Source organism: Staphylococcus sp. HMSC062H10, assembly GCF_001836945.1.
Taxonomy (GTDB): Bacteria; Bacillota; Bacilli; order Staphylococcales; family Staphylococcaceae; genus Staphylococcus; species Staphylococcus aureus.
Genome location: NZ_KV830972.1, coordinates 594,234 through 709,576 on the forward strand (window position 1 = coordinate 594,234; position 115,343 = coordinate 709,576).

Sequence of the window (115,343 nt, forward strand, 5' to 3'; positions counted from 1 at the left end):
AAAAATATAGATGAAATCATTTCCCAACAACATTTAGTTGGACCAAGAGGCATTATCAGAAGAATGGTTGACACAAAAAAATTAACTTCAATGATTTTTTATGGTCCACCTGGTATAGGCAAAACAAGTATAGCCAAAGCAATTTCGGGCAGTACGCAATATAAATTCAGACAATTGAATGCTGTAACTAACACTAAAAAAGATATGCAACTTGTTGTTGAAGAAGCTAAAATGTCTGGTCAAGTTATCTTGTTATTAGATGAAATCCATCGACTAGATAAAGCCAAACAAGATTTTTTATTACCTCATTTAGAAAATGGCAAAATCGTCTTGATCGGTGCTACAACTTCAAATCCTTATCATGCTATCAATCCAGCGATTCGTTCAAGAGCGCAAATTTTTGAATTATATCCTTTAAATGACGAAGATGTGCGCCAAGCGTTAACTCGTGCAATAGAAGATGAAGAGAATGGTTTGAAAACATATCAACCCAAAATTGATGAAGATGCCATGACCTACTTTTCTACACAAAGTCAAGGTGATGTTCGTAGTGCGCTAAATGCATTGGAATTAGCTGTATTAAGCGCAGATAATGACAAGGACGGTTATCGACATGTTACATTGCAAGATGCTAAAGACTGTTTACAAAAAGGTGCATTTGTAAGTGATAAGGATGGTGACATGCATTACGATGTTATGAGCGCTTTCCAAAAATCCATCCGTGGTAGTGACGTCAATGCCGCTTTACATTATTTAGCACGATTAATTGAAGCTGGAGATTTACCTACAATAGTTCGACGATTACTTGTAATTAGCTATGAGGATATAGGCTTAGCCTCACCTAATGCTGGTCAGAGAACACTTGCTGCTATTGAATCAGCAGAACGTCTAGGTTTACCAGAAGCTAGAATCCCACTAAGCCAAGCAGTAATCGAACTATGCTTATCACCTAAGTCAAATTCAGCAATGAGTGCCATTGATAGTGCATTGTCCGATATTAGAAACGGTCATGTGGGCCAAATTCCAAACCATTTAAAAGATGGACATTATCAAGGTGCTAAAGATCTAGGCCGATCTATTGGTTACAAATATCCACACCAATATGTTAATGGCTATGTTTCACAGCAATATTTACCTGATAAACTTAAAAACAAAATTTATTATGAACCAAAAACGACATCTAAAAGTGAACAACAACTCAAAGAAATATATAACAACTTACTTAAACAAAGACCGTAAAAATAAGATTAAATCGATTACCTTTGATATTTTAGCTATAATCAAATCAAAACTGACTAGTACACGAGGCATATTCTACTATGCTTGCGAACTAGTCAGTTTTAGTTTTATGGTGTGGTTACACATGCCTTACGTTGAAAATTATGACTTTCAAAATTAATTATTGCCCTTTGTCTTTAATGCGACGAACTGGAATATCTTTTAACACGTCATTCACCACATAACTTGCACAAATTAATCCAACAACACTTGGCACAAAGGCATTTGATGAAGGTGGCATTTGTCCTTTTCGATTGATAGCATTTTTATCTCCAACAATATCTTTTACATCTTCTCTTATGACAATTGGACTTTCATCTGAAAATACAACTGGAATCCCTTTACGAATTCCTAGTTTTTTCAATTTTTGACGAATAATTTTGGCCATTGGATCGGTATGTGTTTTAGAGATATCTGAAATTGTAAAACGTGTTGGATCTGTTTTATTTGCAGCACCCATACTGGAAATCACTTTAATCTCCCGGTCAAGACACTCTTTCATTAAGTGTACTTTGTACATTATTGTATCACTTGCATCTACAAAATAATCAATATCGTAATTATCGAAAATTTCTTCATATGTCTCTTCTGTATAAAACATATGTAAAGGCGTGACTTTACAATCTGGATTAATTAATTTAATACGTTCTTCCATCAAAGAAACTTTACTTTGTCCTACAGTTGTAGTTAAAGCGTGTAATTGTCTGTTCACATTTGTAATATCAACATCATCTTTATCTATTAATATAATATGACCAATATTCGTTCTTGCTAATGCTTCAGCAGCAAATGAACCAACACCTCCAACGCCAAGTATGACAACAGTTTGTTGCTTCAATAAATCTAAACCTTGTTGTCCAATCGCTAGTTCATTTCTTGAAAATTGATGTTTCATTATTTTACCTCTTTCACTGATTTATACATAAGTACATAGTAACTTAAAATTTTATGTTTAGCATTATTGCTTTGATTATTTTTCCAAAATTCAACGAGGAAACATTTTTTAAGCGCTATTAAACCCAACTAATTCTTTATTAAAAACTTAAAGAAAAGCATAAAAATACGCAAGACAAAGTCTTGCGTATCGATAGAGTCCGTATTGCCGTAGTTATAATAGCTTGATCATTCGGCCTGTTATATACAGGTGGGTGCCCTGTTTCTTGTTTTGTACGTCCTTCATATAAGGCGTGTACGCTGCAAGAAAACCCATTGGGCTCCCTTGATCAAAGAGTGTTAGGCCCAAATTAAAAAGCAAACTTACGAACAACTCAGATGACTATCTTATGATGTTATATTACCACATAATTAAAATTAATGAAATTATAACAATCCAAAGTTTATTGATTTTTAAAATTTAGTGACGAATTCGCAAAGAAAGTTCTTCTAATTGTTTATCAGAAACTTCACCAGGCGCATTCGTTAATAAACATGTAGCAGATGCTGTTTTAGGGAATGCAATTGTATCTCTCAAGTTTGTTCTATTAGTCAATAACATGACTAATCGGTCTAATCCTAATGCAATACCGCCATGAGGTGGTGCACCATATTTAAATGCATCTAGTAAGAAGCCGAATTGTTCCTGTGCTTGTTCTTTCGTAAATCCAAGAACTTCGAACATTTTTTCTTGTAACTCACCGTCATGAATTCTGATTGAACCGCCACCTAATTCATAACCATTTAATACTATGTCATAAGCATTTGCCTCAGCTTCTTCTGGCGCAGTGCCAAGCTTAGCAATATCAGCTTCTTTTGGAGATGTAAACGGATGATGTGCTGCAACGTAACGTTTCGCATCTTCATCATATTCTAATAATGGCCAATCTGTCACCCATAAGAAGTTTAATTTTGTTTCATCGATTAAACCTAATTCTTTAGCTAATTTGACACGTAATGCACCTAAACTTTGTGCAACGACATTTGGTTTGTCTGCAACGAACATTACTAAGTCACCAGCTTCAGCACCAGTTAATGTAAGTAATGTTTCAACATTTTCTGTTTCAAAGAAACGTCCAATTGGACCTGTCAAACCATCTTCCACAACTTTAACCCACGCTAATCCTTTAGCACCATAGATGTTTACAAATTCTGTTAAAGCATCCATATCTTTACGAGTATATTGTTCAGCTGCACCTTTAGCGACAATTGCTTTAATTTCACCATCATTTTCAACAGTATCTTTAAATACTTTAAAGTCCATATCACGTCCTAATTGAGAAACGTCAATTAATTCCATTTCAAAACGCGTATCTGGTTTATCAGAACCATAGCGACGCATCGCTTCTTTATATGTCATGCGTGGGAACGCGTCATTAATTTCAACGTCTTTAACTTCTTTAACCACTTTTTTAAGCATTTCTTCACCCATTTGCATCACATCTTCTTGATCTACAAAACTCATTTCAATATCGACTTGTGTGAATTCAGGTTGACGATCTGCACGTAAATCTTCGTCTCGGAAGCATTTTACGATTTGGTAGTATTTGTCAAATCCGCTAATCATCAATAATTGCTTAAATAATTGTGGCGATTGTGGTAATGCATAAAATTCACCATCATGGACACGAGATGGTACTAAATAATCACGTGCACCCTCAGGTGTTGACTTCGTTAGTACTGGTGTTTCGATGTCAAAGAACCCTTCTTCATCCAAATATTGACGAATAGAACGAGTAATTTGATGTCTCATTTTAAATGTTTGCGCTAACTCTTGACGACGTAAATCTAAATAACGGTATTTTAATCGAATATTTTCATCAACGTTAACATTTTCTTCATTTATAGAAAATGGTGGTGTCTCAGATTTATTAATCACTTTAATATTTGTAACTTGTACTTCAACTTGGCCAGTTTTAATTTTAGGGTTAACTGTTTCAGGGTCACGCTTCGTAACTGTACCTTGAACTTCTACAACATATTCAGAACGTACTGTTTCAGCAATTTTCAATGCCTCTTCTGAAAATGCAGGATTAAACACGACTTGTACAATTCCTTCTCTATCTCTTAAATCGACGAAAATCAATCCACCTAGGTCACGACGATTGTTAACCCATCCTTTTAATGTAATTTCTTGTCCTAAAAATGCTTCAGTAACTAATCCACAATAAGTTGTTCTCTTACTCATATTTTAACGCCCTCTCTACTTCTTAAAATATTCGACTAATGCGTCCAATTCAATTGTTTCAGATTCACCAGTTGTCATATTTTTAACATCGATTTTATTATTTTCTAATTCTTGATCACCAATAACGATTGTAAACTTGGCACCTAAACGGTCTGCTTGTTTCATTTGTCCTTTAATTTTACGCTGTAAGTAGTCTTTATCTGCTTTAATACCATTATGTCTCAAATGATTTAATAACTTCACAGCATATCGATCTGCTTGATCACCCATTGTAACAATGAATAAATCTAAGTTTTCTTCAATATCTAATTCGATACCTTCTTCTTCAAGTGCAAGCAATAATCGTTCTATACTTAGCGCAAAACCAATACCTGTTTCACTTGGACCATCTAGTAATTCTAATAAACCATTATAACGGCCACCACCACAAAGAGTTGTAATGGCACCATCATAGTTAGGGTTATCCATCATTAATTCAAATGCTGTATGTGTATAATAATCCAATCCACGAACTAAGTTAGGATCTTCAATATATGGAATACCTAAATCATCTAAATAAGCTTTTACTTGTTCATAATATGCCTTAGATTCCTCATTTAAGAAATCAGTGATTCTAGGTGCAGTCTTAATCGCTTCTTTATCACGGTCAACTTTACAATCCAAAATTCGCATCGGATTTGTATGCAAACGTGATTGACAATCTGAACAAAATTCATGAATTACTGGTTCAAAGTGTTTTACTAACGCTTCGTTATATTCTTTTCGAGACGCCATATCCCCTACACTATTAATAACAAGCTTTAAATGTTTTAATCCAAATGATTGATAAATATGCATAACCATAGCTAATACTTCTGCATCTACGCTAGGATTTTCAGCACCAATAGCTTCTACACCAAATTGATTAAATTGACGATAGCGCCCTTTTTGCTTACGTTCATATCTAAACATCGGTCCATTGTAATAAAGTTTAATTGGTTGGTTTGGATTACCTTGCATTTTATGTTCAATATATGAACGCACAACTGCAGCTGTTCCCTCAGGTCTTAATGTAATACTTCTATCGCCTTTATCTTTAAATGTATACATTTCTTTTTGTACGACATCGGTTGAATCACCAACACCTCTTGCAAAAAGATCTGTACTTTCAAAAATTGGTGTTCTTATTTCTTTATAATTGTAAAATGTCATTAATTCATCTAATTGATTTTCAATGTAACGCCATTTCTTTGAATCTTCAGGTAAAATATCCTGCGTCCCTCTAGGTATTTTAATCATTTTGACATCTCCCTCGGCAAACTATTTTATTTAATTACCTTTTTAAAACTAAAACTATATACGATCACTTAACTTTGCACGATAAATCATAATTTTAAAAGCAAAAGAAAAAGCCCTTGCACAGCCTGAAACTGCACAAGGGACGAATATCCGTGTTGCCACCCTCATTGGTTTAAAAAACATGCCTAATTGTAATCATCATTACTTTTTACAAGCGTGCATTTAATAAACCCACTCAAAACGTTTAACGTACGTTTAACGGCTTTACTTTTCATAAAGCACCTCTTCTTGTGTTCAATGTATATAAACTACTCAGCATAATCTTTCAGTCTATGGATTATATTCCTACACAATCTTAGTTAGATTGCTACCTATTTCATTTACCATTTCAAGAATACTAACGGTTTTAGTTATAAAATTCAATATCAATGATAACTACTTTCACATATTTTTGCAAGCCCTACGCAGAAAAATAAATTTTAAGGCCATCAACAATTGCTTGTTCTAAAATTTGTCGATGTAATTGATCTTTAATCATTGTTTCATCAGTTGGGTTACTAATATAACCTAATTCTAATAAAACAGCAGGAACTTTTGTTTGTCTTAACACTTGATAATTTTCTTGTCTTGAACCACGATTAGAAAGTAGACCTTTCTTCTGTATCGTAGCGTCTAACGTATCTGCTAAAGCTCTTTGATTGTCATGATACCAATAAACTGTCATTCCATTTGCATTAGATGATTCTAATGCATCATTATGTATACTCAAATAGGCATCGCCTTTGATATCACGATTTTCTAGTGAAACATATGTATCGTCTGTTCTTGTCATCTTAACAGTTGCGCCTTCTTTTTCTAAAGTACGCTGCAATTCTTTTGCTGTTTTCAACGTATAATCTTTTTCTAAACTTTTATATTTAGTATTGCTTGAAGCACCCTGGTCACTACCTCCATGACCAGGATCAAGCACTATTGTTTTACCTTGCAAAGGATTTTTCTCCTTCGTATTATCCGCGACAATATCTAAATTTGTGTGCCATCCAGCTATCCAACCTTTTTCATTACTGGATGTATCTTCAACTTCAATCCATTTACCTACTTTACCAATCTTTTTAAAATGGTCACCTTTCTCAACTTTGTAAATGACTGGATACGCAGCGTTTGGACCTGTACGTAATTCAGCATTTTCAGTTATCGTGATGTTACCACTATCTTCACTATTGCTATTCAGCAATAAAAATAAAAAGATGATAAATAAGACAAAGGCAATCACTACTATTAGAGTACGTTTATTTTTAAGACCCTTTTTAGATAACCATGCCTCTATTTTTTTCATTGAATTTTGCCGTCCTGACTTTCATAAATAATAGTGACTGGACCATCATTATTTATGTTAACATTCATGTGTGTTCCAAATTCACCTGTTTTCACAGTAAGACCATACGCTCGTAACGCATCATTAAAATACTCATATATTTTTACTGCTTGATCAGGATTTTTAGAATTTGAGAAACCTGGACGGTTACCTTTTTTTACATCTGCATAGAGAGTAAATTGTGAAACTGATAGTATTTCACCATTCATTTGTTGGATATTAAAGTTTAATTTATTATTGTCATCTTCAAATAATCTTGCATTAGCAATTTTCTTTGCAATTACATCTGCATCTTGCTCTGTAGAGTCCTGACCGATACCGACTAATAAACAATATCCTTTTTTGATTTGATTATTTAATGTATCATTCGTCACCGATGCTTCTTTAACTCTTTGTACAACTACTTTCATATTTTGCACCTCTAGTTCCAAACTCTTGTTACTGTATAAACATCACCAAGTTGTTTGATCTTTTCTACCACACGATAAACATCATTCACGTTTTTCACCATGACACTAATATTTATTATTGCATTTTTATCAATATCTGAACGACCTGAAACTTTAATTAAATTGCCGGCTGTCGAGCTAACAGCTTGTAGTACCTCATTTAACAAGCCATTTCGGTCATACGCAGTTACCTCTAAATCAACCTGATATTTTTGAGTTGCGTCTTTTGATTTTACCCATTCAACATTAATTAGTCGTTCAGTTTCGTTCTTAATATTTGGGCAATCAGTGCGATGTACTTTAATACCGTGACCTTTGGTGATATAACCTACAATATCATCACCTGGTATAGGATTACAACATTTTGACAACTTGATAAGTACATTTTCTAAACCTTCTACATAGACACCACTATCAGTAATGATGTTGTCTTTAATAGGCAATGATTTCGTAACTTCTTGTGCTTCATTTAAAGCACGTTGTTTATCTAAAATACGTTGTCTTTCAGTTAATTTATTAACAATCTGTAAGGATGTCACGCCGCCAAATCCTACAGCTGCGAATAAATCATCTTCATTTGCAAAGTTATATTTTTCATTAACAACCTGAATATTTTTCTCTGTCAAAATATCTTCGACTCTAAATCCTTGCTCTTTTATTTCAGATTCAACCATCATTCGGCCTTTTTCAATATTAGATGAACGATCTTGTTTTTTGAAAAAACTTTTAATTTTACCTTTGGCACTAGACGATTTAACAATTTTCAACCAATCACGACTTGGTCCATATGAATGTTTACTAGTACGTATTTCAACAATATCGCCTGTTTGTAAAATATAGTCAATTGGTACAATTTTGCCATTCACCTTGGCACCAATCATCTTATTACCTACTTCACTGTGAATCGCATAAGCAAAATCAATCGGTACAGCACCATATGGCAACTCAATAACATCACTCGCTGGGGTAAATGCGTATACTTTGTCACTCTGTAAGTCATATTTTAAGGTTTCCATAAATTCTTGAGCGTCAGACGATGTATGATCCGCTTCAGCTAATTCTTTCAACCAATTTAACTTATTTTGATAAGTTTGATCTTTTTCACTTACTTTTTTACCTTCTTTGTAAGCCCAGTGTGCTGCAACACCATGTTCAGCAATTTCGTGCATATCAAACGTTCGTATTTGGATTTCGAGCGGGTCTCCATTTGGACCTACTACTGTAGTATGCAATGACTGATACAAATTTTGTTTAGGCATTGCAATATAATCTTTAAAACGTCCTGGCATCGGTTTCCATAACGTATGCACCAACCCAAGTATCGCATAACAATCATTAATAGAATTGACAATAACACGTATCGCCAACAAATCAAAAATTTGATCAAATTGCTTTTTCTGCTTCATCATTTTCCGATAAATACTGTAAATATGTTTAGGTCTACCATTTATATCGCCTTCGATATTCATTCGGTCCATTTCAGTACGTATTCTATCAATAGCCGTTTCGATATACGCTTCACGTTCACTACGTTTCTTCTTCATTAAATTGACTATTCTAAAATATTGTACATTATCAATATAACGAAGAGCCGTATCTTCTAGTTCCCATTTGATTGTATTAATACCAAGACGATGTGCTAAAGGTGCATAAATTTCTAATGTTTCTCGAGAAATTCTAATTTGCTTTTCACGCGGCATGGCTTTCAAGGTACGCATATTATGTAATCTGTCTGCTAATTTCACCAAAATTACGCGTACATCTTTGGCAATCGCAATAAATAACTTGCGATGATTTTCAGCTTGTTGTTCTTCTTTTGAGCGGTATTTTACTTTTTTAAGCTTTGTCACACCATCAACAATTCGAGCAACTTCTTCATTGAACATTTCTTTTACATCTTCAAATGTATACGGTGTATCTTCAATTACATCATGCAAAAAACCTGCGACAATCGTCGGTCCGTCTAATCGCATTTCTGTTAAAATACCTGCAACTTGTATAGGATGCATAATGTATGGTAATCCGTTTTTTCGGAACTGACCTTTATGTGCTTCATAAGCAATATGATAGCTTTTTAAAACATACTCATATTCATCTGCTGACAAATATGATTTTGCTTTGTGAAGAACTTCGTCTGCACTATATGGATATTCGTTGTTCATTATATGATACACCCCATTCATATTTATTACTTCGCCTTAAACAATGATTTAGGTACTCTTGTTGAATAGTATTTGTCCCACACCAATCATACGTCCGTCGACGATAAATATTTATCCTGTCGTCATTAATCGTAATATTAATTTTACTTGAGCGAGTTTAATTTGTATACTATTCCTACTTTTAAAACTTTTACAAAAATTCGACCTAAATCTACTGTTTCATTTTTTAAATATTAGTTCTATGATACTACAATTTATGAAATAAATAAACGATGTTATTAAGGTATAATGCTCAATCATCTAACATTTTCAGTAAATAAAAAAATCCTAACATCTCATGTTAAGAAAACTTAAACAACTTTTTTAATTAAGTCATTCGTTCTTATACATTTGATGAAGGATTTCATTTGATAAAATTATATTATTTTTTATTCGTCGTATGAGATTAAACTCATAACATCGTAATCTTTAATTTTTTCAATACCATTTAAATATTTCAATTCAATTATAAATGCAATACCTACTACGATACCGCCTAATTTTTCGACTAATTTTATTGCTGCTTCAATCGTACCACCAGTAGCTAATAAATCATCTGTAATTAACACACGTTGACCTGGTTTAATTGCATCTTTGTGCATTGTTAAAACATTTGTACCATATTCTAGGTCATACTCATAACGAATGACTTCACGAGGTAATTTCCCTTCTTTTCTAACAGGTGCAAAGCCAATCCCCATTGAATAAGCTACAGGACAGCCAATGATAAAGCCACGCGCTTCAGGTCCTACAACGATATCAACATCTCTGTCTTTTGCGTATTCTACAATTTTATTTGTTGCATAGCCATATGCTTCACCATTATCCATAATTGTAGTAATATCCTTGAAACTAACACCTGGTTTCGGCCAATCTTGAACTTCTGATACGTATTGCTTTAAATCCATTAATATTTCCTCCTAAATTGCTCACGACAATTGTGACTTTATCCAATTTTTTATTTCTGAAAAATCTTGATATAATAATTGCTTTTCAACATCCATACGTTGTTGTCTTAATTGATATACTTTGCTGGAATCAATCGATCTTTTATCAGGTTGTTGATTGATTCGAATTAAACCATCTTCTTGTGTTACAAATTTTAAGTCTAAGAAAACTTTCAACATGAATTTAAGTGTATCTGGTTTCACACTTAAATGTTGACACAATAACATACCCTCTTTCTCGATATTTGTTTCTTGTTTAGTTATTAATGCTTTATAACACTTTTTAAAAACATCCATATTAGGTATACCATCGAAGTAAATCGAATGATTATGTTGCAAAACTATATAAAGTTGAGAAAATTGCAGTTGTTGCAGGGAATTAGACAAATCTTCCATTGACGTAGGTAAATCTCTTAATACTACTTTATCAGTTTGTTGTTTAATTTCTTCACCATAATAATATTCATTCGCATTTACTTTATCACTTTTAGGATGAATAAGCACGACAATATTTTCATCATTTTCTGTAAAAGGTAAACTTTTTCGCTTACTTCTATAATCTAATATTTGCTGTTCGTTCATCGCAATATCTTGAATAATTAATTGCGGTGATTGATTACCATTCCATTCGTTGATTTGAACAGTTCCTAATATATTAATTGGCTGTTCATCTTGTAACTCAGGTTCTAAGTGTCCATTTTGCCAAAATAGTGCGGCGATATTACTTTCACCAAGTGTCAATTTTAGATGATTTTTTTGTTGACCTATCGCCTTAACTGAAGAAACTGATAAATCATCCATTTCAAAAATAGGTCTAGAAAAATCTGTTCCGAAGGGTCTTAAACGATTCATATCACGTATATTTTTAATCGTTATATCATTTTCTGTTAATAATACATCCACTGGCTTTACGGGATCTAACGAAGTTGTTTTAGATAATTCTTTCATCCATTTATTTAAACCTTCAGCTAACGATTCTATATTTTCAATATCCATCGTCATACCTGCAGCCATATGATGGCCGCCAAATTTAGCGATTAACTCTTGGTGTGCTGATAGTATTTCAAACATCGACACTTGATCAATTGATCTGGCGGAACCTTTTGCATGATTTTGCTCCCTATCAATATTTAAAATTAATGTTGGCAAAGCAAATGTTTCGACAATTTTCGAAGCAACAATACCTAAGACACCTTCATGCCAATTTTCTTTTGCTAAAAGTAAAAATAAATCTCCATTTTTAACTTTCGTTTCTGCCATAGCCATTGCTTCTTCTGTGATAGTTGCTACAATATCTTTTCTTTCACGGTTAAAATGTTCAACTTGTTCTGCTAAAAATGCAGCTTCTTCTTCGTCGTCAGTCATCAACAATTCGCAAGCTAATGATGCGTCATCTAAACGACCTACAGCATTAAGTCTAGGTCCAATAATAAAACCAATTGTTTCTTCATCAATATTGTCATTGTATCCCGCTTCTTTTAGCAATGCTTTAACAGAGGTCGGACATTGATTATTTAAGACTTTTAATCCTTGTTTCACTAATGATCGATTTTCATCAGTTAAGGATACTAAGTCCGCAATGGTACCTATCGCAACTAATGCTTTAAAATAATCAGGTACATTTTCAATCAATGCTTGTGCTAATTTGTACGCAACACCTGCACCACACAATTGTTGGAACGGATAATTAAACGATGGATGCATTGGATGTACGATTGCATATGCTTCTGGTAATGTACTACCAATTTCATGATGATCAGTTACAATGACATCAACTCCTAAATCTTGAACCATTTTAATTTCATTATGACCTTGTATGCCATTATCAACAGTTATGATTAAGGTTATGCCTTCATCATGAGCATTTCTAAATGCGAGTTCGTTTGGTCCATATCCTTCCGTAAAGCGGTTAGGAATATGCCATCCTACTTGTGCACCTAAAAGTTGTAATGTTGTCACTAAAATTGTAGTTGAGGTAACACCGTCGGCATCGTAATCACCATAAACTAGGATTTTCTCATCATTCACTATCGCTCTTTTAATTCTTTCAATAGCCTTGGTCATATCGCTCAATTGCAATGCATCATGATTGATATCTGTGTCTGAAATGATGGATTCAATTGCTTGTTCATCAATAATCGATTTACTTTCTAATATTTTTTTTACAATTGGCGTTAACTTTAATTTTGATGTTAATTCATCACTTATGTATTCAGCTGGTTTAGTTAATTTCCACTTATACTTCGGTTTAATCATATATATTTACGCCTCATTTCCAAAAGACATTATATCTAAAATTACTTTAAATAAAAAGCACTTATCTAAATAATCAAGACTTTAATTATACCATTTTTTAAAAATGAATGCGGGAACTTATTTATAATATATTTTGTTAAATTTAAACAAAGTAAAAAGCGGTATGTGAACTCTTTATTGTTTCACATACCGCTTAATTCATTTTAAACTAAAATCTTTTCATCGTTCGATTTCTTTTCTTTATATACAACTAATTTGTGTTTCGGCGATTTTTTCAACTGACGTTTTTTCATTATTCCCCAAAGCGGAACGGCAATGAAGATTGAAGAGAATACACCAGAAATCAATCCGATAAATAATGCTAAAGTAAAGTTGAATATCGTAGGAGCACCGAAGAATAGTATAGCAACTACTACTACAATAACTGTTAATACTGTATTAATTGAACGTGTCATTGTCTGTCTAATTGATCTATTAACGATATCATCAATTTGTTCTGTTGTCGTAATCACTTTAACCTTTTGTAAGTTTTCACGTACACGGTCAAACGTTACGATTGTATCATTAATTGAATAACCGACAATTGTTAATACAGCGGCGATAAATGTTAAATCTACTTCAATTCTAAATAAACTGAAAATCGCTACTATAATGAATACATCATGTAATAATGCCAATACAGATGAAAGACCCATGCGCCATTCAAATCGTAATGATACATAGATGATGATACCTATCGATGCATAGATTAATGCAAGCATTGCATTTTTTGCTAATTCCTGTCCAATAATTGGTGATACAGTATTAATTTGAGGTGTGTCACCGAATTTCGATTTAATATTATCACTCAATTTATTATCTTGAGCACGCGTTAAATCGTCTTTAAATTGAACAGTTGCTACTTTATTATCTTTACCATTGATTTGAATTTGATCCGCTTTAAGTCCACTATCTTTTACAACTTGCTCAACCTTTTGTTGAGTAATTGCTTGTTTAGATTGGAAATCTACACGTGTACCACTTGAGAAATCAATTCCTAGGTTTAACTTGAAGATATAAAGAATAACTAAACCGACAATTACAATTAAAATACTTACTCCAATTAATGGCTTAGCTAATTTAACAAAATTCCATTTCTCGAATGAAGTTTTAAGGTCATGAACATCTACACCTTCATTAATATCATGTCGTTTATTCTTTTTAACACCAAATAACCAAAATTGATTTTTGAATATATTTGATGAAACAAGTAATGATAATAAGAATCTTGATAAGAACACGGCTGTAACAAAGATCATTAGAATACCTAATAATAACATTGTCGCGAAACCTTTAACTGAACTTTCACCGAAGAAGAATAATACTGCTGCAGCGATAACTGTTGTTAAGTTAGAATCAAAAATTGTTAGGAACGAACTTTTGTTCGCTTTAGAAAAGGCTTGCTTTATCGTTCTACCTATTCGAAGTTCATCCTTAATACGCTCATACATGATAATATTGGCATCTACAGCCATACCTACACCTAATACCAACGCCGCTAATCCTGGTAAAGTTAGAACCCCGGAAATGAAATTAAATGCTACTAACGTTAGATAGATATAAGTTGTCAATGCAATAATCGCTACTAAACCAGGTAATCGGTAGAATCCAAGCATGAATAAATAAATTAATGCTACACCAATAAACGATGCAAACACAGTTTTATCTAATGCATCTTGACCAAATTGGGCACCTACTGAGTTTGAATAAATTTCTTTCAAGTCAACTGGTAAAGAACCTGCATTTAACAATTCGGCGATTTGTTTTGCTTTTTTAACGCCTTCTTGTCCTTTAAATCCACCAGAGATTTCTACGCTATCAGAATTGATTGGTTGATCAACACTTGCTGCAGAAATAAATTTAGGGTTTTTCTTTTGTGCTTCTTTTTTATAGCTGTCACCTTTTTTGAAATCTAACCAAACAACCATGACATTATCACGTTTCTTAGAGATTTCTTCTGTTACTTTTTTAAATTTGTTTTTGTCTTTTACTTTAAAAGTAACTGTAGGCTGGTTTGTTTCCTGTTTAAATTCTTGTTTGGCAGATCCTTGTTTAATATCAGAACCGCTTAATTTTACTTTATCTTCTGCATCGCGAATTGTTAAATTAGCTTGAGAAGATAAAATTTTACGTGCTTCATTCTGGTCTGTTACACCAGCAAGTTGAACTCTAATTCTATTAGGTTCTTCAACTTGAATTTTAGGTTCGGAAACACCTAAAACGTTAACACGATTTTCTAATGTTTGCGCTGTTGATTGTAAGGCTTTTTTATCTATTTTGTCGCCTTTATTTAAAGGGTCGACTTGATAAAGCACCTCAAATCCACCTTGCAAATCAAGTCCTAAATTGACATTCTTTATAACACTTTTATAAGTTGCAGCCATTCCGGCAAACAACAATACGACTAAAAGCAAGAACGCAATTATTCTACTACTTTTCTTCACATGAACACCTCATTATTTACGTATGTATTTAGAATACTTGAATACTATTTTATAACGCAAGTTAAATCTTTCTTACAAAATTTATTAGCCTTATACATATTAACATACTAGAGCAGGGAGTAAAAATAGTCATAGATATATTTAATTTAAATTTAACAATTATTATGTATCACAATTTCTTTTTTTGGAATAAAAATAAGCTATTCTACATACTACTTATAACTTAAAAAGGATGAAACGCTATTCGTTTCATCCTTTTTAATACCACTTCTTGTTATGAAGGGTCAACTTGTTTAATTGCAGGTTTTTCGAAAGTTAATTCAGTACCATGACCATTAACTGTAATAACAACAGTTGTTTCATCTACTGCTTTAACAGTACCTTTAATACCACCAATAGTTGTAATTCTTTGACCAGATTGTATGTTATTAATCAACTCACGATGCTGTTTCGCACGTTTTTGTTGTGGTCTGATCATCAAGAAATACATAACCGCAAAAATTACGACTATATATATTAGTAATGAAAATTGCATTTTATACGCTCCTCTTGCTTAAAAGTTTTTTGGGTTCTCAACATTTAATCCATATTGCTCGAAAAATTCTTCTTTGAAATCTAAAAGACGATCTTCTCGAATGGCTTGTCTTATATCTTCCATTAATTTTAGCAGAAAATGTAAATTATGAATAGTAGTAAGACGAATACCAAAAGTTTCCTCTGCCTTGATTAAATGACGTATATACGCTCTTGAGTAGTTTTGACATGTATAACAGTCACAATTCTCATCTAATGGTCTTAAATCATCTGCAAATTTTGCATTTTTAATAACTAAACGACCTTGCGATGTCATACAAGTACCATTTCTGGCAATACGTGTCGGTAAGACACAATCAAACATATCCATGCCGCGAATACTACATTCGATTAACGCATCTGGAGATCCTACACCCATTAAATATCTTGGTTTATCTTTAGGCATAAACTGCTCTGTATGTTCAACCATTTTATACATAACCGGTTTAGGTTCACCAACTGACAAACCGCCGATTGCATAACCAGGAAAATCTAATTCTACTAAATCCTTTGCACTTTGTTCTCTTAAATCTTCATATTCGCCACCTTGTATAATGCCGAACAATGCTTGATCTTCAGGTCGTTGGTGTGCATCTAGACATCTTTTCGCCCAACGTGTTGTACGTTCAATAGATTTTTTTACATAATCATATTCAGCAGGCATCGGTGGACATTCATCAAATGCCATCATAATATCAGAACCTAAATCATTTTGAATTTGCATTGATTTCTCAGGACTCAAAAATAATTTAGACCCATTAGTATGATGTCTAAATTCCACGCCTTCTTCTGTAATTTTACGTAAATTACTTAAACTAAACACTTGGAAACCGCCTGAATCTGTTAGAATCGGACCATCCCAATTCATGAATTTATGTAATCCCCCAGCGTGTTTGATAATATCATTTCCAGGTTGTAACCACAAATGATATGTGTTGCCCAAAATGATTTTTGCTTCAATTTGTCTTAACTCTTCTGGACTCATTGTTTTAACGGTTGCTTTAGTACCAACTGGCATAAACATAGGCGTTTCAAATGAACCGTGTGGTGTGTGCACGATACCTAAACGCGCACCTGATTGTTTACAAGTTTTAATGTGTTCGTATGTTACTGCAGGCATATTCAAAATCCTCACATTCTTTTTATATAATTAACATTGCATCGCCAAAACTAAAGAATCTATATTCTAAATTTACTGCCGTTTTATAAGCATTCAGAACATTTTCACGAGTACTAAACGCTGATACTAGCATAACTAATGTTGATTTTGGTAAATGAAAATTAGTAATCTGGCCATCAATTGCTTTAAAATCAAATCCTGGATAAATAAATATATTAGTCCAGCCACTCGTTTCAACAAATTTATCATAATCGCGTCGAATTGTTTCAAGTGTACGTGTTGAAGTTGTACCAACTGATATAATACGATGTCCTTTGGACTTAGTATCATTTAATAAATTAGCTGTTTCTTGTGTCATTTGATAATATTCACTATGCATTTCGTGGTCATTCACATCGTCGACGCTCACCGGTCTAAACGTACCTAATCCAACATGTAATGTAACAAATGCGATATTAACACCTTTATTTTTAATTTCAGTTAATAACTCATCAGTAAAATGTAATCCGGCTGTTGGTGCTGCCGCTGAACCACTTTCTTTAGCGTAAACTGTTTGATAACGATCTGGATCATCTAAACGTTCTTTGATGTATGGTGGCAGTGGCATTTCCCCTAATTCATCTAATCTTTCTTGTAAAATACCTTCATAATGTAAACGCATGATGCGTCCACCTTGATCCATTTCTTTTATACATTCAGCTATAATTTTGCCATTACCAAAATTCAATTTATTACCAACTTTAATACGCTTAGCTGGTTTCAGTAAGACTTCCCAATCATTACCTTCAATTTGAGTTAGCATTAACATTTCAACTTTTGCACCAGTTTCTTCTTTTAAACCAAAAAGTCTAGCTGGCATTACTCGCGTATCGTTAAGCACTAATGTATCACCAGGTCTAAAATACTCAATGATATCTTTGAAATGTAAATGTTTCATTTCACCAGTTTCTCTATCCATGACTAATAAACGACTATGATCACGATCTTTTAAAGGCGTTTGAGCAATTAATGATTCTGGTAAGTCATAGTCAAATTCTTCAATATTCACGTTATTCTCTCTCCTCATTCGACTTTGCAAAATGTTCATAAGCTAATGGTGTTGCTTTTCTGCCACGTGGCGTACGTTCTAAAAAGCCTTTCTGAATAAGAAATGGCTCATAAACGTCCTCAATTGTAATACGTTCTTCGCCAATTGTTACGGCAATCGTATCTAAACCAACAGGCCCACCATTATACTGCTTAATAATACAGTTCATCATTTTATGATCAATGTAATCTAGTCCGTGTTGATCAACTTGAAGTAAACCTAATGCGTGCTTTGTTGTTTCAATGTATATTTGTTCATCTTCATTCACTTGCTGGAAGTCTCTTACCCGTTTCAATAGTCGATTTGCAACTCTTGGAGTCCCTCTAGAACGTTTAGCAAGTTCAATAGCACTTTCATCATCAATACCTGTGCCCAAAACCTCAGCTGTTCTAATAATGATTTCTTTTAAATCTGATTCATTATAATATTCTAATCTTAAGTGCACACCAAATCGATCCCTTAGTGGACCTGTTAAGCTACCAGCTCGAGTTGTTGCACCTACCAAAGTGAATGGAGGTAAGTCGATACGGATACTTCTAGCCTCATCGCCTTTACCAATGATAATATCTAAAAAGAAATCTTCCATTGCAGGGTATAACACTTCTTCAACAACACTACTCAGTCTGTGTATTTCATCAATAAACAAAACATCTCCAGGTTGAAGTCCTGATAAAATTGCAGCCAAATCACCAGGTCTTTCTAATGAAGGCCCTGATACTGTACGTATATTAACTTCCATTTCATTGGCAATGATATTAGATAATGTTGTCTTACCTAATCCAGGGGGGCCAAAAAGCAATACATGATCTAATGGTTCATGACGAAGTTTAGCCGCTTTAATAAATACTTCTAAATTACTTTTTATTGAATTTTGACCAATATATTGTCGTAATCTCGTAGGTCTAAGCGACAATTCGAAATCAGTTTCTTCACTATGCATTGATTGATCAACCATACGCTCATTCATGACAACACTTCCCCTATTAATCTATTTAAAATTAAGATACAACTAATTGAAGACCTGCCTTAACAGCTTCATCAACTGAGTCATATTTATTTTTATTTAACGTTTTCTCAACTTTTGCAAGCTCTCGTTTAGAATAACCTAATGCTTCTAACGCTAACATTGCTTCTTGCACGAATTGATCTTGCACCGTCGATGTAGCGTCTACTTGTAATAATGAATCGCTATCTTCTTCAGTGATTTTCACTTTACCTTTTAAATCTAAGACAATCTGTCTTGCCGTTTTCTTACCAATTCCTGGGAATTTAGTTAAATACGTATCATTTTCATTTTCAATGGCACGTTTTACTTCATTAGGCGTACTTGTCGCTAAAATAGCTAAAGCTGATTTCGGACCAATACCAGTAACTTTAATTAAACTCAAGAACATATCTTTCTCTTCTTCACTACTAAATCCATACAATAATTGTGCATCTTCACGAACAATTAAAGATGTATGAATTAAAACTTCATGATCTAGATGCTTTTGAAAACGATAAGAATTTGGTGTTTGAATTTCATAACCAACACCAGCAGTTTCAACAACTACGTGTGTAGGATATAAATGTGTTAACTTACCTTTGACATACGCGTACATTATAGGCACATCCTTACATACTCATACTAATTAATTCTACTTTTGATACATAATCTAAATTTCTCAAAGCGCCAATAACATCTTCTACTGAAGTTTCTTTAGATTTAGCATTCAGTGATAATGTTATTGTTGCTTTTTCTTCCATTGGAATACTTTGATGAATCGTTAATACAGATAGTTCTAACTTTGATATAACATCTAGTACACGTGCCAACATACCCACAATATCAGTTACATATAAAATTAATGTAAATTCTCGATGGTCAAGCATTTTATCGTCTACTGGAAATATCGTTTCTCTATATTTATAAAAAGCACTTCTAGATAGATCAAACTGTTTAACAGCATCATAAATGGACAATGTCGGATCACTTTTTAAGGCATCTTTAATCTTCAATGTTTTAACCACGGATTCAGGCAAGACATCTTCTCTAATTAAATAAAACTTTTTATAATCTTTATTGTCCATCATGTTACGCTCCTATTCAACGAATTCAAATTCTCCTCCAAGAATTCTAACGATATCACCATTTTTACAACCACGTTCTCTAAGCGCATCATCAATACCCATCGAACGCATTTGACGAGCAAATCGACGTACTGCTGGATCACTGTTAAAGTCAGTCATTTTAAACATTCTTTCAATAGCATTACCACTTACCACATAAGCACCATCATCATCTCTTGAAATTGTAAATTTATCTTGTGACGGTGTATGTTTATATAATACTCGGTTAATGCCAACCGACTCCTCTTCTTCAACTGTGAAGTCAACATCTTTATATTCTTCTAATTTATCTGCTATTGCATATAATAATTGATCAATATTATCACGCGTTATTGTTGAAACTGGAATAACTGGCACATCTTCGCCAATTTCTTCTTTAAACAAGATTAAATTATCTTGTGATTCAGGTAAATCCATCTTGTTAGCTACTACGATTTGGGGTCTATCTTCTAAACGTTGCTCGTACGCGGCTAATTCTTGATTAATGACTTTATAATCTTCAATAGGTTCTCTACCTTCAGAACCGCTCATATCAATCATGTGAACAATAACTTTTGTTCTCTCTACATGTCTTAAAAATTGATGTCCTAATCCAACGCCATCAGATGCACCTTCAATTAAACCTGGTAAATCTGCCATAACAAAACTTCGTTGATCAGGTGTTGAAACAACACCTAGATTTGGTTTAATCGTTGTAAAATGATATGCCCCAATTTTAGGCTTAGCTTTTGAAACGATAGATAATAAAGTCGATTTACCCACACTAGGGAAACCTACTAATCCTACATCAGCTAATAATTTCAATTCTAAAGATACATCTAATTCCTCACCTGGTTCACCTTTTTCGCTGAAGTCAGGTGCAGGGTTTCTAGGTGTTGCAAAACGTGAATTACCTCGGCCACCTCGACCACCCTTCGCTACTACAGCTCTTTGACCATCTTCAACAAGATCAGCTAACACTTCGTCTGTTTCAACATTTTTAATAATTGTACCAGGTGGAACTTTTAATACTAAGTCTTCCGCATTTTTACCATGCATATTACTACTTTGGCCATTTTCACCTTTGCTTGCTTTAAAATGACGTTGATATCTAAAATCTAATAACGTTCTTAAACCTTCATCCACTTCAAATACGACTGAAGCACCTTTACCACCGTCACCGCCAGCTGGTCCACCAAATGGTACATATTTTTCTCTTCTGTATGCGGTAATACCATTACCACCATCACCGGCTTTAAGAGATATTTTGACTTGATCGACAAACATATATCTCACCTCTTTTACATATAATTTTCATTTTCCCAATAATTATAGCATATTAGAGCCCCTTATATATTGTAAATAATTAGGGGCTCTTATGCAGTTGCTTTTATAAATCTTTGCTTTAAAATACTTATATTTCTCAGCACCAATTGTGGTACAGTTTATTCTTTAAACGCTGCAACTGTAATCCTTTTAGCCCCTTATATATTGTAAATAATTAGGGGTTCTTATGCAGTTGCTTTTAAGTATAACGTCTAAAATTCCCATTTTTTAATAACAAAATGAAAATAATAATGAAAAACGTTTTATAAAAAGTAAAAAACACCAGAAGATTCACTTCTGGTGTTAACTAGACAAAATTATTCAGCTACTGCATATACAGAAACTTGTTTTTTGTCGCGACCTTTACGTTCGAATTTAACAACGCCGTCGATTTTAGCGAATAATGTATCATCGCCACCACGACCTACATTTTCACCAGGGTAAATTTTAGTACCACGTTGGCGATATAAAATTGAACCACCTGTTACGAATTGACCGTCAGCACGTTTAGCACCTAAGCGTTTTGATTCAGAGTCACGTCCGTTTTTTGTAGAACTTACCCCTTTTTTAGATGCGAAGAATTGTAAGTTTAATTTTAACATCGGAATGCACCTCACTTATAATTTAATCTAATATTCTCATTATATTCTTCTTCAATAGTTTGTAAAGACACAAGCATTGTTTGAAGAATTAGTTGCGCTTCATCGTTATTTGTATCAACGCTTCTTATATGAAAATGACCACCATTGTCGTCATAATTGATATCTGGTCTCTCAGATGTCAATCCTATAATCGCATTAACACTACCAAACAATACAGCTGAAGCTCCAGCACAAACGATATCATGACCATATTCACCATGGTCAGCATGGCCATCCATAATAACGTCTGTTACTTTGCCTTCATCATTAACTGTAATATCAACAGTAATCATAATAATTATGCGTTGATTTTATCGATTGTTAATTTAGTGTATGGTTGACGATGGCCTTTTTTACGTTTTGAATTTTTACGACGTTTGTATGTGAATACAGTGATTTTTTTACCGCGACCTTGTTTATTAACAGTAGCAGTAACTGTTGCACCTTCAACTGTTGGCGCTCCAACTTTAACTGAATCTCCACCTACAAATAATACTTTATCAAATGTAAAAGTATCTCCTTCGTTTACGTCTAATTTTTCAACGAAGATTTCTTGACCTTCTTCTACTTTGATTTGTTTTCCACCTGTTTCAATAATAGCAAACATACTTTGCACCTCCTGTATAATAAGTCACGCCATACATAGGTGACATTTCGTTATTGAGTCAAGCGTTTGCACTCTACGTTGTTTCGGTCGTAACTCGAGTCATTTATAAAAATAAACTCTTCTCGTTTCTTCCTTCAGCGTCTTGATTGACAATCGCTTTCTTCATTAAAAATGTTCTTGAACCTATATTTGAGCGGTTGTATGTAGCTACTTATAACTACTCAACTATTGCATCTTACCATTGACGACGTTTCATGTCAATGTCATTGTTTGTTTTTTTAAGGAACTTTATAATCAACGGATAAAGCATGATCAACAGTACAAAATTCATAATTAATGTTGGCAATAATCTAAAGACTACAAAATGAATAATATCAAATTGAATGAATCCTAACATACCGTATATTAATGCCACATAGACTTCTAATAATAAGGTGCTGGCTAATATAATAACGAATAACATCGAATGATCTTTGTAAAAAATTTTAAAGAATCGATCTATAAGTGCTAAAAACAATATATAGCCAAATAAGTACACTCCATAAATACTACCAAAGTATACATCAGTCATTACGCCTAAAAATATGCTGAGCAATAATGATACGCCAAAGCCACGATACACTACCATCATTAAAATATACATAAATGTAAGGTGTGGTACAAATACAAGTTCAAACTTACCTATGTGCATTGGAATAAGAAGCCCAATTGCAGTATCTATATAAAATAGTAAAATACCTATCAAAAAATAATACAGTGTACGCATTATTTATCCCTGCTTTCATCATCAGGAATTGTTTTAGGATCTCTTTTTGCAACATAAACATGACTCAAATCTGTTAAGTCTGCACCAGTCTTAACCCTAACTTCTTTAGCTAAGCCGTATTGATCATTTTGAACCTTAGTCACTTCTCCTATATATAAATTACTTGGTAGTTGATCAGCTAATCCACTTGTAACGACTTTATCACCTTTTGAGATATTATCTCTATTATTAATATCACTAATTACAAGTTCTGAGTTCTTTTCATCATAACGATCAATTAAGCCAAATATATTTTTAGAACCGTGTTGTATATTTACAGATAATTTACCCGCACGTGTATTAGTTGAGATTAAATCAACTTGTGAAGAAAATTTATTAACTTTAGTAACTCTTCCAACAAAACCTTGTGATGTCATCACAGCCATATTTGAAGTTATACCTGATTTAGATCCCTTATCAATTACAATTGTATTCATCCACTGATCTGGATTTCTTGCTAAAACTGTAGTAGAAATAGGATCAAATTTTGAAATATCTTTTAAATCAAGCTCTTTTTTTAATTTTTCATTTTCCGCTTCTAATTGTTGGTTCTTAGATTCTAACTGGCTAATCTTATTTTTAGATTCTTTAGAATCTCCTTTTTTAAAAAAGTCCCCAATCGTACCAGCAACAAAATTAACTGGATAACTCACAACTCGTTGTCCAAAAGACACAGAATCACCTATATATTGTTCAGGAGGTGATTGAGATTGTGAACGTATGGACAGCCCAATTAATGCAATAAAAACGATAATTGCACATAAAACAACAATTAATTTGTTATTTTTAAAAAACTTAAGCACCCAGAACACCTCTATTATGTCAAAATATTGTATATCCTTTTCTATTTTATATTACTCCCATTATGAAATAAAGCACTAACTACGAATTACTTTGAAAATGAACAACTCCGTAAAAAAATTGTAGCATTTTAAAAACAAAAAACTACTAGCAAACATTCCAGTCACTAGTAGTTTAAATAATCGATTTAAATTTTAAAATTATCTGTTTGTATCGTTCGAGGATTCACTGTTCGAATTCTGAAGTTGTTTCCAACGTGCGAATAAGTTCTGGGCCTTTTGTTGTTCATTAGCTTGTTTCTGTTTTGATTGTTCTGCCATTTGAACTACACCAACCTTTTAAATTTATTCTAGTGACAGGATAACTAAAATATATTTCTTATGCAATAAATTCCTATTGATAAGCATTTTCAGGTTTTAGTTGTAAATTTTGCCCTAATTCATTTAAGTCTTGTTGCATTTCAAATTCAGTATTGTAGACACGCATTGACTCATCTCCAAATTTATAAAGAATAAATTCGTCTCCTCTTTGACCTATAATATATTGATCATTATAAGCCATGCGATTCATTCCAGACACAGCCATAAACTCTTGTTTATCTATCATTTTAAATACATTTTTAATTTGGCTTAATGGTACATTCTTTATTAAATCATTTTCTTTTAATGAATATTTCTCACCACTTACATAAACATGTTGGGCATCATTAGTGGGTTGCGTAACTTGATTCATTTGATCATTATCGTGATTTACAGGATTCCAATCTTGTTCTTTTAAAAAAGGTGCGTATTTCAAGGCGATATAAACAATTATCACAATTGCTATTACTGCTATAATGTTTTTAATCATACTAAATATCAATCTCATAGTTCGCCTCCAATGTCTTCATCTAATTATATATTTTATTATGTATATTTTCCTCAGTCTTCAGCCTTAATCATGATATATCTTAGGACTGATGCACGTTCATTTAAAATGGCTTATAATTTTGTTATGATTTAAAAGCGTATGAGGAGGTTTGTAGCATTGAGTATACTAACAATTATTTTAATAGCACTATTAGTCATCCTCCTTTTTAGAGTTGGACTTTCTATTTTGCGATTTTTAATTTATGTCGGACTTGTTTTATTATGTATTTACTTAGGATATCAAGGTTTAATTTGGTTGCTCGATTTTTTTCAAATAAATAGTGGATTTTTACCACACTTTCAATTTAACAATTAAATTTATTCTGCATAACAAAACTCCTAATGTACTAGTTTAGAATTTTTAACTAGTTCCACATTAGGAGTTTAATTAGTTTTCAAGCACGTATACTACTTGATGAACAGATTACTATTACTTACGCCCAAATGCGTTAGATAAAAATCGTATCAGCGCGTAGCTACCACTTAGTAAAAGGCCCCAAACGATTCCAGTAAAAATTGAGCCTATTGCTACACTTAATAAAGGAAAAGCTTGTTTCGTAACAATCACACCTGCTAACGCCGTTACTAAAATACCTACCGTAGATAAAGCTAATGTTATTAATAGATTGCGCTTTGTTACAGGTTCATTTTTAATATTTAACTGCATGGTATAAACCATTGGCACGAGAACCCCGATAATAATAAATAGAGTCACTATTTTTCCTCCAATGAAAGTACTTCGTAGGTATTATACACAAGATACGTCATTAATTCTATCAACTTCAATCATTTTCATCAAAGTAACCCGCTTCTACAAGACTGGTAAATCTATTATCACCGATTATAATATGATCCAATAAATCTATCCCTAAAATCAAACCACACTCCTTCAATCTTATTGTTGTTATGATATCTTCTTGTGATGGCGTTACATCACCGGATGGATGATTATGAACTGCGATGATTGCATTGGCATTTTCTCTCACTGCAATACTAAAAATTTCACGTGGATGTACAATCGAACTATTTAATGTACCTTTAAAAACACAGGTTTCTTTAATCACTACATTTTTTTAATTTAACAATAAAATGACAAAATGTTCTTGTGTTAAATCTTTCATTGTTGGAATCATATAATCAGCAACATCACTTGGTTGCGTTATTTTTATACGATTATTTTCAGCTCTTCTCCCCATCCTTTCCCCTAACTCAAATGCTGCTTTTAATGTAATTGCTTTTTGTAATCCAATCCCTTTAACTTGTATCAAATCGTTAATTGAAGATTTTTTCAATTCATTCAGATTCGAAGCAGATTTAAGCAGTTCATTACTAATGTCAATACTCGAGAATCCTTTTCTTCCGGTGTTAATTAATATAGCTAATAATTCTGTATTCGAAAGACTTTTTGCACCATGGCTTAACAAACGTTCTCTTGGCATTTCTGAAGTTACCATTTCTTTAATTTTCAAAAATATACGCCTCCTAAAAATTGATGGATATCATTATAAAAAAGTGAATTGATAAAAAAGGAAATAAATATAAATGGAACAAGGGGTAATAGTTTAATCGGCTTAAATATCATGGTAATTAAAGCAACTAAACCAGCAATGACAAATGTAAATAAAATGACATAAATAGTGAATTGAAGAGGGAAAAACAAAGAAAGTGCAGATATTAGTAAAACGTCACCATAACCAATATATGCCCGAAATAAAAAGTAGAATATATGCGTGGTCATACTAATAATGATAAAAGCTACTGGATAAATAATACTTAACGAAAGAGAAACGATACAATAAATTATAATTAAGCGACAATCTAACATTAAAGAAGTGATATCGGTCATAGTAAAAATAAGCAGAAAAACATATGTAGTTATAAATAGCGTAGCATTTACGTATGTGAAATCATACATAATAAAGACGATAGGTATTAAAGCAAAGGTTTCCCAAAAGAAATGTGTTAGCGAAATACGCTTATGACAGTTTCGACATCGCCCCTTTAATAATAAAAAACTAATAATCGGCATTAATTCATACCATTTGAGTGATGAATTACAATAATCACATTTCGATCTTCTATGTAAATAATTAAATGACGTTTCTTCAATAGATATAAATTGATATAGAAAACTAAAAATACAACTGCAACTATAAGATAACAATACTACCAAATGACAACCTCCTTATGTAAATTATAGTTACTTATTACCAAAATATAAATATACACTATTTTCCAAATATTGAACCTCTTTTTCATTTAAATTTTTCAATATTACTAAGCATAATTGATGGATACTTTAACAGCCCATTACTGCTCGGCAAATTTAATAATGGAAAGAAATTAAACCTTATAAACACATACGATTTAGAGCATAAAAAATAACCATGAAGCTACCTATTGATTAAATAGATTCTTCATGGCTATTTTAGTTTTAGTTTTATAATGATTCAAAGTCTAATTTTGATTTAACTTCACTTATGAAGTACAGACTACCGGTAATTACTAATGTATCACCTTGATAATTTTTTATAAATTCTACGTAGTCATCTACTAATTGTATATCGTCATTTTCAATACTACCTACAATTTCTTCTTTACGTAACGCTTTCGGAAAATCAAATTCAGTTGCATAAAACGTATGCGCAATTAAACTTAAATGTTTGACCATCTCGTTAATCGGTTTTCCGTTTATTGCTGAGAACAAAATATCTACTTTTTCTTTATCATGGTACTGTTTAATTGTATCAATTAGAGCATCTATACTCTCTGAATTATGTGCGCCATCCAAAATGATTAAAGGTTTGTCATGCACCTGCTCAATACGTCCAGTCCAACGAACTGATTCAATACCGTCTATCATCTTATTGAAATCTAATTCAATTAATCCTTGTTCATTTAATTCAATAAGAGCTGTTATGGCTAATGCAGCATTTTGTTTCTGATGTTCACCTAACATACTTAAAATGATTGTTTCTAATTCATAATCTTTATAACGGTAAGTAAATTCATCACTTTGCGATACAACAACAATTTCTCTATCTAATTCAATTGGCTTTGCATGTTGTTCAATTGCGCGTTCACGAACATACTTTAATGCATCGTCATTTTTAACAGCATATATCACTGGAACGTTAGGCTTTATAATCGCGCCTTTATCCCTAGCAATATCTAGATAAGTACCACCTAAAATATCTGTATGGTCTAGTCCGATACTAGTTAAGATTGATAAAATCGGTGTAAAGACATTTGTCGAATCGTTCTTTATACCCAATCCAGCCTCAACAATGACAAAATCAACAGGATGTATTTCACCAAAATATAAAAACATCATCGCTGTGATTATTTCGAATTCAGTTGCAACACCTAAATCTGTTTCACGTTCCATCATTTCACTTACTGGTTTAATACGTGATACTAATTCTACAATAGCGTCATTTGATATTGGCACACCATTTAGACTAATTCGTTCATTAAATGTCTCAATAAACGGCGACGTAAATGTACCTACTTCATAACCATTTTCAACTAAAGCTGTTCTAAGGTAAGCAACTGTAGACCCTTTACCATTTGTGCCACCTACATGAATACCCTTAATGTTATTTTGAGGATTATTAAATTTTGCTAGCATCCATTCCATACGTTTAACACCTGGTTTGATGCCAAATTTAGTTCTTTCGTGTATCCAATACAAGCTCTCTAGGTAATTCATTGTTACTAACTCCTATGCTTTTAATTGTTCAATTCTTGCCTTCACACCATCATATTTTTCTTGATAATCTTGTTTTTTACGTTTTTCTTCATTTATAACCTTTTCAGGTGCTTTACTTACAAAGTTTTCATTAGAGAGCTTTTTATCTACTCTATCTAATTCGCTTTGAAGTTTAGCTAATTCTTTTTCCAAACGGCTGATTTCCTTATCCATATCAATTAGCCCTTCTAATGGTAATACCACTTTACCTGCAATTACAACTGATGTCATTGCTTTCTCAGGAATTTCCACGTCAGTGCTAATATTTAATGTACTAGTATTACAGAATTTGATTAAATAATCTTTGTTTTGTGATAAAGTTGTTTCAATTTCTTTATCTTTAGCTTGAATTAAAATAGGTATTTCTTTAGACAATGGCGTATTTACTTCTACACGTGATTGTCTTACAGATTTAATGATTTCAACAAGTTGTTGCATTGTTTGTTTACTTTCTTCAAAAATCAATGATTCACGCACTACTGGCCATGAAGCTTTAACAATTGTGTCACCTTCATGTGGTAAACTTTGCCATATTTTCTCTGTTACAAATGGCATGAATGGATGTAGCATTCTCATAATATTGTCTAAAGTATAACTCAATACTGAACGTGTAACTTGTTTTTGTTCTTCATCATTACCATTCATTGGAATTTTACTCATTTCAATGTACCAATCACAGAAATCATCCCAAATGAAATTATATAATGCTCGTCCAACTTCACCGAATTCATATTTGTCACTTAGATCAGTAACTGTTGCAATCGTTTCATTTAAACGTGTTAGAATCCATTTATCTGCTAATGATAAGTTACCACTTAAATCGATATCTTCAACTTTAAAGTCTTCACCGATATTCATTAAACTGAAACGTGCCCCATTCCAGATTTTATTGATAAAGTTCCACACTGACTCAACCTTTTCAGTTGAGTATCTTAAATCATGTCCTGGAGATGAACCCGTTGCTAAGAAGTAACGCAAGCTATCAGCACCGTATTCGTCAATAACATCCATTGGATCCACACCATTACCTAATGATTTACTCATCTTACGCCCGTCTTCAGCACGAACTAAGCCGTGTAATAACACATCATTAAATGGACGACGATCTGTAAATTCTAAGCCTTGGAATATCATGCGTGCTACCCAGAAAAAGATAATATCGTAACCTGTAACTAAGGCATTTGTTGGGTAGTATCGTTTAAAGTCTTCGCTTTCTAAATCAGGCCAACCTAACGTAGAGAAAGGCCATAAAGCACTTGAGAACCACGTATCTAATACATCTTCATCTTGTTGCCAATTTTCAATATCAGTTGGCGCTTCTTCTCCAACATATATTTCGCCTGTTTCTTTATGATACCAAGCCGGAATTTGATGACCCCACCATAATTGTCTTGAAATCGTCCAATCTCTAATATTTTCCATCCATTGGTTAAATGTATGTTCGAAACGTTGCGGATAAAAATCAATACGATCATCTGTTTTTTGATTATCTAATGAACGTTTCGCTAAGTCTTCCATGCGCACAAACCATTGCGTTGATAAATATGGCTCAACAACAGCGCCAGATCGTTCTGAATGACCTACAGAATGAACATGATCTTCAATCTTGATAACTAAATCTTGTTCTTTTAAATCTTCAACTAGCTGTTTACGACAATCAAAGCGGTCCATACCTTCGTATTTTCCAGCTTTGTTGTTCATTTTACCATTTTCATCCATAACGATAATATTTTCTAATTGATGTCTTTGACCAATTTCAAAATCATTAGGGTCATGTGCTGGTGTCACTTTCATAGCACCAGAACCGAAGTCTATATCAACATACTCATCTGCTAAAATAGGCAGTTCGCGTCCTACGATTGGTAATATAACAGTTTTACCGATTACATCTTTGTATCGTTCGTCATTAGGGTTAACAACAATCGCTGTATCACCTAACATCGTTTCTGGTCTTGTTGTTGCAATTTCAATAAAACCTTCACCATCAGCGTAAGGATATTTAAAATGATAAAACGCACCTTGAACATCTTCATGTATTACTTCAATATCAGATAAAGCTGTACGTGCTTTAGGATCCCAATTTATAATACGTTCGCCACGATAAATAATTCCTTTATTGTATAAATCAACAAAAACTTTTTTAACTGCTTTACTTAAACCTTCATCTAAAGTAAAACGTTCTCTACTATAATCTAAACCTAGACCTAATTTAGCCCATTGCGCACGAATAAATGACGCATACTCTTCTTTCCAATCCCATGCCTGTTCTAAAAACTTTTCACGACCAAGATCATATCTAGTTATTCCTTGTTCATTTAATTTAGCTTCTACCTTTGCCTGTGTCGCGATACCAGCATGATCCATACCTGGTAAGTATAACGTATCGTATCCTTGCATACGTTTCATACGTGTAATGATATCTTGTAAAGTTGTATCCCATGCATGTCCTAAATGTAATTTACCAGTTACATTTGGTGGCGGGATAACAATTGTATATGTTTCTTTTGATTTATCTTCTGACGGTTTAAAATAACCATTCTTTACCCATTCTTCATAACGTCCCGCTTCAACTTCACGAGGATCATATTTTGGTTTCATTTCCATTTGCTATACCTCCTAAAAAAATAAAAAATATCCATCCTATATACAAATAGGACGGATATTCCGTGGTACCACCTATATTCAAGAAGGATGATTAATATCAAATTCACTCTTTTAACATGATTGGAATAATCATACCAATACTATCATCGTGAAATTTGAAATGCTTCATCTCTTCAAGCACTCTAGATTATGATTAACGCTCAAACACGTCTTAGCCTACTATTAATCACGTTCAGCTAAGATACTCTGTGGGCTACCTTCAGTAAAAATCATTTACATACTCACACCAAATCATATGCTCTCTTTAAAATAATTTGAACTTACTCTTCCCAAATCCTATATTAAACTCTTAACTTATAGTATAATGATTGACAAAATAAGTCAATGTATAGGTGGGAATAAAATGAATGAATGCGCATTTGGAACTAAAGATCCAGTCTACATAGACTATCATGATCATGTTTGGGGACAACCGCTCTATGATAGCAAGGCATTGTTTAAACTTTTAGCATTAGAATCACAACATGCTGGGCTATCTTGGTTAACTATTTTAAAAAAGAAAGAAGCCTATGAAGAAGCATTTTATGATTTCGAACCAGAAAAGGTAGCACAAATGACCGCCCAAGATATCGACCGCTTAATGACTTTTCCAAATATCGTTCATCACCGTAAAAAATTAGAAGCAATTGTTATTCAAGCTCAAGGGTATTTAAAAATTGAACAAGAATATGGTAGTTTTAGTAAATTTTTATGGTCTTATGTAAATGGTAAGCCTAAAGATTTACAGTATGAACATGCTTCTGATCGTATCACAGTTGATGATACTGCAACACAACTATCAAAAGATTTAAAACAATACGGGTTTAAATTTTTAGGTCCAGTAACAGTATTTTCGTTTTTAGAAGCAGCCGGTTTATATGATGCACATTTAAAAGATTGCCCATCAAAGCCTAAACACAATTAATTTGCTATAGCATCATAAAGTAAACGAGACATCATCTATTTTTAACTAATAGACTGTCTCGTTTTTTAATGTAGAAATTTATTCAAATCACAAGTTAAAGTTCCATGTTAATGCACTGCTAATATTAGATATCTTAATCTAAAAATAGATGAGCAACCTTTGCTTAAACCTTAATAATGAATTCTATCCTAAGCATAATTTAACTTAAATGGATGATAGTTTCTAATCTTCACGCTTATTCGAACGATATTTTAAAAAGTAATTAATTCCTGGTGCAATAATAAATAGGATGAAAAAGATTCGGAAAATATGATAACTCGTAATCATAGCAACATCGGCACCAGTAGCTAATGCAACTAAAACTATCTGATTAACCCCTCCTGGTGCTGCACCAAGAAACAATTCATTAATAGGATTATTATCAAAGAAATGTATGACATAAACCATGATTAGCGCACCAATTATTAACATAATATTTTGAATTGTAATTGCGATTGCTAGTCTACCTTTTAAATCTGACAATAAATGCGCAATTTGAACTCCAATTCTAATCATATATATTAGTTGTGCCATGTTCAACAACCAATGATCTAGTGTAAATGTTAAACCTGTAGAAAAATTCCAAACAATTAATACAATGAGTGGTGCTAATAATTGAAATGTTGGAAACTTTATTTTAGACATAATTAGATAAACTATAAAGATAGCTATCGCTAAAATAACTATTTGCCCTATGTTTAATACTTGTGATAAAGGCAAGACTTTTGTTAACTTACCATTCGCATGCATGTTACCATCATGAAAAAAATATGAAATGAACGGTACTAAAACAACAACAAATATAATTCGTGATGTTTGCGTTAAGCTAACTACTAACAAATTAGCACGTTTGTCTTGTTCAGCCATGACCAGCATTTGTGTTAGTGCTCCTGGTATAACACTTAAAATAGCTGTTTCTGTATTAATACGTGCAATTTTTTTGAAAATAAATGCCATTACTAATGCAATTAATAATATCGAAATAGATACAACAATAATCGAAAGCCAATTGTCTTTAATATCCATAACGACATTTTTCGTAAACGTTGATCCGATTTGCACACCTAATAGTACAATCCCTAATTCACTAAGTAAGAATGGCCATTTAATATCAAGTTTTAAAACTTTTACACAAATGATTGCTGCGATAATAGGACCAAACATAAATGGGAGTAATACGTGCGATGAATACAATATAATACTAATAAAAAATGATAAAACGAACACAATGAAATTATTTCTATATATCATTGTCATGTTTTCCACTTCTTTCAATAAAAAATAAAATGACTAAATTGCTGCTTGAGCTTCACGTTTGTTAAGATAACAATATCCGCTAGCAGTTTTGACTACAAAGCATATATGGACTTTCACTATCAAGTCGCCGCCCATGCCTGATATACATTTAAAAAGAGCCTGAACAAAGTTCAGGCTCTCAATTTGTCCGTATATTTATTTTACAATACGACTTAAAGCCGTATCAAATGCTTGAATCGTTTTTTCAATATCTTCTTTCGTGTGTGCCGTAGATAAGAATGTACCTTCAAATTGAGATGGTGGTAAAAACACACCTTCTTTTGCCATTTCACGATACATTTCTGCAAATAATTTCAAATCACTTTTATTCGCTTGTTCAAAATTAGTTACAGGTCCTTCATTTAAGAAATAACCAATCATTGAACCTGCTCTATTTACAGTTATTGGTACATTGTGTTTAGCAAATACACGCTTCAAACCGTCTTCAAGTATATCGCCTAACATATTAAAATACTCATATGTCTCTGGCGTTAATTGACTTAACGTTTCATAACCACTTGTCATTGCAAGAGGATTTCCTGATAATGTACCCGCTTGATAAATATTTCCTAATGGTGCTATATGATCCATGATTTCTTTTTTACCACCAAAAGCACCTACAGGTAGTCCTCCACCGATAACTTTTCCTAAGCAAGTTAAATCTGGTGTCACACCAAAGTGACCTTGCGCACAATGATAACCGACTCTGAAACCAGTCATTACTTCATCGAAAATTAGCAATGCCCCGTATTCAGTCGTAATATCTCTTAATCCCTGTAAAAAACCTTCAATCGGCGGTACGACACCCATATTACCAGCAACAGGTTCTACGATTACACCAGCAATATCGTCTCCAAATTTTTCGAAAGCGATTTTAAGTGCATCTAAATCATTGTATGGAACTGTAATTGTATTTTTAGCAATACCTTCAGGCACACCTGGAGAATCCGGCAATCCTAATGTTGCCACCCCAGAACCAGCTTTGATTAATAACGAATCACTATGACCATGATAGCAACCTTCAAATTTCACAATTTTATTTCTACCAGTATAACCACGTGCTAATCTTAAAGTATCCAATGTAGCTTCTGTACCAGATGACACCATACGCACTTTTTCAATTGAAGGTACTCGGTCAATAACGAGCTGCGCCAATTTATTTTCAAGTAATGTTGATGCACCGAAACTTGTACCTTTATCAATTGCTTCATGTAAATGACTAATAACTTGAGGGTCTCTATGTCCTAAAATAAGCGGCCCCCAACTTAGTACATAATCGATATACTCGTTACCATCGATATCATAAATTTTTGAGCCTTTACCGTGATCCATAAAAATTGCTGGTGTATCTACTGATTTAAATGCGCGTACTGGACTATTTACACCACCAGGCATTAAAGTTTCAGCAACCTTCATTGCTTCTTCTGACTTCGTATATCTCATAAAGTAAATTCCTCCTACAGTTTATGGAAAATCATACATATAAAACCTTATTTATCTAAATAGCGACAAATGTCTTTTGCAAAATACGTAATAATCATATCAGCACCTGCACGTTTCATTGAAACCATTTGTTCCATAACGACACGTTCTTCATCTATCCAACCATTTTGTGCTGCCGCTTTAGTCATACTATATTCTCCACTCACATTATATGCAACAACTGGAACATTCGTATGATTTTTAACGTCTCGAACTATGTCTAAATAACTTAGAGCAGGTTTAACAATCATCATGTCGCACCCTTCTTTAAGATCACTTTCTAATTCACGAAGTGCTTCCAAACGGTTAGCAGGATCCATCTGATACGTTTTTCTATCACCAAATGATGGCGCTGAATCTGCTGCATCTCTAAAAGGTCCAAAGAAACTTGATGCATACTTGACACCATAACTCATTATAGGAATATTGTAATAGCCTGCTTCATCTAATCCACGACGAATTTCAACAACAAAACCATCCATCATATTACTTGGTGCAATAATATCAGCACCAGCTTCCACTTGTGAAATTGCTGTTTTAACAAGTAGTGGCAATGATTTATCATTGTCAACGTCATGTGTATGGTCATCAATCACACCACAATGACCATGATCAGTATATTCACATAAACAAGTGTCTGCAACAATTAATAAGTCATCATACATTTTTTTGGCGATGCGTGTCGCTTGTTGAATAACACCATCGTGAATGTATGCACCAGTACCTATATCATCTTTTGAGTTTGGAACACCGAAAAACATAATGGCACGTATGCCTAGGTCATAAGCTTCTTTTAATTCACTTTCAAGTAAATTCAAACTGATTTGGTATACACCTGGCAATGACTTAATTTCTTTTTTCACATCGTCTTTTTCAACTACAAAAATTGGATATATTAAATCTTCTTTTCTTACATGATTCTCTCTAACCATATCTCTCATTGTCGCTGATGATCTCAATCTTCTATGTCTATCAAATTTCATTTTTAGCCCCTACTTTCTAAAATCTTTTCAATTAGTGATTCGAGTGTTTGAATTTCTGCAATTGTTACTGGTTGTTGATATGATTTAATGGTCCGTGCTGTTTGTTCTCCAATAGCAAAATACGACTTGAATTTTGGTACAAATCCTTCATTAAAATAATAACGTACTGCCGACGAACTTGAAAATGTTAATGCATCGATTTGTTGATGTTCTATCATTTCTTTAACATCTTGTATATTTTGTTTGTTAGGCACTGAAGTATATAAATCTATTTTAACAACTTCATTATCTTTAGATAACGATGCTGATAACAATGGTCTCGCCAATTCACTCGAAGGCAAAAGTATTTTTTGGTTAGTTTGATTAAATGATTTTAAAAATCCTTCTTGAGAAAAGTCGTTTGGCATAAAATCAACTCGAATGCCAAGTGATTCACAATATTGCGCTGTCTTACTTCCTATCACAGCAATGTTATCAACATTAATTCCTTTTAGATATTTATAAAAGAATTTCACAGCATTTTTAGATGAAAAAATAAGCCAGTCATAGCGTTGATTTAACAAATGAATATCAAAATTTAGTGGCTTTATATCAATAAAAGGTTTGTGAATAATTGATACTAAATCACTTTGCATGTCATTTGTTTGTGTCATAACTACAACTGGCTTCATATTTAAACGTCACTCCATTATTTAATGTTGTTCATTTAAGCGTTTTATAATTTCATAAGCACCTTGCTCTTTTAATTTGTTACTCACTTTTTTACCTAACTCAACCGGATCTGTTCCGTTCATTGTATATTCAAATCGTTCTTTACCATCTGGAGTCATAATTAAACCTGTAAATTCGATTTCTTTTTGATCTGAAATTGTAGCATATCCTGCGATTGGCACCTGACAACTACCATCCATTTCTGCTAAAAACGTTCGTTCAGCAGTTACACATTTTGCAACCTCATCATTATGTACTTTGCTTAATAATGTTAATAGTTCTTCATCGTCACTACGACATTCTATCCCTAAAGCACCTTGTCCGATTGCAGGTAATAATGTATCTCTATCAAGATAAGACGTTACGATATCATCTGACCAGCCCATTCGTCTTAAACCAGCTGCAGCCAAAATAATTGCATCATAATCTTCAGTTTGTAACTTTTCTAATCGTGTATCTATATTACCTCTAATCCATTTAATCTCTAAATTAGGATACTTAGATAATATTTGTGCACCACGACGTAATGAACTAGTACCAATAATGCTACCTTCTGGCAATTCGGATAATGGTGTATGTGTTTTAGAAATATACGCATCAAAAGGTAATTCTCTATCAGGGATACAACCTAAAGTTAAACCTTCCGGAATTACACTTGGTACGTCTTTAAGCGAGTGTATTGCCATATCGATATTTTTTTCAAAAAGTTCATGTTGTATTTCTTTAACAAATAAGCCTTTGCCTCCAACTTTAGACAATTGTTTATCTACTATACGATCGCCTTTCGTGACAATTTCTTTAATTTCAATTTCTAGATTTGGCTCGACAGCTTTTAATTTATCAATAAATTGCTGGCTTTGTGTTAAAGCTAATTTACTTCTTCTGGAGCCAACGACTAATTTACGCATGTTCAATTCCTCCTAGGAACGGATTGCTCTAGATTATTTTCTCAATTCACAAAATGTGTTGCAAAAAATAAATTAATCATATTTAAGCAAAATAAAATAATGTTATAGTATATTAAATACCTTGAATTCAACCATTTGTTGATTCTAAGTAAAATATAACTTCCATATAATACTGTAATAATTGAAGAGAGTATTACCTTCGGGTCAATGAATATACGTTCACCAACTGAAATTACACCCCACTGTGTACCTAAAATAATACTAAATATGAGAATTATCCACCCACTTAACGTTGAGTAAAACACAATTGATTCAAGTGTAGCAACGCTACCTATTCTAAAGTATTTTTGATCAAAACGCTTTTCCTTCAAATTACGGTATTGCATGATATACAGTAATGCATTGACAAAAGCTAAGGCAAAGAAGACATAACTCAACACAGCTAGACCGATATGGACTAACAGTAACTCGTCTACAACTGCAATTTTCTGAACCTTATTAGTATAATGTGTCGGTTGAAATGTATTCATCCCTAAAAGTGTTAGCCCTATTAAATTCAAGAAAAATACAGAGAAATTCAAAACTTTGATAAGGTTAAGAATTAAAGAGATTGAAATAATCAGCCAACTTAAAGTATAGAATACATCTGAAATAGACCCTAATGGAATATGTCTAGTTTGTATAATAAAAATAGATAAAGAGATTGTTTGTAAAACCCAAACAATCCCCAATAAATATATGCCTAAACTTCTAATCTTATGACTTTTTTGGACAAAATCATAAAAATAGCAAATGATACTGATTAAGTATATTAATAATATAATTTCATTGAATCGAATAAACAGGTTTTCTTGCATATTATCACCATATTAATATGCTTATTCAAAACTGAAGATACGTCGCGCTGAAATTTCCTTGACCTTGCTTTCTTTTTGTTGCTTCGCTTGCTCATGAGGACATTCAGCTTCGATATCAAATATATTTTGAAACAGCTCTAATTTTTCATTACTTTTCTTATCACTACTTAATTCTTTGGCCTGTTTAATAGGATCTTTCAACATTTGATTGATGATACTTTTTGTATGTTTAGATATAATTTTACGTTCTCTTTCGCTTAACCCTGGCAATTTACGATCAATACTGTCCATCGTTTCTGCTTGAATTGCCATAGCTTTTTCACGTAAAGCTCTAATCACTGGAACAACACCCAACATACTAATCCACTCATTATGTGCATATATTTCTGCAGGAATTTGTTCCGAAATTGTTGCAGCCGCTAATTGTCGCTCACGTAAGTTTGCATCAACTAAACCTTTTAAGTCATCAACATCATAATTAAAGATGTTTGTGATGGCACTAATACCAGGTTCAATATCTCGAGGAACTGCAATATCAATCAATACTAGTGAATCTTGCTTTCTATTTTCTGCAATTCTTTCTATCATTTCATTTGTAATGATATAAGATTGTGCACTCGTTGAACTAATCACAATATCTGCACTTTCAAGTAAATTTGGTAATGATGATAGTTCATCATATTTCACTTGATGCTTTGCTGCTAATTTCATAGCATTTTCAATTGTTCTATTTACTACTGTAATATCAGTAATTCCAGAACCAAGAAGATTTAATAGTGATAATTCACTCATTTCCCCTGCACCAATAATGATAGCTTGCTTACTTTTCAATTTGCCAAATACTTTTTTCGCCAACTCGACCGCAGCATAAGACACACTTACAGCATTATCAGCTATATCTGTTTCATTATGCGCTCTTTTTGCAAAAGTAATTGCCTGTTTAAATAGATGATTAAATATAGTTCCTGTTGTACCTGTATTTTGCGCTAAGAAAAATGCATCTCTTATTTGACCTAAAATTTGTGTTTCTCCAAGTACAATCGAATCTAAGCCAGAAGTGACTCGCAATAAATGTTCTACTGCTTCGTCCCCCACTTTTACTTCCGACATTGCTTTAATATCATCTACTTCAAATCCAAATGCACGAGCTAAAAATCGTTGGACATAATAGCGACCTGTATGAATTTGATCAACAACAGCGTATACTTCTGTTCGATTACATGTTGATAATATGACATTTTCTAAAATAGATTTAGTTTCATATAAATCTTCATGGGCAATTCGTAAGGCATCATCTCTAAAAGCAACTTGCTCTCTTAGTGCTACATCAGCTGTGCGATGATTTATACTAATTGCAATAAAATGCATTTGAAACGCCCCCATATATACTAACAATACAAATATTATAACATAATTTAAAATCCAATTAAGTACGATGCTTAAATAAATTAGAATCTTTCTAATTTGCTTTTGAGTTTTTGACAAAATGATGAACGTTGAAAAATGTTATCAATTGTGTACTAATTAAAAGTTTCGTGCTTACATTATTTTTAAAATTTTTGTATAAGTTTTGTCGTACAAAGATTATGAAATATACGGTTCAATTAAATTCCATATTTGTTGTTGTTTATTATTTTGAATTGATGAATAACTTACAATTGTATCGTCTGGATCCATATCTAATTGTGTCTTAATATTTTTAATATGCTTTTGAACTTTACCTTTTGGAATTTTGTCTTCTTTAGTGCATATAACTAAAGTAGGAATATCAAAATGTTTCAAATAATTGTACATTAAGATATCATCTTGTGTTGGATCATGTCTTAAATCAACTAATTGAATAACTAATTGCAAATTCTCTCTCTTAGTTATATATTCCTCAATCATTTTCCCAAATTTTTCACGTTGTGTTTTACTTACTTTAGCATATCCATATCCTGGAACATCCACAAAAATAAGTTGTTCATCTATATTATAAAAATTTAACGTTTGCGTTTTGCCGGGTTGCTGTGATGTACGTGCCATATTTTTTCTGCCAATCATACTATTGATAAATGTAGACTTACCTACATTAGATCGACCGCTCAGTGCAACTTCAGACAATTCTGTTTCTGGATATTGTTCTTCCTTTACTGCACTAATGATTAATTCTATATTATTAGGATTAACTTTCATTTTATATCCTCACTTTTTTATATTCTCTTTCAACTTTACCATTATATAATATTTGAACCTTTCGGTATACATTATAAAAAAGCTCCGATCAAAGTTAAACTATTTGAGCGTCAACTTTGATTGGAGCTTTTCACTTTTATAACACATCAATGATTAAGCTGATGTTTTACTATTATTAATTAAATTACCTTCTGCGTCGTATAGTTCTGGTTCAGTTTCTTCATTAATTGTTTGTGCTGTAATAACTACCTTCGTTACATTTTCGTTAGAAGGCACATCAAACATAATATCGATTAACGATTCTTCTATGATTGAACGTAAACCACGCGCACCTGTTTTTCTTTCAATTGCTTTTTCACTAATTGCTGATAAAGCTTCTTCAGTGAACTCTAAATCCACATCATCTAATTCCAGCATTTTAGTATATTGTTTCACAAGTGCATTTTTAGGTTGAGTTAAGATGTTTTTCAACGCAGTTACATCTAATGTTTCTAAATTAGCTACAATTGGCACACGTCCGATAAATTCAGGAATCAAACCATAGGCTTGCAAATCTTCTGGGCGAATTTGTGCTAATAATGCTTGTTCATCATATTTATCAGCTTCATTGCTTGAGAAACCAATAACTTTTTCACCAAGGCGGCGCTTAATCACTTCTTCAATACCATCAAAGGCACCACCAAGAATAAATAAGATATTTGTTGTATCAATTTGAATCATTTCTTGGTTTGGATGTTTGCGTCCACCTTGTGGTGGAACACTTGCAGTTGTACCTTCTAAGATTTTAAGCAATGCTTGTTGAACACCTTCACCTGAAACGTCACGTGTTATAGATGTGTTTTCAGATTTACGTGCAATTTTATCAATTTCATCTACATAAATAATACCTTTTTCGGCTTTATCAATGTCAAAGTCAGCTGCTTGAATTAATCTCAACAAGATATTTTCAACATCATCGCCTACATAACCAGCTTCAGTTAAACTTGTCGCATCTGCAATTGCAAATGGTACATTCAACGTCTTGGCTAATGTTTGAGCTAATAATGTTTTACCACTACCTGTTGGCCCAATTAAGGCAATGTTACTTTTTTGTAATTCAACATCATCTTCTTTTGGTCCTAATTGTTGAATACGCTTATAGTGGTTATAAACAGCCACAGCTAAAGATTTTTTAGCTTTTTCTTGACCAATAACATATTCGTTTAAATGATCCATAATTTCTTTAGGAGTAGGTAATTCTGTAATCGCTTCAGAAGTGTTTTGAGCTAATTCTTCTTCGACGATTTCTGAGCATAATTCAATACACTCATTACAAATATATACACCACTTCCTGCTACAAGTTTTTTTACTTGATCTTGGTCTTTTCCGCAGAAAGAGCATTTCAAATTTTCTTCATCTTCATTGAATTTAAACATTCTTTTTACACCCCTATTCGTTAAAGACTATACTAGATTGGATATTACAATGCAACATATTAACATACAAACTTTTTGCTTAAAGAATAGTAGCAGATACATAAGCTATGCATCTGCTACTCATTTTTGTAATTTAATATTTAATGAAGATTAATCTTCTTTAGTTCCTTCAACGAACTTTGCGTTATCTCTTAATAAATCGATAACTTTTTGGATACGAACATCATTTTTAATGATATCAGTATTACCTAAAGTATTTTTGATATCTTCAACTGAGATATTAAATTGTTTACTCATTTTTTCTAATTCTTTATCGATATCTTCATCAGTAGCTTCGATTTTTTCAGCTTCAGCGATCGCAGTTAAAGTTAAGTTAGTTTTAACACGTTGTTCTGCATCGTCTTTCATTTGCTCTCTTAATTGAGATTCATCTTGACCTGAGATTTGGAAGTACGTTTGTAAATCTAAACCTTGTTGTTGAATTCTTTGTGCAAATTCAGACACCATACGATCTAATTCAGTATTAACCATTGCTTCAGGAATATCGATTGTTGTATTATCAGTAGCTTTAGTAATCGCTTCTTCTTTTTCAACATTTTCTGCATCTGTAGCTTTTTGTTCAGCTAAACGTTTACGTAAGTTTTCTTTGTACTCGTCTACTGTATTTGCTTCTGCATCTAATTCATTAGCAATTTCATCTGTTAATTCTGGAACTTCCTTGAATTTAATTTCGTTAACTTTTGTTTTGAAAGTTGCTTCTTTACCAGCTAATTCTTCAGCATGGTATTCTTCTGGGAATGTTACGACAACATCTTTTTCTTCGTCAACTTTCATACCTTCTAATTGCTCTTCGAAACCAGGAATGAATGAACCTGAACCGATTTCTAAATCGTAACCTTCAGCTTGTCCACCTTCGAATTCTTCTCCGTCAACTGAACCACTAAAGTCGATGTTAACTGTGTCGCCATTTTCAACAACACCATCTTCTTTAACTACCATTTCAGCTAAATGTCCTAAGCTGTGGTCAATTGCTTCTTGTAACTCATCATCAGATAATTCAGTTTCTTGTTTTTCAATTTCAAGACCTTTATAGTCTCCTAATTTAACTTCTGGCTCAACTGTAACTGTTGCTTCAAAAATGAAATCTTTACCTTTTTCAATTTGAGTAACACTTACTTCTGGTTGTGCAACTGGTTTAATATCAGTTTCGTCAATTGCTTCACCATAAGCATCTGGTAATAAAATGTCGATAGCATCTTGATATAATGCTTCTACACCAAAGCGTTGTTCAAAAATTGGACGTGGTACTTTACCTTTACGGAATCCAGGTACGTTAATTTGTTTAACCACTTTTTTAAATGCTTGATCTAACGCTTTGTTTACTTTTTCTGCAGGAACAGTAACAGTTAATAAACCTTCGTTACCTTCCTTTTTTTCCCAAGTTGCTGTCATGTATATATACCTCCATGATTAACTAATTTATTTTTTCAACTTCCCTATTATATCATAGGTCTATTCCCTATACAAACATTGAAATCACAACGTTTATATATTTGTAAATCAACTTTTTTCGTCAAAACTATATTAAAATGCTGGGTGTTATTTTGCAACAATTTAACTATTATTATTCAAATCTAATTGCTGAATAAAATTAAATGCATCAATACTTTGTAATTCGCATTTAATCCCTAACATATTTTTAAAATAGCATTCATATGCATTAATCCATTTATTCGTTTCAAACAAAGTTTCAATATCAATTGGATAAATCATGATAGAGTGATTATTCATAATATGGTGTGCTTCTTCAGCGATATGTAAAGCACCATCATTTAATGTTTCCATAACGTTAGGTATAACTTTTTCTTTCAGTATTGTATGTTCTAGCCCTTTTAAATTAGCTGGTACAAAAGTTACATCCATACCATACTTTTCAATTGTCAGTTCTTGTGTACAATTTGCGAACCTTAAATACTCAATCATTAAACTAATTAGGTTATAACTGTACGTATTAGATTTTAATATATATAATACCGTTTCTTGAAATTGAAAATGACCATTGTCAATTAACTTCAAAATCAAGTGCGTCTGTTCCCTCATTGATAACGTATCAAAATCAGTTAATGACTGAGTCAATCGTTTTTCATCTTCAATTAATTTTGACTTAGCAAATTCTTTAAGAGGATGTAATGCCATTCTTGTTTTGTGATCTTTGACTTCATCAATAATTTGATGAATTACTTCTACCGCTTCAAAATATTGTCCCAATCCTATCAAACTTTTCACATAATAAATCATCAATGCATCATATTGTTGTATGCCAGTTTTCAATAAGACAATTGTTTCTTCTCTTAATTCAAGAAATGACCCCGTCTCATATAACATACGGCATTTCATCATTGCTATTTCTTCAGTGAGTTCAAATTGACGTTCATATTGTACAATATATTCATACATCAGTTCATAATTTTGGTCTTGTTCAGCACGTTTTATATCTTTATATAACTTTTTCGAAGAGTTAGGAAACTGAATAATATCTGACATATATGTCACCTCGTTTGATTATAAATCTTGAAGGATTAATGCGCTCCACGTCTCGAAATCATCATATGACTCTATGTTGCCTTTTTCAACCCATTTTATTCGTAAAGTATCGGTTTCTTTAGCTTCTACATCATTTGTACTTACAGTGATTTTAAATACAACACCAATATGTACCTTGCCCACTTCGTTATTATCATCATTAATAAAACCGATATATTCCATATTTTGTGAATCTTGCTCACTTAAACCTACTTCTTCTTCTAATTCTCTCTGTGCATTGACTCTCAATACTTCGTTAATAGATTCTGCTCCTGGAACATCATTCATATGACCACCTACACCTATTGAAGATTGTCCATGCAATCGAGCTTCTCCACCGCCAGATAATCGTTCATACACTAATATCTCGCCATGCTCATTTTCAAGTAAACAATAAGAAATGAGTTGTTTATATGATGGATCCTCTTCCATATCGCCTCGTCGTTTAACTTCATATTGACTTAGCGCATCAAAAATATTTTGACCTTCTGGTTTATTCTTATTTAAAAACCCATTGAAAGTATTCTTTTCATTATTAAAAATAATTTCTCTAGGTACTACAATGATTTGTTCATCAAATTTAGACATCGTATAAAACTCCTCACTTTAATGTTTGTTCTCTTAAATGCATTTTAGCAAATATGTCGTATTTTAGCGATTAAATGTGGCATTTTGCTATTTAATAAATAAAAAAGAGATGACAATGCCATCTCTTTTTTATAAGTGTTATTATTTTAAAGCATCTTTAGCTTTAGTTACTAATTGAGCAAATGCTTTTTCGTCAGAAATTGCAATTTCTGATAACATTTTACGGTTAATGTCGATACCAGCTTTTTTCAAACCGTTCATTAAACGTGAGTAGCTCATTTCATGTTGACGAGCTGCTGCGTTGATACGTGTAATCCATAATTTACGGAAGTCACGTTTACGTTGACGACGGTCACGGAAAGCGTATTGACCTGATTTCATTACTTGTTGCTTAGCTACTTTGTATAATGTATGTTTTGAACCGAAGTAACCTTTAGCTAATTTAATCGTTTTTTTACGACGCGCTCTTGTTACTGTTCCACCTTTAACTCGTGGCATAAAAAATTCCTCCTTAGGTAATTCCTACCGATTTCTGTATTTGTTCTTATTTTTTGTATGCTAATAATTGTTTTACACGTTTCATGTCGCTCTTAGACACTAATCTAGCTTTACGTAATTGACGTTTTTGTTTAGTGCTCTTGTTTGCGAATAAGTGAGATGTGAAAGCTCTTGAACGTTTTAATTGACCTGAAGCAGTTCTTTTAACACGTTTAGCTGCTCCGCGGTGAGTTTTCATTTTTGGCATAATATAAGTCCTCCTGTAATAGATTTAATTATTTTTCAGCTGTTGGCGCTAACATGATAAACATTTGACGCCCGTCCATTTTAGGTTTTTGTTCAACTGTTGCTATATCTTTGCATTCATCTGCATATTTTTCTAGCACACGTTGACCAATTTCCTTATGCGTAATGGCACGCCCTCTGAAACGAATAGATACTTTACATTTATCGCCTTTAGTTAAGAATTTACGTCCGTTTTTCAACTTAGTTTGGAAATCATGTTCCTCAATTGTTGGACTTAAACGAATTTCTTTAACATTGATAATTTTTTGTTTCTTTTTCATTTCTTTTTCTTTTTTCTGTTGTTCGAATTTGAATTTACCGTAATCCATAATTCTTGCAACTGGTGGTTTCGCATTCGGTGCAACGACCACTAAGTCTAAATCTACACGTTCAGCCATTTCTAAAGCTTCTCGCTTTGATTTAACACCAATTTGTTCACCATCTTGACCGATTAAACGTAATTCTTTTGAACGAATTTTGTCATTGATTTGAGTTTGATCTTTTGCTATGGTTGACACCTCCAAAATTTTTACGAAATTTGCACCAAGCAAAAAGGAAGAGCAGGTATAAAATACCCGCTCTTCCTTATACACAATTATGTGTAATGTGATTAACCTGCCAACTGCTTTATGCGTCGCTACAGGTGAGAAGCGGGTGCTTCTACTTGGTTCGTTTCGTATTCAACGTTGTTAATCATATCAACAATTCACATTTAAGTCAACACCATAACTGTAATTATTTTTATTTTAACCTTTTATTTCATCCATTGACACGTCTTGACGTAAATCTACTTGTTCTAATGGAATTTTTTTCGTTTTATATCGAAGCTTATGATAAATAAAGAATGCTAAAAATACCGGAATACCCATATAGGTAATTAAGAAGCGACTAAAATTAAAATCTCCTGTTTTAATAAAGTCAACATCTTGACCAATAATTACTACAATACATAAAAAGCCAGCAAATAATGGTCCGAATGGGAATAATTTAGCAGTATATTTTAATTTAGATTTGTCATAATTTTGTTTATCAAATGCTCTTCTAAATCGATAATGACTCACTGCGATACCTACCCAAGCAATAAAACCAGTTAAACCACTTGCTGCAACGATATATTCGTATGCACCTTTTGTAAGGCTTTGTAATACGAAAATAATCACTACAATGATTGCTGTAACAAGTAACGACATATATGGCACACCGTTTTTATTCGTTTTACCAAATGCTTCAAACGCTAATTTATCTTTACTCATTGAATATAGCATTCGAGTTGAAGCATACATACCAGAGTTACCTGCTGATAACACAGACGTTAAAATGACTGCATTCATAAATGATGCTGCAAACGCAAATCCAGCATTTTTAAACACTAATGTGAATGGAGACGTTGCTACATTATCACTACCACCCATTAATGCACTACTATCATAAGGAATTAACATACCGATAACAAAAATGGCTAAAATGTAAAATAATAAAATTCTCCAGAAAACTTGTTTAATCGCTTTTGGCACAGCACGTTCAGGATTTTCTGATTCACCAGCCGTAATACCAATTAACTCAGTACCTTGGAATGAGAAACCAGCGATTAAGAATACACCTAGAATAGATAACAAACTTCCTCCTAGGTTGCCACCTAAAATAGGTCCTTCACCTTTATTAAATATTTCGAATCCTACAACATGACCACCCATGATTCCGACAATCGTTAATAAACCAATTGCAATGAAAACAATAACTGTAACCACTTTTATCAATGCCAGCCAATATTCACTTTCACCATAGACACGAACCGATAACGAATTCAGACTAAAAATGATAACTAAGAACAACGCACTCCATGCCCAAGCGGGTATGCCTTGCAATGGTGTCCAATATTGAATGACTTGTGCTGCAATCGTAATATCTGCTGCTACAGTTACTACCCAGTTAAACCAATAGTTCCAACCAAGCGCAAACCCTAAAGATGGATCAACAAATCTTGTAGCATATGTACTAAATGAACCTGATACTGGCAAATAAGTTGCCATTTCGCCAAGTGACGTCATTAAGAAAAATACCATTATTCCGATAATTGCGTATCCTATTAATGCACCCAAAGCACCTGCATCATGAATTGCTCCACCAGAAGTTACAAATAAACCTGTACCAATACAACCACCAATCGCAATCATAGAAATATGACGATCTTTAAGTCCCCTTTTGACAACATTGTTACTTTCATTTTGAACTTTTGACATATAAGCTCCCTTTCCATGTTTTAGAGGCCAAGAAATAAATAACCTTTATTTACTTTCATACCCACTTTAATTTTCTTTCAAAGATATTAAAAGTAAAAAAGTGGCTACATACCTTTAAGATATGCAACCACTTTGGCAATTATCTATATAAGGTAGCACATCACATTCTGTGACAGTACAGTTCCTATTCGAAAACTGTCCCAATAGATATAATTTATGGTTTATATCTATTTCGGCATCTTTACCTTTCACTTGTTCAACTTATGTACCATAAATACTTCTGACAAGTTACTAATTAAACATGCAACCTCTAACTCAATTTAATATTTTAACTAACTTGTAATATACAGGATTCATCACGCATAATCAACCCTGTAAAACTTGATACGCAATAAAAGTTTCAAAGCATTTTATTGCGACAACTGTCTATCTATGTTTTTTCAAACGAATTTCATCAACTAGATTCCAGATAAATTCATCTTTTTCAACTGTTTCTTGGTCTTGCGATCCATATTGACGCACATTCACTTGATTATTTTCAACTTCCTTATCCCCAACTACGATTTGATAAGGTATTTTTTGCATTTGAGCTTCTCTAATTTTATAACCCATTTTTTCATTACGGTCATCAATACTTACACGAACGCCTTGAGATTTCAATTCATCTTGTAATTGACGCGCATAATCATAATGTAAATCAACGTTAACTGGAATGATTTGAACTTGTTTTGGCGCTAACCAAGTTGGGAATGCACCTTTAGTTTCTTCAGTTAAAAATGCTACAAATCGTTCCATTGTTGATACAACACCACGATGAATAACAACTGGACGATGATGTTCACCATCTTGACCAATATAAGTTAAATCAAAACGTTCTGGTAATAAGAAATCAAGCTGTGCTGTTGATAATGTCTCTTCTTTACCCATCGCTGTTTTAACTTGAACATCTAGTTTCGGACCATAGAATGCCGCTTCACCAATCGCTTCTTCGTACGATAAGCCAAGCTCATCAGCTGCCTCTTTAAGCATATTTTCAGCTTTATTCCACATGTCATCATCATCAAAGTACTTTTCTTTATCTTCAGGGTCTCTATAACTTAATCTAAAGCTATAATCCTCGAAACCAAAGTCTTTATATACATCAATAATCATGTTTACAACACGTTTGAATTCTTCTTTAATTTGATCAGGTCGAACAAAGATATGTGAATCATTTAAAGTCATACCACGAACACGTTGTAATCCTGATACAGCACCACTTGCTTCATATCTATGCATCGTTCCTAGCTCAGCGATACGGATAGGTAATTCACGATATGAGTGTGGTTTATTCGCATAAATCATCATATGATGTGGACAGTTCATTGGACGTAAGACCATAGATTCAGTTTCATCTAACTGCATTGGTGGGAACATATCTTCTTGATAGTGATCCCAGTGACCAGATGTTTTGTATAAATCAACATTAGCAAGTACTGGTGTATAAACGTGGTCATACCCCATGCTCACTTCTTTATCAACAATGTAACGTTCAATTTCACGTCTAATTGTTGCACCGTTAGGTAACCATAATGGCAAACCAGCACCAACTAATTGGCTATTTGTGAATAATTCTAACTCTTTACCAATTTTACGATGATCACGTTCTTTACGCTCTTCTAACATTTGTAAATGTGCTTTTAATTCTTTTTTATCAAAGAAAGCAGTACCGTATATACGTTGTAACATTTTGTTGTTACTATCTCCACGCCAGTATGCACCTGCTGTAGATAATAGTTTAAACTCTTTAATTTTAGCTGTTGATGGAACGTGAACGCCACGACATAAATCAGTAAAATCACCTTGACTATATAATGTTACATTTTCATCTTCAGGAATCGCGTCGATTAATTCTAATTTGTATTCATCATTGCTGAATAACTCTTTCGCTTCATCTCGTGAAACCACTTTTCGTTCTATTTTCATATTTTCGTTAACGATTTGTTTCATTGTTTTTTCAATTTGTTCAAAGTCATCAGATGAGATGTTTTGGTCAATGTCGAAGTCATAGTAGAAGCCACCTTCTATTACAGGACCTACACCAAATTTAACATTACCATATAATCTTTTAATCGCATGTGCCATTAAATGTGCAGTAGAATGACGTAGTACCTCTAACGCTTCTTCACTACCTGGTGTCACAATTTCAATTGATCCATCAGTTTCAAGCGGTTTAGTTAAATCTACAAGTTGCCCGTTAAATTTGCCGGCAACTGCTTTTTTACGTAATCCAGGACTAATTGATTGTGCTATATCTTCAGTAGTAGTACCTTTATCAAACGCCTTTTTATTATCATCTGGAAATTGAATATTAATTTGTTCCATGTTAAACCCTCCTATTTGCTTTATAAATACTTTTATCTGACCTCGTTAAAAAATTGAACAACAATCATCGTTTTAACATTAAACCTATTAACAATAAACAGGGAATTTATGACACCAACGAACATTTTTGTCTAAAAAAAACAAAAAATCCCGCCCCTATACAAGGGACGAGATCGTCGTGGTACCACCCTAGTTATTTAATACAAGTTATGTATTAAATATCTCTGCTTAAGATAACGGTCTTGAGCCGGGTATTCATTACAAATACCATAAATGAAGTAGTAATCATCTAATTTATTAACCATATTCTCATCAAACAATGGCTTTCTGTGTAATATTGATTAGATCATCTTGTCTTCAATCATTTAAACGATTTAGATTTGTATTCATTATACACCAATCATTTTAAAATTCAATTGTTTCTGAAATTTTCTCCTGATAAAAAGTATGGTGTTGACAAAGATTTGACACGTTCAATAATACGTGCTGCTTTAGTCTTCTCTTCACCATCACGAGTCATCGCCAAATGATGTTCCAATTCACTATAGTCAAAATTAGAACTAAAGAATGTTGGTAATTCATGAACCATTCGATAATGTAGCAAAGGTCCAATTACCTCATCTCTCACCCATGGAGTCACTTCTTCAGCCCCAATATCATCAAGCATTAAAATGTTTGCTTCTCTTACGCGATGTAATTTCTTTTCAAAAGAACCATCTTTAAAGCCACCTTTTAATGTTCTAATAAATTCCGGTAAATAAATAATTGTCGAACGTACCTTCTTAGATTTGAGCTGATTCGCAATTGCACCTAGAATAAAAGATTTACCTGTCCCAAATGGACCATAAAGGTAAAGGCCTTTCACTTGTTCCCCATTAGTTATTGCTGTACAAATATCATCTGCTGCCATAGCTACATCAAGACGGTCTCGATGATTCATATAAATATCTTTCAATTTGGCATTTAAAGTATCTCGTTGCATATGATGAGATGTAATTAGCTCAGCTTCAAAGCGTTCTTCGTCGTACTTGATTTTACATGGACATTGTAAATAGCGTATTTTAATTCGGTTATTATCAACATATAACTCAGGCACATGCCCCTTTACGAAATTTGGACAATCAGCAAATTTATGACCGTCATAATGTTTTTGTTGATCTTTATACTCTTGTAACACATTTAAGTCTTCATCAATCATAGCATTCGTTAATTCAGCTCGATGCGCTTCCAAAAATTGCTTAACATCTGGGTCGTTGATTACTTCTTTTTTTATCTTTTCTATTCTTTTTTCAAAGTCCTGCGACGTGTTAATTATACTTTTAAATTGCTTCATTATTGACTGTCCTCCTCCCATTTTTTAGATAATTTATCTAGAAATGCTTGTCGATCTTGCTCTAATTGTTGATCATCTACGCTATTGTCTTTAGCCGAATCTTGTTCACTAGGTTTATCTCTATTTTCTAACCATTTAGGTGTTTTTTCTTTTGAAATGCGATTACGCTGCCCATAGTATGAACCACGCTTTTGGTAATTTCCGCTAGACCCCTCATTTTTAGGTTGATTAACTTTTTTAGCGTAATTATATGCTTCTTTAGCTGTCTTAATACCTTTTTTCTTCCAATTTGATGCTATTTCCAAAATATACGCTTTAGGAAGTTTCATATCTTCTTTTAACATGACAAATTGCAACAAAATATTAATGACGCCAAAAGACATTTTTTCACGTTCAATTAGTTCTTCAACCATTGCTTTTTGCGATATAGTTGGTTCTGATTCAGACCAAGAAGCTAACATATCAATTGGACTCGTTTGTTCAAGTAATTCAAACCATTCATCACTTTGTGGCTTTGGATTCACTTCTGAAGATTTACCCGTCGAAGATGATGTAGCAGGAGATTTCACCTGTAATTTAGGCATTTGATTTTCGTGTTCCATTAAGTAATACGAGCGTGCTTGTTTACGCATTTCTTCAAAGGATAACTGTTGTCCACTTGTAATTGAATTTAAAATAACATGCTTCATGCCATCTGCTGTTAAACCATATAAAGTCGCGAGTTGTGTAATTAAACGCTTTGCATCTTTGGTAACAATGTCTTGACTAATAAAATGTTTACCTAACATTTGTCTCAACATTTCAAAGTCAAAAGATTCATTTGATAAATCGATACCTTGGTACGGTTCATTAATCGGAATATCACTTGTATCGATATCTATTTTTGTAGACGGCACTTTAAAAACATCAGTAAATTGTCTCGTTACCTGTTTAAATTCACTCAAATCAATTTGTTGATACTCAAAGTATTTCTTCAACTCATGAAATCGACGATGCTCGACTTCGCTATATAAAAAGATTGACAACATTGGATCATTAAAAAATAAATGCGCTGAAGGCGGTTGAATTAATTGGTAAACAAATTGTGTTTCTTGTTCATCATGTTTGACAAACGCCTTTAACAATCCAATCGCTTCAAGTAAGTCCATTTGTTGTCTAAACTCTAGTAAATTAATTTTAAGTTCATTCATAAAAATATAATGAGAAAGAATCAATGTTTCATTATGACTTTCTTTAACGAATTGAGTCATAAAATGGTATAAACCCACTGCTTGTGTTCCAATTAGCGGTGTATACAGTCGATTCAATACCTCTAAATGATTCGTATTTAAATCAAAGTGTTGCATAACTTTGAATTGATCCTTTGGTCTTAAGCCGAATTCGAAGGCTTGTCGTCCCATTTAAGCATCACTCCGTTTGTTTTCGCTTAAAATCCCTTGCATCGATGCTAACAATTGATCAACATCTTTAAATTCTTTATAGACTGATGCAAATCTAACATATGAAACTTGATCAACATGCATTAACAAGTTCATAACGTGTTCACCTATATCTCGTGAAGACACTTCCGTATGACCTTCATCTCGTAATTGCCATTCAACCTTGTTTGTTATGTCTTCAAGTTGTTGATATCTAACTGGTCGTTTCTCACAAGAACGCACAAGTCCATTAAGTATTTTTTCTCTTGAAAACTGCTCTCTTGTGCCATCTTTTTTCACAACTATAAGCTGACTAACTTCGATATGTTCAAATGTAGTGAAACGTGTTCCACAATTTTCACATTCTCTTCGTCTTCGAATGGCATTTAATTCATCGGCATGCCTTGAATCTACAACTTTAGATTGTGTAGAATTACATTTCGGGCATTTCATTACATCACCCTCTTTATTTTGATTATGCCTAATTATACTATAAATCTAGAGATGAAAAAAGAATCCCTCAATTTAATTCATTTAACCAAATAATGAAACAATAAAAAACATTATATCGTTACTTAATAAGTAATATGCATGACAATATTATTGTATTAAAAATAAAAAACCTAACTCCGAAGTCAGAGTTAGGCTATTAAATAATTGTATTAACTTGCACTTACAGTTTCTTTTGATGTCAGAAGTGCTCCAATATGCTCAGCAACATCTACAACTCTATTTGAATAACCCCATTCATTATCATACCAAGCAATAACTTTTACTTTATTCCCTGACATAACCATTGTTGATTTTGCATCAATAATAGCTGAATGTGGATTAGTATTAAAATCAACAGACACTAGTGGTTGATGTTCGACTTCAATGATACCTTCTAAACCTGCATTTTCAAAAGCTTGGTTTACTTCCTCTGCAGTTACTTCTTTTTCTAAATCAACAACTAAATCAACGAGCGATACATTCTTTGTTGGTACACGTAATGCCATGCCGTGTAATTTACCTTCTAATTCTGGTAATACTTCTTTTAAAGCTTTCGCCGCACCAGTAGAAGTAGGAATAATGCTTTCATTACACGAGCGTGCACGTCTTAAATCTTTATGTGGATTATCAATATTTTTTTGGTCATTTGTAATAGCGTGAACAGTAGTCATTAAACCATTAACTATTCCAAACTGATTATTTAAAACTTTTGCAACTGGACCAATGCAATTAGTAGTACATGAAGCATTACTAAAAATGTCAAATGATTCTATATCTAATTGGTCATCATTTACGCCTTTAACTACCATTTGAACATGTCCACCTTTTGAAGGACCAGTTAACAATACTTTTTTGGCACCTGCTTTAATATGTGCGATGGCTTTATCACCATGATTAAATTTACCAGTTGCATCTATAGCAATATCGATATCTAATTCTTTCCATGGTAAGTTTTCAGGATTGCGATCAGCAACCAATTTAATTTTATGATCACCAACTTGCAATCCATTTTCAATCGGTTCAACTTTTAGATTATATTTTCCATGTGTTGTATCGTAATTGATTAAATGTGCAATTGTTTCGGGTGGATAACTAGCATTTATCGCTACTACATTTAAATTTTTATTTTGTAATGCAATACGTAATACCATTCTTCCAATTCTACCCATACCATTAATTGCAATATTCGTTGACATTAAAAGCACCCCTTGATTTTTATGTGTTATACTTTATGGAATTAGTATAGCATATTATATGAAATTTGAAAGCGTTTTCGGTTGATTTATTTATCTTTTTTATAAAAAAATAGTCATTACTTACATACATCAACGTGTACGTAAAGTAATGACTTATTTATAGTGCAATATTAATCTTCTTCTCCGTAATTCGGTTTTTCAATATAACCTTCTTCTACTAACAATCTCTCAAGGTTTTGTTTTAATTCAAGTTTATCCCCTAAATTATCGATAACATGATCGGCCATTCGGCTTTTTTTATCAATAGAAATTTGGCTATAGACACGTGCTTTCGCATCTTCTAATGACAAATTATTACGTTGCATTAAACGATCCATTTGTATACTTTCAGATGTGTATACAACCCACACTTCGTCTACTGTATTTTCCAATTCATTTTCAAATAATAATGGAATATCCATGATTACATTATATCCTTGTTTTAAATATTCTTGCTTTTCTTCTTCCATAATATCTCGCACGATAGGATGTATGATAGCATTTAATTCTAAGCGTTTTTCTGGATGATTAAACACTAAATCACCCATATAACGACGATTCATCTCGCCATTTTCATCAATTGCTTCATCACCAAAGACTTCTCGTACTTGAGCTAAACCTTTACTCCCCTTTTTAACAGCTTCCCTGGCTGCTTTATCAGCATCTACTACTTTAAAACCGAATACGGATAAGAGTTCTGATACTGTTGATTTTCCTGAGGCGATTCCACCTGTTAGACCAATAACTTTCGGCATAATTTCACTCTTTCTTTATTTTTGACATACTGGACAATAATGACTATTTCTTGTCGCGATGATTTTTGTTTCAATTTGACTTCCACACACTTTGCATACCGGCTGCTTATATACATTAAGATGCAATTGCATCTCACCAGTTTTTCCATCAGCATGACGATAATCTGAAATACTTGTACCGCCATGCTTAATACCTTCTTCTAGTACTTCTCTAACATAATAAAAAACCATTTCTTGTTGTTGGTGTGTTAAGTCTTTTACTTTTTTATCTGGTAAAACACCTGCACGAAACAACGCTTCACATGCGTAAATATTTCCGCAACCTGCAATTACTTTATGATCCAAAATCACTTGTTTGATTGGTTTATTCTTATTAGACTGTTGATGAATTCGATTTAAATAATACGTCAATGCTTCATTTGTAAAAGGTTCAGGCGCTATTTCTAAAAATGAAGGATAAGATGCTACAGACGCAACATTTCTCATTTCTCCAAAACGACGTATATCTGAATAAATTAACTTTTTGTCATTTGACAGCTCAAAAATAACATGCCAATGCTTACGATAATTAGGTATCATAATATCTTCAAGTTCGTCTACAATGAAAAAACCACCCGCCATACCTAAATGGCTAATTAATGTACGTTGTTCTCGTTTATTATCTAGCTGAAAAACGATATATTTACTTCTTCGTTCTACATTAGTAATGGTATAGCCTTCCGATAAAGTTTTAAAAGTATCTAGTTCAATTCCTTTTATAATTGTTTCCTTGCCTTGAGTTTTACCTTCGATTACTTTATCCGAAAATATAACGTGTTCAATTTTTTGATTTATAACGTAGGGTTCTATTCCTCTTTTTACATGTTCTACTTCTGGTAATTCAGGCATACCATTAACCTCACTTTATTTTGCATCATACCAAGTTGCACCATAACTTGAGTCTACTTTTAATGGAACATCTAATTGCAATGCATTTTCCATTATCTCTTCTACAAATTCACTAAATGAATCTACTTCTGACTTAGGTACTTCAAAAATTAATTCATCGTGTACTTGTAATAATAGTTTAGCTTGATATGTTGTCTCTTTCATTTTTTGCGCAAATTTAACCATTGCCAGTTTAATGATATCTGCAGCACTGCCTTGTATTGGCGTATTCATAGCAGTACGTTCAGCAAAGCCGCGTAAATTAAAGTTACGACTCGTAATATCAGGAATATAGCGTCGACGATGTAGCAATGTTTCCACGTAACCTAAAGCTTTGGCATCTTTTACAATATCAGACATATATTGTTTTACACCTGGGAAACTAGCTAAATAATCATCAATGAATGCTTTTGCTTTTTTACGGGTAATACCTAAACTTTGACTTAAGCCATAATCACTTATCCCATAAACAATTCCAAAGTTAACCGCTTTTGCTTGACGACGCATTAAACTATCGACTTGATCAGCTTCTACACCAAATACTTTCATAGCAGTTGCTGTATGAATATCATCGCCGTTGATAAATGCTTCTTTCATACTCTCATCTTGTGTAATGTGTGCTAATACACGCAATTCAATTTGAGAATAATCTGCTGATAATATAACGCTATCTTTTGAAGTTGGTTTAAAGGCTTTTCTTATTTTACGCCCTTCTTCAAGTCTAACCGGAATATTTTGTAAATTAGGATCTACACTTGATAAACGTCCAGTTTGCGCTAAAGTTTGGTTGAAACGTGTATGGATACGTTGATCATCACTAATTACCTTTTGCAATCCTTCAACATAAGTAGACTGTAACTTAGATAATTGACGATATTCTAAAATATAATCAATGATAGGATGTTCACCTTGCAATTGCTCTAAGACATCTACAGCAGTAGAATATCCTGTTTTCGTCTTTTTAATAACAGGTAATTGTAATGTCTCAAACAATACAACACCTAATTGCTTAGGAGAATTTATATTAAAATCTTCACCAGCTGCATCATGAATATTTCGAATCAAGACGTCTAATTTTTCTTGAATTTCTTTTTCCATTTCTTCTAAATCATGAACATCTGTATATATACCAATTTCTTCCATTTCACTTAAAATCTTAGCTAGCGGTAGCTCTAAATCAGCTAAGAGTTCTACCTGATTGTATTCTTCTAATTGTTTATCCATATTTGGTTTCGCAAAGTAAATTGCATCAGTAATAGAAGCAACATATGGATTTAAAACATCATCTTCAGGTACCTTAAATTTCTTACCTTTTCCATATATACTCACATCGTCTTTCACAAAACTTTGACCGTACAATGAAACAACTGATTGAACATCACTAATCGTACGAGATGGATCAATTATATAACTGGCCAACATAATATCGAATGAAATATTTTGAATATCAATTCCCAATCTATGTGATGCTACATATGTTTTTTTAGCATCATATACGACTTTTTTCGTATTCGGATTTTCTAACCATGAAACTAGTTCGGCATAATTATTTATGTCATCCGCATTAATTACAATATGTTTCTCACCTGTAAATAAAGAGAATTTTAAAATATTATTTCGCAAATAGTTACCACCGTCTAATTCGAAATGGATGGCCGCTTCTTTCAATGAAGTAAAATCAACATTATCAAAAGACGTTTCAATTTCAAATGTCTTTTCTATTGCATCTTCAACGCTTGCTGATTGATCAATGTCAGCCAACAATTGTTTGAATTCTAACTTCTTAAACAATTCGATTTTTTCTTGTTGTTCATCTTGATGAGTCATTAACGTATCTTCAAGTTTTACTTCAATCGGACTATCTACATTAATCGTTGCTAATTCTTTACTCATTAATGCATCTTCTTTGCTATTTTGAAGTTTTTCTTTTAACTTTTTACCTGAAATTTCATCTAAATGTTCATAGACACCTTCTACTGTGTCAAATTGGTTCAGCAATTTTATTGCTGTTTTCTCTCCAACACCTGCAACACCTGGTATATTATCAGAAGTATCTCCCATTAATCCTTTCATATCAATAATTTGATTAGGTGTTAGGCCGTTGTATTTTTCCGCAATAAAGTCAGGTGTATAATGATCTACATCAGTAACACCTTTTTTAGTGTAATAAATAGTTACATTATCCGTAGCAAGTTGTGTTAAATCTCGGTCTCCCGTAATAATAATTGTCTGAAAGCCCGCTTTATCTGCTTCTTTACTTAAAGTTCCGATAATATCATCTGCCTCATAGTTATCTAATTCATAACGTTTAATATGATAAGCATCTAATAATTGGCGTATATAAGGAAATTGCTCACTTAGTTCAGGCGGCGTTTTCTGGCGTCCAGCTTTATATTCACTATATTTTTCATGTCTGAAAGTCGTTTTACCTGCATCAAACGCTACTAAAAAATGATTTGGCTTTTCTTCTTTTAAAATCTTCTCTAGTAACATTGCAAAACCATATACTGCATTGGTATGAATGCCTGCTTTGTTTGATAACAAAGGTAATGCATAAAAAGCTCTAAAACTTAAGCTATTACCATCGATTAATACTAATTTATTCACAATTTTAACCTCCAGAACTAATTTATATATATTTTAGCATATTCGACTGTGATGTCGTAATTAAAGAAACTATCTCATAGAGTATTTATACACGACCTAATTTCAAATAAAACAAGTGACTATATAGACTAAGCTAAAAAATAAAAAGACATAATCATGATTGTTCTTGATGAGCACTCCATAAAGTCAGGTTAAAAGTCCAACTTTTGAGATGCACATTATCATTTCATGATTATGTCTACTTTTTAATATTTTTATGCTGCTATTATAAATTTTTATAGGTAAGAATAAGTTATGAATCGTCAGAACCAAATGGAATATATTTAACTTTGGTCATTTTCGGTAATTCTTCATAATTATTAAACCACTCTTGGTAATTTTTATTGATTGGTGACGGATGATGCATATAATGTTCAAACGGCAATGATTCCACTGTATAAACCTCTTGTCGTGGATGATCTTTAATTTGTTGTTTTAATAACTGAACTCTTTTTTCATGTTCATAATGAACATAAATAAATGCACTAAGATATATCATAGCTAAAACTAGTGATGCACCTTTAATAAAATTAACATTGATTGACTTATATTTCCGAAATTCTTTTAATAAAATAATTAAAATGATTACATGTATCGTATAAACAATCAAAAAATTACCTGGTTCAATTGGAGTAACAATGACTAGTGTCGACGCAGAAACACATATTGCAATAAGTAAGGAATATAAAGTGATTTGTGTTTTACGATTATTAATAGACAAATAAATACCTACAAATATCGAAAACGCAAAGTAACCACATACAATTATGTTCGCAAAACCAACCAATCCAATATCTGTATTTTTATTTAATAAAAACTGATTGTAAAATAGTAAATAATAAAGCGGTAAAGTGATAAATCCTATCATAATGATACGACGCTTTAATATTGTTAAATGTACATACCGATCACTTCTAAGCAGTAGATAAATAATAAGCGCTGCAATCATACTTAATATTATAACCTGACTGAAAATGACACCATATGGAAGTGACGTTGATATCATTTCTGCAAATTTTGAAAAGATACCTTGATTATTAGAAACTTGTTGATATTCTGATCCTTCAAATAAAATTTTGCGATAATTTGGATTGGAAAACATAATGATTGTACCTATAGTTGCAATCATAAATGAAAACAATAATTTATAATTAAGTGTTCGATTTGCAGTAAATTCATACAGAAAAGCTAAAATTAAAATGATACAGTGGAATAATGTCACATTCTCCATAAATAATTGACCGAAGAAGCTTAAAACATAGAATAGTACTGTAACACTTACCGGTTGCTTTTCTTTATATATAATTGCATTAATACAATAATAAATGATAAAGAGTGAAATTAGTGTTGATGTCGCATAATTATAAAATCCTGCAAACCAGCCATATGTATCTGCATAAATAGCACTTGGTAAAATTAACATTAAAGAAAATGCTAACAAATAATAGCTTGTCCACGCTTTACAACGTGTAATGTGCATAATCATCCAAATGATACCCATACTAATGAGACCATATGAAAGCCAACGTAACCAGCTTACATGTACAGCTATAATTTCAAAAATATTTCCGATATAGCGACCATTAAGTGATGCAAATCCTACTTTTAAAATATCAGTATTATAATTGCTAAACCATTGTAAATCATCGTGCATGAGTGGTAGTAAGATACCCATAAAAGTATAAAACAATAATATCGCAATTAATATCAAAGTTGTCTTGTGTAATTGAATTGTTTTCACTTTGCTAATCCTCAAATCTAGTTAAATTTTCCTCAACTTGTAGGTCGAAAAATTAATTCAATATTTTTAATGTATTTCTAATTTTCACCTATGCATGTCTCCTCAATCAAATTAGATAAACAAGGTATTTAATATTACTTTTCAACAATTTATCTAAATCGCCTCTCGCCTTTTTCTATGACGAATGATTACACTTGTGTATTCAAGTGTTTAAATTAAGATTTATTTCCGTTCAAATAAAACTTATTACTTTTTAATTAAGTATCTATTTTAAGCGTGTTACTAAAATTTCTTTATTATAATAAATATATTATAAAATTGCTTGATTCACAACAATCTATTACTTATAACTTACAAAACGACATATGCAAATGACAAAATTGACAACCGAATTTATTCCACTTCATTAACTCTAATTTAATACCAATAGAGATTTGAACGTAATAAAAAAGCAGCAACAACTTCGTGAAAAATATACGCGCTGTTACCACTTTAATTTTTATTCTTTATAATCTTTTAGAATAACTTTGAACGTTGACCCTTTGCCAACTTGACTATTCACTTCAATATTGCCTTGGTGGGCCTCTACTATATGCTTTGTAATTGATAATCCAAGACCTGTCCCACCAGAATCTCTACTTCGTGCTTTATCTACTCTATAAAATCTTTCAAAAATACGTTGTTGGTCTTCTAATTTAATACCTATACCAAAATCTTGTACTTCGAAAATGACACGAAAGTCATCTCGATACACACGAACGTTAATATCTCCATCTTCATAAGAATAGTTAATTGCATTCGTTAACAAATTCGTGATTACTTGAGCAATTTTACTTTCTTGTGCTTTAACAATGACATCTTTTTCAATATCAGTATGAATGGAAATATTTTTTTGATTGGCTTGAGTCATCATATTATCAATAATACGCCGCGTTAAATCTGATAAATTCATATAGTCTGTATCTAACTCGGTATGTTGCTCAATATGCGATAAATCTAACAGATCTGTTACTAAAGATTCTATTCGATTTGATTCTTTTAAAATTATGTTCAAAAACATGTCTAATGATTCCGCATCATTTTTTGCACCATCAATAAGTGTTTCAGCAAACCCCTTAATTGAAGTAATAGGGGTTTTTAATTCATGTGAAACATTTGCTACAAATTCACGTCTTAAATTTTCAAGTTGTTTCAGATTTGTAATGTCATGCATCACAACTAAAATCCCTTGCAAACTTTTTTGAGATCTAGTTAAAATCGGAACGCATGAAATATCAAAGTACTTGGCATGGACTTGATTTATTGCAACTTCCAATTGTTCATAAATAGGTTTTTCAACTTTAAAACTTTCTAAAATTAATTGCTCAATTTCAGTATTAACATAGCCGTGATAGCCTATTTGTTCTATATTATGTGTGATGTTGAACTGTTCATAATACGCTTTATTTGCAACAACAATTTTTCCATTTCGATCTATCATTAAAATAGCACTTGGAATATTTTCAATCGTTGTTTTTAAACGATTGGATTGCATTTTTTGCTCATTATTAAGCTTTTGAAGGCGTCGTGCTAGATCATTGGTAGACACAAAAAGCGCTTTAGTTTCTACAACATTACTTTCAGGTACACGTATGTGATAATAACCATTTGCCAACAATTGTGTTGCATAAGTAACTTCTTGAATGGGACGGATTAATGTACGCTTAAAACTACGGCTTGCAAAATACAAACAAATGAGTACAACTAAACATGTCAAAATAAGATATTTCCACAACGTCCAATGCATTTCTGTAATATCGTTATTGTAACCTTTAATCCATACATGATAACCGTTAACCTTCTTATTAAAAATAAAAACGTCCTTTTTTTGAATATAGCTATCACTATTTGAGACAGCTTTCAGTTTGCCACTACTAAACACCTTTTTATCATTTTTAGTTATCAATAAATCTATATTTTGCTGTTTTACAATTTCTTTAACTTTATCAATCTCATTATCTTGGACTAAATAAATATATGATCTTGCATCTGTTGCTAGAGCTTGTTCGTGTTTTTCTGATAAAACATATGTGATGGAAGCGTGAATAATAATGCCTAATGTAACAAAACTGATAATTAATATACTGCTTATCAATAACATTAAGCGGTGGTGAAACTTCATCATTGTTCTTTAGGTCTTTCCAATTTATAGCCTAAGCCACGCACAGTTTTAATAAGTTGTGGCTTCTTAGGATTATCTTCTAATTTATCTCTTAAATGACTGATATGTACATCAACAATTCTTGAGTCTCCTGCAAATTCATAATTCCATACCGTATTTAACATATGCTCTCTCGTAATGACTCTGCCTTGTCTTTCTATCAAATAAAGCAACAGTTCAAATTCTTTCGGTGTTAGCTCCAATAACTCATTATGCTTATATACTTCAAAATAATCGGGTCTAATACGTATCGATCCGATGGTAATATCATCGTCAATCTCTTCTACTTCTTTTACAAATTGCGAACGTCTTAAAATGGCTTTTACACGGGCAACAACTTCTCTAGGTGAAAAAGGCTTAGTCATATAGTCATCGGCACCTAATTCTAAACCTAATACCCGATCAAATTCATCATTTTTCGCCGTTAACATTAATATAGGGACTAAATTTTTATTTGTTCTTACAGTCTTACATACGTCAATGCCATCTTTTTTAGGTAGCATAACATCTAAAATAATTAAATCTGGCTGTTCATTTTCTACCTTCTCTAAAGCCTCATCACCATCAAATGCGACAACAACTTCATAACCAGCTGTTTCTAAGTTATATTTAAGTAATGTTACGATTGAATGTTCGTCATCTACTACCAACACTTTTTGCGACATGGTATGCCTCCCTAACTTATAATTATATTTACATTATAACCGAACTATTTATAAAAATAACATCCTACACATTATCTTTACACATTTTTTACATTACTTTACACATAAATAAAATACTTCTTATATTTCCTTCTATAATTTACATGACTTACTCTCGGACAACGAAATAAATTTTGTGAAAATATCATTTCTATCCCACTACCTATGCATGAGTTTTACTCATTTATTCCTAAGCTTATGTACACATTCGCTTTAGTTAATGTGTAAGAAACACTACATAATCAATCATTAGTGACTCTTTATCATTTCTATCCTGCTGCCAACTTCAATTCATTTAAAAAGGTGAACCTAGCAATTAAAGTTGCTAGACTCACCTAAGTTTATTTTGCTTATTTTAAATTTTTAATCAATTCATCTGCAAATGCTGATGTAGAAACTTCTTCAGCACCATCCATTAAACGGGCAAAGTCATAAGTAACAACTTTTGAAGCAATTGTATCTTCAATTGAATCTGTAATCTTATCTGCCGCTTCTTGCCATCCTAAATGTTCTAACATTAATACAGAACTTAAAATTACTGAAGATGGATTCACTTTATTTAAACCTGCATATTTTGGAGCTGTACCATGTGTTGCTTCAAAAATAGCATGACCTGTTTCATAATTAATGTTTGCACCTGGCGCAATACCAATACCACCAACTTGTGCAGCTAATGCATCTGAAATATAGTCACCATTCAAGTTCATTGTTGCTACAACATCATGCTCAGCTGGACGAGTTAAAATTTGTTGTAAGAAAATGTCAGCAATAGAATCTTTAATGATAATCTTGCCTTCTTTTTCAGCTTTTTCTTGTGCAGCATTAGCAGCATCTCTGCCTTCTTTTTCAACAATTTCGTCATATTGTTGCCAAGTAAATACTTGATCACCAAATTCAGTTAATGCTAAATCGTAACCCCACTGCTTAAATGAGCCTTCTGTAAATTTCATAATATTACCTTTATGAACTAAAGTAACTGATTTACGGTTATTATCGATAGCATATTGAATTGCTGCTCTAACTAATCGCTCAGTACCTTCTTTAGAAACTGGCTTAATACCAATACCTGAAGTTTCTGGGAATCGAATATTTGTCGCACCCATTTCGTTTTGTAAGAAATCAATTACCTTTTTAACTTCTGTTGTACCTTCTTTAAATTCAATACCAGCATAAATGTCTTCAGTATTTTCACGGAAAATAACCATATCAACATCTTGTGGACGTTTAACAGGTGATGGTACTCCTTTAAACCAACGTACCGGTCTTAAACAAGTAAATAAATCTAATTCTTGGCGTAAAGCTACATTTAATGATCTAATACCACCACCAATTGGTGTTGTTAAAGGTCCTTTAACAGCAATTAAATATTCTTTAATTGTATCAAGTGTTTCTTGAGGTAACCATTCGCCAGTTGTATCAAATGCTTTTTGGCCAGCTAGCACTTCTTTCCATTCAATGCGTTTTTCGCCATTATAAGCTTTCTCAACAGCAGCATCTATAACTCGGCTTGCTGCCTTCCAAATATCCGGTCCAATTCCATCACCGATAATAAATGGTATAATTGGTTCATTAGGTACGTTTAATCCTTCAGTTCCTTGAGTAATTTTTTCTGCAGTCATAGTTATTTTACCTCCAAATTTTACATCTTCATTTTTAATTTGTATTGATTATTTTCTTTCTTCAAGCGGAATATACTTACGATTCGTTTCGCCAATATATTTCGCTCTAGGACGCATAATTCTATTATCTTTATATTGTTCTAAAATATGAGCAATCCATCCTGCAGAACGACTTACAGCAAAGATTGGCGTGAATAAATCATGAGGTATTTCCATACAGTGATAAACACTCGCACTATAAAAATCAACATTTGGAATTAATCCTTTTTCTTCTGCCATGCGTTTTTCCATTTTCACTGACATTTCAAATAATTCTTCTCGACCAGCGTCTTTCGTAATTTGACGGCTCATTTCTCTTAAATATTTCGCTCTAGGATCACCATCTTTATATACACGATGACCGAAGCCCATTACTTTATCTTTATTTGCAAATTTTTCATCTAAGTAAGCATCAACATTTTCAATTGACCCAATCTCAGATAACATCGTCATAACTTGTTCGTTTGCACCACCATGTAATGGCCCTTTCAGAGAACCTACAGCTGCTACAATACCTGAGTACATATCTGACAATGATGATACCGCACAACGTGCTGTAAATGCAGATGCGTTCAACTCATGATCAGCGTGTAAAATAAGTGCTTTATTGAAAGCTTCTACTTCTATATCTGTTGGTAATTCCCCACGTAACATATATAGGAAGTTTGCCGCATAACTTAAGTCAGGATTAGGCTTAAGTGGTTCTTTATCTTGTCTTACTCGAGCAAACGCTGTAACTAATGATGCTACTTTAGCTTGTATACGCATTGCTCTTTCATAACGATTTTCATCTGATTCATTTTCAGCATCAGGATCGAAATGTGCAATATATGATAATGACGTACGTAATGCTGTCATTGGATGCACGTGATCTGTAACATACTCCTCAAAATGTGTATACACACGAGGATTTAATGTCATGTATTGATTTAATTTCCCCTTTAAATGAGCAAGCTCTTCTTCATTTGGCAATCTATAGTTCCATAATAGGAAAATAACTTCTTCAAATTGCGCATTTTCAGCTAGATCATCAATATCATAGCCGGCATAAGTCAATTGACTTTCAATAATTGAACTTATTTTAGTCTCTGCTGCGATAACCCCTTCTAAACCTCTTTGTAATTCTGCCATGATAAATTTCCCCTTTACTGTTTCTTTATGAAATGGCTTTCAACTAATATTATAGCTAAACGCATTTCGTTTGTGAAATATAAAAACTGGCATTATATGTGCAACAATTATTTTGTAAATCTATGTAAATGTCACAGAATGGACACAAATAGCACCATTAAAGCTTTTTCAAGATTATATTCATCACCAACTTTTAGCATAGAATAAAATTTTCAATTGGTTATTATATATGATTATAAAATCCAAAGTATATTAACATGGAATTTTACACATTTTTACCGAAAATAATTGTATATATCCTAATATAAGTGCATAATAAACATATCTATATTTAAGGGAGATGTATTATGGCTGAAAAATTACAAAGGGAACTGAGCAATCGCCACATTCAATTAATTGCTATTGGTGGCGCAATTGGTACAGGGCTATTCTTAGGCGCTGGTCAAACGATTGCATTAACTGGCCCTTCTATATTACTAACATATATCATTATTGGATTTATGTTATTTATGTTTATGCGAGGTTTAGGTGAAATCATCATTCAAAATACTGAATTTAAATCTTTCGCAGATGTAACCAATACATACATTGGGCCTTTTGCAGGATTCGTAACCGGTTGGACATACTGGTTCTGTTGGATTATTACAGGTATGGCTGAAGTAACAGCTGTAGCAAAGTATGTAAGCTTCTGGTTCCCAGAAATTCCAAACTGGATTAGTGCACTTTTTTGCGTATTGTTATTAATGTCTTTTAACTTATTGAGTGCGAGACTATTTGGAGAGTTAGAATTTTGGTTCTCTATCATTAAAATAGCAACAATCATTGGTTTAATTGTCGTAGGTTTCGTTATGATTCTATTTGCATATAAAACTCAATTTGGACATGCGAGTTTCACGAATCTATACGAGCACGGTGTATTCCCTAAAGGAGCATCTGGATTCTTTATGTCATTCCAAATGGCCTTATTCTCATTCGTGGGAATCGAAATGATTGGTGTTACGGCAGGTGAAACGAAAGATCCTGTTAAAACAATACCAAAAGCGATTAATAGTGTTCCTATTAGAATTTTAATATTTTATGTCGGTGCTCTAGCGGTTATCATGTCGATTATTCCTTGGCAACAAGTTGATCCTGATAACAGTCCATTCGTAAAATTATTCGCATTAATTGGAATTCCATTTGCTGCAGGCTTGATTAATTTTGTAGTACTAACTGCTGCTGCTTCATCATGTAACAGTGGTATTTTCTCGAATAGTCGTATGCTGTTCGGTTTATCAAGTCAACAACAAGCACCACCGAATTTCTCTAAGACGAATAAGTATGGCGTTCCACATGTAGCGATCTTTGCTTCATCAGCATTGTTACTCGTGGCAGCATTATTAAACTATATTTTCCCTGATGCTACTAAAGTATTTACGTATGTGACAACAATCTCTACAGTATTATTCTTAGTTGTTTGGGGACTGATTATCATCGCTTATATCAATTATAGTCGTAAAAATCCAGACCTTCATAAAAAGGCTACGTATAAATTGTTTGGCGGAAAATATATGGGCTATCTCATTTTTGTATTCTTTATATTTGTGTTTGGCCTATTGTTTATCAATGTTGAAACAAGACGTGCGATATACTTTATTCCGATTTGGTTTATACTATTAGGATTTATGTACTTAAGATATAAACGTATCGCTGCTAAATCAAATAACTAAAAACAAGTTTTACCCCTGTTGAATATATTAAAGTTCAACAGGGGTTTTTATATGCAACTTATAATATTAAATTGCGTACTTGCCTCAATACTTTTACTTTCTCATCTATTTAATAATGTATCATTTCAGAAATACATCCATACTTCTATTTTATAATAATTTTCCAAAGTAATATGAGTGAAAGTTTAAAGCTGATAATGTACATGTATAAAAGATATAAACATTTATATAGATTGCTATTCATACATTATCATTATCAAATATCCTATTAATTACGTCATAAAATACCAGATGAACCAAAAAACGCCTTTCCATTGTTGATAAATGGAAAGACGTTTTTTTATAAATTATAGTACGTTTGCATATCCTTCAAAGATTTTACCTTGAGCAGCATCAATCGTAACTAACACGTTATTGCTTATGTTTTTAACAGCTTTTTCTACACCTACAACTGTTGGAATGCCTTTTTCTAAACCAACAATTGCACTTGGTGATGTAATTCCATTTTCTTCTGTAATTAAGCCTAACGCTTTTTCTACATAAGGTACAAACGTTTCATCGATTGAGTTTGTAACGATAACTTTGTCAGATAAATCTTTACCTTCTAAATCTTTAACAGTTTCAGCAACTAACGTAGTACCAACAACTGATCCACGTCCAATACCTTGACCATTAGCAATTTCGTCACCAACTAGGTGGATTTTCATCATATTAGTAGTTCCAGTTTCACCAGTTGGTACACCAGCAGTAATAATGATTAAATCACCATTAGTTACTCTACCAGTTTCAACAGCTGTTGCAACTGCATTGTTTAACAGTGCATCTGTACTCTTACGTCCTTTTTTAACTACAGGTTGAACACCCCAAACAATTGAACATTGACGTGCAGTTTCTTCACTTGGAGTCACTGCAATTATGTCTGAATGTGGACGATATTTAGAGATAGTACGTGCCGTTGAACCACTTTCAGTAGCAGCTACAATTGCTTTAACATTTAAGTTTAAAGCTGTATGTGCAACCGAAATACCGATAGCATTCACTAATGAAGTTTCAACTAATTTAGTACGATCTGACAATAACTTTTTGTAATCTTGGGCTGCTTCAGCTGATACAGCAATATTTCTCATTGTTTTAACAGCTTCTTCAGGATATAAACCAGCAGCAGTTTCACCAGATAACATTACTGCATCTGTACCATCATAGATTGCGTTGGCAACGTCACTAGCTTCTGCACGTGTAGCACGTGGGTTACGTTGCATAGAATCTAACATTTGTGTAGCTGTAATAACTGGTTTACCTAATTTGTTACATTGTCTGATTAAATCTTTTTGAACCATTGGTACTTTTTCAGGTGGGATTTCAACACCCATGTCACCACGTGCAACCATTAAACCATCAGACACTTCAAGAATTTCCTCAATATTATCAATACCTTCTTGGTTTTCAATTTTAGGGAATACTGAAATGTTAGCTTTTTGTTCTTCTAAAATTTCACGAATTTCTAAAACATCACTAGGACGACGTACGAAACTTGCTGCAATGAAGTCAACATTTTCTTTAATACCGAAACGGATATCTTCAGCATCTTTTTCTGTAATACCAGGTAAACTAACTCTTACACCAGGTAAGTTAACACCTTTTTTGTTTTTAAGCTCACCAGAGTTTAAAATATCACATTTAACTTCTTTTTTAGCATGATCAATATCTTTAACTTGTAATTCAATTAAACCATCATCAAGTAAAATGTATGAACCTACTTGAACATCGTTAATTAAGTTTTCATATGTTACTGAGAACTTTTCAGGTGTTCCTTCAACTTCATTCATGCTAACAATAACTTCGTTACCACGTTCAAGTTCAATGATACCGTCTTTCATATTATGCGTACGAATTTCTGGACCTTTCGTATCTAATAAGATTGCTACAATTTTGTCTAATCTTTTAGCTACTTTACGAATTGTATCAATTCTACCTTTATGCTCTTCATGACTACCATGTGAAAAGTTTAATCGTGCAACGTTCATACCAGCATTGATTAATTTCTCAATCATTTCTTCTGATTCTGAAGCTGGTCCAATTGTACATACAATTTTAGTTTTTCTCATTTTATAATTCCTCCTGAAATCTTATATAGATAACTTGTTAGCAAGTTCATATAGACTATAATCAAATTTATGATCTTTACCATCAAAAATTTCATCAAAAGATGTTGCTACAATTTTATTGTTCTTAATTCCAACACCCTTAGCTGTTTCACCTTGCATTAATAAGTCTACCGCATATCCACCTAAACGTGATGCTAAAACTCTATCCGCACCTGTTGGGCTACCACCACGTTGAACGTGACCTAACACAGACACTCTATTATCAACATTGATGTATTGTGATAATTCTTTTTGACAATCTTGCGCAGTCATGCAACCTTCTGCTACAAGAACGATTGAGTGTTTCTTACCACGTTTAATACCTTGTTCAATTTTATCAGCTATTTCTTTAATATCTGTTTTCACTTCTGGAACTACAATTGTCTCAGCACCAACTGATAATCCAGCCCATAATGCTAGATCTCCACAATCACGGCCCATTGCTTCAATGATAAATGTTCGTGCGTGACTTGACGCAGTATCTCTAATTTTGTCGACTAAGCCAATAATCGTATTTAAAGCTGTGTCAAATCCAATTGTAAAATCAGTACCATTGATATCATTGTCAATCGTACCAGGAATACCGATAGTTTGAATTTCTTTGCATTCCTCACTGATGCGTTGTGCACCGCGATAACTACCGTCACCACCAATAACTACAAGGCCCTCAATGCCTCTTTTACGTAAGTTTTCGATTGCAACTTTACGTACTTCTTGCTCCTTAAACTCTGGACATCTTGCTGAATACAAGAATGTACCTCCACGCTGAATCGTATCCCCAACTGATCCTAATTCAAGTTTATGAATATCATCATTTAACAATCCTTGGTAACCATGATACACACCATAAACTTCAATTTCATTGTAAATTGCTGTACGAACAACTGCTCTTACGGCAGCATTCATTCCAGGTGAATCTCCACCACTAGTTAAAACTGCAATTTTCTTCATGACGACATACCTTTCTATAACTGATTTATCTTTAACTCTAAATTACCACAAATTGATATGTCATTCCATCAAAACTAATGTATTGAATTGATGTAAACGTTTTAAATATTGAATTTTATTTTAACTTAATTAAAAAAAGATTAGTAGCCACCATTTTGACTACTAATCTTAGTTAAAATTCAGTATCTAAATATTAAATTATTGTTCTAATGTACTTCAATTTATGGTAAAACCCAGTAACGATTTAACATAAAAATGCTCAAGTTGATTATTCTATATAAGAACCAATATTTCTGAATTTTTCAAACCGATCATTAGCAATTTCATCGCGTGATAATGACTCAAGTGAATCTAATTGTTCAACAAACGCTGATTTAATAGCTAAAGCTTGCTGTTCAATATCTTTATGTGCACCGCCAAGTGGTTCAGAAATGACATCATCTATAATACCTAATTGCTTAATATCATGGGCAGTAATTTTCATTGTTTCAGCTGCAATTTTAGCCAAATTACTGTCTTTCCATAATAATGCCGCTGCACCTTCAGGAGATATAACAGAGTAAGTGCTATTCTCTAACATCAATACTTTATTGGCAATACCAATACCTAGGGCACCTCCACTACCACCTTCACCAATGACAATCGCAATAACTGGTACTTTTAGTGAAGCCATCTCAATCAAATTTGTTGCGATAGATTCACTTTGTCCACGTTCTTCAGCAGCTTTACCAGGATATGCACCTTTTGTATCTATAAATGTAAAGATAGGACGATTGAATTTTTCAGCTTGTTTCATTAAACGTAATGCTTTTCGATAACCTTCTGGATGCGCCATACCAAAATTTCGATAAATATTATCTTTTGTATCTTTTCCACGTTGTTGTCCAATAACCGTAACAGCACGACCATTTAAAAAGCCAATACCGCCAATCATTGCTGGATCATCTCTAAAGTTTCGATCACCATGTAGTTCCATAAACGAATCAAAGATATATGGAATATAATCTAATGTCGTAGGTCTTTCTTGCAAACGCGCAATTTGCACACGATCCCATGGTTTTAAATTTGTATATATTTTTTTAGTTTCTCGTTCCAATGACGCTTCAAGCATGTCAATTTCTTCTTGTAAATCCACATCATTTTTATCTTGAGACTCTTTTAAAGATTCAATTTTATTTCGAATTTCAAAAAGTGGTTTTTCAAAATCTAACATTATTTAGTCACCTCTTGATGGATTTTTAGAATTTCAGACAATGTTTGACGCATATCATTACGATGTACAACTTTGTCCAATTGTCCATGCTCTAATAAAAATTCTGCAGTTTGGAAATCATCTGGTAATTTTTCGTTTATTGTCTGTTCAATAACTCGACGACCTGCAAAACCTATCAACGCTTTTGGCTCGCTTAAATTTATATCACCAACTGATGCAAAACTTGCAGATACACCACCAGTAGTTGGATGTGTTAAATATGATATATATAATAGTCCAGCGTCAGAATGACGTTTTAAAGATACACTGGTTTTACCCATTTGCATCAAGGAAATAATACCTTCTTGCATACGTGCACCACCACTTGCAGAGAAAAGAATAAATGGTAAACGATTCTCAGTGCAGTAATCAATGATGCGACATATCTTTTCACCGATAACCGATCCCATACTTCCCATTCTAAAACGTGAATCCATGACAGCAACGCCAAATTTCATACCATCTAGTTGCGCTGTACCAGTCACTACTGCTTCTTTAAGACCTGTCTTTTGTTGGTCCTTTTCAATTTTTTCTAAATAACTTGGAAAATCTAATGGATTCGCAGAGGTCATTCCCTTATCGAATTCTGTAAATGATCCTTCATCAGAAATTGCTTCTATACGTTTATACGCAGTTAAAGCTATATGATGATCACAATTAAAGCACACATTTAAATTTTCAGCTAATTCTTTTGTGTACATAATTTTCTTACACTTTGGACACTTAGTCATAATACCTGCAGGCACATCATTATTTTTAGAGTCTTGTACTGTAAGATATTTCTTTTTCTTTGTTCGATTAAAAAAATCTTTAAACATAGGAAAACCTCCAAATAACCTCTGTTCTAACCATTTAGAGCCATAAACTGAACTTGACCAGTTAAAAACGGGTTTAAATTTATTTGATTTATATTCGTTTGACTGTTGAATGTTTATCATAAACTTTCATTTTCATCATTTTAATGACTCTTTATTGCTAACCTTTAAGCAATTTAATTAAACGTTAATTATTTTTATTGTAAATCTGTAAGTTTCATTGTTTTATCATACACATCTTGCGGATCAACTTCAATCCTAGCTACTCCAGATTCCATTGCCGCTTTAGCAACATTACGAGCAACTGATGGCGCTACACGTTTATCAAACGGTCCTGGGATACAGTAGTCTTCATTTAATTCAGAACTATCGATTAAATCAGCAATCGCTTCTACAGCTGCCTTTTTCATTTCTTCATTTATATGTGTAGCTTCAACCTCTAATGCACCTCTAAAAATACCAGGGAAAGCTAATACATTATTAATTTGGTTAGGATAGTCTGAACGTCCTGTACCAACAACTCGTGCACCTGCCGCTTTGGCATCATCAGGTATTATTTCAGGATTTGGATTAGCCATTGCAAATATAATTGGATTATCTGCCATACTCTTAACCATATCTTGTGACAGCGCATTAGCTACAGAAACTCCAATAAATACATCTGCGTCTTTTACGACTTCTTCTAGAGACCCTTCAATCTTATCTTTATTTGTCCATTTAGCTACAACATCTTTGGTAGGATTCATACCATATGAACGTCCTTCAAAAATTGCGCCTCTTGAGTCACACATAACCATATTTCTTACACCATACGCGTATAGTAATTTAACAATGGCTATTCCTGCTGCACCAGCACCATTTAGTACAACTTTTATTTTAGCAATATCTTTGTTAACAACTCTTAATGCATTTACCAAACCTGCCATTGTTACAATTGCTGTACCATGTTGATCGTCATGGAATACCGGAATATTAGTTTCTTTTTTCAATCGTTCTTCAATTTCAAAACAACGTGGTGCCGAAATATCCTCTAAATTAATACCACCATAATTAGGTTCTAACAATTTAACTGTTTTAATGATTTCTTCGGTATCAGTTGTATTTAACGCAATAGGCACCCCATTGATACCAGCGAAGCTTTTGAATAATACTGCTTTACCTTCCATTACAGGAATACTAGCTTCAGGTCCAATGTTACCTAAACCTAATACCGCTGTTCCATCAGTAATAACCGCAACTGTATTTCCTTTTATTGTGTAATCATACACTTTTCTTTTGTCTTCATATATATCTTTACACGGTTCAGCAACGCCAGGTGAGTATGCTAAACTTAATTCCTCTTTATTAGTAACTTTTACATTTGGTTTAACTTCTAATTTACCTTGATTACGTTTGTGCATTTCCAATGCTTCATCTCTTAATGACATGAAATCAGCCCCTAATTCAATATTTATTTTTAAAAAATAACTTGGATAAAACGCATTACATTATAAAAGTAAAAATATTGGGTAAATCTGAATGAGTAAGAATTTATGGTTTTGTTTATGTAACACAAATAGCGATAAATGATAATAAAATAATATTTATAAAGATACATTAAACCATACTATCTAAAGATATACCTTTAATTATTATAATGGATAGCAAAAACCAATATATCAAAAAGTTATTATTTTTTCGCACGATATATCGACAAAATTCTTTACTCAATTTATGTATACTGCTTTTTGTGCTAATTATTCTTATGGATTAATCAATAATGTAAAGTGAAACTCATAAAAATAATAAGCATAAAAAACTAATATAAACGCAAACTGATGGTTAAAAAATATCTAACCATCAGTTTACTATATCATAATTTATTAGTTGATAAAAGTTATATAAGCCTAATATCACTAGGGTTAAAGGATTGTATAAAATTATTAAACATACTATCTTTTTGATTAATATAGCCTAAAGTAGTCATTTGTTTAATCGTTTCATCATAAAAGGATAACACAACATCATTAGCATTCTCTTTCGTAGCTTTAACCATCTCTTCAAACATATCTATTTGTGATTTATTTCTAATTATAATTTGTTTGGCAAATGCTAATTTTTGTTCTTCAAAAGTCGCTAATGTCTGAATCTCATTTATAATTAATTGACGTTGTTGCTTTCTAAAGTCAAATTTCCCGCTAACTATAAATAAGTCATTATGTGATAACAACTCTTCGTACTTTTTAAACTGATTAGGGAAAATCACACCATCTAAAGTTTCGATGCCATCATTTAATGTGACGAATGCCATATTTTGACCATTTTTAGTTCGGATTTGTTTAACTTTATCAAACTGTACTAATATAGGCTTATTATTCTGCGCGTTACTCAATTTAAATATCGTTAAATATTGTTTGGCAACAAACATTTTATCTACTGGGTGTTGCGAAACATAAAATCCTAAATATTCTTTTTCATACTGACTAATAAGTGCATCTGGCAATTCTTCTTTATCTTCATACATCTGTTTTGGCGTTAAAATATCAAATAGAAAACCATCTTGTTCAATGTTTAAATCACCATCCAACACTTGATCAATAGCTTGTAACAACGTTGAACGTGTTTTACCAAAAGCATCAAACGCTCCCACTAAAATCAGTGCTTCAAGTAACTTTCTCGTTTTGACTCGCTTCGGTATACGTCTAGCAAAATCAAAGAAATCTTTAAATTTGCCGTTCTGATAACGTTCATCAACAATCACTTTCACACTTTGATAACCTACTCCTTTAATTGTACCAATTGATAAATAAATGCCTTCTTGGGAAGGTTTATAAAACCAATGACTTTCGTTAATGTTCGGTGGCAATATAGTGATACCTTGTTTTTTTGCTTCTTCTATCATTTGAGCAGTTTTCTTCTCACTTCCAATAACATTACTTAAAATATTTGCGTAAAAATAATTTGGATAATGGACTTTTAAAAAGCTCATAATGTATGCAATTTTAGAATAGCTGACAGCATGTGCCCTAGGAAAACCATAATCAGCAAATTTCAGAATCAAATCAAATATTTGCTTACTAATGCCTTCGTGATAACCATTTTGCTTTGCACCTTCTATAAAATGTTGACGCTCACTTTCAAGAAAAGCTCTATTTTTTTTACTCATTGCTCTTCTTAAAATATCCGCTTCACCATAACTAAAGTTTGCAAATGTACTCGCTATTTGCATAATTTGTTCTTGATAAATAATAACACCGTAAGTATTTTTTAAAATAGGTTCTAAATGTGGATGTAAATATTGAACTTTGCTTGGATCATGTCTTCTTGTAATGTAAGTTGGAATTTCTTCCATTGGACCTGGTCTATACAAAGAAGTTACAGCAACAATATCCTCAAAGTGTTCCGGCTTTAATTTTTTTAATACACTTCTTACACCGTCAGACTCTAATTGGAATATGCCAGTCGTATCTCCCTGCGACAACAATTCAAACACTTTTTGATCTTCAAATGGAATTTTTTCAATATCAATATTAATACCTAAATCTTTTTTGACTTGAGTCAGAATTTGATGGATAATTGATAAATTTCGTAACCCTAGAAAATCTATTTTTAATAAACCAATACGTTCGGCTTCAGTCATTGTCCATTGCGTTAATAATCCTGTATCCCCTTTCGTTAAAGGGGCATATTCATATAATGGATGGTCATTAATAATTATTCCTGCCGCATGTGTAGATGTATGTCTTGGTAAACCTTCTAACTTTTTACAAATACTGAACCAGCGTTCATGTCGATGGTTTCGATGTACAAACTTTTTAAAATCGTCAATTTGATATGCTTCATCAAGTGTAATTCCTAATTTATGTGGGATTAAACTTGAAATTTCATTTAATGTAACTTCATCAAACCCCATAATTCGTCCAACATCTCTAGCAACCGCTCTTGCAAGCAGATGACCGAAAGTCACAATTCCAGATACATGTAGCTCGCCATATTTTTCTTGGACGTACTGAATGACCTTTTCTCGGCGAGTATCTTCAAAGTCAATATCTATATCAGGCATTGTTACACGTTCTGGGTTTAAAAAACGTTCAAATAATAGATTGAATTTAATCGGATCAATCGTTGTAATTCCCAATAAATAACTTACCAGAGAGCCAGCTGAAGAACCACGACCTGGACCTACCATCACATCATTCGTTTTCGCATAATGGATTAAATCACTTACTATTAAGAAATAATCTTCAAAACCCATATTAGTAATAACTTTATACTCATATTTCAATCGCTCTAAATAGACGTCATAATTAAGTTCTAATTTTTTTAATTGTGTAACTAAGACACGCCACAAATATTTTTTAGCTGATTCATCATTAGGTGTCTGATATTGAGGAAGTAGAGATTGATGATAATTTAATTCTGCATTACACTTTTGAGCTATAACATCAACCTGCGTTAAATATTCTTGGTTAATATCTAATTGTTTAATTTCCTTTTCAGTTAAAAAATGCGCACCAAAATCTTCTTGATCATGAATTAAGTCTAATTTTGTATTGTCTCTAATAGCTGCTAATGCAGAAATCGTATCGGCATCTTGACGTGTTTGGTAACAAACATTTTGAATCCATACGTGCTTTATACCCTGAACTAAAACACTTCGATGATCTAAATACGTATCTTCATGCGAATCAAAAACTTGAACAATGTCACGATGTTCGTCTGCAACATTTTTAAAAATGATAATCATATTGTTAGAAAATCGCTTTAATAATTCAAACGACACATGTTCTAATGCATTCATTTTTATTTCCGATGATAGTTGATATAAATCCTTCAGACCATTATTATCTTTTGCTAGAACAACTGTTTCGACTGTATTTAATCCATTTGTCACGTATATTGTCATACCAAAAATCGGCTTTATATTATTGGCAATACATGTATCATAAAATTTAGGAAAACCATACAATACATTGGTGTCAGTTATGGCAAGTGCATCAACATTTTCAGACACAGCAAGTCTTACGGCATCTTCTATTTTTAAGCTTGAATTTAACAAATCATAAGCCGTATGAATATTTAAATATGCCACCATGATTGAATGGCTCCTTTCTATTAGTTAAGTTTTGTGCGTAAAGCTGTAGCAAGTTGCTCAAATTCATCCCAGCTGTTTACTGAAACTCCTGACGCATTCGGATGACCACCGCCACCAAAATCTTGCGCAATATCATTAATAATCAATTGCCCTTTAGAGCGTAAGCGACATCTTATTTCACTACCCTCATCTACTGCAAACACCCATATTTTCAAACCTTTGATGTCAGCAATTGTATTAACAAACTGAGATGCTTCATTTGGCTGAATACCGAATTGCTCCAATACATCATCAGTTATTTTAACTTGGCAGAATCCATCATCCATAAGTTCGAAATGTTGTAAAACATACCCTTGAAACGGCAACATTTTTGGATCCTTTTCCATCATTTTATTTAAAAGCGCATTATGATCAATATCATGACCAATTAACTTTCCAGCAATTTCCATAGTATGTTCTGAGGTATTGTTAAAAAGGAATCGCCCAGTATCACCGACGATACCAAGGTATAAAACACTCGCGATATCTTTATTAACAATTGCTTCATCATTAAAATGTGAAATTATATCATAAATGATTTCACTTGTAGATGACGCGTTCGTATTAACTAGATTAATATCACCATACTGATCAACTGCAGGATGATGATCTATTTTAATAAGTTTACTACCTGTACTATAACGTTCATCGTCAATTCGTGGAGCATTGGCAGTATCACAAACAATTACAAGCGCATCTTGATATGTTTTATCATCAATGTTATCTAACTCTCCAATAAAACTTAATGATGATTCCGCTTCACCCACTGCAAATACTTGCTTTTGCGGAAATTTCTGTTGAATATAGTATTTTAAACCAAGTTGTGAACCATATGCATCAGGATCTGGTCTAACGTGTCTGTGTATAATAATTGTATCGTTGTCTTCAATACATTTCATAATTTCATTCAAAGTACTAATCATTTTCATACTCCCTTTTTTAGAAAAATTGCTTAATTTAAGCATTAGTCTATATCAAAATATCTAAATTATAAAAATTGTTCTACCATATTAAAATATTTGCCCGTTTTAATTATTTAGATATATATTTTCATACTATTTAGTTCAGGGGCCCCAACATAGAGAATTTCGAAAAGAAATTCTACAGACAATGCAAGTTGGGGTGGGGCCCCAACATAGAGAAATTGGACCCCCAATTTCTACAAACAATGTAAGTTGGGCTCCAACATTTGTGTGAAATCTATCTTATGCCTATTTTCTCTGCTAAGTTCCTATACTTCGTCAAACATTTGGCATATCACGAGAGCACTCGCTACTTTGTCGTTTTGACTATGCATGTTCACTTCTATTTTGGCGAAGTTTCTTCCGACGTCTAGTATGCCAAAGCGCACTGTTATATGTGATTCAATAGGTACTGTTTTAATATACACGATATTTAAGTTCTCTATCATGACATTACCTTTTTTAAATTTACGCATTTCATATTGTATTGTTTCTTCTATAATACTTACAAATGCCGCTTTACTTACTGTTCCGTAGTGATTGATTAACAGTGGTGAAACTTCTACTGTAATTCCATCTTGATTCATTGTTATATATTTGGCGATTTGATCGTTAATTGTTTCACCCATTTGAGGCTGTCTTCCTAAAAGTTGCATGGACTTTAAAACATCTTGTCTATTAATCACACCCACTGTCTTTTTATTACTCGAAACGACAGGAATCAATTCAATACCTTCCCAAATCATCATATGCGCACAACTTGCTACTGTACTCATAGCATTTACATAAATAGGATTTCGCGTCATCACTTTATCTATTTCGTCGTCGTCCTTTGTATTAATCATCTCTCGACTTGTTACAATACCTACTAATTTATAAGACTCATTGACTACCGGAAATCTTGTATGGCCAGTTCGATTCGCCATACGCTTATAATCTGCTATTTTCATCGTATCAAACAGCACAGATAAATCATCTAATGGCGTCATTATATCTTGAACTATTAAGATATCTTTTCGTATTTTCTGATTAAAAAGTGCTTTGTTGATAATATTTGCAACTAGGAATGTATCATAACTTGATGATAGAACAGGTAAATCATGTTCATTCGCAAAATTAATAACTTTATTAGATGGCTTAAATCCACCAGTAATTAATATAGCCGTGCCTCTTTTTAAAGCTTCAATCTGCACATCTTCGCGATTTCCGACGATCAATAATGTCTTTGGACCAATATACTTTAAAATATCTTTGAGTTCCATTGCTCCAATTGCAAATTTAGATACCATCTTAGTGATACCTTTGTTGCCACCTAACACTTGGCCATCAATAATATTGACAATTTCATTAAAAGTTAAATGTTCAATTTCATTACGATTACGTTTTTCGATTCGAACCGTACCAACACGATCTATCGTTGCGACCATGCCCATTTTATCAGCATCTTTAATTGCACGATATGCTGTCCCTTCAGATACGTTTAAAAATTTAGCGATTTTACGCACCGAAATTTTAGAGCCTATAGATAACGATTCAATATAATCTAAAATTTGTTCATGTTTTGTCATTCTTTACCTCTTCTTTTCGAACAGTATTAACTACATTATAACTTTATTTTGGATAAAAAGCATTGAAGTGAAACGAAATAATGATCGTTTCACCTATTTTATTTTTTGAAAATATACAACAAACACAAAGATCACAAAATCTTTAATTTTAAATGGAAAAATCCATTATTATTTATTAGAATGTAAGTGAGGAGGGATGTACTAATGTATAAAAATATATTACTTGGTGTAGACACTCAGTTGAAAAATGAAAAAGCACTAAAAGAAGTGTCTAAATTAGCTGGCGAAGGTACAGTCGTAACAGTTTTAAACGCAATCAGCGAACAAGATGCTCAAGCATCAATTAAAGCAGGTGTTCATTTAAACAAACTTACTGAAGAACGAAGCAAGCGATTGGAAAAAACACGCAAAGCTTTAGAAGATTATGGTATTGATTATGACCAAATAATTGTTCGTGGTAATGCAAAAGAAGAACTATTAAAACATGCTAATAGCGGTAAATACGAAATTGTTGTTTTAAGTAACCGTAAAGCAGAAGACAAAAAGAAATTTGTACTTGGAAGTGTCAGCCACAAAGTAGCAAAACGTGCGACTATCCCTGTATTAATCGTTAAATAAAATTTTTATCCAGAATCACAAATAATCTTTCAATCATGATGCAGTCTCAATCGACTGAGTAACACAAGAAATGATTATGACTGTGGTTCTGGATTTTTTATATTATTCACTATCTAACCAACAACTTGCATCAAACAAAACCATTACGAACCAAAAACATAATTAATAGCATAACTTGCATCATCAATACCCATCGTAAAATTATCTCCAATTGGTACAAAACATACATCAACTGGATGACGTTTCGCAATAAGTGACATGTCACTAAACAGACCTGTATCACCAGTATGATAAATTGTTTTTCCTTCAACTTCAAACACGATACCCATTGGCATACCTAAATAAACTGGAATACCATTTTCATGAGTAAAACTTGAACTATGAAATGCTTGAACAAATTTAACGCTTCCGAAATCAAAGTTTGCTTTACCACCAATATTCATACCATGAACATTTTCAACACCGTGATATGAAGAAAGATAGTCAGCCATTTCTGCACTTCCTATTACTGTTGCACCTGTTTTCTTTGCTAGTTCCACAACATCACCAAAGTGATCAAAATGACCGTGCGTTAAAACGATATAGTCTACCTGCACTGTTTCAATATTCAAATCACACTTAGGGTTATTTGAAATAAATGGATCTACGATAACTTTTTTGTTGTTCCCTTCTAAATAAATCGTTGATTGACCATGAAATGATAACTTCATTTGAGCATCCTCCTATCAATTACTATATAAATTTAGTACCCTTTTGCCTCTTAATTATAACAAATTCTCAAATTTTAAAAATTGAAAATCTAGTTAATGTATTAGCTTGATTTTGAAATATAATAATAATTAGCATAAAATGTAAGTAATATTATGTTGAGGAGTGTTTATAAAATGACAAAAATATCAAAAATAATAGACGAACTAAACAATCAACAAGCTGATGCAGCATGGATTACAACACCGTTGAATGTATATTATTTTACTGGATACCGTAGCGAACCCCATGAAAGATTATTTGCATTATTGATTAAGAAAGATGGTAAACAAGTACTATTTTGTCCAAAAATGGAAGTCGAAGAAGTCAAAGCATCACCTTTCACAGGTGAAATCGTTGGATATTTAGACACTGAAAATCCTTTTTCACTTTATCCTCAAACAATCAATAAATTACTAATTGAAAGCGAGCACTTAACAGTAGCACGCCAAAAACAATTAATCTCTGGTTTCAATGTCAATTCATTCGGAGATGTTGATTTAACAATCAAACAATTGAGAAATATTAAATCTGAAGATGAAATTAACAAAATACGTAAAGCTGCTGAGTTAGCAGATAAGTGTATCGAAATAGGTGTTTCTTATTTAAAAGAAGGTGTGACTGAACGTGAAGTAGTCAACCATATTGAGCAAACAATCAAACAATATGGCGTCAATGAAATGAGTTTTGATACGATGGTTTTATTTGGAGATCATGCCGCATCACCTCATGGCACACCAGGAGATCGCAGATTAAAAAGCAATGAGTATGTACTATTTGATTTAGGTGTAATTTATGAGCATTATTGTAGCGATATGACACGTACCATTAAATTTGGTGAACCTAGCCAAGAAGCACAAGAAATTTATAATATTGTATTAGAAGCAGAAACATCTGCAATCCAAGCAATTAAACCTGGAATACCTTTAAAAGATATCGATCATATCGCTAGAAATATTATTTCAGAAAAAGGTTATGGTGAATATTTCCCTCATCGCTTAGGTCATGGTCTAGGATTACAGGAACATGAATATCAAGATGTTTCAAGTACTAATTCTAATTTGTTAGAAGCTGGCATGGTCATTACAATCGAACCAGGTATTTATGTACCAGGTGTTGCAGGTGTAAGAATTGAAGATGACATACTTGTCACTAATGAAGGATACGAAGTATTAACACATTACGAAAAATAAGAGTGGGACAAAAATGAAAAGCTTGTTACAAGCGCATACTCATTCAGTCAAACACTGCCAATATAACATTGTAGCGCCTAGGACATAAATTTTTGTCCAAGTCTAAATGCAATATGTAACAAACAAGCTAGAAACACATATGCAGGTATGTTCATCAGTAACATGTAATGAATCAATATCATTCATGTTCGATGATTTCTTCGCATTGTTTCTAGCTTTAATTTATCATTATTTAATTTTAATAACCAAGGAGATGATAACGTCATTCTTTAATACGCTGTAATCCATTCCCTTTTCATCAAATTTAAATTATAAGTGTAATGCTTCTTCTACAGATTTATATTCCATTTCAAATGCCTCTGCAACGCCTTTATTGGTTACGTGACCTTTGTAAGTATTTAAACCTAATGATAATGGTTGATTTGATTTAAATGCTTCTCTATACCCTTTATTAGCTAGCATGAGCGCATAAGGTAGCGTAGCATTATTTAATGCTAACGTCGAAGTACGCGGTACTGCACCAGGCATATTTGCAACTGCATAATGAACCACACCATGCTTAATATATGTAGGATCATCATGTGTCGTAATTTTATCAGTTGTTTCAAAAATACCACCTTGATCAATAGCAATGTCAATAATAACTGACCCATTTTTCATTTGTTTAATCATGTCTTCTGTTACAAGTCTTGGCGCTTTAGCACCTGGAATTAAAACTGCACCTATTACTAAATCACTTTGTTTAACATACAACTCAATATTCAACGGATTTGACATAATTGTATGTACACGTCCACCGAATAAATCATCTAATTGTTGTAAACGCTTTGGATTAACATCTAAAATCGTAACATCTGCACCTAGTCCTAGTGCAATTTTAGCTGCATTTGTTCCTGCTTGACCACCACCGATAATAGTTACTTTACCTTTAGGTACTCCTGGAACACCACCTAGTAGAATTCCCATACCACCATTAAGTTTTTGTAGGAACTCTGCGCCAACTTGAGCTGACATTCTTCCTGCTACCTCACTCATTGGTGATAATAATGGTAAAGATCGGTCTGGTAACTGCACAGTCTCATATGCAATACTAATTACTTTCTTATCAATGAGTGCTTGTGTTAATTTTTCTTCATTTGCTAGATGAAGATAAGTAAATAATACTAGCCCTTCTTTAAAATATGGATATTCAGATTCAAGTGGTTCTTTAACTTTAATAACCATATCCACATCCCAAACTTTTGCTTGTTCAGCAACAATCTCAGCACCCGCTTCTTTGTAATCTACATCTTCAAAGAATGATCCTGCACCCGCATTCGTTTCAACCAAAACTGTATGTCCACTTTCTACTAAAGCGTGCACACCACTCGGTGACAAACCAACACGATTTTCATTATTTTTAATCTCCCTTGGTATACCAATTTTCATACCATCCACCTCCATAATCATCTTAACGCGAACATTTTGAAAGCGCAATCAAAAATCCACAAAATTGTAAAGGTTATTACACTGACTTTTCCGAAAATTGTGGTAAAATATAATTAAGAAAGAACAAGGAGGCACTTACTATGATTACTTACAAAAATATTTTAATCGCAGTTGACGGTTCACATGAAGCGGAATGGGCATTTAACAGAGCAGTTGGTGTTGCTAAACGTAACGATGCGAAGTTAACAATTGTGAATGTAATTGATTCAAGAACATATTCTTCTTATGAAGTTTATGATGCTCAATTTACTGAAAAATCTAAGCATTTTGCAGAAGAATTATTAAATGGTTATAAAGAAGTAGCTACTAACGCTGGTGTTAAAGATGTAGAAACGCGTCTAGAGTTTGGCTCTCCTAAATCTATCATTCCGAAAAAGCTTGCACATGAAATTAATGCAGACTTAATTATGAGTGGTACGTCTGGCTTAAATGCTGTGGAAAGATTTATTGTTGGTTCTGTATCAGAATCTATCGTTCGTCATGCACCATGTGACGTGTTAGTTGTTCGTACTGAAGAGTTACCAGCAGACTTCCAACCACAAGTTGCAACAACTCAATTACGTGAAAAATATCAAAATTAAATATAGATGATCATTAGATAACTACTTGATCATTATGAACCAAGTGCAACTTTCTGCACTTGGTTTTTTATCGTTTATAAATAAAACTCACTTAATAATGTTGTCATAATCTTCTTCGACTACTTAATTCTTTAAGATATTCGTGAAGAGAGACATTACACTAGTTAATTTTCAAACAATACAAAAAGCGTCTAGCTCCTACATATAATTGTAGCGGAGATAGACGCTTAATATTTATTAAAAATTTATTTTAAACCACCGAATGTCATAACATCACGGGCAATCATACTTTCTTCATCTGTTGGAATAACGACAACTTTAACTGGTGAATGAGGATAGTTAATAAATCCTTCTTTACCACGTAGTAAGTTTTCATTTTTCTTAGGATCCCAGTAAACACCCATAAATTCTAAGCCTTCAAGAACTTTTGCACGAATTTCAACTGAGTTTTCACCGATACCTGCTGTAAATACGATAACATCAACACCATGCATTCTCGCAGCATATGATCCAATGTATTTGTGAATTTTAGAAGCAAATACATCTAAAGCCATTTGTGAACGTGCTTTACCTGATTCAGCTTCTTCAGATAAGTCACGTAAATCACTTGATGTACCTGATAATCCTAATAAACCAGATTCTTTGTTTAAGATTTCTAATACTTGTTCAGCAGTTTTGCCAGTTTTTTCCATAATAAATGGAATTAAAGCAGGGTCAATATTACCAGAACGAGTACCCATTGTTACACCAGCAAGTGGTGTGAAGCCCATTGATGTATCAATAGATTTACCGCCATCGATAGCTGCAATTGATGCTCCATTACCAATGTGACATGAAATAATACGTAAATCTTCAATTGGCTTATCTAACATTTCTGCCGCTCTTTGTGATACAAATTTATGGCTTGTACCATGGAAACCATACTTACGAATGCCATAATCTTTATAATAATGATATGGCAAGCTATATAGATATGCTTTTTCAGGCATTGTTTGATGGAATGCTGTATCAAAAATTGCCACATGAGGGATATTTGGTAATAATTTACGGAAAGCACGAATACCCATCAAGTTAGCTGGGTTGTGAAGCGGTGCTAATTCGCTTAATTCTTCAATTTCCTTTTCAACCTCATCAGTAATAGCTACTGATTCAGGGAATTTTTCACCACCATGTACAACACGGTGACCTGTTCCATCGATATCGTTAATATCATTAATAATATTATGCGCTTTAAAAGCATCCAGCATGATATCAACTGCCTCAACGTGATCCTTGATATCTTGTACTGTTTTAACTTTTTCCCCGTCGACTTCAATTGTAAAAATTGAATCCTTCAATCCGATTCTTTCTACTAAACCTTTTGTTACTAATTCCTCTTCAGGCATTCTAATTAATTGAAATTTTAATGATGAACTACCAGCATTGATAGCCAAGATTAATTTTGACATAAGTAATGATCCTCCATCGTTTGCTTTTTATACTATTTCATTTTTCATTTTATCATTCATACAGTTTTATGACTATACTATTACAGATTATTTTTTAGGACGATTTGTGTCCATCCACTGATTTAACTCTGTCATAAATCCTTGAAATTGTGAAGGATTTTTGAAATCAGGAATATTTGCCAATAATACTTCAACTGGCTTTGTTTCGCCCGATTTTTTCTTTTGTAAAATTAATATAGATTTTCGTGCTTTTTCATTTTTAAATAAAGTTGGTGGTAAATTTAAAAATGCTTGCATCTCTGTCTCTGTTGCAATATATTTTTCAAGCTGTTTTACATGTTCACCTGTAAAAATATTACTTGGTACCACTAGAAAGGCGTATCCAGCATCTTTTAATGTATTTATTGCTTGTTCTATTAATAAATAATGTGAATAACTATGTCCTTCTTCGAAACCTAGCTTAAACTCCTTGCTTCTTTCGTCAATTGGATAATAGCCTACTGGAAAATCACCAATAACGATATCTGCTTCTTCTAACGGTAGTGGCATAATGGCATCTTGAGGATACACATCGAAAGGAATTTCTAAGAAATTTGCTAAATGTACACTAACACGTGATAAAACTGGATCAACTTCAATTAAATGATGCATAACCGCAATTTCAGGTAACACTTCTTTTACAGTAGCACTTAAATGACCGGCACCACTTGCAATATCAACAATATGTAATTCTTCTTGGTTGTTCATAAATCGCTCAACTAAAAATCCTAATATCAATCCAATTGAATCTGGTGTAATTTGATGATTTGCTTGTATTTTTTCTTCCTGCATTAAACTTAAATATGCAAATTGGAATGCTTTACGTCGATCTTGTAACGTCGATTGTTCTAACAATCCTCTTTCATTTGTATAAACTTGTTCCATTGCTAGCCCAAGATTTTCAATAAAACTTTGGCCATTTTCATTATTTAATGTTTTAGCTTTTTCATCTAACGTATGAAACAAGCGTTCCATAATTGTTTGTTGTTCTGCCATATTCGTCCCTCTCCAATAAAAAGTGCCCATAGGTCTTAGCAATCATAGAAAACAATTCTATTTTAATGCTGTTGACAACGATGGACACGATGTATACATTTTAAGATTTATCTCTTTAATGATTAAATATTTTTGTATGCAGCTAAAGCAGCATCAAAATCTGGGAAATCAGTACCTTCACTAACGATTTCTTTATAAACAACTTTATTATCTACATCTAATACAAATACTGCACGAGCTAATAAGCGAAGTTCTTCCATAACAACGCCATAGTTTTCACCAAATGATAAGTCACGGTGGTCACTTAATGTAATGACATTGTCTAAACCTGCTGAAGCGCACCATCTTTTTTGTGCGAATGGTAAGTCTGCTGAGATTGTAAGTACAATCCCCTCTTCTTTAGAAGCTTCAGAGTTGAATTTACGAGTCTGCTGATCACAAACACCTGTATCAATTGATGGTACCACACTAATTAATTTCTTTTTACCAGCATAATCTGCTAATGTTACTTGATTTAAGTCATTATCTAACACTGTAAAATCAGGTGCAAAATCACCTTCATTAATTTGTTGACCTTTTAAGTGGATTGGTCCACCTTTGAATGTTATTTCAGTCATATACTTGACCTCCTGCATTTAAAATTCTAACTACATCATACGACAATTTATGGTTTGATTACAATTTTCATGCTTTAATCAAAAGCAAATTTAATTTTATACAAATTGTTGAATATAATCAAAAGCATTTTTTAAAATTAAAATCGCAGTAATAATAATAAATAATACTTTTACATAGCCAACACCTTGTTTAATAGCAAAATGAGCCCCAGCATATGACCCAACAATCATACTCGCAGCCATAACTAAACCTATTACATAATCTACTTGTCCTAATACCATAAATAATACAAGCGCACCTATATTAGAAGCAAAGTTCAAAACTTTAGCATTTCCTGCAGCGCTTAAAAAATCAAAACCAAAGATTAACAATACAAAAAGCATAAATGAACCTGTTCCTCCACCTACAAATCCATCATAAAAGCCGATTAATATAAAAAGTGCTGCAAATAGTAAGGCTTTCTTAAATGTAAATTGAGTAAACGTACGTGTATTGCCCCAATCTTTTTTAAGTAATGTGAATATAAACACCGACGAAAGTGCAATAATGATTAAAGGTTTCAATATTTGTGACGGAACCATCGTTGCAATATATGCACCACATGCAGATGCCAAAAATACAAAACCAAATAATTTGGCAACAACATATAAGTCCACTTTACCGGACCTTATAAATTTTATCGCACTAGTTAAAGAACCAAATGAACTTGCCAATTTATTTGTACCTAAAGCCACAGATGGTGGTAGACCGATTGCTAATAATGCTGGCGTAGAAATTAAACCACCACCCCCTACAACCGAATCTATAAACGCCGCGATAAAACCAAACAAAATTATGATTATAATCATCGTTAAATTCAAATCCATAGTTTAGCATCCCCTTATGTTTAAATTTACTCTAGGATTTTATTTATAAAAAGTCGTTTATTAATTGGTTTGTTTGCTGTTCTTTAATAGTTTTATAATCACTAGTTATTACAAGTGTTTCAATATTTTCAACAGCACGATTAATCATCTCTTCAAAATCAAAGACACTTTCATATTGAACTACCTTATCAAAGTTTGGTTCGGTTACTGGATTTTTAGGGGTGAAAATTGTACAACAATCTTCAAATGGTTGAATAGATGTTTCAAATGTACCAATTTCTTTCGATTTAATAATAATTTCTTCTTTATCGTAAGTTAATAAAGGACGTAATACAGGGGTAGAAGTTACGTTATTAATTGCATACATGCTATGAAGTGTTTGACTTGCTACCTGCCCTAGGTTTTCACCATTTACAATAGCTAAAGCTCCTATTTGATGTACTAATTTATCAGCAACACGCATCATCATACGTCTCGTTGAAGTCATTGTATATCTTGGATGTACAACTTTATTTACCTGTTTTTGCAATTCTGTAAATGGTACAATATGCAATTTAATTGGTCCAACACGTTCAGCTAAAATACGTGTCAATTCAATAACTTTTTCTTTTGCTTGATCACTTGTAAATGGTGGACTATGGAAATGAATCGCTTCAATTGTTACGCCACGTCTCATCACTTCCATCCCAGCAACTGGTGAGTCTATACCGCCTGAAAGCATTAGTAACGTCTTACCACCAGTACCAACTGGTAATCCGCCTGAACCCGGAACAACTTCTTCATACATATAAATTGCATCTAATCTAACTTCCACTCGAATTTCATGATCTGGACGTTTGACATTAACAGAAACATTTTCAATTTGTTTCAATACGGTACCACCCAATTCACGTTGTAATTCATACGTATCCATTGGGAAATTTTTATCGGCACGCTTCACATCAATTTTAAATGTGCTGTTTTCTTCAAATTGCTGCGCAAATTTAATTGCCGCTGCACTCATTGCCTCTAACGTTTTTTCTACTTTTAATACTGGACTAATAGATTTAATACCGAAAATTTTTGATAATCGATATGTTATTTCATTTATATCTGCATGGTCTTCAAGTTCAATATACATACGATCTCGTTTGCCTTTAACGACAAACCCATCAAGTCCTTTTAATGACTTATTTACATTATTTCTTAATTGATTTACAAATTTCTTTCTATTTGAACCCTTTAATGTTAATTCCCCGTATCTAACAAGCAAGTGATCATACTTCATTATTTTAGCAACTCCTTAATTTCCTCATAAATGATGATAAATATTTCTTTAAATCTTGCTATATCTTCTTTAGTTGTAGTAGCCCCAAATGATAATCTTATACTACCTTCAATAGACTTGTCTGATAATCCCATTGCAGCCAATACTTCATTTAATTTATTACGTTTAGATGAACAAGCACTCGTGGTAGATATCATAATGTCATATTTTGAAAAAGCATTAACTAATACTTCACCTTTTACGCCAGGAAAACTAATATTTAAAACGAATGGTGAGCCTGAAGTTGAAGAATTAATATAAACTCCATGATATTTATTTAAAAATTGACGGACGTCATTATTTAAATCAGTAACAAATGCATTCAATGCTTCAAGGTTTTCATTAGCTATCTTCATCGCTTTAACCATTGCAATATCATTTGGCAAATTAACTGTTCCACTTCTAACGCCATATTCTTGACCACCACCATGGACAGTTGGTTCAACATTTTGAATTTGATTTACAAGTAAGACGCCTTGACCTTTTAAACCATTAAACTTGTGTCCACTTAAACTAATACTATCTACGTTATTGAAATCCATTGAAATTTTGCCGAATGCTTGAACCGCATCTACATGAAAATGTGCCTTAGGATAATTTTTTATAACTTCAGCCATTTGTGGAATAGGCTGTATTTGTCCTGTTACATTATTTACATACATACATGTTACTAAACCGACTTTGTCTGACATTAATTCTTTGAAGTGTTCTAAGTTAATACTGCCATCTTTCTTTACATCAACATATTTAACCTTAAATCCTTCGTGCGCTTCCAAATATCTTACAACCTCTAATACGGATGGATGCTCTAACACGGATGTAATTATTTCCTTAGCTGTATCAAATTTACGATAGGCAATACCTTTTAAAGCAAGATTATTGGATTCAGTTGCACCACTAGTGAATACAACATCATAATTTGTTTTTGAATTAATCATTGCATTAATTTGAGCTTTTGCTTGTTGTAGTAATTGATTTGCCTGCAAACCAGCTTTATGCGGACTATTCGGATTATAATACATTGATTGATTTACTTTTAAATAAGTATCTAACACTTCTTCAAATGCTTTCGTCGTTGCCGCATTATCTAGATATATCAAAATAAACACTTCTCTTTCATTAATCATCAATCGTTAAAATTGTTTTTACTCAAGCATTATACTATTATCACATAAAAAATAAAGGCTATAACAAAAATTAATCATTTTTCCACCCATTTTAATAAGAATTGAACTATTTCACTCTATGCATAGCACGATGCATTTTCACTACCTACATTAATTTAAACATCACATTTGATTACGTTTGTCTTTAAACAATTGCTATTTATATTTATTGTCCCTTTCATATATCCATATAAAAAAGAAGCTAGACAACGTATCGTTGGCTAACTTCAATTATTAAACTCATCAGTCCAATTTGACAGAGTGCTCATATTATTTAAGTATAACTACATACTAGTTTCTATTGCTTAATGACTTCTTCTTCAATATGTTTAGTGACACCTGGCTCAACACTTTCAAGAGCTTGCTCTGCAATTTCAATCGCACGCTTATAGCGATTATTTTTAAATAATCGTTCAGCTTCATTTAAGCTCTTATCAACATTGCTATAGTCCTTACGATATCTATTTCCATATTGAATTAATTTCTCTGCATAAACAGCATTAACAAGAACATCATTTGCTTCATCTTCAAATGTATTCATTTGAATCACAATTTTAGACACTTTATCTTTTAACTGTTTAACGTGTATTGGGCGTTCACTAAATTGTTCGTTAACATCACGAACTTCATGATCAATTTCATTTTTCATGATGATAAATCTTTCAGGAACGCTTGTTAAGTTAGAAGCAAGTAATCGACGATACACTTCTTCTTTCTTAGATTGTACTCGTAACAGATTGTCTTCTGCTTCTGCTTCATCTTCACGCAATTGAATCAGATGATTTTGCAGCTTTTCTTGTTTGTCATTAATAACTGTGACATGATCTTCTAAATATTGTAAATTATCCTGAACCTCGCTATATCGTACAGCAGATTTCGACATTTCTTTTAAAATATCATCATATACAGAAATTAAACTTTGAATTTCATTTTCAAATTGACGAACACTCTGAGCATCAGATTCATTTATATAGTAGTTTTCACGTACATATTCAATTTCTGTTTGCAATGTATAATTCATGTCTTTAGCTTTGAATAAGTTATCCGTAATGATATCTTTTGTTTCTTCGACATCATTTTTAGCTTTAACTTCATGTTCAATTAAATCATACATGTCATCTAACTTATCATTGATATTAGCTAGTTTATCATTAGCTTCTTCTAATTCTAAGCGACTAATTAATGGTTCAACGAAACTAAGCTCTGTTTTTAAGCTTTGTAATGTACTGTCTACTTTTACGTGATCCAGATCATACCCTTCAACTTTAAGATCACGGCAACCATATTTTAAATCTTGGAATTGACCAGGTAATTCTTTTTGAGTTTCTCTAATTAATTCTGGTATTTCTTCCATATAAAATCTTAGCTGTTTCATTTGTTCATTCAAGGCAGCTATATGGTTGTGCGCTTGTACATAATTACCATCAGCTTTTAGTACTTCATATTGCTCTAACCTTGGCTCGAATTTTTCAATTTCAGTTTCAAGAAGACTTGCTGCCTCACCAAATTGATGACGATTTGCTAAAACATCACGTTTCATTTCACGATAATCAACCTTACATTTGTCATATAATTCATCATTATCTTTGTATAACGCAATAATTTCATTTACATCTTCTAATTGTTGCTGATAGCTTTGTTCGTAACTATCCATCAACTCATTTGCATCATCAATTTCACTTTGAGATGCGTTGAAACTAAATTTATCTAATAAAGCCTCAGCATTATGGATTTTTTCTTCCACAGGAGCTAGATACTTATTTGTACTTTCTACGTTGTCCTTTTTCATTGCATCGTATTTCGTTTTTGTTTCACCTTTTAAATTCAACTTAGATAATTGTGCAAGGTTTTGATCAAAAGGTAACGTCTCAATTTCATTTTTACGTTCGATTGCTTTTTCAATAATTTGTCGTTTATTTGAACGTAAATAGAATAATACACCTACAGCAATCAATATAATCACAATTATTGCCAAAATGATATATAACACCATATGCTTCTCCTCCTAATTTATCATTACTATTATAACGTAATTTTGCTTAAGGATAAATTATAAAATGAATTTATTGCCATAATATTTTCGAAATTCTATACTATTATAAAATCTATGAAAATAAGAGGTTTTAAATATGACAACAATTAAGCCAACAAACTATACATTATTAAAGAAACAAGCAGCAAGCCTTATTGAAGATGAACATCACATGATTGCTATTTTAAGTAACATGTCTGCCTTATTAAATGATAATCTAGATCAAGTTAATTGGGTCGGCTTTTATTTAAAAGAACAAGATGAACTTATACTTGGTCCTTTCCAAGGACACCCTGCTTGTGTCCACATTCCAATTGGAAAAGGTGTATGTGGTACAGCCGTTTCTGAGCGCCGCACTCAAGTTATTGCTGACGTCCACCAATTTGAAGGACATATCGCTTGTGATGCTAATAGTAAGTCTGAAATTGTCGTTCCAATTTTTAAAGACGATAAAATTATCGGTGTCTTAGATATCGATGCCCCTATAACGGATCGATTTGATGACAATGACAAGGAACATCTTGAAGCAATTGTTAAAATTATTGAAAAGCAACTCGCATAAAAGGACATCAGCATTTTCAATAAAGTGTTGACAGTTAGCAGGAAAATGTTACAATAAACTTTGTGTGAATTAACGAAAGTAGCAGTTGTATATTATTGAGCGCTATGTTGTTCCCAATGCGGACGTGTCACGTAACTGTCGCTATAAGGTGAAGACACATAAAACAATATATCTTAGTAAGCATGCAACACTCTTTTTTGTTTATTCATAACAACAAAAAAGAATTAAAGGAGGAGTCTTATTATGGCTCGATTCAGAGGTTCAAACTGGAAAAAATCTCGTCGTTTAGGTATCTCTTTAAGCGGTACTGGTAAAGAATTAGAAAAACGTCCTTACGCACCAGGACAACATGGTCCAAACCAACGTAAAAAATTATCAGAATATGGTTTACAATTACGTGAAAAACAAAAATTACGTTACTTATATGGAATGACTGAAAGACAATTCCGTAACACATTTGACATCGCTGGTAAAAAATTCGGTGTACACGGTGAAAACTTCATGATCTTATTAGCAAGTCGTTTAGACGCTGTTGTTTATTCATTAGGTTTAGCTCGTACCCGTCGTCAAGCACGTCAATTAGTTAACCACGGTCATATCTTAGTAGATGGTAAACGTGTTGATATTCCATCTTATTCTGTTAAACCTGGTCAAACAATTTCAGTTCGTGAAAAATCTCAAAAATTAAACATCATCGTTGAATCAGTTGAAATCAACAATTTCGTACCTGAGTACTTAAACTTTGATGCTGACAGCTTAACTGGTACTTTCGTACGTTTACCAGAACGTAGCGAATTACCTGCTGAAATTAACGAACAATTAATCGTTGAGTACTACTCAAGATAATACCGTTCAATACAAACACCCACAATTGTGGGTGTTTTTTTATATTATTTTAAAATGATAGATTCAAGATTATATGGAGCCACCCTATTTTACAATCAACTTAGAATTTACAAGTCTTATTTGTTGAATTATCTTTAGTATTTCATCATTAGTTTTTAAAATTATCAATTGCGATATACGAATCCTTATCCCTCTATCAAATAACCATTCATCGTCTTACTTAATAAATAATTTCGGATCATCTGTAATTAATCCATCTACACCCATTTGTCTTAATTTTTCTCCAGTTTTCAATTTATTAACTGTGTATGGCAAAACCTGTAATTGATGATGATGTGCTTCATCAACAAATTTTCTGGTCACTAATGCATAATTAGGATTAACATAACTAGCAATTTGAGCAATTCTTGAAAAATTTGGCTTTTTATACCAATACTTACGTTTACTACAAAGCACACCTAATTCATATATACTGCCCAATGTGTTTAACTTTTCGATGCATTCGATATCAAAAGATTGTATAACTACTTGTGTCGCATCGACTTTCTTTTCTTCCAAAAATGCCAGCAATTTACATTCTATTCCTGGATATAAATTCGGACTTTTCAATTCAATCAATAGCTTTTTATCGAACTTTAAGCATAATGAAAGTACTTCATCTAACGTGGGTATTCGTTCTCCCTTAAAAGCAACATCTTTATAACTACCAAAATCAAATGATTTTAATTGCGATAATGTGTAATCAGCAATACGCCCCTTACCATCCGATGTTCTATCAATTGTTTCATCATGTATCACAACAAAATGTTGGTCTTTGGTCAAATGAACATCTATTTCTAACATAGCAACATTGAGCCCCATTACCTCTCGATAACCGACCATTGTATTTTCAGGAAAATCTCTCGGCAATCCACGATGAGAAACAATTTGTAATTCATCTTTCAGTTTATTCAGAGTCATTGATAAGTCACCTTTCTGTTAAACTTTGATAAACTATTCTAAAATTAAACTATCACAATTATATTGGAGGTTAAAGCAATTGCATCAACATGACTTTAAAGTCCAAACTTCTTGGCAAGGTGGTCGTAACAACGTCGGAAACGTTCAAAGCGACATACTTTCAGAGAATATTTCAATACCTGCTTCTTTAGGCGGTGTTGGTATTGGAACAAATCCCGATGAAATGTTAGTATCAGCCGCTTCATCATGTTATATCATCTCATTAGCAGCTACTCTTGAACGTGCAAAGTTCACAGATATTTCAATTGAACAACAATCGATTGGAACAGCTTGTTTAAATAATGGAAAATTCAGTATGTCAAAAATTGTGCACCATCCTCACATTCAAATTCCAAGTGATCAAATAGCACAATTAGAAAAGCGATTACCAAAATTGATAACAATTGCAGATAATAATTGCATGATTTCAAATGCTGTAAGAAATAATGTGGACATAAAAATCTATCCCATCATTCAGTCCAAATAAAATCGTTAAGTGATAACATTTGTTCAACAATATAGCGTTATCACTTTTTTAGGCTTTTAAATTTTCAGAAAATTTGCTAAAATAGTGAAATCTTATTTATAGGAGGCATATAAATGTATTATCATCAACCGTTGTTATTAACACCTGGCCCAACCCCTGTACCTGATGCCATTATGAGAGAAATTCAAGCACCTATGGTTGGTCATCGTTCTAAAGATTTTGAAGACATCGCACAACAAGCATTTCAAGGTCTAAAGCCAATATTTGGGAGTCAAAATGATGTACTTATTTTAACATCTAGCGGTACAAGCGTCTTAGAAGCTAGTATGTTGAACATTGTAAACCCTGAAGATCACTTCGTTGTCATTGTTTCAGGTGCCTTTGGTAACCGATTTAAACAAATTGCACAAACTTATTACAAAAATGTGCATATTTATGACGTTACATGGGGAGAAGCTGTAGATGTCAAAGATTTCATCAATTACCTTTCAACTTTAAATGTTGAAGTTAAAGCAGTATTTAGTCAATATTGCGAAACATCTACGACAGTGCTACACCCTATTCATGAGTTAGGAAATGCCATCAATCAATTTAATAGTAATATTTATTTTGTAGTTGACGGCGTAAGTTGCATTGGTGCTGTTGATGTTGACATTAACAAAGATAAAATTGATGTACTTGTTTCTGGTAGTCAAAAAGCAATTATGTTACCTCCAGGATTAGCTTTTGTAGCTTATAGCCACCGTGCAAAAGAACGTTTCAAAGAAGTAACTACACCAAAATTTTATCTAGACTTAAATAAATACATTTCGTCACAAGCTGACAATTCTACACCGTTCACACCAAATGTGTCTTTATTTAGAGGTGTAAATGCATACGTTGAAACCGTAAAAGCAGAAGGTTTCAATCACGTAATAGCACGACACTATGCAATTAGAAATGCATTAAGAAGCGCCTTAAAAGCATTAGATTTAACTTTATTAGTCAATGATAAGGATGCATCTCCAACGGTTACGGCATTCAAACCTAATACAAATGATGAAGTGAAAATAATCAAAGATGAACTTAAAAATCGCTTTAAAATAACAATTGCTGGTGGTCAAGGCCATCTTAAAGGTCAAATTTTAAGAATTGGTCATATGGGGAAAATTAGTCCTTTCGATATTTTATCGGTAGTATCTGCTTTAGAAATTATTTTAACTGAACACCGTAAAGTTAACTATATCGGTAAAGGTATATCAAAATATATGGAGGTTATTCATGAAGCAATTTAATGTACTCGTTGCAGATCCCATATCAAAAGATGGTATCAAAGCATTATTAGATCACGAACAATTCAAAGTAGATATTCAAACTGGCTTGTCCGAAGAAGCATTAATCAAAATTATACCTTCATACCATGCTTTAATCGTTCGTAGTCAAACTACGGTTACTGAAAATATCATAAATGCTGCTGATTCTTTAAAAGTAATCGCACGCGCCGGTGTTGGTGTAGATAATATTAATATTGATGCTGCAACATTAAAAGGTATTTTAGTTATTAATGCCCCAGATGGTAATACGATTTCAGCTACTGAACATTCACTAGCAATGTTATTATCAATGGCTCGAAATATTCCGCAAGCACACCAATCACTTACAAATAAAGAATGGAATCGAAATGCATTTAAAGGTACTGAGCTTTATCATAAAACATTAGGTGTCATTGGTGCTGGTAGAATTGGTTTAGGTGTTGCTAAACGTGCGCAAAGTTTCGGAATGAAAATACTAGCTTTTGACCCTTACTTAACGGATGAAAAAGCAAAATCTTTAAGCATTACGAAGGCAACAGTTGATGAGATTGCCCAACATTCTGATTTCATTACATTGCATACACCACTAACACCTAAAACAAAAGGCTTAATTAATGCTGACTTTTTTGCCAAAGCAAAACCTAGTTTGCAAATAATCAATGTGGCACGTGGTGGTATTATTGATGAAAAGGCGCTAATAAAAGCATTAGACGAAGGACAAATTAGTCGGGCAGCTATCGATGTGTTTGAACATGAACCTGCAACTGATTCGCCTCTTGTTGCACATGATAAAATTATTGTTACACCTCATTTGGGTGCTTCAACAGTCGAAGCTCAAGAAAAAGTGGCAATTTCTGTTTCAAATGAAATCATCGAAATTTTAATTGATGGTACTGTAACGCATGCAGTGAATGCACCTAAAATGGACTTAAGCAATATAGATGATACTGTAAAATCATTCATCAATTTAAGCCAAACAGTTGGTGAATTAGCTATTCAATTAATGTACAATGCACCAAGCTCTATTAAAATTACGTACGGTGGCGACTTAGCCTCTATTGATAGTAGTTTATTAACACGTACAATTATTACTCATATTTTAAAAGATGATCTTGGTCCTGAAGTCAATATTATCAATGCTCTAATGTTGTTAAATCAACAACAAGTGACATTAAATATTGAAAATAATAAAGCAGAGACAGGTTTTAGTAACTACTTAGAGGTAGAACTATCAAACGATAGCGATTCCGTTAAAGTTGGCGCTTCTGTCTTTACAGGTTTCGGTCCAAGAATTGTTAGAATTAATAATTTTTCTGTAGACTTAAAGCCAAATCAATATCAAATTGTGTCATATCATAATGATACTCCAGGTATGGTAGGTAAAACTGGCGCATTGTTAGGTAAATACAATATCAACATTGCATCTATGACTTTAGGTAGAACTAAAGCGGGCGGAGATGCGCTAATGATTTTATCCGTTGATCAACCTGTTTCAAACAATATAATTGATGAACTTAAACAAGTTGGTGAATACAATCAAATTTTCACAACTGAATTGACGGTACAGTCATAAACAATTTATGTAAATTCAAAATGCCAAGAAGACATTGGATTACTTCCATTGCTTCTTGGCGTTTTTTCATTATTAATTTCATTGTAACTCAATATGAAACCTTGGTTCAATCATTCACTTCAAGTTATGCTGTCAAACAACAATCAAATTACAAATTATCTAGTACACCTCTAAGTTCACCTAAATGATTAATAACATAGTCGGCATGATGCGCTTCTAACTCACCTGCAGCATCCTTACCTTTTAAACCTGTTAATGTTCCAATAAACGTTGCACCTATTTTTTGAGCACTTAATAAGTCGGCTAACGAATCACCTACTATAAATACGTCATCTTTATTTACAATGTTATCTTGCTTATTGATATAAGATTCATATTTATCGCGTTTATTACCATATAAAGCTGCGATATAACTAAAAGGATTTGGCTTTCCTAATGGTCGTGCTTGCGGATACATATTCTCTGCTTCTAAAACATCACTTGCTGTTGCAATAAAATCAGCTTCAAAATATGGTAACAATCCTAAATTTTCAAATGGCACAACAGTCTCAGTATAAGGACGACCTGTTGCAATACCTAATTCGAAACCAGCACCTTTTAAATCATTCAGAAGCACCTTAACTTCATCTACTGGTCTCAAAATAATTTCTTGATAAATATAACCCGTCTTAAAAGTAGTTCGTGCTATTTTCTTTTCAACCTCTTCATACAACTTCGATCCTAAATACCATTCTTGATAAACTTCTTGCGCTAACGTCCATAATGCACCCTTCAAACTAAATAAAGTAGCATCCGAAACATGTAACTCTGTTGTTGCAAACTCTTCCAAAGCAGCATAAATATTATTTTTACCAACTTTTACATTATCCAAAAATTGTAAAGGTAGTTGTTCATTTAAATTAAAACGGTCTGCTAAGTTTGTGATTATATTTTTCAACTTCAATTCGACAGGCTCATCTTGATACATGAATGCCTCAATTTCTTCATGTGATAACTTTTTCAAAATATCAATTAAATGAATACTAAAAACGATAAATAACATATCCCAATTTGAATTCAGCCCTAGCGATTTTAATTTGTTTAAAATCTTATCTTTTTGAAAAATTCGATTCCTAATGTCTTGTATATCGTTATCAGTCAAAGTTTCCCAATCTATATGTGAATGAAGACCTAAATAACACTTATCCATTAATAATTCATATACCGTTAATGCAGAGACATCGAAACAACGTTCTTCACTTAAAAAAACGCCATCAACATCAAATAAAATTTTCTTCACAATCCCCACTCCATTTCTGAAAATTCAGATATAAATCATTCTACTATTTGACTAAAAAAAGCGCAAACCCTATTGAAGTTGGATTTGCGCTTTAGCTGTTTAAATTTTATAAATGTTTTTCAATTTCATCAGCAACCTGCTGTACGTGTGTACCGACAATAACCTGAGTTGAATGTTTGCCATTAATAGTAACACCAACTGCACCGGCGTTTTTAATCTTCTGTTGATCAATAATAGATGTGTCTTTTAACTCTAGACGCAACCTTGTTGCACAATTAGTTAAATTAACAATATTATCTTGACCACCTAAACCTTCTAATATTTGAATAGCATGTTTATGATACTTACTTTGTTTAATATCATTTTCACCAGGAGCAATATTATCTTTTACAACTGTTGGATCAACTAATTCATTTTCACCTCTACCAATCGTATTCAAGTTAAATACTTGGATTACTACACGGAAAATCACATAGTATAAGATAAAAAATACAACACCTTGAACAAGCAACATCAATGGATGATTTGATACCGGATTAATTAGTGATAACACATAATCTATCAAACCTGCACTAAATGAAAATCCAGCTGTCCAATGGAATGTAGCTGCGATAAATAAAGATAATCCTGTTAATAACGCATGAACAACATATAAGATTGGCGCAACAAACATAAATGCAAACTCAATCGGCTCTGTAACACCAACGAAAAATGCTGCAACTGAACTCGCTAGGAACCAACCGTAAACTTGTTTTTTCTGAGTAGTTTTAGCAGTATGATACATTGCTAACGCAGCCGCTGGAATACCGAACATCATGATTGGGAAGAATCCCGCTTGATAGCGTCCTGTAATACCTTTTATAGCATCTTTGCCACTTTGGAATTTACCAATATCATTAATACCAATCGTATCAAACCAGAACACACTATTCAGTGCATGATGTAATCCTGTAGGAATTAATAATCTGTTGGCAACACCATATACGAAAGCACCAAATGATCCTAAACCAACTATAGATTCACCAAATTTTACAATCCATGAATAAAGTAGTGGCCATAAGAATAACAATATGACAACTAAAAATGTACAGTAAAATGCAGTCATAATTGGAACTAAACGTTTACCACTAAAAAATGATAATGCTAATGGTAATTCTGTTTCACTAAACTTATTGTATGCATAAGCTGCTAATAAACCTATTACAATACCAACAAAGACATTGCCATTATTCATCTTTTCAAAAGCTGAATTTATTTCAGAAGCTTTCATTCCTAATAAAGGCGCTAATTTCATTGGTGATAATACAACTGTAACTAAAAAATATCCTAACGCAGCTGCAAGCGCGACAGCACCATCATTTTTCTTTGCCATCCCTATAGCTACACCAATTGCAAATAAAATACCTAATTGCTCTAAAATCGTAGTACCTACCGTAGTAAAGAACATTGCGATTTTCGGCGCCGCATGAAGTGCATTTAACGTATTACCAATTCCGGCAATAATTGCTGCAGCCGGTAAAATGGCAACTGGTAACATTAACGAACGCCCTAAATTTTGGAAAAATTTATACATTGAATGTCATCCTTCTTAAAATAAGGTAGAAATATAAAGATTACTAATGTAACTAGAATAACTACTTCGATACTCCGTTATAGTCACCTAGGCATACTAACCAGCTATATTTCTACCTCAAGTTATTTTATAAACTTTTTACTATTTCATGCAATTCTTGTTGTAACTTTGCTGTTCGTGTTTCAATCTCTTTTGTAATGTAATCGATACGCTCGTTTCGTTTTAAATCTTTAGGTAAATCGTTAATATCGATTGGTTTACCGATATTTATGTATGCTTGTCCTGTTAAAAGACCATGAATCTTAGTAGGACCAACATAAGCAACAGGTAATATTGGAGACTTACTTAACATTGCAATTGTTGAAGCACCACGTTTCAAAGGCGCACCTTCTTGCGATGTGCGAGAGCCTGTTGGGAAGATACCAACTGTCTTATTATCTTTCAACAAATTGATTGGGCGTTTTAAAGTACTAGGTCCTGGATTTTCACGATCTACAGGAAATGCATTTAAAGACGTTAAAAATTTACCAATCCATTTATTTTTGAATAATTCTTTTTTAGCCATATAATGAATTTGATTAGGATATAATGCCATACCTAGCATAATGACTTCGTTATAACTTTCATGCGTACAAGTTACGACATATTTACTATCCTTAGGAATATTATCTTTACCGATTACGTATAATGATTTTGACATTTTAACTAAAATGAAATTCAAAATCTTACTAATCACTGAATACATTGTGCCACCTACTTAACTTATTTGTTTATAACAACTAGATTTTATCACTATATTTTTACTAGAACAAGATAGTCTGAAAATACATCTAAAGTTGTATAGTGTATTACTAGCAATAATTATAAAAAAAAGACATAATTAAAGCATATATAAATCATATAATGGAGGTTAAGTATGTCAGATTTTAATCATACAGATCATTCTACAACAAACCATAGCCAAACACCTAGATACAGAAGACCTAAATTTCCATGGTTTAAAACAGTCATCGTTGCATTGATTGCTGGAATCATTGGTGCACTTCTAGTACTTGGTATAGGCAAAGTATTAAATAGTACAATTTTAAATAAAGATGGTTCAACTGTCCAGACAACAAATAATAAAGGTGGCAATCAATTAGACGGTCAAAGCAAGAAATTCGGTACCGTTCATGAAATGATAAAATCTGTCTCCCCTACAATTGTTGGAGTTATTAACATGCAAAAAGCATCAAGTGTAGACGACTTATTAAAAGGCAAATCATCTAAACCATCTGAAGCCGGAGTAGGTTCAGGTGTTATCTATCAAATAAACAACAATTCAGCTTATATCGTTACAAACAATCATGTTATTGATGGCGCAAATGAAATTAGAGTACAATTACATAATAAAAAACAAGTTAAAGCGAAATTAGTTGGTAAAGATGCAGTAACTGATATTGCTGTACTTAAAATTGAAAATACAAAAGGTATTAAAGCGATTCAATTCGCCAACTCTTCAAAAGTACAAACTGGCGATAGCGTATTCGCAATGGGTAATCCATTAGGATTACAATTTGCTAACTCTGTAACATCTGGTATCATTTCAGCAAGTGAACGTACTATTGACGCAGAGACAACTGGAGGTAATACAAAAGTCAGCGTTCTTCAAACAGATGCTGCTATTAACCCAGGTAACTCAGGTGGCGCATTAGTAGATATTAATGGTAATTTAGTTGGTATTAACTCAATGAAAATTGCTGCGACACAAGTTGAAGGTATTGGGTTTGCCATTCCAAGTAATGAAGTTAAAGTAACAATTGAACAACTTGTAAAACATGGTAAAATAGACCGCCCTTCAATCGGTATTGGATTAATTAATTTGAAAGATATCCCTGAAGAAGAGCGCGAGCAACTTCATACTGATAGAGAAGACGGTATTTATGTCGCAAAAGCTGATAGTGATATTGATCTTAAAAAAGGTGATATTATTACAGAAATTGATGGCAAGAAAATTAAAGATGATGTTGATTTAAGAAGCTATTTATATGAAAATAAAAAGCCTGGTGAATCAGTCACTGTTACCGTTATCCGTGATGGTAAAACAAAAGAAGTTAAAGTGAAATTAAAACAACAAAAAGAACAACCAAAACGTCAAAGCCGATCAGAACGCCAATCACCTGGCCAAGGCGATAGAGATTTCTTTAGATAATTTATAGACAGAAAAGTACATTAAGAGCCTACTCATATTCATTCCTAAGAATGTAATGAGTAGGCTCTAATTTATTTAGCTATGCAATTATATTTATTGATAGTTAACCATAAAGTATTTCTTTTTACCGCGACGAATAATTGTAAATTCACTATCAATTTTATCGTCAGATGTTAATTCATAATTAACGTCTTGTTGTCTTTCACCGTTAATATAAATCGCACCATTATTAACATCTTCACGCGCTTGACGTTTTGATGGCGAAACACCAGTTTCAATCAGTACATCAATGATATTAGTTGTGCCATTTGATAATGTCACCTGAGGCACATCTTTAAACCCATCTTTTAATTCTTTTGCTGATAAAGATTTTAAATCACCACTGAATAATGCTTGAGAAATACGAATTGCATCATTTAAAGCTTCTTCTCCATGAATAAATTTAGTCACTTCTTCAGCTAATGTTTTTTGAGCTTCACGTAAATGTGGCGCTTCATTTTTAGATTGTTCTAAGCGATCAATTTCTTCTTTTCCTAAGAAAGTAAAGTATTTTAAGAATTTAATGACATCTTCGTCTGATTGGTTAATCCAGAATTGATAAAATTCATAAGGACTCGTCTTTTCAGCATCTAACCAAACAGCACCTGACTCAGACTTACCAAATTTCTTACCATCTGATTTAGTTACAAGCGGAATAGTTAAACCGTATGCGTCTGTTTGACCATACATACGACGCATTAATTCAATACCACTCGTGATATTACCCCATTGATCTGATCCACCTACTTGAATCTTACAATTCAATTCTCTATTCAAATGACCGAAATCAATAGCTTGTAAAATCGTGTATGTGAATTCTGTATATGAAATACCATGTTCTAAACGACTTTGGATTGAATCTTTACCTAACATGTAATTAACGCCGACGTGTTTACCATAGTCACGTAAAAAGCTAATTAATGAAATTTGTCCTAACCAGTCTCTATTATTAACAAGCACTGCACCATGGTCTGTTCCAAATTCAAAAATATTATGCATTTGCTTACTAATACCTTCGATATTTTTATCTACTTGTTCTTCTGTTTGTAGCACACGTTCTTCTGATTTACCTGATGGATCACCAATCATACCTGTACCACCGCCAATTAAAACGATAGGACGATGTCCATGTTCTTGAAAACGTCTTAATGTTAAGAATGGTAGTAAGTGACCAATGTGTAAGCTGTCTGCCGTCGGGTCAGCACCGCAGTATAACGTCACTTGTTCTTTATTTAATAAATCTTCAATACCTTGTTCATCAGTTTGTTGATAAATAAGACCTCTCCATTTTAAATCTTCAATTAATACATTCGTCATTATTATTTCCTCCTATTTATAATTATTTAGTGAATACTTGTTAAAATACTTTAAAGCTTTTTGAACGTAAAAAAACCCTTACAACAAATATGTAAGGGCGCGATTGCACGTTACCACCAAACTTAAACATAATCATAAGATAATGTTCACTCTATTAATGATACGTTCATTAATAAACGTAGGACATGTTAGTTATAAAGGTGTATTCATATTATTAAAAACACTAGTTCACAGCGACCACTAGCTCTCTGATGATTTCAAATAATATTACTTGTCCTTTTATCCTATTCTTTATGCATTTTCCCTAATTATAATTAACGTTAAAATAAAAGTCAAATTGCTTAAATATGGTATACTATACGTAATTTAGGAGGTTAAAGATGACGAATCAAGACAACAATCATCAATTGAATCATCATATATATCATTTTGAAAAGATATATAAAGCTATCAAACATGTCATTGTTTTTATATTTATGATTTTCATTGCCATCGTTGCTATCGCTGTGATTGCGATGTCTTTATATTTTCATCATTTAACTAAAACGTCGGACTCATTATCAGATGATGCTTTAATAAAAAAAGTTCGCCAAATACCTGGCGATGAATTATTAGATCATAATAACAAAAATTTGTTATATGAGTATAATCATTCTCAAAACTCACTCATTATAGGACCTAAAACATCAAGTCCAAATGCCATTAAAGCATTAACGTCATCTGAAGACACTTTATTTTATAAACATGATGGCATCTTACCAAAGGCGATTTTAAGAGCAATGATACAAGATATTTTTAATACTGATCAAAGTTCAGGTGGTAGCACAATTACACAACAACTTGTTAAAAATCAAGTTCTTACCAACGAAAAAACATATAGTAGAAAAGCAAATGAACTTCGCCTAGCAATTAGATTAGAACACCTACTCTCAAAAGATGAAATTATATATACATATTTAAATATAGTTCCCTTCGGTAGAGATTATAATGGCGCTAATATTTCCGGAATTGCATCCGCTTCATATAGTTTATTTGGTATTCCACCAAAAGATTTATCAATTGCACAATCTGCATACCTTATCGGTTTGTTGCAAAGCCCATATGGCTATACACCTTACGAAAAAGATGGAACGTTAAAATCAGATAAAGATTTGAAATATAGTATTCAAAGACAACATTATGTATTAAAGCGTATGTTAATCGAAGATCAAATCACTGAAAAAGAATACAACGACGCATTAAAATATGATATTAAATCACATTTATTAAATCGAAAAAAGCGTTAATTGATACTCACTTTTTAAAGTAACCACAACAATGCATCCAAATATTAAAAACAGCAGTAAGATTATTTTCTATTAGAAAACGTCTCACTGCTGTTCTTTATTTTAAATACTCTAATGGAAAGCCATTAAACCAATCAATAGTTTATAACTTAATTGCTTTCACATTGTCTACAAAGTTAATCATACATATGCTATATCCAGTTAATTATTTAGATTCTTTTCTGAATTTAGGAATGAATAAAGCTAACATACCTAATAACGCATATAAGCCCCACCATGATTGGCTTGAAGTTGTTTCTCCAGTTTTTGGTAGCATTTTAGATTGACCAAGTTTGTTTTCTTTCGATGGTGTGCTGGCCTTTTCTTTTGTTTTCACTGTTTTGTCAACAGTTTTATGAATATCACTCGATGGATGCTCGGTTGATCTATTGCCAGCAACTTCGCTTTTATTATTATAATTTTGTTTCACTACGTCAAGCTTTGCTGCTTTTCCAGTATGATTATTTTTATCGGCATTATGTGCTAGTTGTATAACCTTGCCTTCATTTTTATTAATGTCTTTATCAATATGGTTATTCGATATCATTCCAACGCTATTATCAACACCCTTATTAGTGTCTTTGGCAATTTGAGTATCCATTTCTTTTAAATCATACTTATCGAAGTGATTGTTATCCGACATATCGGATAAATGATCAACATCATGTTGCACATCTTTGTCAACACTACTATCAGCATCTTTAACCATGTCAGATTCTGGTTCTATCACATCTGCTTTATCAGACGCATCTTTTGGATTTGTTGCAGTGCTGCTATTTTCAGCTGTATCCGTTGCAGAAACCTTATTTTCTTGTCCTGTTTGTACATTTAGCGGTTCACTCGTATTATTTTGTGATGTGTCATCATCTTTTGTCTTGATATCCTGATTTACAATTCTGACATGATATTGACCTTCATAACCAATGTTTGCCACAACTACTTTAACAATCGCATTGTAAACTGATTTGTCAGGTACATATGGGAAAATCAGCGTTCTAGAATTATTTTTAGGATCTTTAGAAACAGTAGTGACACGTTTACCTTCTACAATTAAATCTTTCCAGTAACTGTCATCCTTTGTTTTCATCACTACATATTTTTGACCATTTAAAGTTGCTGTATAGAATGGATGTTCAACAAATCCGTCCATGACTGACTCACTATTTTCTTCACTTTCAAAAACAACAAAATGCGCTTCTTGTAAATCTGTTAATTGATCATTTGTAGGTGTAACATTTTCAAATTCTGTCACTGCAGACTTAACTTGATCAGCTAACTCAACTCTCGTTTGGTCTAATTTCTTTTTATATTCTGCTTTATATTTTTCTGGCAATTTCTCTTGTAATTTTTCTAATTCATAAACTTGTCTTTCTAACGTTTTAGCTTTGTGATACGGAGCTAATAATTTTTGTAAATTGTATGTTTCCTCATCTACATAGTCATCTGGATTATTCGTAATTGGCTGTGCAAAGACCATTAATGTATAATCATAGTCTTCATGGAAGTTCTCACCATATTCAATAGATGACACAATTTTAACTTCTCTAGTACCATTAGATACTGGGAAACGAATATAGGCATAATCTTTATCAGAATCATATGATACTAATTCGACTGGTAACTTTTTGTCACCTTCATAAACTTCAAATTTCTTCCATGTTGAAGCTGTTTTTAATCCTAATTCAATTATTGGTCCTGTTTTTGTAAAAATGACAGTTGCTGGTTCAACAGTACTAGCATAATGATAGAACTGTCTTTCACCTTTATCATTTTTCATTTGAAAATCAATTGGTCGCCAATGATCAGCTGTATGTTCTTTATCGATGATAGCCGGGTTTTTAATTGCATCTTGTAGTGATTCATCTGCTGGCGGATATTGTTGGTTCCCATTCGACTGATTACTTGATGTATTCGATGCATCGCTATTATTACCATTAGAATTTGTTTCATGAGCTGGTTGGCTTGACGCTTGATCTGCATTGGCTGACGATTTTGGTTGTGCAGGTTGACTCATATTGGTCGTTGCCTGCGATTGATCATTAGCATTGTTGGTCGTTGATGTATTTTGATTAGATGTATTCGTGTTTGTTTGATTACTTGCGTTTGAACTTGATTGATCATTCGTTACTACCGCATCATTTGTATCTGATTTTACAAGTGAAGGATCGTTATAAATAGGTTTAGCAAATACTAATTTAGTATAATCATAATTTGTTTCAGCTCCATCATCAATTTGAGTTGAAGAAACAATTTTCAATTCTTGTGTGCCATCTGAAACTGGGAATCGAATATAGGCATGGTCTTCTGGTACAGGACTATATGAAACAAGTCTAACTGGCAGTTTTTGATTGTTTTCATATACTTCAAACTTCTTCCATGTTGAAGCAGTATTGATGTCTAATTCAACTTCTGCTTTCTTTTTAGTGTAATACACATCTGCTGGATCTTTGATGCTGAAAAAGTGATAGTATTGCGTTTCATTGTTTTTATCTAATAATTGGAAATTGACTTGTTCTCTTGGACCTATATCATGTTCTTTATTTTCTAATGCAGGATCTTTAATTGCATCTTTAAGTGATTCATCCGCTGCAGGATAGGTTTTCGCAGTGTTTGCTGGTTGCGTAGCAGGTTGTGTTTGATTTGTATCCTTTGGTGGCTGAGTTGTAGTTGCATTATTATTTTGATTTTCCGAGATTTTATCTGAAGTATTTGTATTTTCTGCTGCTTGCGCTTGATGTTGAGAAGTAATTAAAAATAGTGTACTGACAATGACCGATGCAACGCCTAGAGTTGATTTTCTAATAGAATAGAAAGACCTTAATTTTGGGTGATGTTTGTTCATGTTGTTAACAACTCCTATAAGATGTATTTAATTGATAATAATTATCAATATCAATTATTAGTGTTTATTGTAGCTTATCCCAATTAAATATTGCAACCTATTTTATTAATATTTTTTAATATAAATATCCATTGCATCGCTTTCCTATTCTTCAAGCCCACTTTTTATCTTCGAATACATTAATTAACCACCTTCAAACTTTGACTTTAGATTCGTCAAATTGAATCTATTTTTAGCACAGCAAAAAACCGAACTGCTGAAATAATGCATCTCCAACAGTCCGGTCTATTAAACTATTTACTTATCTTGATTAAACAATTGACATGATGTATTAGAATAACCCAATTGCATGACCATCATCAGTAACATCCATGTTTAATGCTGCTGGTTTTTTAGGTAAACCAGGCATAGTCATGATTGCACCTGTCAATGCTACGATAAATCCTGCACCTGTTTTCGCTTCTAATTCACGAATTGTAATTTCAAATCCTGATGGTGCACCTAACAACGTTTGATCATCTGAGAATGAATATTGTGTTTTCGCCATACATACTGGGTAATTATCCCATCCATTTTCTTTAAATTGTTTTAATTGTTTTTGCGCTTTACTGCTAAACGTTACTTTTGAACCACCATAGATTTCAGTCACAATCTTTTCAATCTTTTGCTCTAATGGTAATTCTAATTCATATAAAGGTTTAAATGAATTAGGTTGATCAATGACTTCTAATACTTCATTTGCTAAGTCAACGCCACCTTTACCACCTTTTTCCCAAACTTCAGTTAAGGCAATTCGTACGTTATTTTCTTTAGCCCAAGATTTTACATATTCTACTTCTGCATCGGTATCATGTATAAATGCATTAATTGCAACAACCGGTTCTACACCGAATTTTTTAATATTATTAACATGACGCTCTAAATTAACAATTCCTGCTTTTACTGCTTCTACATTTTCTTCTTTTAAATTATCTTTTGCTACACCACCATGCATTTTTAATGCACGAATCGTTGCTACAACTACAACTGCTGCTGGGTCGAATCCAGCTTCACGTGCCTTAATGTCCATGAATTTTTCAGCGCCTAAGTCTGAACCAAATCCAGCTTCCGTTACAACGATATCAGCTAAATCACGTGCTGTTTCAGTTGCTAAAATTGAGTTACAACCGTGTGCGATATTCGCAAATGGTCCACCATGAACTAATGCTGGTGTTCCTTCAATTGATTGTACTAAGTTTGGTTTAATTGCATCTTTTAAAATCATTGCAAGTGCACCTTGCACTTTTAAATCTGCAACTGTAACTGGCTTGTGATCTCTAGTGTAACCAATAGTAATACGACTAATTTTATCTTTTAAGTCTTTAATACTTCTACTTAAACATAAAATCGCCATAATTTCAGACGCTACTGTAATATTAAAGCCATCTTCACGTGGTACACCATTTGTAGGTCCACCTAACCCAACGTTTACATGTCTAAGTGCACGATCATTCATATCTAATACACGTTTCCATTCAATTCGTCTTTGGTCGATTCCTAATTCATTACCTTGGTGAATATGATTATCGATAAACGCAGACAATGCATTATTAGCAGTTGTAATCGCATGGAAATCTCCGTTGAAATGTAAGTTGATATCTTCCATAGGTAAGACTTGCGCATAACCACCACCAGTCGCACCACCTTTGATACCAAATGTTGGTCCTAAAGCAGGCTCTCTTAATGCAACCATAACATTTTTATTTAACTCATGGAATGCATCAGCTAAACCAACTGTAACAGTTGATTTACCTTCACCAGCTGGTGTTGGGCTCATCGCAGTTACTAAAACAACTTTCCCTTTGTTTTCTCTTGGCGTAATTTTATTAATGTCGATTTTAGCTTTGTAATGACCATAAGGTTCTAATGCATCCTCTGAAATGCCTACCGATGCAGCAATATCCTTAATTGGTTGTAGTGTTGATTGATTCGCAATATCTAAATCTGATAAATGAGTCAACTTTTTTCGCCCCTTTTTGTTTAATTTATGCATTTTAAATATGTAAGTTGTAGCTAAGAAATTTTTACTTACATTCATATAATTACGAACTGTTAAAAACTTGTCGACTAAATCGGGTTAGCGCTTTCATTTTTGCAATAAATTCACTTATTAAAGTTTTGTATTATACAACTTTTAGCACTTGATACTATTGATAACTATATTTTTCTATTATTTAAAATAGTCATCTTCCAAAGGTCATATTTAAAATAAAAAGCAATATAAAGATATGCCATTATTGTTATGTCATCATTTTCAAATGCTTTCTACGAAATGATATGACACAAGTTAACAGCTCTTTATATTGCTTATCGTAAAGTAAACGATTATTTAAACATTAACATGAAATATGTTGTCACCCTTTATTCTTCGAAAGAAATCTTCTATAACATTCATGTCATTATTCCATTGTACTTAAATCCCCTGCATCTAAATTTAATTCCCAAGCTTTTAATACACGTCTCATAATTTTACCTGAGCGTGTTTTAGGTAATTTATCTTTAAATTCGATTTCACGGGGTGCTGCATGTGCCGACAAACCTTCTTTAACAAATAAACGAATTTCTTCTTTTAATTCGTCTGTTGGTTCATATCCTTTTCTCAGTGCAACAAACGCCTTAATTATTTCACCGCGAACCGGATCAGGTTTACCAATAATTCCTGCTTCTGCAACTGCTTCGTGTTCAACCAATTTCGACTCAACCTCAAATGGTCCAACTCTTTCACCAGCTGTCATAATTACATCATCAACACGTCCTTGGAACCAGAAGTAACCATCTTCATCTTTATATGCCGAATCACCAGATACATACCAGTCTCCAATAAAATATGATTTATATTTTTCTGGATTCTTCCAGATACGATACATCATTGATGGCCAGCCTTTTTTTATAGCAAGGTTGCCCATTCGATTTGGTGGTAATTCATTACCTGCATCATCGATAATTGCAGCTTGAATACCAGGTAATGGTTTGCCCATTGAGCCAAGCTTGACGTCCATCGTTGGATAGTTAACAATCATATGTCCACCTGTTTCTGTCATCCACCAAGTATCTAACACCGTTAAACCGTATACTTTTTTCGCCCATTTTATTACTTCAGGATTTAAAGGCTCACCTACTGATAGAATCGAACGTAACGATGACAAGTCATATTTCTCAACAATATCGTCACCAGCACTCATTAACATTCTTAAAGCTGTTGGTGCCGTATACCAAATCGTCACTTTAAAATCTTCAATCATACTATACCACTGTTCTGGTGAAAAGCGACCACCAGCTATACAATTTGTAGCGCCATTTAACCATGGTGCAAAAATACCATAAGATGTTCCTGTAACCCAACCTGGATCTGCTGTACACCAATAAACATCATCTTCTTGTATATCTAATACATATTTTCCAGAAATATAGTGCACTAACATCGCTTGTTGAACATGCAATACACCTTTAGGTTGCCCAGTAGAACCTGATGTATAATGTAAAATCAAACCATCATCCGACTTTAACCATTCAATGTCAAATTCATCGCTAGCAGTTTCCATCAAACTAATGAAGTCTATGTAATTGTCTTCTACATCCTCATCTACGACTACAATTTTTTTCAAGTTCGGTAATTTATCTACAGGTACTCGAGGTAACAATGCCTTATTAGTAATTAACACTTTAGCTTCACTGTTCTCTAATCTATCCGCAACCGCCTTTTCCATAAATGCTTCAAATAACGGCCCAACAATTGCACCAATTTTTAAAACACCTAACAACGCAAAATATAGTTCAGGTGTACGTGACATAAAAATAAATACTCTGTCACCTTTGTCAACTTCTGCATGTTCAGACAAAACATTCGCTGCTTTATTAGATAACCGTTGCATATCTTTATAAGTATACGATTCTTTTCTGTGCTCATCTTTGTAATTTAACGCTATTTTATCCCCTGATCCTTGATCTACATGGCGATCTATACATTCATATGCCATGTTCATTTTTCCAGTTTCACTCCAAGAAAATGCTTGTTCTACGTCTTTCCAATCAAAAGCAT

The 115,343-nt window shown here is 32.8% G+C and carries 101 protein-coding genes, 1 other RNA gene, 4 pseudogenes, 1 riboswitch and 3 other annotated features (1 of these 110 only partly in view); of the genes and pseudogenes, 17 read left to right on the top strand and 89 right to left on the bottom strand.

What is annotated here, in order from left to right:
• On the top strand, positions 1 to 1,239 hold a 1,239-nt coding region (locus HMPREF2658_RS05545; RefSeq protein ID WP_070854238.1), incomplete at its 5' end, for a replication-associated recombination protein A.
• A 160-nt stretch (positions 1,240 to 1,399) separates the two neighbouring features.
• On the opposite strand, the gene HMPREF2658_RS05550 is transcribed toward HMPREF2658_RS05545, so the two are convergent.
• The 25 genes from HMPREF2658_RS05550 to HMPREF2658_RS05670 form a co-directional block, all read right to left on the bottom strand.
• Positions 1,400 to 2,173, bottom strand: coding sequence for a tRNA threonylcarbamoyladenosine dehydratase (locus tag HMPREF2658_RS05550; RefSeq protein ID WP_000682645.1), 774 nt, complete (start codon positions 2,171 to 2,173; stop codon positions 1,400 to 1,402).
• Positions 2,173 to 2,301: a hypothetical protein gene (locus HMPREF2658_RS05555; RefSeq protein WP_001827648.1), complete on the bottom strand. Its 129-nt coding sequence runs from the start codon at positions 2,299 to 2,301 to the stop codon at positions 2,173 to 2,175. The genes HMPREF2658_RS05550 and HMPREF2658_RS05555 overlap by 1 nt, the downstream gene beginning before the upstream one ends.
• A gap of 64 nt (positions 2,302 to 2,365) precedes the next feature.
• Positions 2,366 to 2,556: non-coding RNA, 6S RNA (gene ssrS, locus HMPREF2658_RS05560), on the bottom strand.
• Positions 2,557 to 2,632: 76 nt separating this feature from the next.
• Positions 2,633 to 4,399, bottom strand: a complete 1,767-nt coding sequence (gene aspS, locus HMPREF2658_RS05565) for an aspartate--tRNA ligase (RefSeq protein WP_000044803.1) — start codon at positions 4,397 to 4,399, stop codon at positions 2,633 to 2,635.
• A 15-nt stretch (positions 4,400 to 4,414) separates the two neighbouring features.
• Positions 4,415 to 5,677, bottom strand: coding sequence for a histidine--tRNA ligase (gene hisS, locus HMPREF2658_RS05570; RefSeq protein WP_000590826.1), 1,263 nt, complete (start codon positions 5,675 to 5,677; stop codon positions 4,415 to 4,417).
• A gap of 460 nt (positions 5,678 to 6,137) precedes the next feature.
• Positions 6,138 to 7,013 carry an N-acetylmuramoyl-L-alanine amidase family protein gene (locus tag HMPREF2658_RS05575; protein ID WP_000717800.1) on the bottom strand — a complete coding sequence of 292 codons (876 nt, stop codon included), beginning with the start codon at positions 7,011 to 7,013 and terminating at the stop codon, positions 6,138 to 6,140.
• The gene (dtd, locus tag HMPREF2658_RS05580; RefSeq protein ID WP_000869979.1) at positions 7,010 to 7,462 is read right to left on the bottom strand and encodes a D-aminoacyl-tRNA deacylase; all 453 of its coding nucleotides are present in this window, start codon (positions 7,460 to 7,462) and stop codon (positions 7,010 to 7,012) included. Before dtd ends, HMPREF2658_RS05575 begins: the two co-directional genes overlap by 4 nt.
• A gap of 11 nt (positions 7,463 to 7,473) precedes the next feature.
• Complete coding sequence (locus tag HMPREF2658_RS05585; RefSeq protein ID WP_001058586.1) at positions 7,474 to 9,663, bottom strand: RelA/SpoT family protein; 2,190 nt, start codon at positions 9,661 to 9,663, stop codon at positions 7,474 to 7,476.
• 428 nt (positions 9,664 to 10,091) lie between these two features.
• Complete coding sequence (locus HMPREF2658_RS05590; protein ID WP_000364543.1) at positions 10,092 to 10,610, bottom strand: adenine phosphoribosyltransferase; 519 nt, start codon at positions 10,608 to 10,610, stop codon at positions 10,092 to 10,094.
• A gap of 21 nt (positions 10,611 to 10,631) precedes the next feature.
• Complete coding sequence (recJ, locus tag HMPREF2658_RS05595) at positions 10,632 to 12,905, bottom strand: single-stranded-DNA-specific exonuclease RecJ (protein WP_000594987.1); 2,274 nt, start codon at positions 12,903 to 12,905, stop codon at positions 10,632 to 10,634.
• 203 nt (positions 12,906 to 13,108) lie between these two features.
• Complete coding sequence (gene secDF / locus HMPREF2658_RS05600) at positions 13,109 to 15,388, bottom strand: protein translocase subunit SecDF (protein WP_070854240.1); 2,280 nt, start codon at positions 15,386 to 15,388, stop codon at positions 13,109 to 13,111.
• Between the two features lie 274 nt (positions 15,389 to 15,662).
• Positions 15,663 to 15,923: a preprotein translocase subunit YajC gene (yajC, locus tag HMPREF2658_RS05605; RefSeq protein WP_001160682.1), complete on the bottom strand. Its 261-nt coding sequence runs from the start codon at positions 15,921 to 15,923 to the stop codon at positions 15,663 to 15,665.
• A gap of 18 nt (positions 15,924 to 15,941) precedes the next feature.
• Positions 15,942 to 17,081 (bottom strand): tRNA guanosine(34) transglycosylase Tgt, encoded by a 1,140-nt coding sequence (gene tgt, locus HMPREF2658_RS05610; RefSeq protein ID WP_001112045.1) that lies wholly within the window; start codon positions 17,079 to 17,081, stop codon positions 15,942 to 15,944.
• A 22-nt stretch (positions 17,082 to 17,103) separates the two neighbouring features.
• Positions 17,104 to 18,129 (bottom strand): tRNA preQ1(34) S-adenosylmethionine ribosyltransferase-isomerase QueA, encoded by a 1,026-nt coding sequence (queA, locus tag HMPREF2658_RS05615; RefSeq protein ID WP_001019180.1) that lies wholly within the window; start codon positions 18,127 to 18,129, stop codon positions 17,104 to 17,106.
• 1 nt (position 18,130) lies between these two features.
• The gene (gene ruvB / locus HMPREF2658_RS05620) at positions 18,131 to 19,135 is read right to left on the bottom strand and encodes a Holliday junction branch migration DNA helicase RuvB (RefSeq protein ID WP_001005764.1); all 1,005 of its coding nucleotides are present in this window, start codon (positions 19,133 to 19,135) and stop codon (positions 18,131 to 18,133) included.
• Positions 19,136 to 19,166: 31 nt separating this feature from the next.
• Positions 19,167 to 19,769 (bottom strand): Holliday junction branch migration protein RuvA, encoded by a 603-nt coding sequence (gene ruvA, locus HMPREF2658_RS05625; RefSeq protein WP_000271547.1) that lies wholly within the window; start codon positions 19,767 to 19,769, stop codon positions 19,167 to 19,169.
• A 13-nt stretch (positions 19,770 to 19,782) separates the two neighbouring features.
• The gene (locus tag HMPREF2658_RS05630) at positions 19,783 to 20,238 is read right to left on the bottom strand and encodes an ACT domain-containing protein (RefSeq protein ID WP_000368902.1); all 456 of its coding nucleotides are present in this window, start codon (positions 20,236 to 20,238) and stop codon (positions 19,783 to 19,785) included.
• A 12-nt stretch (positions 20,239 to 20,250) separates the two neighbouring features.
• The gene (gene obgE, locus HMPREF2658_RS05635) at positions 20,251 to 21,543 is read right to left on the bottom strand and encodes a GTPase ObgE (protein ID WP_000496098.1); all 1,293 of its coding nucleotides are present in this window, start codon (positions 21,541 to 21,543) and stop codon (positions 20,251 to 20,253) included.
• A gap of 356 nt (positions 21,544 to 21,899) precedes the next feature.
• A complete protein-coding gene (gene rpmA, locus HMPREF2658_RS05640; RefSeq protein ID WP_000916187.1) occupies positions 21,900 to 22,184 on the bottom strand; it encodes a 50S ribosomal protein L27 in 285 nt (94 codons plus the stop codon).
• A gap of 11 nt (positions 22,185 to 22,195) precedes the next feature.
• Positions 22,196 to 22,516 carry a ribosomal-processing cysteine protease Prp gene (locus HMPREF2658_RS05645; RefSeq protein ID WP_000633692.1) on the bottom strand — a complete coding sequence of 107 codons (321 nt, stop codon included), beginning with the start codon at positions 22,514 to 22,516 and terminating at the stop codon, positions 22,196 to 22,198.
• Between the two features lie 5 nt (positions 22,517 to 22,521).
• Positions 22,522 to 22,830, bottom strand: a complete 309-nt coding sequence (rplU, locus tag HMPREF2658_RS05650; protein ID WP_000457386.1) for a 50S ribosomal protein L21 — start codon at positions 22,828 to 22,830, stop codon at positions 22,522 to 22,524.
• A gap of 12 nt (positions 22,831 to 22,842) precedes the next feature.
• Positions 22,843 to 23,039 (bottom strand) — a sequence feature (ribosomal protein L21 leader region).
• Positions 23,040 to 23,065: 26 nt separating this feature from the next.
• Positions 23,066 to 23,596, bottom strand: coding sequence for a rod shape-determining protein MreD (mreD, locus tag HMPREF2658_RS05655; protein ID WP_001259927.1), 531 nt, complete (start codon positions 23,594 to 23,596; stop codon positions 23,066 to 23,068).
• Positions 23,596 to 24,438, bottom strand: coding sequence for a rod shape-determining protein MreC (gene mreC, locus HMPREF2658_RS05660; protein WP_000911041.1), 843 nt, complete (start codon positions 24,436 to 24,438; stop codon positions 23,596 to 23,598). Before mreC ends, mreD begins: the two co-directional genes overlap by 1 nt.
• Positions 24,439 to 24,636: 198 nt before the next feature.
• Positions 24,637 to 24,756, bottom strand: a complete 120-nt coding sequence (locus HMPREF2658_RS05665; protein WP_000840600.1) for a hypothetical protein — start codon at positions 24,754 to 24,756, stop codon at positions 24,637 to 24,639.
• Between the two features lie 73 nt (positions 24,757 to 24,829).
• The gene (locus HMPREF2658_RS05670) at positions 24,830 to 25,303 is read right to left on the bottom strand and encodes a DUF4930 family protein (RefSeq protein WP_001236734.1); all 474 of its coding nucleotides are present in this window, start codon (positions 25,301 to 25,303) and stop codon (positions 24,830 to 24,832) included.
• Positions 25,304 to 25,462: 159 nt separating this feature from the next.
• Here HMPREF2658_RS05670 and HMPREF2658_RS05675 point away from each other — a divergent pair, with 159 nt between their 5' ends.
• Positions 25,463 to 25,660 carry a hypothetical protein gene (locus tag HMPREF2658_RS05675; protein WP_000025835.1) on the top strand — a complete coding sequence of 66 codons (198 nt, stop codon included), beginning with the start codon at positions 25,463 to 25,465 and terminating at the stop codon, positions 25,658 to 25,660.
• Positions 25,661 to 25,774: 114 nt separating this feature from the next.
• Here the strand turns inward: HMPREF2658_RS05675 and HMPREF2658_RS05680 are convergent, their stop codons facing one another.
• The 5 genes and pseudogenes from HMPREF2658_RS05680 to HMPREF2658_RS05705 all read right to left on the bottom strand — a co-directional run bounded on the left by HMPREF2658_RS05680 (position 25,775) and on the right by HMPREF2658_RS05705 (position 31,699).
• Positions 25,775 to 26,059, bottom strand: coding sequence for a hypothetical protein (locus tag HMPREF2658_RS05680; RefSeq protein ID WP_000171863.1), 285 nt, complete (start codon positions 26,057 to 26,059; stop codon positions 25,775 to 25,777).
• A gap of 67 nt (positions 26,060 to 26,126) precedes the next feature.
• Positions 26,127 to 26,813, bottom strand: a pseudogene (radC, locus tag HMPREF2658_RS05685) (DNA repair protein RadC).
• The gene (locus tag HMPREF2658_RS05690) at positions 26,810 to 27,517 is read right to left on the bottom strand and encodes a prepilin peptidase (protein WP_000261126.1); all 708 of its coding nucleotides are present in this window, start codon (positions 27,515 to 27,517) and stop codon (positions 26,810 to 26,812) included. Before HMPREF2658_RS05690 ends, radC begins: the two are co-directional and overlap by 4 nt.
• A 267-nt stretch (positions 27,518 to 27,784) precedes the next feature.
• Positions 27,785 to 29,056: a bifunctional folylpolyglutamate synthase/dihydrofolate synthase gene (locus tag HMPREF2658_RS05700; protein ID WP_001108332.1), complete on the bottom strand. Its 1,272-nt coding sequence runs from the start codon at positions 29,054 to 29,056 to the stop codon at positions 27,785 to 27,787.
• Positions 29,057 to 29,068: 12 nt separating this feature from the next.
• Positions 29,069 to 31,699, bottom strand: coding sequence for a valine--tRNA ligase (locus HMPREF2658_RS05705; protein WP_054194570.1), 2,631 nt, complete (start codon positions 31,697 to 31,699; stop codon positions 29,069 to 29,071).
• Between the two features lie 44 nt (positions 31,700 to 31,743).
• Positions 31,744 to 32,045, bottom strand: a binding site (T-box leader).
• Between the two features lie 57 nt (positions 32,046 to 32,102).
• Between HMPREF2658_RS05705 and HMPREF2658_RS05710 the strand changes: the two genes are divergently transcribed.
• Positions 32,103 to 32,663, top strand: a complete 561-nt coding sequence (locus tag HMPREF2658_RS05710; protein WP_001001215.1) for a DNA-3-methyladenine glycosylase I — start codon at positions 32,103 to 32,105, stop codon at positions 32,661 to 32,663.
• A gap of 222 nt (positions 32,664 to 32,885) precedes the next feature.
• On the opposite strand, the gene HMPREF2658_RS05715 is transcribed toward HMPREF2658_RS05710, so the two are convergent.
• The 32 genes from HMPREF2658_RS05715 to HMPREF2658_RS05880 all read right to left on the bottom strand — a co-directional run bounded on the left by HMPREF2658_RS05715 (position 32,886) and on the right by HMPREF2658_RS05880 (position 67,328).
• On the bottom strand, positions 32,886 to 33,959 hold the full coding sequence (locus tag HMPREF2658_RS05715) for an AbrB family transcriptional regulator (RefSeq protein WP_000177988.1): 1,074 nt from the start codon (positions 33,957 to 33,959) through the stop codon (positions 32,886 to 32,888).
• A gap of 33 nt (positions 33,960 to 33,992) precedes the next feature.
• Complete coding sequence (locus HMPREF2658_RS05720) at positions 33,993 to 34,094, bottom strand: hypothetical protein (protein WP_001788970.1); 102 nt, start codon at positions 34,092 to 34,094, stop codon at positions 33,993 to 33,995.
• Between the two features lie 60 nt (positions 34,095 to 34,154).
• Positions 34,155 to 35,441, bottom strand: a complete 1,287-nt coding sequence (hemL, locus tag HMPREF2658_RS05725) for a glutamate-1-semialdehyde 2,1-aminomutase (protein WP_001270861.1) — start codon at positions 35,439 to 35,441, stop codon at positions 34,155 to 34,157.
• Positions 35,442 to 35,488: 47 nt separating this feature from the next.
• Entirely contained in the window at positions 35,489 to 36,463 is a 975-nt protein-coding gene (hemB, locus tag HMPREF2658_RS05730) for a porphobilinogen synthase (protein ID WP_000667131.1), read from the bottom strand.
• Positions 36,464 to 36,465: 2 nt separating this feature from the next.
• Positions 36,466 to 37,134, bottom strand: a complete 669-nt coding sequence (locus HMPREF2658_RS05735) for a uroporphyrinogen-III synthase (protein WP_000805953.1) — start codon at positions 37,132 to 37,134, stop codon at positions 36,466 to 36,468.
• A 21-nt stretch (positions 37,135 to 37,155) separates the two neighbouring features.
• The gene (gene hemC / locus HMPREF2658_RS05740) at positions 37,156 to 38,082 is read right to left on the bottom strand and encodes a hydroxymethylbilane synthase (protein WP_001230218.1); all 927 of its coding nucleotides are present in this window, start codon (positions 38,080 to 38,082) and stop codon (positions 37,156 to 37,158) included.
• Positions 38,083 to 38,123: 41 nt separating this feature from the next.
• Positions 38,124 to 38,939, bottom strand: a complete 816-nt coding sequence (gene ccsA, locus HMPREF2658_RS05745; RefSeq protein ID WP_001157329.1) for a cytochrome c biogenesis protein — start codon at positions 38,937 to 38,939, stop codon at positions 38,124 to 38,126.
• Between the two features lie 21 nt (positions 38,940 to 38,960).
• Entirely contained in the window at positions 38,961 to 40,307 is a 1,347-nt protein-coding gene (gene hemA / locus HMPREF2658_RS05750; RefSeq protein WP_000545465.1) for a glutamyl-tRNA reductase, read from the bottom strand.
• Between the two features lie 216 nt (positions 40,308 to 40,523).
• Positions 40,524 to 41,114, bottom strand: a complete 591-nt coding sequence (gene yihA / locus HMPREF2658_RS05755; RefSeq protein WP_000867697.1) for a ribosome biogenesis GTP-binding protein YihA/YsxC — start codon at positions 41,112 to 41,114, stop codon at positions 40,524 to 40,526.
• A gap of 153 nt (positions 41,115 to 41,267) precedes the next feature.
• Entirely contained in the window at positions 41,268 to 42,530 is a 1,263-nt protein-coding gene (gene clpX / locus HMPREF2658_RS05760; protein WP_000472293.1) for an ATP-dependent Clp protease ATP-binding subunit ClpX, read from the bottom strand.
• Between the two features lie 150 nt (positions 42,531 to 42,680).
• Positions 42,681 to 43,982 carry a trigger factor gene (tig, locus tag HMPREF2658_RS05765; protein WP_000127572.1) on the bottom strand — a complete coding sequence of 434 codons (1,302 nt, stop codon included), beginning with the start codon at positions 43,980 to 43,982 and terminating at the stop codon, positions 42,681 to 42,683.
• A gap of 47 nt (positions 43,983 to 44,029) precedes the next feature.
• Positions 44,030 to 44,140: a hypothetical protein gene (locus HMPREF2658_RS05770; protein ID WP_001790560.1), complete on the bottom strand. Its 111-nt coding sequence runs from the start codon at positions 44,138 to 44,140 to the stop codon at positions 44,030 to 44,032.
• 4 nt (positions 44,141 to 44,144) lie between these two features.
• On the bottom strand, positions 44,145 to 45,074 hold the full coding sequence (locus HMPREF2658_RS05775) for a hypothetical protein (protein ID WP_001280025.1): 930 nt from the start codon (positions 45,072 to 45,074) through the stop codon (positions 44,145 to 44,147).
• Positions 45,075 to 45,092: 18 nt separating this feature from the next.
• Positions 45,093 to 45,701, bottom strand: a complete 609-nt coding sequence (locus HMPREF2658_RS05780; protein WP_000032657.1) for an NUDIX domain-containing protein — start codon at positions 45,699 to 45,701, stop codon at positions 45,093 to 45,095.
• Between the two features lie 141 nt (positions 45,702 to 45,842).
• On the bottom strand, positions 45,843 to 46,199 hold the full coding sequence (gene rplT, locus HMPREF2658_RS05790) for a 50S ribosomal protein L20 (protein WP_001138360.1): 357 nt from the start codon (positions 46,197 to 46,199) through the stop codon (positions 45,843 to 45,845).
• Positions 46,200 to 46,245: 46 nt separating this feature from the next.
• On the bottom strand, positions 46,246 to 46,446 hold the full coding sequence (rpmI, locus tag HMPREF2658_RS05795) for a 50S ribosomal protein L35 (RefSeq protein ID WP_001125540.1): 201 nt from the start codon (positions 46,444 to 46,446) through the stop codon (positions 46,246 to 46,248).
• 28 nt (positions 46,447 to 46,474) lie between these two features.
• A complete protein-coding gene (infC, locus tag HMPREF2658_RS05800; RefSeq protein ID WP_001807711.1) occupies positions 46,475 to 47,002 on the bottom strand; it encodes a translation initiation factor IF-3 in 528 nt (175 codons plus the stop codon).
• A 28-nt stretch (positions 47,003 to 47,030) separates the two neighbouring features.
• Positions 47,031 to 47,156 (bottom strand) — a sequence feature (ribosomal protein L20 leader region).
• Between the two features lie 74 nt (positions 47,157 to 47,230).
• Positions 47,231 to 48,724: an amino acid permease gene (locus HMPREF2658_RS05805; protein WP_000049154.1), complete on the bottom strand. Its 1,494-nt coding sequence runs from the start codon at positions 48,722 to 48,724 to the stop codon at positions 47,231 to 47,233.
• Between the two features lie 145 nt (positions 48,725 to 48,869).
• Positions 48,870 to 49,045: riboswitch (Lysine riboswitch) on the bottom strand.
• A 105-nt stretch (positions 49,046 to 49,150) separates the two neighbouring features.
• A complete protein-coding gene (thrS, locus tag HMPREF2658_RS05810; protein ID WP_070854242.1) occupies positions 49,151 to 51,088 on the bottom strand; it encodes a threonine--tRNA ligase in 1,938 nt (645 codons plus the stop codon).
• Positions 51,089 to 51,285: 197 nt separating this feature from the next.
• Positions 51,286 to 51,408: a hypothetical protein gene (locus HMPREF2658_RS05815; protein ID WP_014937037.1), complete on the bottom strand. Its 123-nt coding sequence runs from the start codon at positions 51,406 to 51,408 to the stop codon at positions 51,286 to 51,288.
• Between the two features lie 92 nt (positions 51,409 to 51,500).
• Entirely contained in the window at positions 51,501 to 52,421 is a 921-nt protein-coding gene (gene dnaI, locus HMPREF2658_RS05820; RefSeq protein WP_000808621.1) for a primosomal protein DnaI, read from the bottom strand.
• Entirely contained in the window at positions 52,421 to 53,821 is a 1,401-nt protein-coding gene (locus HMPREF2658_RS05825; protein ID WP_000533490.1) for a replication initiation and membrane attachment family protein, read from the bottom strand. The genes dnaI and HMPREF2658_RS05825 overlap by 1 nt, the downstream gene beginning before the upstream one ends.
• Complete coding sequence (gene nrdR, locus HMPREF2658_RS05830) at positions 53,822 to 54,292, bottom strand: transcriptional regulator NrdR (RefSeq protein ID WP_000650082.1); 471 nt, start codon at positions 54,290 to 54,292, stop codon at positions 53,822 to 53,824.
• A 209-nt stretch (positions 54,293 to 54,501) separates the two neighbouring features.
• Positions 54,502 to 55,527 (bottom strand): glyceraldehyde-3-phosphate dehydrogenase, encoded by a 1,026-nt coding sequence (locus tag HMPREF2658_RS05835; RefSeq protein ID WP_000106138.1) that lies wholly within the window; start codon positions 55,525 to 55,527, stop codon positions 54,502 to 54,504.
• 170 nt (positions 55,528 to 55,697) lie between these two features.
• Positions 55,698 to 56,321 (bottom strand): dephospho-CoA kinase, encoded by a 624-nt coding sequence (gene coaE / locus HMPREF2658_RS05840; protein WP_001127172.1) that lies wholly within the window; start codon positions 56,319 to 56,321, stop codon positions 55,698 to 55,700.
• Between the two features lie 15 nt (positions 56,322 to 56,336).
• Positions 56,337 to 57,209, bottom strand: coding sequence for a bifunctional DNA-formamidopyrimidine glycosylase/DNA-(apurinic or apyrimidinic site) lyase (gene mutM / locus HMPREF2658_RS05845; protein ID WP_001114464.1), 873 nt, complete (start codon positions 57,207 to 57,209; stop codon positions 56,337 to 56,339).
• A 15-nt stretch (positions 57,210 to 57,224) separates the two neighbouring features.
• Positions 57,225 to 59,855, bottom strand: coding sequence for a DNA polymerase I (polA, locus tag HMPREF2658_RS05850; protein WP_070854244.1), 2,631 nt, complete (start codon positions 59,853 to 59,855; stop codon positions 57,225 to 57,227).
• Between the two features lie 292 nt (positions 59,856 to 60,147).
• The gene (locus HMPREF2658_RS05855) at positions 60,148 to 61,635 is read right to left on the bottom strand and encodes a DUF6056 family protein (protein WP_000849447.1); all 1,488 of its coding nucleotides are present in this window, start codon (positions 61,633 to 61,635) and stop codon (positions 60,148 to 60,150) included.
• A 499-nt stretch (positions 61,636 to 62,134) separates the two neighbouring features.
• Complete coding sequence (gene pnpS, locus HMPREF2658_RS05860) at positions 62,135 to 63,796, bottom strand: two-component system histidine kinase PnpS (RefSeq protein ID WP_072468943.1); 1,662 nt, start codon at positions 63,794 to 63,796, stop codon at positions 62,135 to 62,137.
• A complete protein-coding gene (locus HMPREF2658_RS05865) occupies positions 63,796 to 64,500 on the bottom strand; it encodes a response regulator transcription factor (protein ID WP_000080026.1) in 705 nt (234 codons plus the stop codon). Before HMPREF2658_RS05865 ends, pnpS begins: the two co-directional genes overlap by 1 nt.
• Positions 64,501 to 64,889: 389 nt before the next feature.
• Positions 64,890 to 66,158, bottom strand: coding sequence for an NADP-dependent isocitrate dehydrogenase (gene icd / locus HMPREF2658_RS05875; RefSeq protein WP_000123169.1), 1,269 nt, complete (start codon positions 66,156 to 66,158; stop codon positions 64,890 to 64,892).
• A gap of 48 nt (positions 66,159 to 66,206) precedes the next feature.
• Positions 66,207 to 67,328, bottom strand: a complete 1,122-nt coding sequence (locus HMPREF2658_RS05880; protein WP_000829167.1) for a citrate synthase — start codon at positions 67,326 to 67,328, stop codon at positions 66,207 to 66,209.
• A gap of 347 nt (positions 67,329 to 67,675) precedes the next feature.
• Here HMPREF2658_RS05880 and HMPREF2658_RS05885 point away from each other — a divergent pair, with 347 nt between their 5' ends.
• Positions 67,676 to 69,037: an amino acid permease gene (locus tag HMPREF2658_RS05885; RefSeq protein ID WP_000818532.1), complete on the top strand. Its 1,362-nt coding sequence runs from the start codon at positions 67,676 to 67,678 to the stop codon at positions 69,035 to 69,037.
• A 347-nt stretch (positions 69,038 to 69,384) separates the two neighbouring features.
• On the opposite strand, the gene pyk is transcribed toward HMPREF2658_RS05885, so the two are convergent.
• From pyk to HMPREF2658_RS05925, 8 genes are all read right to left on the bottom strand, one after another.
• A complete protein-coding gene (gene pyk / locus HMPREF2658_RS05890; protein WP_001232655.1) occupies positions 69,385 to 71,142 on the bottom strand; it encodes a pyruvate kinase in 1,758 nt (585 codons plus the stop codon).
• A 21-nt stretch (positions 71,143 to 71,163) separates the two neighbouring features.
• Positions 71,164 to 72,132 carry a 6-phosphofructokinase gene (pfkA, locus tag HMPREF2658_RS05895; protein ID WP_000717561.1) on the bottom strand — a complete coding sequence of 323 codons (969 nt, stop codon included), beginning with the start codon at positions 72,130 to 72,132 and terminating at the stop codon, positions 71,164 to 71,166.
• A gap of 268 nt (positions 72,133 to 72,400) precedes the next feature.
• A complete protein-coding gene (locus tag HMPREF2658_RS05900) occupies positions 72,401 to 73,345 on the bottom strand; it encodes an acetyl-CoA carboxylase carboxyltransferase subunit alpha (RefSeq protein ID WP_000883646.1) in 945 nt (314 codons plus the stop codon).
• A complete protein-coding gene (gene accD, locus HMPREF2658_RS05905; RefSeq protein WP_000471571.1) occupies positions 73,345 to 74,202 on the bottom strand; it encodes an acetyl-CoA carboxylase, carboxyltransferase subunit beta in 858 nt (285 codons plus the stop codon). Before accD ends, HMPREF2658_RS05900 begins: the two co-directional genes overlap by 1 nt.
• A 194-nt stretch (positions 74,203 to 74,396) precedes the next feature.
• On the bottom strand, positions 74,397 to 75,626 hold the full coding sequence (locus HMPREF2658_RS05910; RefSeq protein WP_000058389.1) for an NADP-dependent malic enzyme: 1,230 nt from the start codon (positions 75,624 to 75,626) through the stop codon (positions 74,397 to 74,399).
• A gap of 449 nt (positions 75,627 to 76,075) precedes the next feature.
• Positions 76,076 to 79,273, bottom strand: a complete 3,198-nt coding sequence (locus HMPREF2658_RS05915; protein WP_070854246.1) for a DNA polymerase III subunit alpha — start codon at positions 79,271 to 79,273, stop codon at positions 76,076 to 76,078.
• A gap of 20 nt (positions 79,274 to 79,293) precedes the next feature.
• The gene (gene pde2 / locus HMPREF2658_RS05920; protein ID WP_000626080.1) at positions 79,294 to 80,235 is read right to left on the bottom strand and encodes a pApA hydrolase Pde2; all 942 of its coding nucleotides are present in this window, start codon (positions 80,233 to 80,235) and stop codon (positions 79,294 to 79,296) included.
• 308 nt (positions 80,236 to 80,543) lie between these two features.
• The gene (locus HMPREF2658_RS05925; protein WP_000160435.1) at positions 80,544 to 81,842 is read right to left on the bottom strand and encodes a CBS domain-containing protein; all 1,299 of its coding nucleotides are present in this window, start codon (positions 81,840 to 81,842) and stop codon (positions 80,544 to 80,546) included.
• 204 nt (positions 81,843 to 82,046) lie between these two features.
• On the opposite strand from HMPREF2658_RS05925, the gene HMPREF2658_RS05930 reads away from it, so the two are divergent.
• Positions 82,047 to 82,460 (top strand): universal stress protein, encoded by a 414-nt coding sequence (locus HMPREF2658_RS05930; protein ID WP_000277602.1) that lies wholly within the window; start codon positions 82,047 to 82,049, stop codon positions 82,458 to 82,460.
• Positions 82,461 to 82,621: 161 nt separating this feature from the next.
• Here HMPREF2658_RS05930 and HMPREF2658_RS05935 read toward each other — a convergent pair.
• Positions 82,622 to 83,170, bottom strand: a pseudogene (locus HMPREF2658_RS05935) (metal-dependent hydrolase); the annotation flags it as partial.
• 174 nt (positions 83,171 to 83,344) lie between these two features.
• Here HMPREF2658_RS05935 and HMPREF2658_RS05940 point away from each other — a divergent pair.
• On the top strand, positions 83,345 to 84,400 hold the full coding sequence (locus tag HMPREF2658_RS05940; protein WP_000161656.1) for a M24 family metallopeptidase: 1,056 nt from the start codon (positions 83,345 to 83,347) through the stop codon (positions 84,398 to 84,400).
• Between the two features lie 77 nt (positions 84,401 to 84,477).
• On the opposite strand, the gene HMPREF2658_RS05945 is transcribed toward HMPREF2658_RS05940, so the two are convergent.
• Together HMPREF2658_RS05945 and ald are read right to left on the bottom strand one after the other, a co-directional pair.
• The gene (locus HMPREF2658_RS05945; RefSeq protein WP_031785418.1) at positions 84,478 to 84,582 is read right to left on the bottom strand and encodes a hypothetical protein; all 105 of its coding nucleotides are present in this window, start codon (positions 84,580 to 84,582) and stop codon (positions 84,478 to 84,480) included.
• A 127-nt stretch (positions 84,583 to 84,709) separates the two neighbouring features.
• The gene (ald, locus tag HMPREF2658_RS05950) at positions 84,710 to 85,828 is read right to left on the bottom strand and encodes an alanine dehydrogenase (protein ID WP_000689993.1); all 1,119 of its coding nucleotides are present in this window, start codon (positions 85,826 to 85,828) and stop codon (positions 84,710 to 84,712) included.
• 140 nt (positions 85,829 to 85,968) lie between these two features.
• Here ald and HMPREF2658_RS05955 point away from each other — a divergent pair, with 140 nt between their 5' ends.
• Positions 85,969 to 86,469 carry a universal stress protein gene (locus HMPREF2658_RS05955; protein WP_000634175.1) on the top strand — a complete coding sequence of 167 codons (501 nt, stop codon included), beginning with the start codon at positions 85,969 to 85,971 and terminating at the stop codon, positions 86,467 to 86,469.
• A gap of 245 nt (positions 86,470 to 86,714) precedes the next feature.
• Here the strand turns inward: HMPREF2658_RS05955 and HMPREF2658_RS05960 are convergent, their stop codons facing one another.
• The 6 genes from HMPREF2658_RS05960 to HMPREF2658_RS05985 form a co-directional block, all read right to left on the bottom strand.
• Positions 86,715 to 87,917, bottom strand: coding sequence for an acetate kinase (locus HMPREF2658_RS05960; protein WP_000040066.1), 1,203 nt, complete (start codon positions 87,915 to 87,917; stop codon positions 86,715 to 86,717).
• A gap of 87 nt (positions 87,918 to 88,004) precedes the next feature.
• Positions 88,005 to 88,952, bottom strand: coding sequence for a class I SAM-dependent methyltransferase (locus HMPREF2658_RS05965; RefSeq protein ID WP_000840580.1), 948 nt, complete (start codon positions 88,950 to 88,952; stop codon positions 88,005 to 88,007).
• Positions 88,953 to 89,074: 122 nt separating this feature from the next.
• Positions 89,075 to 89,569 carry a thiol peroxidase gene (gene tpx, locus HMPREF2658_RS05970; RefSeq protein ID WP_000136260.1) on the bottom strand — a complete coding sequence of 165 codons (495 nt, stop codon included), beginning with the start codon at positions 89,567 to 89,569 and terminating at the stop codon, positions 89,075 to 89,077.
• A 96-nt stretch (positions 89,570 to 89,665) separates the two neighbouring features.
• On the bottom strand, positions 89,666 to 90,436 hold the full coding sequence (locus tag HMPREF2658_RS05975; RefSeq protein ID WP_000365310.1) for a sulfite exporter TauE/SafE family protein: 771 nt from the start codon (positions 90,434 to 90,436) through the stop codon (positions 89,666 to 89,668).
• A 43-nt stretch (positions 90,437 to 90,479) separates the two neighbouring features.
• Complete coding sequence (gene thiI, locus HMPREF2658_RS05980) at positions 90,480 to 91,703, bottom strand: tRNA uracil 4-sulfurtransferase ThiI (protein WP_000872669.1); 1,224 nt, start codon at positions 91,701 to 91,703, stop codon at positions 90,480 to 90,482.
• A complete protein-coding gene (locus HMPREF2658_RS05985; protein ID WP_072468942.1) occupies positions 91,703 to 92,851 on the bottom strand; it encodes a cysteine desulfurase family protein in 1,149 nt (382 codons plus the stop codon). Before HMPREF2658_RS05985 ends, thiI begins: the two co-directional genes overlap by 1 nt.
• A 177-nt stretch (positions 92,852 to 93,028) precedes the next feature.
• On the opposite strand from HMPREF2658_RS05985, the pseudogene HMPREF2658_RS05990 reads away from it, so the two are divergent.
• Positions 93,029 to 93,133 (top strand): annotated as a pseudogene (locus HMPREF2658_RS05990) (hypothetical protein); the annotation flags it as partial.
• 73 nt (positions 93,134 to 93,206) lie between these two features.
• On the opposite strand, the gene ezrA reads toward HMPREF2658_RS05990, so the two are convergent.
• On the bottom strand, positions 93,207 to 94,901 hold the full coding sequence (gene ezrA / locus HMPREF2658_RS05995) for a septation ring formation regulator EzrA (protein WP_000244861.1): 1,695 nt from the start codon (positions 94,899 to 94,901) through the stop codon (positions 93,207 to 93,209).
• A 136-nt stretch (positions 94,902 to 95,037) separates the two neighbouring features.
• Between ezrA and HMPREF2658_RS06000 the strand changes: the two genes are divergently transcribed.
• Together HMPREF2658_RS06000 and rpsD are read left to right on the top strand one after the other, a co-directional pair.
• A complete protein-coding gene (locus HMPREF2658_RS06000) occupies positions 95,038 to 95,502 on the top strand; it encodes a GAF domain-containing protein (RefSeq protein ID WP_000207595.1) in 465 nt (154 codons plus the stop codon).
• Positions 95,503 to 95,745: 243 nt separating this feature from the next.
• Positions 95,746 to 96,348 carry a 30S ribosomal protein S4 gene (gene rpsD, locus HMPREF2658_RS06005; protein ID WP_000090512.1) on the top strand — a complete coding sequence of 201 codons (603 nt, stop codon included), beginning with the start codon at positions 95,746 to 95,748 and terminating at the stop codon, positions 96,346 to 96,348.
• 216 nt (positions 96,349 to 96,564) lie between these two features.
• Here rpsD and HMPREF2658_RS06015 read toward each other — a convergent pair whose 3' ends face one another.
• Positions 96,565 to 97,308: a glycerophosphodiester phosphodiesterase gene (locus HMPREF2658_RS06015; RefSeq protein WP_000174269.1), complete on the bottom strand. Its 744-nt coding sequence runs from the start codon at positions 97,306 to 97,308 to the stop codon at positions 96,565 to 96,567.
• Positions 97,309 to 97,387: 79 nt separating this feature from the next.
• On the opposite strand from HMPREF2658_RS06015, the gene HMPREF2658_RS06020 reads away from it, so the two are divergent.
• From HMPREF2658_RS06020 to HMPREF2658_RS06035, 4 genes are all read left to right on the top strand, one after another.
• The gene (locus HMPREF2658_RS06020; protein WP_000553931.1) at positions 97,388 to 97,834 is read left to right on the top strand and encodes an OsmC family protein; all 447 of its coding nucleotides are present in this window, start codon (positions 97,388 to 97,390) and stop codon (positions 97,832 to 97,834) included.
• A gap of 113 nt (positions 97,835 to 97,947) precedes the next feature.
• Positions 97,948 to 99,108, top strand: a complete 1,161-nt coding sequence (locus HMPREF2658_RS06025) for a pyridoxal-phosphate-dependent aminotransferase family protein (RefSeq protein ID WP_000291426.1) — start codon at positions 97,948 to 97,950, stop codon at positions 99,106 to 99,108.
• Complete coding sequence (serA, locus tag HMPREF2658_RS06030) at positions 99,095 to 100,699, top strand: phosphoglycerate dehydrogenase (RefSeq protein ID WP_000808829.1); 1,605 nt, start codon at positions 99,095 to 99,097, stop codon at positions 100,697 to 100,699. The genes HMPREF2658_RS06025 and serA overlap by 14 nt, the downstream gene beginning before the upstream one ends.
• A gap of 101 nt (positions 100,700 to 100,800) precedes the next feature.
• Positions 100,801 to 100,887, top strand: a complete 87-nt coding sequence (locus HMPREF2658_RS06035) for a hypothetical protein (RefSeq protein WP_153908661.1) — start codon at positions 100,801 to 100,803, stop codon at positions 100,885 to 100,887.
• Here the strand turns inward: HMPREF2658_RS06035 and HMPREF2658_RS06040 are convergent.
• From HMPREF2658_RS06040 to HMPREF2658_RS06050, 3 genes are all read right to left on the bottom strand, one after another.
• Positions 100,848 to 101,978, bottom strand: a complete 1,131-nt coding sequence (locus tag HMPREF2658_RS06040) for an HAD family hydrolase (RefSeq protein WP_070854248.1) — start codon at positions 101,976 to 101,978, stop codon at positions 100,848 to 100,850. The genes HMPREF2658_RS06035 and HMPREF2658_RS06040 overlap by 40 nt on opposite strands.
• A 106-nt stretch (positions 101,979 to 102,084) precedes the next feature.
• A complete protein-coding gene (gene nagE / locus HMPREF2658_RS06045; RefSeq protein WP_000276359.1) occupies positions 102,085 to 103,551 on the bottom strand; it encodes an N-acetylglucosamine-specific PTS transporter subunit IIBC in 1,467 nt (488 codons plus the stop codon).
• A gap of 127 nt (positions 103,552 to 103,678) precedes the next feature.
• Entirely contained in the window at positions 103,679 to 104,296 is a 618-nt protein-coding gene (locus HMPREF2658_RS06050) for a lysophospholipid acyltransferase family protein (RefSeq protein WP_000287588.1), read from the bottom strand.
• A gap of 171 nt (positions 104,297 to 104,467) precedes the next feature.
• Here HMPREF2658_RS06050 and HMPREF2658_RS06055 point away from each other — a divergent pair, with 171 nt between their 5' ends.
• Complete coding sequence (locus tag HMPREF2658_RS06055) at positions 104,468 to 105,742, top strand: S1C family serine protease (RefSeq protein ID WP_001279338.1); 1,275 nt, start codon at positions 104,468 to 104,470, stop codon at positions 105,740 to 105,742.
• Positions 105,743 to 105,835: 93 nt separating this feature from the next.
• On the opposite strand, the gene tyrS is transcribed toward HMPREF2658_RS06055, so the two are convergent.
• Complete coding sequence (gene tyrS, locus HMPREF2658_RS06060) at positions 105,836 to 107,098, bottom strand: tyrosine--tRNA ligase (RefSeq protein WP_000186035.1); 1,263 nt, start codon at positions 107,096 to 107,098, stop codon at positions 105,836 to 105,838.
• A 380-nt stretch (positions 107,099 to 107,478) separates the two neighbouring features.
• Here tyrS and HMPREF2658_RS06065 point away from each other — a divergent pair, with 380 nt between their 5' ends.
• Positions 107,479 to 108,384: a transglycosylase domain-containing protein gene (locus HMPREF2658_RS06065; protein WP_000184363.1), complete on the top strand. Its 906-nt coding sequence runs from the start codon at positions 107,479 to 107,481 to the stop codon at positions 108,382 to 108,384.
• Here HMPREF2658_RS06065 and HMPREF2658_RS06070 read toward each other — a convergent pair.
• Both HMPREF2658_RS06070 and harA read right to left on the bottom strand, forming a co-directional pair.
• Entirely contained in the window at positions 108,364 to 108,450 is an 87-nt protein-coding gene (locus HMPREF2658_RS06070; protein WP_031785424.1) for a hypothetical protein, read from the bottom strand. The genes HMPREF2658_RS06065 and HMPREF2658_RS06070 overlap by 21 nt on opposite strands.
• A 139-nt stretch (positions 108,451 to 108,589) precedes the next feature.
• Entirely contained in the window at positions 108,590 to 111,265 is a 2,676-nt protein-coding gene (harA, locus tag HMPREF2658_RS06075; protein ID WP_001032782.1) for a haptoglobin-binding heme uptake protein HarA, read from the bottom strand.
• Here harA and HMPREF2658_RS06080 point away from each other — a divergent pair.
• Positions 111,264 to 111,352, top strand: a pseudogene (locus HMPREF2658_RS06080) (hypothetical protein). The gene harA and the pseudogene HMPREF2658_RS06080 overlap by 2 nt on opposite strands.
• A 244-nt stretch (positions 111,353 to 111,596) precedes the next feature.
• Here HMPREF2658_RS06080 and HMPREF2658_RS06085 read toward each other — a convergent pair.
• Complete coding sequence (locus HMPREF2658_RS06085; RefSeq protein ID WP_070854251.1) at positions 111,597 to 113,264, bottom strand: formate--tetrahydrofolate ligase; 1,668 nt, start codon at positions 113,262 to 113,264, stop codon at positions 111,597 to 111,599.
• Positions 113,265 to 113,703: 439 nt separating this feature from the next.
• Positions 113,704 to 115,343, bottom strand: partial view of an acetate--CoA ligase gene (gene acsA, locus HMPREF2658_RS06090; protein ID WP_000862076.1) — the 3' portion only. 67 nt of this gene lie beyond the right edge of the window; only the last 1,640 of its 1,707 coding nucleotides appear in the window; its start codon lies beyond the right edge, outside the window; its stop codon occupies positions 113,704 to 113,706.

Bases quoted from the DNA above. Each gene is read 5' to 3' on its own strand.
- HMPREF2658_RS05550 (WP_000682645.1), bottom strand. From the start codon at position 2,173: ATGAAACATCAATTTTCAAGAAATGAACTAGCGATTGGACAACAAGGT.
- HMPREF2658_RS05805 (WP_000049154.1), bottom strand. From the start codon at position 48,724: ATGTCAAAAGTTCAAAATGAAAGTAACAATGTTGTCAAAAGGGGACTT.
- HMPREF2658_RS05775 (WP_001280025.1), bottom strand. From the start codon at position 45,074: ATGTCAGATATTATTCAGTTTCCTAACTCTTCGAAAAAGTTATATAAA.
- HMPREF2658_RS06065 (WP_000184363.1), top strand. From the start codon at position 107,479: ATGACGAATCAAGACAACAATCATCAATTGAATCATCATATATATCAT.
- HMPREF2658_RS05925 (WP_000160435.1), bottom strand. From the start codon at position 81,842: ATGACAAAACATGAACAAATTTTAGATTATATTGAATCGTTATCTATA.
- HMPREF2658_RS05630 (WP_000368902.1), bottom strand. From the start codon at position 20,238: ATGGACAATAAAGATTATAAAAAGTTTTATTTAATTAGAGAAGATGTC.
- rpmA (WP_000916187.1), bottom strand. From the start codon at position 22,184: ATGTTAAAATTAAACTTACAATTCTTCGCATCTAAAAAAGGGGTAAGT.
- HMPREF2658_RS05705 (WP_054194570.1), bottom strand. From the start codon at position 31,699: ATGGAAATGAAACCAAAATATGATCCTCGTGAAGTTGAAGCGGGACGT.
- yajC (WP_001160682.1), bottom strand. From the start codon at position 15,923: ATGCAATTTTCATTACTAATATATATAGTCGTAATTTTTGCGGTTATG.
- serA (WP_000808829.1), top strand. From the start codon at position 99,095: ATGAAGCAATTTAATGTACTCGTTGCAGATCCCATATCAAAAGATGGT.
- accD (WP_000471571.1), bottom strand. From the start codon at position 74,202: ATGTTTAAAGATTTTTTTAATCGAACAAAGAAAAAGAAATATCTTACA.
- hemA (WP_000545465.1), bottom strand. From the start codon at position 40,307: ATGCATTTTATTGCAATTAGTATAAATCATCGCACAGCTGATGTAGCA.
- HMPREF2658_RS06000 (WP_000207595.1), top strand. From the start codon at position 95,038: ATGACAACAATTAAGCCAACAAACTATACATTATTAAAGAAACAAGCA.
- tgt (WP_001112045.1), bottom strand. From the start codon at position 17,081: ATGCCTGCAGTAACATACGAACACATTAAAACTTGTAAACAATCAGGT.
- HMPREF2658_RS05585 (WP_001058586.1), bottom strand. From the start codon at position 9,663: ATGAACAACGAATATCCATATAGTGCAGACGAAGTTCTTCACAAAGCA.
- hemB (WP_000667131.1), bottom strand. From the start codon at position 36,463: ATGAAATTTGATAGACATAGAAGATTGAGATCATCAGCGACAATGAGA.
- HMPREF2658_RS05915 (WP_070854246.1), bottom strand. From the start codon at position 79,273: ATGGTGGCATATTTAAATATTCATACGGCTTATGATTTGTTAAATTCA.
- pnpS (WP_072468943.1), bottom strand. From the start codon at position 63,796: ATGAAGTTTCACCACCGCTTAATGTTATTGATAAGCAGTATATTAATT.
- rplT (WP_001138360.1), bottom strand. From the start codon at position 46,199: ATGCCACGAGTTAAAGGTGGAACAGTAACAAGAGCGCGTCGTAAAAAA.
- rplU (WP_000457386.1), bottom strand. From the start codon at position 22,830: ATGTTTGCTATTATTGAAACAGGTGGAAAACAAATCAAAGTAGAAGAA.
- ald (WP_000689993.1), bottom strand. From the start codon at position 85,828: ATGAAAATTGGTATACCAAGGGAGATTAAAAATAATGAAAATCGTGTT.
- HMPREF2658_RS05945 (WP_031785418.1), bottom strand. From the start codon at position 84,582: ATGATATTGATTCATTACATGTTACTGATGAACATACCTGCATATGTG.
- ccsA (WP_001157329.1), bottom strand. From the start codon at position 38,939: ATGCAAGAAAACCTGTTTATTCGATTCAATGAAATTATATTATTAATA.
- HMPREF2658_RS06055 (WP_001279338.1), top strand. From the start codon at position 104,468: ATGTCAGATTTTAATCATACAGATCATTCTACAACAAACCATAGCCAA.
- HMPREF2658_RS06025 (WP_000291426.1), top strand. From the start codon at position 97,948: ATGTATTATCATCAACCGTTGTTATTAACACCTGGCCCAACCCCTGTA.
- HMPREF2658_RS05710 (WP_001001215.1), top strand. From the start codon at position 32,103: ATGAATGAATGCGCATTTGGAACTAAAGATCCAGTCTACATAGACTAT.
- nagE (WP_000276359.1), bottom strand. From the start codon at position 103,551: ATGTATAAATTTTTCCAAAATTTAGGGCGTTCGTTAATGTTACCAGTT.
- ruvA (WP_000271547.1), bottom strand. From the start codon at position 19,769: ATGTACGCGTATGTCAAAGGTAAGTTAACACATTTATATCCTACACAC.
- pyk (WP_001232655.1), bottom strand. From the start codon at position 71,142: ATGAGAAAAACTAAAATTGTATGTACAATTGGACCAGCTTCAGAATCA.
- HMPREF2658_RS05780 (WP_000032657.1), bottom strand. From the start codon at position 45,701: ATGTCTAAATTTGATGAACAAATCATTGTAGTACCTAGAGAAATTATT.
- HMPREF2658_RS06050 (WP_000287588.1), bottom strand. From the start codon at position 104,296: ATGTATTCAGTGATTAGTAAGATTTTGAATTTCATTTTAGTTAAAATG.
- hemC (WP_001230218.1), bottom strand. From the start codon at position 38,082: ATGCGTAAATTAGTCGTTGGCTCCAGAAGAAGTAAATTAGCTTTAACA.
- mreD (WP_001259927.1), bottom strand. From the start codon at position 23,596: ATGCGTACACTGTATTATTTTTTGATAGGTATTTTACTATTTTATATA.
- HMPREF2658_RS05975 (WP_000365310.1), bottom strand. From the start codon at position 90,436: ATGGATTTGAATTTAACGATGATTATAATCATAATTTTGTTTGGTTTT.
- HMPREF2658_RS05715 (WP_000177988.1), bottom strand. From the start codon at position 33,959: ATGACAATGATATATAGAAATAATTTCATTGTGTTCGTTTTATCATTT.
- HMPREF2658_RS05960 (WP_000040066.1), bottom strand. From the start codon at position 87,917: ATGTCAAAATTAATCTTGGCTATCAATGCTGGTAGTTCATCATTAAAA.
- tpx (WP_000136260.1), bottom strand. From the start codon at position 89,569: ATGACTGAAATAACATTCAAAGGTGGACCAATCCACTTAAAAGGTCAA.
- HMPREF2658_RS05735 (WP_000805953.1), bottom strand. From the start codon at position 37,134: ATGAAGCCAGTTGTAGTTATGACACAAACAAATGACATGCAAAGTGAT.
- HMPREF2658_RS05955 (WP_000634175.1), top strand. From the start codon at position 85,969: ATGATTACTTACAAAAATATTTTAATCGCAGTTGACGGTTCACATGAA.
- HMPREF2658_RS05825 (WP_000533490.1), bottom strand. From the start codon at position 53,821: ATGGGACGACAAGCCTTCGAATTCGGCTTAAGACCAAAGGATCAATTC.
- HMPREF2658_RS05880 (WP_000829167.1), bottom strand. From the start codon at position 67,328: ATGGCAGAATTACAAAGAGGTTTAGAAGGGGTTATCGCAGCAGAGACT.
- hemL (WP_001270861.1), bottom strand. From the start codon at position 35,441: ATGAGATATACGAAGTCAGAAGAAGCAATGAAGGTTGCTGAAACTTTA.
- HMPREF2658_RS05670 (WP_001236734.1), bottom strand. From the start codon at position 25,303: ATGAGATTGATATTTAGTATGATTAAAAACATTATAGCAGTAATAGCA.
- HMPREF2658_RS06015 (WP_000174269.1), bottom strand. From the start codon at position 97,308: ATGACTCTGAATAAACTGAAAGATGAATTACAAATTGTTTCTCATCGT.
- HMPREF2658_RS05700 (WP_001108332.1), bottom strand. From the start codon at position 29,056: ATGAATTACCTAGAGAGCTTGTATTGGATACACGAAAGAACTAAATTT.
- HMPREF2658_RS05590 (WP_000364543.1), bottom strand. From the start codon at position 10,610: ATGGATTTAAAGCAATACGTATCAGAAGTTCAAGATTGGCCGAAACCA.
- dnaI (WP_000808621.1), bottom strand. From the start codon at position 52,421: ATGAAGCAATTTAAAAGTATAATTAACACGTCGCAGGACTTTGAAAAA.
- harA (WP_001032782.1), bottom strand. From the start codon at position 111,265: ATGAACAAACATCACCCAAAATTAAGGTCTTTCTATTCTATTAGAAAA.
- HMPREF2658_RS05645 (WP_000633692.1), bottom strand. From the start codon at position 22,516: ATGATTACTGTTGATATTACAGTTAATGATGAAGGCAAAGTAACAGAC.
- HMPREF2658_RS05665 (WP_000840600.1), bottom strand. From the start codon at position 24,756: ATGGCAGAACAATCAAAACAGAAACAAGCTAATGAACAACAAAAGGCC.
- HMPREF2658_RS05910 (WP_000058389.1), bottom strand. From the start codon at position 75,626: ATGTCATTAAGAGATGAAGCATTGGAAATGCACAAACGTAATCAAGGT.
- pfkA (WP_000717561.1), bottom strand. From the start codon at position 72,132: ATGAAGAAAATTGCAGTTTTAACTAGTGGTGGAGATTCACCTGGAATG.
- clpX (WP_000472293.1), bottom strand. From the start codon at position 42,530: ATGTTTAAATTCAATGAAGATGAAGAAAATTTGAAATGCTCTTTCTGC.
- HMPREF2658_RS05900 (WP_000883646.1), bottom strand. From the start codon at position 73,345: ATGTTAGATTTTGAAAAACCACTTTTTGAAATTCGAAATAAAATTGAA.
- HMPREF2658_RS05835 (WP_000106138.1), bottom strand. From the start codon at position 55,527: ATGTCAACGAATATTGCAATTAATGGTATGGGTAGAATTGGAAGAATG.
- HMPREF2658_RS05930 (WP_000277602.1), top strand. From the start codon at position 82,047: ATGTATAAAAATATATTACTTGGTGTAGACACTCAGTTGAAAAATGAA.
- rpmI (WP_001125540.1), bottom strand. From the start codon at position 46,446: ATGCCAAAAATGAAAACTCACCGCGGAGCAGCTAAACGTGTTAAAAGA.
- pde2 (WP_000626080.1), bottom strand. From the start codon at position 80,235: ATGATTAGTACTTTGAATGAAATTATGAAATGTATTGAAGACAACGAT.
- coaE (WP_001127172.1), bottom strand. From the start codon at position 56,321: ATGCCGAAAGTTATTGGTCTAACAGGTGGAATCGCCTCAGGAAAATCA.
- nrdR (WP_000650082.1), bottom strand. From the start codon at position 54,292: ATGAAATGCCCGAAATGTAATTCTACACAATCTAAAGTTGTAGATTCA.
- icd (WP_000123169.1), bottom strand. From the start codon at position 66,158: ATGACTGCAGAAAAAATTACTCAAGGAACTGAAGGATTAAACGTACCT.
- ruvB (WP_001005764.1), bottom strand. From the start codon at position 19,135: ATGAATGAGCGTATGGTTGATCAATCAATGCATAGTGAAGAAACTGAT.
- HMPREF2658_RS05575 (WP_000717800.1), bottom strand. From the start codon at position 7,013: ATGAAAAAAATAGAGGCATGGTTATCTAAAAAGGGTCTTAAAAATAAA.
- HMPREF2658_RS05940 (WP_000161656.1), top strand. From the start codon at position 83,345: ATGACAAAAATATCAAAAATAATAGACGAACTAAACAATCAACAAGCT.
- thiI (WP_000872669.1), bottom strand. From the start codon at position 91,703: ATGAAGTATGATCACTTGCTTGTTAGATACGGGGAATTAACATTAAAG.
- rpsD (WP_000090512.1), top strand. From the start codon at position 95,746: ATGGCTCGATTCAGAGGTTCAAACTGGAAAAAATCTCGTCGTTTAGGT.
- aspS (WP_000044803.1), bottom strand. From the start codon at position 4,399: ATGAGTAAGAGAACAACTTATTGTGGATTAGTTACTGAAGCATTTTTA.
- tyrS (WP_000186035.1), bottom strand. From the start codon at position 107,098: ATGACGAATGTATTAATTGAAGATTTAAAATGGAGAGGTCTTATTTAT.
- mutM (WP_001114464.1), bottom strand. From the start codon at position 57,209: ATGCCTGAATTACCAGAAGTAGAACATGTAAAAAGAGGAATAGAACCC.
- HMPREF2658_RS05965 (WP_000840580.1), bottom strand. From the start codon at position 88,952: ATGGCAGAACAACAAACAATTATGGAACGCTTGTTTCATACGTTAGAT.
- thrS (WP_070854242.1), bottom strand. From the start codon at position 51,088: ATGGAACAAATTAATATTCAATTTCCAGATGATAATAAAAAGGCGTTT.
- tig (WP_000127572.1), bottom strand. From the start codon at position 43,982: ATGACAGCAACTTGGGAAAAAAAGGAAGGTAACGAAGGTTTATTAACT.
- dtd (WP_000869979.1), bottom strand. From the start codon at position 7,462: ATGAAAGTAGTTGTACAAAGAGTTAAAGAAGCATCGGTGACGAATGAT.
- ezrA (WP_000244861.1), bottom strand. From the start codon at position 94,901: ATGGTGTTATATATCATTTTGGCAATAATTGTGATTATATTGATTGCT.
- HMPREF2658_RS05865 (WP_000080026.1), bottom strand. From the start codon at position 64,500: ATGTCGCAAAAAGTGTTGGTAGTAGATGACGAACATTCAATCGTAACA.
- HMPREF2658_RS05720 (WP_001788970.1), bottom strand. From the start codon at position 34,094: ATGGGCGGCGACTTGATAGTGAAAGTCCATATATGCTTTGTAGTCAAA.
- recJ (WP_000594987.1), bottom strand. From the start codon at position 12,905: ATGATTAAACCGAAGTATAAGTGGAAATTAACTAAACCAGCTGAATAC.
- hisS (WP_000590826.1), bottom strand. From the start codon at position 5,677: ATGATTAAAATACCTAGAGGGACGCAGGATATTTTACCTGAAGATTCA.
- HMPREF2658_RS05885 (WP_000818532.1), top strand. From the start codon at position 67,676: ATGGCTGAAAAATTACAAAGGGAACTGAGCAATCGCCACATTCAATTA.
- yihA (WP_000867697.1), bottom strand. From the start codon at position 41,114: ATGAAAGTTAATCCTAATAATATAGAATTAATCATTAGTGCAGTAAAG.
- obgE (WP_000496098.1), bottom strand. From the start codon at position 21,543: ATGTTTGTCGATCAAGTCAAAATATCTCTTAAAGCCGGTGATGGTGGT.